Origin of the sequence: Acinetobacter sp. IK31 (assembly GCF_035615195.1) — a bacterium.
Classification (GTDB): Bacteria; Pseudomonadota; Gammaproteobacteria; order Pseudomonadales; family Moraxellaceae; genus Acinetobacter; species Acinetobacter calcoaceticus_C.
The window spans coordinates 115,344-230,686 of the sequence record NZ_JANBOB010000033.1 but is presented as its reverse complement, the minus strand read 5'-3'; the positions used below and the strand labels follow the sequence as shown (position 1 = coordinate 230,686).

Here is a 115,343-nt window from a genome sequence, read left to right as displayed (position 1 = left end):
CAAAACATCATTAATTTAAGCCGACAAGATGATATTGATCGGGCAAATGAGCAAATCCATTTGGCGGTACCAGTAAGTAGAAAAGCAGGTTTAGTGCATTTACTCACTAATGCCGGTCCAAAAAGTAAAGTCTTAAATCACCACGTTGAAATTGAGTTCTCAAACTTTAAATCAGTTGTTTTTGATATTGATAAACAAGCCTCAAGTACTGTTAAAAACCGTTTGGCTAAAGGGAAAATCAAATTCCAATGTGATTGTGAGCGACATACGTTTTGGTATCGATACATGGCAACTATTGGTGGTTATAACCTAGGTCGAGATGAAGGAGGTTTCCCGAAAATACGTAACCCTCACTTGTCTGGTGTGGCTTGTAAGCATGTTTTGCGTGTTGTTAAGTGGATAGGTTCACCATCAGGCATTGCATATCTTAAAAAAGAAGTAGAGAAAGACCGCCAGAAACAAGTTGGTGCTCGATATAAGCAAACTGATAAGCAAATTCAGAATTCGATTAATGAACAAGTAAAAGATTTGATGAATGGTTCTACGAAACCAATCAAAGCAAATATTCAAAAAGCTGAAAATGAAATGATGCGTAGAGCAGATAAAGTTGCGAAAAAGCTCTTAGAACGCGAATTAAAAACCCTCAAACGTTTTGAGATTGAAACGGTAAGAGCAAGTCAAATTGAAAGAATTCAAGCCTTGCATAAGTCAGGTGCTATTGATCAGGACATGTTAAATGTCTTCATGAAAGGTTTAGGTAAAAATGCTAAATAGATCAGTAAATCAAGTTGCTAATGGTCGCCGTTTAGCAGCGAGACGTGTTGTTATGAATGCATTAGCAAGTATTCCAGCACAAGTTTGGCGTAAAGAAGTGATTTTCAATAATCCAGCTGAAGATTCAAAACCAATAGATCCTTTATCTTTTGAAGCAAACACACTATCGATTCAAGACGAGCCTAACTACAAGTATGAATATAAAGGCGCTGCTTATGTTCATTTCGATAAATTTAATGGTGGCTATATTCAAAAGAACTTCTCTATGAATAACCCCTCGGATTTGGTGCTAACTGCTCAAGTAGAGCCATTTAATGATGAGTTGGACGATGTATTGGAAAGGATAATCAACATTCCCGACATGATCCTAAAAGAAGGGGATCTTTTAGGGTTAATGATTTATGAAAATTTAATGTTGTGGTTTGAAATCGTAAATATCACTGGTTTTAGCCTCATGGCAGATTTTGGCAGTAAGTATGTTTTAAACCGTAGAGATGATTTGTTTATTGCACCTATGGGTGATGGAGAGAGTTAATGAGTTATTTAGTTTTTAATGAAAAAGGTAAAAAGGCTGGTGATATTGAAATAGCCGCACAATGTACTTCTGCAATTTTCAATTACCAGGTAATCGGGAACGGGGCAGAAGTAGAATTTTTCGGAAGTAATGTTCCGAATGCTGACCCACAAAATGATTTACATTGGGTGCCAATTATTACATTAACAGCTGCTGCACCGGATACAGAACCGTTTCGTCAACATTGCTGGGATAAGCTCCGTTATAAAGTGAAAACTGGTGATAGTGTGGAAATTTATGTTTCTAGTGGTGTAAGCGGATAGCTATATCAATAAAGGGCTGAGATTGTCCTTTAGCTACATTTTCTTTGTCCTCATTTTTGGGGACTTTTTTATATTTGGAACCGACCAGAATCAAGAAAAAACTCACATGTCAGACTTTGGTTATCTTAAATAGAAAGCCAAAGGCTGGTTTAAAATGACTGTTTTATCAGACGAAGTTCGTAAAAAGTATGATGCGCAACGTATTGCTACAGCTCAGTGCCAAAATTACTATTTTAAAGGTACAGATGAATTTGAAAATGGATTCGATAGTGCTCAAGTAGAATCAGGGGAATACCCAGAAGTTTTAAAAGCTATTTTTGATTCCATTGGTATTGAACATGCACCTGAAGTTGATAAAGCTGTGATGTATGGGGTAGCACAATACCAAACTCGTCATGGTGGGGAATTACCACATCCCTCAATTATCGCAGCTGCATTAACTGCTGGTTTAACCGGTGCTAAACAAGTTACAGCATTACCTGCTGAAGCACTTAGTTACTACGACAGCCTTAATGAATCAGGTTTTGATGATGTTAATCATCAACATCATGAATCTGTAAGTATTGTACCAGCCATTACCGTGGCAACCATTGCCAACGTTATTGCGTATGCAACACCTATTGTTGCAATGATTCCGAACTCTAATGGTTCTAATGAAGTTCCTCTTGTATCAATTCGCTTTGTCACCAATCGTGACTTTGGTGCAATGAAGAAATCAGAATACTTAGATGGTGCGAATGCTTCTAAGCCATATGTAGAAGGGCGTTTCCGTTTTGCCTTGTCGAATGGCGGTGCAGGTGTAACGTACTCGGTAACAGCACGAACTTCTTACGATGACTACAAAGCTAAAACACCCGATGCTAATGCAAAATTATTGCCGTTTCTTGCCGGTAATGTATCAATCAAAATTAACGGTAAAGAAGTCGCACATACCCGTAATCGCACAAAGTCAAAACTAACAGGCAAGATCTCCGCTATTGCAGAAAAAGATGTTGTAATCAATGGTGTTGAATACCGTGTAGTCGGCAGTGAAATTGATATTACAGCTAGTAAAATTAGCGTGACATTAAATCAAGCCTTACCAGCTGGTGCAAAAGTTGAAGTCCATCTAGTTGCAGATTTTGATGCTCGTGATGGCAACAATAACTACTTGATGATTCCGGTCGGTGTAGATTTTGAGCCTGAGTACGAAAATTTGGTGGCATCACCAATTATGGCACAGGTTACTTTATCAACTTTATTGCAATCTCAAGTGAATAATGAGCTTAAGCTTGGTTTTCTGGGACAAGCTTTAGCAATTGTTCAAGGAAAAATTTTCTTGGAACAAACTGTTCGATTGTTAGGTGAAGCTAAAGACTTGGCTGAGTACTCAAAACGTGAAGTTACTTTTGATGCGTCTCGTGGTGTGACTGGTAAATTAGCAGCTGCATTTAATACTACTGCGGATTTGTTTGGCGAAGTAAATAAGTTTATTTCCGCTGCTAAATTGGACATTAACCAGCGTACTGGTGGCTCTACTGTTGCATATGATCTATATGTCGGTGACAGTGGAGCAGTCTTCTTTAATCAGTTGTCGAATGATAAAATGCCGACAAAAACGGGTTATACCGCTGGTTACGGTCAAATTGTTCGCATCGGAACCCTTGCCGATGGTACCAATGTTTATCATGCGCCTTCAGCCCAAGAGCTTGTAGCAGAAGCAGATACTGCTTTTGATATGCTTTTAATTGGTCGAGGAAATGAACCAATTCGAGCGCCGTTTGTAGGCTTCATTCAAACTCCATTATCTGTTATTGAAACACGTCCAGATGCACGTGAATCAGTATTGACCTTAATTGGCTCACAAGCTGCAGAAATGAACCCGTTCGAACGTTATGCAGATCAGGGCTATGTCATCCACTGTATCAATATGCCTTCCCTCAAAAATTCGTAATACATGACCTGAAAGGCGCGTTTCGATGCGCCTTTTTTATTCTAATTCTTGTAAGGAAAAGCTCATGGCTGGAACAACTCAGAGTACCGATGAAACATTAACGTCTACAGATGATCAAGCTACTATCAAACAAAAAAATACCCGAAGTAAAACCAACAAAACTACAGAAACTCAAAATACCCAAGCTGGTGATGAAAAAGCTTCAGATCAAGGAGATTTATTAAATCCCCAAGACCAAGATAACAGCGACTCCAAAGCAGAAAATTCAACACCAGATGAAGTAAAAATCAGTGAAAAGGTCAATAATGAAACCGAATCAAAAGTAAATGAAATGGACAAAGAAGAGGTCAATACAAAGCCTCAAGAAACAAGTTCTTCTACAAACACTCAACTCATTGATGGACCATTAGCAGAAGCAAAGGGCAATAACGTAGATCTTTTAGTTATTAACGTGACTAATAACAGTTTTACAACTGTTCTAGAACCTTTATCACGTGTTGCTCTCGAATCAGGTAAAACTACTAGCATTACGTGCCATAACCAAACATTTAAACATCAGGTCCTTGAAAACTTACGACAATTGAAAGGGCTAGGTAAAAACTTAACAGTTGAGTAATAAGATGACTAGTTTAATTATTGATGGCACAAACCCAATTATGGACGCTGTAGGTGATCTACCAACTCAGCGGGTTATTACTTTGCAGAATAACGGTTTAAATGACATTACAGAACCATTTTCTCAAGTCAAAGTAAAAGCTGGTGAAAAATTTACTTTTACTTTGATTGGTGATGAAGCTTATAAGCAATTACTTGGGAATTTAGATCAAATTAATGGTTTAAAAGGAAGTGTTCTTGAGATTGTACCTTCTGAACCAGAAGTACCAGCGGAACCAGTTGGTGCCTTGTAAAAACAAAGTAATTTTAAAAACCACTTTCGAGTGGTTTTTTTACATTGGAACTAGCTAGGAAACAGTTTATGCCCAGAGCTCAAAATACCTAAAACAAATAGCCTTGGGCGTGTAATGTAATGAATATACTTGCTCTATCGAGTACTGGTGAGCTATCCCTCGTAGCAGGGGCAAGCCCATCACTCAAATTAGAATTTGATACATACAGTTATCTTGCTAATGCTGAAATCAACGTGGCTTTTTTTGCAAAAGTAACTAGCCCACGTGGTCCAGCTGATATCACAATGCGTTTGATAATTAGAGATGCTGTTACTGGTGATCTGATTGTTTCTGTGCAGGGATCAGTAGACGGAGATATTGAAACCTCTACTTCTATTGTGGCCGTAGCTGATGCCAAAGAATATTTAGAGAAATTTGAATTAACGCTAGGCATTGATGCGTTACAAGCAATTCTCAAATCAACTGCATACAACGAAGTTAATAGTTTGGGCAGAGCTTCAAAAACATTGGCTTTAGAGGATGAAGCTTTACCTTCATTTAATGCAGATGAACTATATAAAATTCTCATAAGCCAATTAGATGCTCCAGCATATCTGACATTACCTAATCCCCATGATTTACCAATTTATGTTGCCGCTCAACGAGCAGCAACAAAATTACGTGTTCCATTAGATGCAGAAATTGACCCAACATTTACGGCAGAGCAAGCGGCCCAATTTGCTAAAAGTGTGGATGCCCAATCTCAGTTTGTGCAATTTATATGGAGTCCTAACCTTTGTCGGGCTCGTGATGCAGTCACTCTTAGAGGCCGTAAAGTACCTGCGTATTATTTAGGTCACTATATTGGCGATAAATTATTACGAAATGCCAAGTTGAATAAACAGGGTTTTGCACCTTTGAAAGACGCCGTAGCATGGAAAAGCTATCCATTTACAGCAAAAAACCTTAGCCAGATGCCAGATATAGATCTTGAAGATGAACAAATTCAAGAAATGTTAGCAAAGGCTAAAGTCAATGTAGTCCGTCCTGTGAAATTTGAAACGACTTTATTTGTTTTAAGTGATGTTCTTACTCAGTATCAAAGCAAAAACAGTGCACTACGGTTAATTCCAGCTGCTGAAATTTCTGCTCGTGTTACTAATAAGTGTATTGAGATTCTTAAAACATACATGTTTCAAGCTACGCCAGATTTTATCAAAAAAGCGGGTGATGACATTCAAGCGTTCCTTGAAGGTGCTTCGAGTGAAACGACTGGTTGGTTAAAAAATGCAGAAGAACTTGGTGGCAAGCCTTTTGAATTTTCCTTAGTCCCAGATACGGATTTCCCATATGAGCGGGTCCGCCTTTATTTGGCGCATGGTGTAGTAGGTACTACTCGCGCTGTAATTTTCGATGACGATGTTTTAGTTAAATAATTTAAGGATCTTAAAAGATGAATCCATTTGGCCCAACCACACACAAACCTTTAGAATTACGTAAATTTGATTCAGCAGCTGAGCAAATTTCGATAGTTGCAAATAAGGTATCTAGTACTGACCGAGAGCAACAGTCAGTTATTGAACAAGTACGTCAAATTGCTCTAAACATCCTTTCAGATACGGTGGATGCTATTAGCGAAAATCAGCTTGAAGAAGATGAGATGGGCATTGATTATTTGGATGGATTAATTATTGATGCTTTGGGGGATGCAAGTGATGCTATATATGAAAATGCATTAATGTCTTCTCTTTCCGATGCTTTTTTAACATTTGGTGTGGTAGATACTGATATTGAAGAAATTTTCAGTGAAAATGTCGAAGCAGCAGATGTAGCCTTAGAAGCAGCTGTAAATACCGTGCTCGCTAATATGCCTGACGAAGGACCAGAATTAGAGGAACTGATTCGAGAATTCATTTTCGGTGAAGCTGATGAAACAGAAGAAGGCTTTGATTCGGTTGCCAAGAAAATTAAAGCTCGTAACGGCGCATTTAGCCAGCGAAGCGTTAATGGCCGTAAAGTCCACTATCGCGGTGTTTTAGCTATTCGTCAGGGACAGAGAACCGTTGTTAATAAGCGATTACCAGGCCAAAAGGTACGTTTAACCTCGGCTCAAAAATCTGGTATGAAGAAGGCGCGTTTACATGCTTTTTCCGCAAATGCCATCCGCAAGCGTTTACGATCATTTAATAAAGGTAAACGTTTAGGTATTTATTAATCGCTCAATAGGTAAAGTCATTGATTTGGCTTTACCTTTAATACAATAAATTGAGGAAATAAGCATGAATACAACACAGATTTTAGGTGAAGCGCCGGGCATCCAATATCAGAAAAAAACTGATAAAACTGAAGCTACAACAAAACAGTCTTTAACCAACACAATCATTATTGGCCGTTTTAAGCGTGGTCGTTTTGATGAACCCATGACGATTCATAAAGGGAATATCCGTGGGCAACTTGGCTATGACCCAAAAAACCCTGACTACATTTGCGTACAAGAATGTCTTGAGCGTAATGTACCTTCGGTGCAAGTACTCCGTGTCGCGCCTAATATTGGATAACTAATCTAAGATAAAAATAGCTGCCTTAGAGTAGCTATTTTTAATTAAATTAATAATTTTCTTTTTTTTAGAAATATAAATTAATAATTATTTTTATGTTTATATAACAATTAATTATAATTTTATTTCAATTTAAATATAATTTATATAGCTCATATCTGAGATCTTAATTTATTTAAAGTTTCTTATATGGACTTTTAGTTTTTAATTTAATTAAATTTAATATAAAATATAGTTCAAATATGAACTTTTAATTGCCTTAAGGTTTCAAATATGGACTACAAAGGAAAGTTTTTTCCGCTAGACGCTGAAAATTTTATAAAAGATTTAAGTCAATTGATAAAATTTTATCGATTAGAAAAGAACATGCGTCAAGTAGATCTGGCAGAGGCTGTAGAGGTTTCATTATCGACTATAAAGCGCATTGAGAACGCTGATACTTCGGTAGAAACAGGAGCACTACTTAAAACGATTTGGTACTTAGGAATTTTAGATAAGTTAAACCAGTCCTTACCAAAAATAAAAAAAGAAGAAGTTATGCATAAACGTATTCGAGTTGGTGTTGTAAAGGATGAGGATTTTTAATGAAGCAGACAATATATTTATATATTCAAGCGCCTGATACAACTGAGTTTGTAGTTTTAGGTCGTTTAACTGTCGCTAATGATAAAGGGGAGTTTATCTATAATCCTTCATATCCGATCAATTGGGTACCAGATGAAATACAGTATCCATTAAGAAAGGGACATATATATGAAGTAAATGAAAATAAGGGCATACCTAATTTTGTAATGGATATTGTTCCTGATGCTTGGGGCCAAGTAGTGCTACAGAGAATTTTTGGTGCAGAAAAAGATACCCCATGGACAAGTTTAGATTACTTAATTCATTCAAAAAACTCAGATAGATTTGGGGCTATTTGTGTAGGAGAAATAAGAAAAGTTACTAAAAAAGCAACAGATGAAAACTTTCAAGATATGCTTAAACTCGAAGATTTCTTGGAATTTACTAATAATATTAGAACAGGGAAAGAGATTGATAAAATTAGTTTAGCTCTAGCACAAACTACATCATTGGGTGGTGCAAGACCTAAAATAACACTATATGATGATAAAAAACTTTATCTGGCAAAACCTAAAGATATAAATGATCCTGCAAATATTCCACGAATTGAGTATGCATGTTTAAGTTTTGCGGCGAAAAAAGGGTTTAATGTCGCAAATCACAATTTAAAAACAATTAACCACAATGGTATAGTCAAAGATATTTTAATTTTAGAACGATTTGATCGCGAATTTGATAAAGAAACGAAAAGATTTTATCGTTATCCAATGCTGAGTGGTTTAACTTTATTAAATGCTGCATGGACAACAACTGATCGTTCGAGATGGTCATATCCATTGTTAGCAAATGAAATGCTTAGAAAAAGAATTTCTCAAGAAGAAATTCATGAATTGTATAGGCGTATGCTTTTCAATGCTCTGATTGGAAATGATGATGACCATCCCAAAAATCATGCATTTATATTTCAAGGTGGAAGATGGCAATTAGCACCGTTATTTGATGTAGTACCCCAAGTTACTTATGTTCCGACAACTTTAGCCATGCAAATTGGGGATGATGGTACAAAAATTACAAGGAAGAACCTATTGAGTAGTGCTTCAAGTTTTAAAATTGAAAATGAAGTTGCTAAAGATATGTTAGATGAAATACTCAGTTGGAAAGATGAACTTAAAAATCACTATATAGAACTTCTATCTCCTCAAGACTTCGAGATAGTTTGGAGTAAAATTCCAAATATTGAGTAAAAAAATCCGATAAAAAAGCTACCTTTTATGGTGGCTTTTTTTATGGAACCACTCAACTTTGTAGAGGCTATAACCTTTTAATCTTGGTGCGTATAACAGCCTTTTGAGCATCAAAATTATGCAACAAGCTAACCCAATTTTACTTAATCAGCTTAAACAAGATTACATCGCCTTACAGCAACTTGGTTCACCACTATTAGCTTGCCAAGGTATGTTTGTGCCTCGTGGTATGGAAGATCTTCGCTTCTTATTTAAAAGTTGTCCACGGCCTATTGTCAGTAATGAAGATCCGGCAGAAGTTCAATATGCAGGTGGTTTTACGGGTATTGTTGCTGGACCACCCAAAACCAAATACACAGGTAACCTTCAGATTTTAGTTACCGAAGCAGGTCATGACCAAATTCTAGCTGAATATATCGTTGCTAGTGGGGGAATGATTCATGGTGATTATTACGATGGCCGTCTAGGTAGTTTTACCCGTTCTTATGCACTTGAAAACTGTGCTATTCGCTTTGAATCAGCGGAATATGATTCAGATAGCCGCTCACAAGTCATGACTGTTTCATGTCCAATTGATTACAACTATTTCGGTAGCTTTGCAAACATTGGAACTAATGGAAGTATCCAGCCAGGTAAAAAAGAAATCGATGGTACAGCTGATCTTGTTAACCGAGTTCAGCAAGTTATCAATACTGCTCAACAAGCCACTAGCCTTGTTAATGCAGTTTCTGGTGTAGGTCGCCAATTGGGCAATCTTTTCGGGTAATTGATATGAAGTTATTACCTGAATCTGAGGGGTATGCTGTAGTTGCTGGTTCTATCCAGCAACTTTCAGAAGAACTCTACAAAGAATATCAATTAACTGGTTACTCAATTTTGCTTGAGGACATCGTTAAGGCGTTTATTGAAGAGACAAAATCTTATGCGGGATGGGCTGTATTAGATTGCCAGTCCAAAGCGACCACCAGTATTGAACTGAATGAAACCATTGAACTTAACGGCGATGAGTACGTAATCATTCTGCCTTTAGTTAAGGCACATTGTGATCTTTTGCAAGCACGATTAGTTGAGGCTACAAGAGGGCTAGGAGTAGAAAGTTATGGACTTTCTGTCTCAGAAGCACAGCAAATCTATAATGAGAAGAAAGACGATTTACCAAAACTTGCATTTTTAATGGCCCCAATGAGTTTTAACATGGGGAACCGTTAATGCAAATCACCATTATATCTGCGGGTAAGATTATTCCTGCTTCAGAGCTCATAAGTGCAACCTTACGCACTGATCTTGTACCTATTCCAGCATCAATTGAATTTACTGTCCAATCTACAGCAGAACTAGACTCCCTTTTGAAAGAAGGGGAGCAACTAACTGTAAATGATATTACTCATCCATTTGAATTAATCAAAGTCACACCACTAAAAACTCAGACCATTAAACAAGATCGCCGTGTTGGTGGGATTACATGTATTGGTATTTTGGCTGGTTGTAAACGTCTTATCGAATATTCTAAGCAAGCTTTTATCAGTAATGAAACCTCTTTTAATTCTGTAATTCGCGCTTGTGGGGCAACAATCAGTCTTGGCAGTGATTTACCCTTGCCAAAATTCGTATGTTTAAAAGGAAGAATGCCTACACAACGCTTGGCCCATTATCTGCAGCAAGAAGCGGCGGTTATTTGTTTTCAAAAAAACAAGATATCGGCTCAAAAAATAGATTCTTTATTTAAACAGGAAGCTGTCACAAAACTAGATCTAAGTAGCGTTGTTTGGATATCCAGTAAACCTTTGGAACTGATGCAAAAATCATCATTCGTGACCGTGGAGAATAATGGTTCAACGGTTGTTGGTGATGACTCAATAACCCCTGGACATACTGTTACTCAAAGAGCTGGTTTAGATGCCCGTCAAATAAAGAACTTGGAAAAAGTTTTGATTTTGCGGGGGACCATAATGAGACCGCTAAATTTGAATTGGAATGCAGGCGATATATTCGAAATTGATAGTAAGAAGTATGTCGTTTTAACAGCTGCACATCATATAGATACAGGCGCAATCGGGGGATCAATGGGGACTTCATCAAAGTTCTGGATTGCTAATTTGTAGGTCAAAAATATGAATGGTTTCACACGTGCAAAGATTTTAAGTTACAACGCAAAAGGTCGTACTGCACAAGTACACATTCATGGTTTAACAGATGGCGCGAGTGAAGGCATTACAGCAACTTTTGCTTACCCCGTAGGTGACAGTGATCTAGATACTGAAATTCAAATTATTGTTGGAGAAGACGTTTATGTTTTCTTTGAAAATGGTAATGAAGAACGACCAGTAATTCATAGCTATGTAAGTCACGGAGACGGCGCGATAGTCGGTGTACGACGAATTCGTCAAGACAACATTGAATTTATTTCTAAAGAAAATTTAAAAGTAGATTCTGGTTCAACCGTTTCGATCAAAACGCCGTTGATGAATGTACAAGCGAATACACAGCAAACTGGTAATAGTACATTAACAGGTAATAGCACCGTAGTTGGAAATACCTCAGTTGCTGGTAATAGTTCAGTTGCGGGCAGTATGGCCGTTGGTACAACTCTTACGGTTGCTGGAATTCCTCTTGATCCCAAAGCATTTCAAGGTGCGCTTCAAGATGCAATTGATAAATTGGAGAATTTAAAAGAAGAGTTAAAAGAGCAAGCGGAAAAAATTGATGAAAATAAAGATCAAATTAGCCAAGAAATTGACGAAAAAATAAAAGAAGTAGAAGAATTAATCGAAAATATTAAGGACTCAGATGCATATAAATTGCTTGAAGAGGGTATTAATCATATCGATGAAGAAGTGCAAAAAATTCATGACCAAGTAAAAGAAGTTGGTCAGGAAGCACAAAGTAAAATTGATGAAGTTCGAGCATATATAGATCAAGAAATTATTGATACCAAACTAATCGTTGAACAACATACAAATGATGCAAATCTACGCTTAGATGAAGCTAATCAACGGATAGATCAATCTGTACAAGCTAATGAAGCAATGGTCGCAGATGCTCAACAACGGGCTATTCGTGCTGAAAAAGAACTCGATGATAAAATTGGTTTTATCAAGAGCGAAACAGATTCAATTATTGCTGATGTTCGAAGTGATTCAGATGAAATTCGCTTAGTTGCAGAGAATGCAAAAAAAGTTGCAGATCAAGAAATTATTGATCGTAAAAAACAGGTTGATGAAGCACTTATTGTTGTAGACCAAACTAAAGCTGCTTTAAAGCAAGATATTGATCAGAACTTAATAAAAGCTGGTCAAATGGTTGATGCAGCTAAATTAGCTATGGGGGAACAAACCAACACTTTAATTAACCAAAAAATTGAACCAATCGTAAGCCAAACAGAAGCTACTGTTAAAAGGGTTGATCAAGTTGCTGCACAGTATGTTGATCTTGATAAGAAAGTCGCTACGGGTTTTCTAGCAGAAGCTGAAGCACGTGCCAATGATAAAGAAGCAATTACCCAAAGTTTTGAACTTAAGTTTTCAGAAATGCAAAATGAATTGGGTAAATCAAATGCATTAATTTCGGAAGAGTCACAAACACGTGCAGCTCAAGATAAGGTTTTTACTGAACAAATTAGTACAGCCCAGTCTCAAATTGGAGACAACAAAGCTGCAATCAATAGTGTTGAGCGAACAGTAGTTGAACTAGATAAATCTGTTGCTGAAAAAACTGGTCAATTGCAAGCAAGCCTTGATACGGCAAATGGAAATATCTTAAACGCTAATGACTTAGCTCGAATGCAATCATTAGGTAAACCATTACGTGATGACCCCACTTTCAAAGAAAGTAATAATTTAACTGCTTATGTTAACCAAGCGGGTGCTACCTATACACGACAAGTAAAGTCCGCAGATAACCCAACAGCTTCAACACATGAAATTCTTATCAGATCTACAGCCCTATTGGGTTCGGGATGGTTCCCAAATACACCATTACTTTCAGCTGCTTCAAATAAGATTTTCTTAGTAAAACAAATCATCAAAATCCCAGTAGGTTTAAAGCTTCAACCATATGGAAATGCATTAGGTACTGGTGGATTCCTGAAAGTTTTAGGAAGTGCGGAGGGGACAGGTAAATTTGAAATTTATTATTCTGTAATTAAATGTGGACCAGATATTGGCTCAACAATTCAAGGTCATTTCAGACCTATTAATAGTATCAATCCACCAATCGCTTCAATTGAAAAACCAGTTGATGTAATTGTTGCTTCATATGAAGTTTGGGATGTCACCACTGTAAATGACACTATTCCAAAAACTTGGCGTGATCAAGTAACTGGTAATGCTTCATATATTGAAAAGGTAGAAGCTTCAGTAAAACTTGTCGATGATAAATTAGTTTCAGAAGCCCAAAAGCTTGAACAACTTAAGACAGACTACAATTCTAATAAAACAAGAACTGAATCAGATTTAGTAACTATCACAAAATCTGTTTCAGATGGTGATAAGGCTTTATCTGTACGTATTGATCGAACAAAAGCAGCTTTAGAAGAAGCAGACAGACAATCTAATGCAAATATTCAAGAAGTAACCGAATCTTTAGCAGAATTCGAACAAGCTACCACAACAAAGTTTTCAACATTAGATACTAATATCTCTAAAGAAAATCTGAAAGTTCAAGGCCAAATAGTAGAAGTTCAAAAAAGTGTCACTACATTAGAAGGTAATACTAATACGAAAATTTCGGGGCTTACATCATCTATTAAGTCTACCGACGATATTGCTAAATTAGCTTTTGATAATGCTGCAGAAGCCCAACAAACAGCAACAACTGCTGTAAAAGCAAGTGAATCACTTGCACAAAACTTATTAAGCCTTAAGTCACAAACACAAGTAACTACTGGTGTACGGGCGGTTGTTACTGCAAAAGGGATTGATGACTGGACAACTTGGCGTACTACTGGTGAAGCTAAAGTAATTCAGGATGCTGATGCATTGGGAGGTTATATTCTTGAGCTTGGGAATAATGCTGGCAATAATGAAGCGTGGTTACATTGGAATAACTTTGCAAAAATTAACCCAGATACACTTTATAGAGTTCGAGCACGTTTCCAACGTGTAGCAGGTGATACGGGAAGCATATATCTAGGTGTCTCCTGTAAAAATGCAGATCAAACTTATTATGTAACTACTACAAATGTCCTAGCTACAAATATGGGCTCATCAAACTACTTATTATCTGCGGTTAAGCCTATTTTAGGCGAATGGCAAGAAGTAGTAATGTACTTTAAAGGTAAGTCTACTGGTGCAGCAACGGGCCTAGGCACTATTGATAATCCGCGTACATTCCCAGCTCAAGCAGAATATTATGCCCCAATGTTTATTGGTAACTATTCTGCTCAACCAGGTATAAGTCAGCTTAATTTCATCATTATTGAAGATAATAATTCTTTAGCATCCGCAAATGATTCAACTGCTACAGCAAATGATTTGTTCAAGACTGCAACGAATCGTACTGAAGCTGAAGCAGAGCGGACTAGTGAACTCGAAGCAAGAGTAGAAAATGCAGAAACTGGTATTAAAACTAACGCTCAGGCTATAACAAAAACAGCTACAAAGAGTGATCTAGAAAGTGCAATGGGCCGAGTTTCAACTGATATCACCGCAGCCGTAGAAAATATTAAGCTTGGTGGGGTAAATGCCGTAGCAAATTCTGAAGCTCCAAGAACTTCAACAGCAGCAACAAGTCGTGAATATTTATTATATGAACGAAGCAAAGAGCTAAAAGCATTTTATGATGAAAACTTAGATAAGCCGGTTACTATTTCTTTTGAATTGAGTGTACCCGTAGCTGGAACAGTTCAAGTTTATTCTTCCAATGGATCTGCACATTTTTTTACTACTTCTGTGACAGTTACAAAAGCGAGTGAATTTCAAAAATTCGCCGTGACAGTATTACCGAAAGCACATACAGGAAGTACAACTGAATCAACTATTGAATTTTATGGAACTTATGGCTCAGGTCGAATTCCAACAATTCAAAAATTACAGATCGAAGCAGGTAATAAAGCTACAGCGTGGAGCCCAAGCCCACGGGATACTCAAAGTTCATTAAGTGCTAATGCGGAAGCGATTAAAGTCACTCAAGCGGAAGTGAAGAAGCATGGCGATACTTTATCTTCTCAAAGTATAGATATTTCAAAGCTAAGAAACGATCTAACTTTAACTAATTCTGAAGTAAGCAAGAAAGCCTCAACTGAAGCATTAGAAACAACAAAATCGGCAGTAACTGAACAAGCTGGTTTACTAAAAGCTGTAACTGAACAAGCAAACACCTTATCTGCCAATCTAAGTAAATCGGCACCAGCTGGTACGAACTTATTAATAAACTCGAATGTAATGGGTACGTACAATGGCGTTTCATATCCTCATTTACGTTATAAATTAGGCGAAGATTGGGAAGTTGGAGCGAAGTACACACTTCTATGGTGTTCTGAACATACACGAGGTGGGGGAGATACGAACTCAAGTTTAGCAGTATATGCTGGTGGAGGCAGTCAGCTCTTACAGCAACTTGTCAGCACAGCAGGAAAAGTAATAAACAAAATTACCTTTACTAAGACTTCTGCAGGTATAGCTAATGAAGTTCACTTCTACATGCTAAACAGGCCAACAGCAGACAAGCAAAGTGTAGGTACTGTGTACTGGGCCGTATTAGTGAAAGGGGAATTTATAACTACTGACAGCTGGATTGCGAGCCCTTATGACTTTAATGCAGCCTTTGATCAAGTTTCAGCTAACCTCACCGAATTTAAGCAAACGTATGTTACTGAAAATGAGGCATTAGCACAGCGCACATCTAAGCTTGAAGCAGGGATGACTGATGTAGAAAAGAGTATTTTTAATACTGCTCAAGCACTGAATAATTATGCAACTAATGCAAGACTTGATGAAGTTACGGCGTCTCAAACAAAAACCTTTAATACTTCACTGACAAAATTAGATGAAGCAATTAAATCGGCTAATGACAGTGATTCTTTGGCTGGCGATTATAACTGTAAGAATCCTGATATGTGGTATAGCCATTATGGCTGGGACATGTCTCAATATTTTAAGACAACTACCACAGGAAAAGTCGGAAATACAGTATTCAGAAAGGATACTAGTAATCCTGTCAACTGTTTTAATTACAACAAACAAGCACTACCAAATACCCGCACTTATATTGTGAGCTTTCTTATTCGCCGAAGCTCCGATTCAAATGGACTTTGTTATATCCCTATTGGCCGTGCCAAAAATGACGGAAATTTTTCTACTGCAAATTATACAAGTATCGGTGTACCTGTTTCAGAAATACCTGCAAATGAATCTTGGACCTTAATTTCCAAGGTCATTAATATGACTTCTGTTGCTGATACATACCCTCAAATTCAGTTAGGTATAGCTTTAGGTCATACTGGGAATAGTGGCTGGTGGGAAGCTCAAGCATATAGAATCTCCCCAGTAATGAATGAGGCTGATGTTGATAGTACTATCGTTAAATCATCGATTCTTGTTGATTATTCGAGCAAATCGGACACTACAAAAGCGATTTCAGCTGCGACAGAATCACTTGATGCTAAATTCCGACAAAAATTTGGTGAATTGTGGACCAATAGTTCAGCCACATTAGATAGTACTCGTTACACGAAAACTGAAACAAACCAAGCTATTGCTGAAGAAAGTAAGGTTATAAAAGCAGCCATTTCATCAAGTGGTGGCGATAACTTAATAAAAAATGGTGATTTCTCGGCCGCTTTAGGATCTTTAAATTGGCGACAAAATTCACCAGTAGCAGGTAGTGTATTAGAAGTATTTAAAGATGAGTTTGGTGCAACATGGGGAAGATTTAGATCAACTAATACTTCTACTTATTTTAAAGGTTTTGTTGAGACTATTACTGTAGCTGAAGGTTTAGAAATGAACCAGAAATACACATTGTCCTTCAAAGCAAAGTCAATGACAGCTGCCCAGACTCAAATTTTTCTAATTATTCATCGTAGAGATGCTGCAGGTAGTAACAACCAAATTGGAACTGCATGGAGTAACATTCCAACTGATAAAGAAGTTTTATGTACATATACATTTGATACAAATCTTATTAATTTACAATACATTAACTTAATACTCTATGCGCAAATCGGATTTGCTCCTGACTTCTTAATTCGTGAAGTGCAAATTGAGAAAGGTGAGTTAGCTACAGGTTTTAGAAAAAATCCGCGTGAATTAGAAAAAGGACTTGAGGCTAATTCTACAGCGATAGAAGGTACCAAAGCAGATGTTCTGAAGAATGGCGACAAAATTACAGCCCTTTCTGAGAGCTATACCGTCCTAAAATCTAATGTTGATACGAACAAATTAGCTGTGGATGGTAAGTTTCAAGAAATTAATTCTACTATTAGTGATAACCAGCAAAACACAACGCAATCGATCACAAATTTAGAATCAAGTTACAAGCAATTGAACCAAGATCTCGGGCAAGTTTTTAACTATCGCGTTTATTCATGTGGTTGGAATGGCTTTTTTACTGGAATCAAAAACCTAAAAGGTGAAATCAAATCAGTGGCTTCAGCACGTGGATTCTCATTACATGTTTTAGCTGCGGATGGGTCTATTGCTACTTCTACTCGTTACGATACTTATGCGGCTGTAGGGAACGCTACAGCGATGAGTAATGCCATCTCAGCTATTCCGAACGACACCTTTGTTATTGTCACTAACTACGACAGCATTGGAGTGAATATCGCTACTGTTAAAAATGCCCTAATTTCACTAGGGGCAAATCCATTTACAATTGATCAAATTTCTGGGCGTGATGCATACATTTTGATTGGGCAGAAAGGGATAGGTTCAGGTCGAGGTATTGAATTACATTCAACACCGGATACAGGTCCAAATGGGGCCAAGCAAATCATGCTAGCAATGCAAGTGGTTAGTGGTATTCCGATTGGCCTAGCCAACAATAGTGGTAATTTGCAAAAGGTTTTAGAAAATCACGCACAAATACTTCACGAAAAAATTACTCGATCTGATGCAAAAGAAGTTTTTGCTGAAGAAATTAAAATCTTTTCAGCAAAATTAGATACCTTGCGATACTCAGAAGAAAACTGGATTTTACTTGGTGACGATACGAAAATTTTAAGTATCTCAACAGGAACCAACAGAACAGTTGCTGTATGGGAACTTCAATACAAACATAAAGAAATTCCTATCGATAAAGGAGATCCAATTGTAGCCCGTATCAAATATACTGCTGCTGCTGGATTAGTTGGCGCGACTTGTAGCATTCAGTTTCATGGAGCAACTTATAGCATTGGATTGCCTTCATTTATTGTTGCGGCCAGCGGTGAAATTGAATTGACTGGTATTTTCCCTTCTGATGTAAAAGCTACTGCATTTGAAGCTATCCCATTAGGTTTGCGCTTTGATAATGCGCCGTCTGGGGGAACATTTACGATAACAAATATGTTTATCAGCCGTGGTAATTCTGCACCTAATTTTAAAGGAGGTTTTAGATCTTCTCTCAAGCAAAATGCTCAGTTTGTAGAAGACACCTTTATTAAGGCTGATGCAAACAAGGGTGTCATTGTTCAACAGATCAACCAATATGATGCTGGTGTACCTGGTGGATTATCTACAGTAGTGAAAACAACAAAAGCTACAGCTGACCAAACTTCACAAGATCTTGCAACTCTCAAAAATACCGAAATTTCACAGTTACAAACAAGTACTAACAATCTTGGCTCGGCATTAGAAAACACAACAATGTTGGCAATGATGATTACGAATGGAAAATTGTTACAAGGAGATGTGAACTTTAAGAAGGGTAATAATGCAGTAGGTGTATATAACAATGCTGGCAATGGGAATGTTACTGTTACGCGTATTGCAAAAAGTGCGGATAACCCGACAACATCAACACATGAGCTGGAAATCAAAACCATTGGTGCAGCGAATCCAGTCTGGGGTGGATTTTTCCAACTTGTTTATGGCCGTGCAAATGCAGTATTCGTCATTAAATACTTAATCAAACTACCCGTAGGATATAAGTTGGTGAATGCTGGAAACTCGATGGGGACAGGTGCTATTGAACGATTTGTAGGTAGTGCTGAAGGGACAGGTAAATTCGAAACCTATATCCGATTGATTAAATGTGGTGCGACTGGATCATTCTCTAACTCAGGTCACTTATATGTATCAGGCGGATCTACACCTACATCTGCTGCACCTCTTGTTTGGACTTTGGCTCAAATTGAACAATACGATGTTACTGATTACGCTTCAGCAGATCCCACACTGCAAGATTTTGTTTCTACGGCCACAGATTCAATTTCGACTCTAACAAACTTTAAAGAAAGTTGGGCTAGTAAGCTATCTGAGATGTCATCAAAGTTAGATAGTAAAAACAGTGCATATATTTTGAATGCTGATATTACTAATACAACTGTAGAGAAAGCGATTGCAGCATCATCTCAAAAGCTTACTTCTGAATATACTAATGCTATGAGCGTTCAGCCACTAAGTTCAGGTGGTGGCAAAATTTTTGCTAAGCCATTAACTTGGCGTCAAGCAATTACTACTTCTGGCACTCTTGTAATTAAAACGCCAATTACTATTAATGCTTACATGACTAAGATCAAAATCTCAGGTTACAACTACAATAATAAAGAAGATAATATTTTTGATATGGATCTAGCATTTTATGCTTATACATCCACCACACCTTTTTATCAAAACATGACAGCTCGTTCATTTGGGATAACAATGGATGAAGCAAATGCAATCACGAAAGGTTTGGCTCTAGCCTTAGATAGTAACAATAAAGTATGTATCTTGATTACCAAAAAAGATGCTTGGTCTTATCCAGCAATTACTGTTGAGTCAGCAACAATTACTCATACTAACCCACCAGATTATTTTAAGGATGGGTGGTCAGCGGCCATTGAAACGGACTTATCAGTATATAAATCAGTAACTCCTTTTACTGTCACCTCACTGATGGAAACTACAGCTGGATCTCAAGCGAAAGTTGATGTTCCAATGTCTCAGTTAAGTGATATTGCAGCTGATAATAAACTCACTCCGGTTGAGAAAAAGCAAGCAAAGCTTATCTGGGATACTCTTTATCAGACAGACACAAGCTTACGTGCTGAAGCTGTGACTTACGGTATTTCTTCATCTGCTTACGCTACTGCATTCAGTACGCTAAATACTTATTTGGCTGCTTTGTTTGCCAATATGAATGTGACCAGTACAATTGATCGTAATCAATTTATTACTAACTTTGCGAATGTTCATAATGCTCGACAAGAGCTGGTAAAGTTAATTTCTGAAAAAGCAAAAAACCTTGCGGACAATGCACAAAATAGTGCCAACAGTAAATCTAAGACATTTACGACTCAACCAACTATTCCTTATTCACAAGGTGATATCTGGAAAAATGGTAATGCAGTTTCAGTTGCAACAGTAGGGCGAACTACTGGTTCATTCATAGCTTCGGATTGGATCAAAGTTGGCGATGTAACCGCTGAAAATACTGCAAATGATGTCATTAATGTAAATGGAGTAGCAGCAGCAACAGTATCTTCAAATGCTCAATTGGGTAAAACTCTGTCAGATAACATAATGTCTGACCTTGTTATAACCCCAGTAGAAAAATCCAGTCTAAATAATGAATGGAATAGAATAAAGGCTGAATACTCGAATTTACTAGCTCAAGCAACAGCATTAAATGTAACAAGTACTTTATTTACGACAGCATATAATGCAATCAATGGCATTGTTCCACGTATTGAGCTAGATGTTCTAGTTAGTATGACGACTAACTATACGATGACCGCAGCGAATCGAGATGCATTTAAGGCGAAACTAAAGGCTTACTATGATCAAGCTGAAGCAATAGCTAAGGCCGTGACTGATGCGGTAAATAGTGCTGCAACAAACGCTCAAAACATTGCAAATAGTAAGTCTAAGACTTTTACCTCTCAACCAACTATTCCTTATGCTCAAGGTGACATTTGGAGAAATGGTAGCACTGTTTCAGTTGCAATAGTTGGACGAACTAGCGGTTCATTTACTGCATCTGACTGGACAAAAGTAGGTGATATTACTTCTGAAAATACTGCAGCTGATACATCAAAAGTAAACGGTGTATTGTCAACTACAGTAACGGCCAATGCCGCTGCGGGTAAACAAATTGCTGATGATGTGATGTCAGATTTAGTGATTACACCAACTGAAAAGTCAGCTTTGTACAATAGCTACAAAGATATGGAATCCAATTTTAACCGGTTGCAAAACTTAGCTAACCCTTGGGGTATTTCTATCACTGCTGCTAAGTCAGCATGGGATAACCTAAATAATTTATCTCCAAAATTCTTTACAGATATTATTTCAACAACAACAACTAAAACCACCCTAACCGCAGCTCAACGCGACTCGTTGAAGGGTCGAATTAATACGTTCTATACAGAAGTAGCAAATTTAGATAAAGCAGTCACAGAGTATCTAAATAAAGCTGCAAATGATGCTAAAGACTTAGCTTCGACAACTAAAGCTACCTTAGAAAGGGACTACTTAACGGCTTCAAAAACTAATGAAGCTATAGCATCTTCGACTGAACGTATGACAGCTTCGTATTCTGCGAACAGTCAAAAAATCATGGCTTCTGTATTGGACACTTGGTTTAAAGATTGGCTAATTAAAACTCCAAGTGGAAACAAGCCAGAAATGACCATAGTGGCAGATGCAACTTGTCGTGGAGGGTATGCTTTACGAATTGGTAATAACGTTGGAAATGATGAAGCTTGGATAAATTGGTTTGCATCTTTACCGATTGATGACAGCAAATACTATCGTGTGAAGTATAGATTCCGCCGTGTGAGTGGTACCGGTGTTGTTTATGTAGGTGCAACATGTCAGAACGCTACGAAAACAAAATATGTAGCTCAAGACAATACTGAAATTAATGATATTGGAGCGAGTCATTATCTTGTTGCTGGTACCGCACCAGCTTTAGGAACATGGATCACAGGAACTGCATATTTTAAAGGAAGGTCTGCTGGTGCTAGTGCCGGTGCTGGAACACTTTTAAGCCCTAAAACCTTTGCAAATAAGGCAGCATTCTTTACGCCAGTTTTCATTGCTAACTATTCAGGGAAAGCAGGGGAAGTAGATTTAGATTTTATTGATATCGAAGATGCAGACAATATTGCCGACTTTGAAAATTTCAAAACTACTTACACAACTGATGTGGGTGCCTATGCAGGGGCGCTTCAAACCTTAGTATCGGTTTACGGCCAAAATGCTATCAAACTTAAATCACAAGTAGATTTAATTGATGGTGTAAAAGGCAAATATGTAATGGGAATGGATAACAACGGCGTGTTTTCTGGTATGTCGATGGTAAGTGAATCATCAAATGGAACTGTTGTCAGTTCTATAGGTTTCCAAGCAGATAGAATCTTTTTCACAACTGGTTCTTCTTCTACAAAGTACATGCCTTTCATTATTCAAGACAATCAAGTGATTATGAATAGTGATGTATTTATTAAGAATTTGACCGCTGCAAACTTCAAAGTAAAGTCACTGACTGCTGATTTATTTAACGTAGATAAATTGAGTGCAATTGCTGGTGAGCTGGGTACTTTAACTACGTTTAAAGATCCTGCAAAGCCAAATGGAGCACGAATGGTTTTAAGCGGAAGTTTAGTTACGGTTTACGATGATAATAATGTTGTTAGGGTTAGATTAGGGCTTTGGGATTAACGTTTGTTATTTAATTAATTATTTTAGTAGTAGGGCGGCTTACTTTAAAAAAGTAAGGTGCTCTAAAGGGTGAAACAAGAAGTGCCTAGTGGATTGCTTGTTAATGATGGAAATGGTAATACGATTTTAGATACCAATGATCGTGTTACTCGTGTACTGGATATGGTTACTATTCCCTTAGAAAAGGATTATAGCTATACCTATACAAATGATGCTTTTATAGGTCATGAACCTTTTGTTCATTTTCCAGTGTTTAACGAATTAATTTTGGCTCCGATGTCTTATCCAGATTACGGATACACCGAAGGCACCGATGGTTGGTTAGGTTGGAATAGCACCTTAAATGCTACCTATTTCCAATTAGTTTATGAACGTGTATCAGAGAATTCTATTAAGATCTCTACTCGATTCTATTGGGGCCGTCCTAATGATAGTGGGCCATCTGGTCGCCGTATTGGGCCAGGGCCTGAGCACTTACGTAAAGTACCAGTTAAAGTAATAATTGGAGTTTACTAATGGATGCCGGATTACAAGTATTGAATGATACTCACAACTTTCAGATAGATAGTACTTTTAAAAATGTTTGTTATGAATACACCTTAAATGAAATTGGTGCAGATACTATTTGGGAAATTGCAGTAGACCAAAATAAGATATATATCTTAGAACCCTCTCAAGGAGTTTTTGTAGGAGTTGCTCCATTTGCTAAAAGCGATACTGAACCTTTTTACCGTATTTATGGTGGGGCTAAAGTTCATGTATATGGGGATAACCAAACTACTCGAAATACAGGTGCAGGGCTTCAAGTATTTAATGGCTTAGGTGAAAAGGTATTTGATTCAGATAGTATTCAATTAAAGATCTTGGATTATGTCTATGGTTATTTAGGTCCAGTATCTCAAGATATTCGGGATAACTATGATTACTTATTACAAAGTAAAAACTACGATACTGCCCGTTTAGGTATTCTATTAGGACAGACACCAGTAGGTTTAAATTGGTTTAGACAAACTCAAAAATTTTCTGGATGCTATTTTAAAACAGAAGGTCAGAATGTTGAGTTGCGATTTAGACAGATGCATGGAAAAAGTGGATATCCTATTTCTATGAATGATTTTAATTCTTATTGGGTATCAGATATGTATAGCTATACTGTTGCAGATATTACAGGTATTCCATAATACTTGAAAAAAGAAAGCCCCTTATTCGGGGGCTTTCTTTTTATATAAGCTATTTATGCAGGTTGGTCAGTGACGGGTGTTTCTTCTGGAAATGTATAGTTAACTGCTACAGCACCGGTTTTACGATCCCAGCCTAAGGTAAGGGTATCGAATTCAGGACGGTTGTTATATTTTTGATTATTAACAATGTCCTTAGTTTTTTGAGCTAATTCGATATCTAAATCGGTAAATACTTTAACTTCAGCCATGAGATTTTCCTCTAAATCAGATAAAAAATTTGTTTAGATAGAATTGCATGCTGATAAATTATGAAATCTGTATGGTTCCAATTAAGTTTGGAACCCATCTCAAAGTTCAAAGAGAGTAGCCATCAAAATACTTAATTATTTACGTATTTTGGCTTAGTTATGTCTTCTCGGTTCTTATCGTTGTTACTCGGAGAAAATGTTAATTCATATGATCAGCCTAATATGGCTAATCAGGATGCCACAGCTCAATTATATGAATCGATGGCTCCGTTTTCACTTGGGACTAATCAAACTAAAGCCAATAAGAAGCGTACACGTAAAGAAATTCTAACCAAGTGGGAGAAAATGCTTCGTTTTGCGCCTATTGCTGAAGGTATGGGCATTCATGTTTCGGCGGCACTTGGTGGAGATTCATATAGCGGCCAACAAGTATTTATTACACCTGCAGAACGGTTAAAAACGGCGAAAGGTCTAGCAGCTGAAAAACAAAAAAAACAACTTGATGAACGCCGTGTTGTGATGGAAAAGTTGATCAATAAATATTTGAGCAAATTGGCTCGAGATGCAATTTCCTTTGGTGATTCATATGCGCGTATCTATGGGAAAAAAGGAAAGGGTTTGGTTGATATGGTATGTAATGAATATACATATCCGCCGTTAGTACAAGCTTTTGAACAAGGCAGTAAAACGGTAGCATTCTATTGCTTAGATCCTCGAAATTGGCAGAAGACAATTACCAAGTTAAATACGATTCAAATGGTACGCTTCAAAATGCCTCGCATGAGTAATATTGCTCAATATGAGCTTGTAGAAACCGGTCTAGTCACCAAAATGTTAGAAGGTGATGATCCAGATGAATTGCCAATCTTACCAGCACATCTAGGCGGCTCATTCCTTTACGAAATTGAAGATATTTATGATGATGTGATACTTGCTTTGGCATCTATGAACAGCCAACAAATTGCAGATACCGTAAATCAGATGTTTTTGACGGTAAATATGTCAGGTATGCCACCAGCACAACGTCAAGCTTACGTTCGTGGTCTAGAAGGTTTACTAAAAAATCATGAAGCATATGTTAAAGATGCTTTATCAGGTGGGGATGCGGTTTGGAATACTGCTTTTCATATGCTTCCTGTATTTGATGAAAAACAAGTACTAAATCCTGTTGGAGATATCAAAAACCAGCGGAGTTCACCAATTAACATTGAACAATTCATGATTAATGTCCGTTTGTTAATGGGCGGGATAGGTCTAGACCCAAGTATGGTAGGGTGGGCTGACATGTTAACTGGTGGTATTGGTGAAGGTGGGGCATTTCATACTTCTGCACAAATCATGCGGCGATCACAAGACATTCGAACAGCAGCTTCTGAAGGTATTAATCAAATTCTGCATTTAGATTGGGGTTTTGCTTATAACGAACAATTTGAGCCAGAAGATTATCCTTGGCAAGTTGAATACTATTCAAACCAAACTGCAGCAGCAACAGAAGAAATCAGTAATGCCCAATCACGAATGAATACAACGCTCCTTAAAACTCAAGTAATCGCTGCTTTAAAAGAATCTAATTTAAATGTTGAAATTATGGCCTATATTCTTGAGCGCGATACAGGTATGAAATATGAAGAAGCCAAAGAACTTGCTGAAAGCATTGCTCAAAGCCGTAAATTTTCAGAGGATGAAGAATAATGGCTTTTTTTGAATATGAAACACAGAATAAAACTACTAATAACAGTTTTGGAAAGGTTTTAAATCCTTTCAAAGAACGTTTTGCCAGACATCCTGTCTTATGGTCTGGATTAACAGTTGATAAAGCTGTTTCTCATTATCAAGAGCTTTATGCATTAGGTACACTCTCAGCTGCTCACTTCGGGATTGAAATTAGACCATACCGAGAAAATAGTAAAATTGCTCAAGCGAATATTCCAATTTTTGATCCTTCAAATAAAGTGGCTTGGTTAGCCAATAATGTTGATGTATCACTTCTTGATGCACAAACAGATGCAGTGCATATTGGTCATTTTCAACTTAACCATGTAACTGGCAATGCATCAAATGAAATAAGCATCTCATTTATTGAAACTAAAGCAGCAGCTATTGCAAATAGTGCATTAGCTATAAAGCAGATAATGTTTAACAAAGATGGGACGCAGCCGCCGCCTATAGAGTATTTAATGCGTTTAAAAATATACGCTTTTGATAAAGGTGCAAGAAGTCAGCATCAGTTTGAAATTGAGCATCTAGTATCATTACAAGCAGGAAATTTACCTTTAGATGCCTCAAATAAAGCTCATTCAATCGTTACCTTAAATTTCACTAAAATGTTTCCTAACTTTTTGTAATAATTAAGGATTGAGTAACTTGGTAGTTTAGTAATATTTTTATATTAAAATGGCTCACTTAATATTAAATTAGTGAAAATTAAGATAGAGATAATAGTAATTAATTCTATATGAATATCAGTTATATAATATTTACTAAATATGAGAATTTGATATAAAAAGAAATTAATGTGCACTAAAATAACGCTTCATATTATATGTGGTTGTTTTTTAAAAACAATAATAATTGATTCAATATGGTGCATTATTATATTTCTTATTAATTTCATAGTTTTAATTTATGCACTATTATAATGCATTGTAATTTTTATAAATTGTTTCTGAAATTTTTTCTATTGGGTTTGTTTGACATGGAAATGAAATAATTATAAAAGATAATATATGGTAATTAATATTTTTCTAATATTAATTATTTTAATAAATTCCAGCAAATAAATATTTTAAAGGAAAACTTATGAATTATAGTGAATTACAATTAACTGCAAAAAAAGTGGCAGAAAACGAATGTCTTACACACTGGTCTAATCATAGTAATAATTTTACATATCCTCAATATAGTATTCTGGTTAATAACCTAAGACATTGGCTAGGTCCAACTGCTTCTCGACTCGATTTAGGTTGTGAAATTCTAAAAAAAAATCAAACTAATGAAAATGAACAAAACCACAATATTTTAAAAATAATTGAAGCTTTTGAAATGAATATTGCTGAGGAAAAAGGTTTAGATGACGGTCAACCCCATGCTTATTTATTTATCAAATCAGTAAATTCTTATAGTCAGGTTTTATATGACAAAATTCCTGAATATGGAAAAGGTATAGAATCAACGATGAAATTAAAAGATGAGTCTGAAAAACTTTTTAATAGTGATCTATATATTATGTTAGGTGCTGCTTTAGCTCAAGAAATCCATGCACTGCCACAATTAGAATTACTAGTGAGGGGAGCAGAAAAAAATAAAGAACTATTTTCTGACGAAAAATGGTTAGATGTTTCCAATTTTTATGATATTCATTTAGATGGAACTGAAGCCCGACATGCTGAAGATTTGAATAGGACAATATGGTCAATAATTGATACTGATGCCAAAAAAGAAAAATTCATGATTGGTTTTAATAAATTTCTTGAACTTCTCGATAATTTTTGGAGCAGTTTATACTTAGAGGTTAAGAATGCATAATATTAACTATGTATTCATTAGTGTTTTAGGGGGACTAATTGTCCCCCTACAGTTGGCAATGGTAAATGCTTTCAGAAATACTAGTGGTGCTACACAAATACAATCTACTTTTTATCTTTATGTTGGGGGCGCCATTGCCTCACTTATAATTGCACTATTTATGGATGGTGGTATAAAACCTCCTGCATACGGGCAAACTACTTGGTGGATGTGGATGCCTGGATTTTTAGGTTCCCTTTACATACTTTGTATGTTTGTTGCAGCTCCAAAAATTGGTGCAACGACCACTCTTTTATGGGTTTTTATAGGCCAAATGCTTTTTGCAACGATTATTGATAGTACGGGTCTACTTGGTGTACAGATAAGAAAGTTAGATGGTTTAAAACTCCTCGGCTTAGGTTTCATTTTAGTTGGAGGACTTATCATGATTTATAACGAATATCGAAAGGTAACTAATTAAAAGCCGCTCTAGCGGCTTTTTTATTTAAATGTCTAATTATTCACTTATTTTATATTTTACTTTCTACTAATTTATCAGTTGAAGAAAGAGCAATATTAATAAGTTACTCTTAAATAATTTTTTTCTAATGATCCTTTTTTATTAGTTTTTATATGTTGAATTTTGGAACCTATCAATAGTTAAGAATATTTCAGCTGAGAAAATATCCTCAAATTAAAATGAGGATAAATCAGTGAATGTTAAATCAATTTTCATTCAAACCCATGGACCACATCAAAGTCGAGCAGTTGCTGGTTTTGACTCAGTGAATAGTGGGGCTTGTTCAATTGGGATTATCAAAGGTGATTACCGCCAAATCAATGCCTTAGTTACTGAAGACTACACAGAAAATGACCTTTGGCGTGTTGTAAATTTAAAGGGGAAAAAGAGTGGAATTGATGCTTTTGACTCAGTAGGGGTTTTAGGAGCTATTGATGACCAACATGCAGCTGATTTAGCAATTTTACAATTTGGCCGTATGTTTGATGCTTGCGTAACAGATGTTATTGAAACAAATCAATTTGGGCTTAAACGTCAACTATCTTCTAAAAAGTTCAATTTGACTTGTTCAAAACCTATTCAACGATGGCAATTAGAGCAGCTACAAAACGTTATTACTGCTGAAACACCTCAATGGGACGATATTAATTTAGTCTCTCATAGTGGAGACACTTCAAAACTGCTGTTAGATATACAGCGAAATGATGATTACAGTGAATTATTAAGCAAATTTGATGGTTTGCCTTCGCTGTTGTGTGCTCTTGGTGTAGAAGAGGCACATTACGACTCTATCATTATTGATTATCAGCATTTAGAACAGCTTTCGGCAATCCTAAATCGAGCTATGGATCAGTTTTCGAAAACTGGCGTTAAAGTTGTAAATGTCACTGAAAGTAAGCCTTTCAAACATAAAAAAGTACTTCAAATTGCACTTACTTATGATTTTGATGACGGCCAGAACTTTACAATTCTTTTCCATAAGCCAGATAGATTATCCAAAAATATTAGTCCAGCAGATTCATTAGTTTCTTGGAAGATATTAATGAATAATCGTGATATTACTGCCGCTATTCAACCAAACCAAGGTGAAGGGATATCAATCCCAGTTTTAGCTGGTCGAATCATGAAGTTGATTAACCAAAACAGTAACCGTTTTAAACGCTTACAAGCTAAAAAAGCCGAAAAAGCTAAAGCATTGGCTGAAGCAGAAAGTCGTATTGAACAAAAACAAAACCAACTAAATTCTTTGAATGAGGAAATTTCCAATTTATTAAATGATTTGGATAAATTGCAAACTTCATTGCAATCGAAGCAATCAGAAGAAAATGAAGAAATCATTAAAGAGAATAGTCTAAATGATGATTCACCAGTTAGTATTTCAGATGAAGAAGCCGAACGTTTAAGAGCTGATTTAAAGCGTTTGAATGCAGATCCGCAATGGGCGGGTGAAGATGGCTTACGTTATAAAGCATTCTATGAGCGTATCAATAAGGCTCTAGATGGCGATTCTGAAGCAGTATCTTGGGCTCAAGAATGGATATCTGAATTAGATGAACAAGATCTAGCTCAACAGCAAGCAGAAATAGAATCAAAAAAACTCATTGATGCTGAAATTGAGGGAAACCAAAAAAGAGATGAAGAAGTATTAGCAGCTCGTTCAGCTGGTATGGCTGAAAACAAAATGATGCAGGCATGGTTAGACACTTTAGAAAATCCTGTAGATTCTAACAATATTGACTTTATGGGGTGGGTTTCAGATCGCCGTGGTGAGTTCTTACAAACCTGGAATGGGGCTGAAGGTTCACCAGAATATTTAACAGCATTTTATGAATATTCAAGAGCATGGGCAGATGAACATTTAGCGGATCGCCTTAGTAATAAAGAGCCAATTCAAAATTCAGCTACAGATGAACCTGAAGAACTAAATACTCCAACTGAGGTTGAAGATCTTCAATCTATTAAGACAAATGATGAAGGCAAGCAACTTTATCGTTCAGTAATTGAAGGGCAAGTTAAAGTTAATCTCGAGTTACTAGAACAAATTCGGGACGAAGCAGAAAAAGACTTAAATGATCCACTTCTTATTCCGGCGGTGACAGAGCTATTGAACCAAGTACAAACAATGGAAATGGAAGCGGAGAATATCTAATGACAACACTAAAACAAATTTCTAGCCTAGATATTACTAATAACCCATTAGTTGTAATTGATCAAATGATTAGTTTCTTTAAACCAACGCAGCCCTTAACTGGGCTTTTACGGGGTAGAACTAATAATGTTAAGACGGCTAAAGGGGAAAAGATTTCAACTGTCTTCGCTTTAGTCGATATAGATCAAGTCATTGCATCTCATACGGCGACAGGTGCAGAAAACCCAAACTATCCGCAAGAATTGCAGCCACGAGATCGAAGTCGTGAATCATCACAAGCATGGGTACAGAAAACTGCTAATGATTTAGATCCCGAAAGCCTTGGCCGCTCAGGACGGGCAGATACGGGAGCACCAATAACTGGCAATGATTTAGTAGTTGAATCAGGAAACGGCCGAACCATGGCAATCAAGCTTGCATATGAGCGTGGTACTTCAGATGAGTATAAGCAATGGTTGATTGATGAAGCCGATTACTTTGGGTTTAGCAGTGAGCAGATCCAAACCATTGCACAGCCAATATTGATACGTATTCGTAATACTGAGATCGATAGAGCTCAATTTGCGATTGATGCTAACCAAGACGATAAGTTGTCATTTACTGCTACAGAGCGGGCTAAAGCAGATGCAAAGCGATTAGATGAGAATATATTGGCTCTATTTAACCCTAGCGAAGACGGTGATTTACTAGCAGTAAGTAACCAAAAGTTTATTCAAGGTTTTTTAACTAAATTAGGTGATACAGAAGCAGCCCAGTACACCACGAAAGATAAAAAACCAACACAAGCTCTGATAAACAGAATCAAGGCCGCAATTTTTAGTAAAGCGTACAATGATGATCGTTTGCTAGAAATGATGGCTGATCATACAAAACCAGATCTTCAAAATATGCTTAATGCACTAGGTGTTGCTGCGCCTAAATTTATTGAAGCGCAAGCTATAAGTCGTGGAAATGTTCAAGATATATCGGATCAAATCGTTGATGGGATGGCACAAGCCATAGATCAGCGTGTTGCAAATGCAATTATTGATGCAGCAAACACCATTTTATCTGCAAAGCAAAATGATCAAGATATTGTTGAGTTTGTAAAGCAACAGGGTCTTTTTGAGGACTTAGGGGAAGGGGTTGCTGAACTAGCAGTTTTTCTCGCTAAGAATTGCCGCAGTTCTAAAAAAATGGGTATGTTATTTAAAGCATTAGCTGAATTTGCAGAGAAACAGGCTTTAGATAGCAGCAATGTAGGTTTGTTTGGTGAACCTGAACCAGTAAGTGTAAAAGATGCTATCCAATATGCACAACAAGTGCTTGGTGATGATTTCATTAGTGTGCAAATGTACGATTCTATGATTGAGTCCAGTAGCTCAAGTAGCCCTAAGATAATTAGGTTAACAAAAGAAGGGGCTGAACGTTTTAACAGTGCTTTGAAAATCAAAGTTGCTCAAGGTGATGACATTGAAAAACCAGAAGTAAACAAAATTAATGACATCCTTTTCGAAGGATTAGATATTTAGTTCTGGAACCTACTGAAAATTAAGTACTTACGATCATTCAACATAGGAATATAAAGTTCCTATGTTGAGGGATATATGTCCAATTTTAAGCTCAAACCAATCACTAAAGACACTGTGTTGGTTGCAATTTATTACATGATTGATTTCATGCATTTTCAGAGCAATATTGCTCGGTTTTTCCTTCTTATCATCCATAAGCAAATAGAACTTAACTTGTCTGTAGCGAAGCAAGCATTATCCTTTGCACGTCAAGAAAGTGACTTTCCAAAATTGGATGAAGTAGTTGAAGTCTTATATGCTGAAGCTATCAAAAACATTGATGAATCAGTTATTGAACACATAAATAACGGTTCTAGAAATGTTATTGAACAACTTGAGACTATTGTCAGTCTTTTTGCTTGTGAAAAAGAGCTGAAGCCATACACAACTAAAAAGAATAAAACGCTACAGGTTATTGGTTTAAAAGGCATCAAATTAACCAAAGCTAAAGAATATGACCCTTATGCCTTTTATTCTCAGGGCGAAATTCTAGTACGCTCAAAACATCTTAAATCTATTCCAGACTCACTTCTTTCTGAAGATCAGCAACTAGTAAAAGGGTTATTCTCTTATGTATCAAATACCAATTCAGATGTGGAATCAGTTGGCGAATTTCGTTTCAGATCCAGAGGACCAATTGTTTCTTCAACTGAATCAAGAAAACATGAACTTGAGACTTCAGAATCAATCAGAAATGATGGAGAAACTGGGGAACTCAGAAACAGTAGTTCTGGCTTATCAAAAAGTGATGATGCAAGTTTACTTGGCGGCCGAAATCCAAGAAATGAATCTTCAGATGGAGATAGTGGAACCAATTCTAACCGGGTTAACAGCAGCGGAAGCGGTGAACTATCTGGTAAGAGATCATCTCTTAAACGAGCAAGAGATCGATCAATTATACAATCTGCTAAATCAGTTAGAGCTGCCTTAGATGAAAAGCTGGAAGCTCAATTAAAAGCAGATAATGTAGAAACTGTTTGGAGTGATGCTTCAAATATTGACGAAGCTTTGCCATATCTACAACCTGCACAGCGTGGGGATGTTTTTAAAACAGAAAAGCATTTAATCGAGGAAAATAAGAAGGGTATTCTTTTTACAAATGGCACTGGTACAGGCAAAACTTTTACTGGGCTGGGTGTTGCAAAGCGTTTTATTAATGCTCGTCTTAAGAATATTTTGATTGTTACCTTAAACGATAAAATTGCGAATGACTTTGTAAAAAGCTCAAGCCCTTTGCATATCAAGGCTTACAAATTAAAAAGTATTAAAGATAACGGCGGAGATGAGCACTCTGTTGTAGTAACTACCTTTGCTAATTTTGGTCAAAATACAAGTTTGGTTCATAAACATTGGGATCTTATTTTAATTGATGAAGCCCATACTCTTTCACAATCATCTGATGGTAAATCAACTGCAGCTTTAAACAAGCTACGAGCATTAACAGGTCATTTGCGAGGTTTTAGTGAATGGTTTGATAATAAATTTGCAGATCAAATGCCTAGTGAAGAACTCGATGAAAATGGCAAAGAAACTGAGCAATATCTATCCGCTTATAACAAAATGCAGATCCTTCGAAATGAGCAACATAAAATCTGGAATCTGAACTGGAAACACCAGAAAAGTAAGTGCAAAGTTGTTTTCTTATCTGCTACGCCATTTAGTTATCACTTTTCACTTGATTGGGCGGAGGGCTATTTATTTGATTATATGTCGCCTTCTGTATCTATTGATGACCAAGGTAATTTAGCAGAAGGTTTTGGTAAGGCTCGCGAGCACTTTTATATGGGAAATCTTGGATATCGAAAACGATATGGTAAGTTGACCCGTCCAGAGGCCAAGGTGGATACGGGTGTACTTGAAAGACAGTTTGCCGAAAATCTTAAAAACACTGGTGCCATGTCTAGACGCGATTTAGAAGTTAATTTTGACTATGATCGTAAATTTATTCTAATAGGCTCTCGTGTTGGTGAACTTATTGATGAAGGTTTAACTTATCTTCGCAATGGTTATAAAGAAATCGAAGGACATAAAACACGAACTTTTGAAGAATGGGCTGCTCAGACTGGAAAACCAACAACAGGCTGGGGACGTCATGCATCGATGCAAGAATATGATCGTTTATTCACTGGAAATCGTTTTAAAAACATATACGAAATTATTGCAAAGCGATTTGATTATTTAGCAAGACGCCGTTTGTTAGAAGCTATTAAAGCTGAAGCTTGTGTTGATATGGTGAAAAAGCACTTAGCATTAGGCCGTAAAGTAGTTATTTTCCATGATTATAATGAAGGTGGTGGTTTTGCACCTTTCTTAATTAGTCAGCTTGATATCGAAAAATATGAGAGCCATTTAAGAGATGATATTGAGCTTGAATATAATTCATTCAAGGAAACTCGCCCAGATCTAGTGAATCTCAATCTTGACTACGATTCTCCAGTTGAGACTTTAAAGAAAGCATTTCCAAATGCTCTATTATTTAATGGCCGCATTTCAAAGCAACAACGTGAATCTAATGTAGGGTTATTTAATACAGATGGTAGCGGGCACGATATTCTTATTCTCCAGTCAGATGCTGGTTCAACCGGAATTAGCTTGCATGATACGACTGGTAAACATCAGCGAGTTCTAATTAATATTGGGCAGCCAACAAAGCCTGCCAAGTTAAGACAGACAGAAGGGCGTATCTATCGAACTGGACAGGCATCGAATGCTATTCAGAGATACTTAACTACTGGTACTGCATGGGAACGGGCTGCATTTGCAGACACGATTGCTGGACGTGCAGAAACGGTAGATAACTTTGCAAAAGGTGCTGATGCTGTAGTAAGTATCAAAGAAGCGTTAATTCAGGCTTATGAAGATGCTCAATATGAAGAGCCAAGTCTAAATGATGGTATTGGTGGTAAAGCATATGATGAAGAAAATGCCCGTATTGCTAAGTTAACCCCATTTGATCAAGCACTAACATTCTACTATGCCAAAGGCAAACGTTCTGAAAGTCGTGATAACCGCGAAGGTAAAGAATGGTATGCAACGCCTGAACCACTTGGATTCAAAATGATTGAATGGGCTGGGGTGCACACAGGTGATTCTGTGCTTGAGCCAAGCGCTGGTGATGGGGCTATTGGTCGATTTGTTCCGCAAGATGTTGAGCTAACAATGATTGAACCGACTGAATCTTTAGCTAGTCGTGCTCAAATGGCAAATACTGGTGCAAAAGTAATTGTTGATACTTTCGAGTCTTTAGAGACTTTAAATAAGTACCATGCGATTGTGATGAATCCGCCGTTTGGGCATGCAGGAACGTTGGCAATTCTACATATTAAAAAAGCTTTTGGTCATCTTTACGATGGCGGGCGTATTGTGGCATTGGTACCACGTGGTTCGATGGATTCAAAAGTTGACGAGTTTATTGAAAGCACACCTGGTGCAGTTCTTACAGCTGAAATCTGGTTGCCTCAATCTACCTTTAAAAATGCTGGTACGGCCGTTTCAACTCGAATCATCATTATCGAAAAACATGCCGGAACTAATGATGTACCAATTACACGAGAATTAGACTTTACACTTCTAACAAGTGTTGAAGACCTCTTTTCAGAAATCCGTGACATCGCAATGCCTCCTAGAAAACTACGCATTGATGAGCAGCTTGCTAAGTATGAACTTTATGTTAGAACTGAACGTAGCAAGTATGTTTTCAATGGGGACGGCGTTGATAAACCTCAGATCAAGAATATCATGCTGAAATTCTGGGGCTCAGAAGTTAATGAGTTCAATGAAGTAGTTATGCCATATAACAAATCTGCTGAAATCATTAAAAAGATTGATGAGTTTGAGCAAGTGAACAGTATTAATTTAGCAGCTTAATATAAGTAATAAAAATACGCTCATGATGAGCGTATTTTTATGCTGTACTGGATTTAGAAAAATTAAATTTATAAATATTATGTCTTTGAATTTTTCTTTACTTGGGAATCATAGAACTTGCATATGAACTAATTAAACTTCTTGAAAGTAAAAATTTTTCTCCAACGCTTTCAAGCAGATTACCGCTATTATCTAAACTAAAATGAGCAATATGAGGATCATTAAATAAAAAATCAGGGAAAGGGTATTTAGCATGAGGATTATGAAAAATATATAAACCATCAAAGATTGATTCTTTATATTCTTCTTTAGGAATTCCTTGGTGGATATCAGGAATTAATGTACTCTCACTTACGTCATCCCTAGTGTAAAGTGCGTTAAAGAAAGTAGTTTTATTTGCTTCAGTTACTTCAGCTAATGCTCGAACTTTCCCCCAAGTTGCATAAGGGTTATAAATTACAGCACTAATATCCTCATACTCTGAAGTTGTAAAAAAACCTAGAGGAATTTCTGCTCCATTATCTTTCTCAATAAAATCCATTCTTTCTCTTGGTAAGTAGTTGAGTTTATCGGAAATGGCCTTTTCCTCATTAAGATAAATTCCATAGAGAACAGCAATTAAACCTCGATGACCTATAAAGTGGGAATGAGGACGATCAAAAGAATTAAGACCTAAAATAAATGGTTTGCCAATAACATGAGATAAATTTTTATATGATTTTTTAAATTTTTGAGCCTTAGATACAATCGAATTAGCTATTCTAATAATTGATTTTCGATTGAACTCTTTAAAGTCAATTTCAAAATCTACATATTCACCGCCAAAACCATATGCTGGCAACCCATCTTGTTCTGGATTGGCAATTGTCGCTTCAATACAAAATGCTGAATTATTTTTGTTACATACAAAGTCAGGCGCATGATGTTTATAGTCTATATCAATATTTTCAGATTTCAGAATTTTATTTAGATATAATTCCCAAAAAGAAGACTCAAAAGTAGTTTGGAATTCTTTTACAAATTTATTATCTCTATCAACAAATCCATTTGCCCAATCTAATATCACATTCCTTTCAGCATACATTGCTTCATTTAATAACAATTTAAAAATTTTATGCTGTTTTTCGGTTTCAACAATAGGTGTGAATAAATCTAACATTTTTTAATTCTCAAACAATAGCTTAAATAAATATTCTCAATTCCATCATACTAAAAAATTACTCATAATCAACTTGATATAAAAATAAGAAATTATTCTTTCTAATATTTTTTTAGTCGTTTGTTATGCTGGAACAAACCTAATAATTGGTCATATTTTTTAATTGATAATAACTTTAATTTTATGAGTTAGTACTTAAATATGTCCAAAGCTTTAGCTTATGCACCAGCTGTAAATACAGCAAAAACTAAGTTGCCAAGTACTGAATCAGATCCTTTCTACGGTTCTATTTCAAGGCACAAATACGCTGAGTTTTCTCTATGTGATAAAGATGGTAATGCAATTGCATCACCAGTAATTAGAGCTTTGCTTACTGAAGGCGACAAAAGTATTGAGAGCCAATGGCAAACACCTTTTGAAAACAGTAATCCAGAATTAAAAATGCCTATGCTCATGGCTAATCTTCAAACTGGTCAAATGCTACAAGTCGCAGGTTCTTTGGGGGAAAATTCCCCTTTTAAGTCTGCACTAATTGATATGGCATCAGGACCTTTATCAACTGCTGAAAATGCACTAAAGAGTGTTGAAGGAAGAACAAATTTAACCAAAGTGAATACAACGCAAGTATTCCTATCTACTTCTTCAGTACGTCTCAATTTATCAGTCTTTTTCTTGGCCTTTAGTGATGCGAAATCAGAAGTTGAAGACAGAATTATGCAATTGGAGGCATGGAGTCTGCCAGTTACATTATCTTCAGATTCTACGCTACAGAATGTCGTTAATGACTCAAATACAGCCCTAGAAGGATTATTTTCAGGTGTAATCCCGCCTTTTGTATCTCTTACTACCCATGGCAAAACTTATAAACCCTTTATTATTGAAAGTGTTTCAGCACCAATAGTCGCGCCAATTGATGAAAAAGGTAACCGGTTAAGTTTGGCCGTCAATATTAGTTTAATGAGTCGAACTGCATGGGACTCAAAAGACATTTACTCTTTATATGGAGGCAACTAATGATTACTTTTGACCCTGTATCCGTAGGTAAAAATACCTACCAAATGCAAGAGCTTAGTTTTGAGCAGTGTCTTAAAATTTCAATCATTACTCCTAATTTTAATGAAAAAAGACTTACAGCTTTTCTAAAATCTGTTTTAGATAGTATGTTTGATCCATTACTTTTAACGATTCAAGAACGGTATTTACTGCTACTTAAGTATCTTGAAAAACAAAGTAATACTATGTTGGAAGTGGATACAGACTGGTCTAAAGTTTTCCTTCGATCTGAAATCTTATGGAAAACTGAAGTTTCTCAGAATGGTGTAACTGTTAGACAGTTAAATGGAAAAGAAGCGGAGTTCTTAGAGGCAAATTGCAAGAATGTCGCGGAATGGATTGCATGCATGATGGCATTTCAGTTGAGTTATTCTAATCATGAGCATTTAGCTTTATTGCCGGATAGAACAAATCCCCAATTATTTGAAGAACAATTTAAACAACGGCTAGACTTCTTTAAGAAAATGCCAGCTAGTGATTTTGATTTGTGTTATCAAGATTTTAATAATTTAAACAATGAGTTGTTTACTCATTTACGGTTAAGTGTTGATAACCATGGCATATTAGTTGAAAGAGGTGCAGATGACGCGCCTGCTCGATTTCGCACCGCTTCCGTCTTTACTGGAATCATCAAAGAGTTGGACCGATCTTTTGCTTGAGACTGTTAATAGTATTTCTGCAAACTGTCCAATGCCTTTATCTGAAGCTTTGAAAATGCCTTTGAGTTTTGAAAGCATTTACTTCAATTCTTCTGCATGGGAAAGCCGCAAAAAATATTTAGAAAATGAAGTCGAACGGCACAATGCTTTCATAAAGCTGGGGCAGGAAGTCATTAAAGGTTTGAATGTATTAGCAAGTAGAGGCCGATAGTATTCGTGTAGAAAAGTCTGAGTAATTCAGGCTTTTTTTTCGCGCTTTGTATTTGGAACCATACTCCGTTCTTAACAATAACTCTTGCAAAAATAACCATAAATGAAATCTGGGGAATAGGCCATGTCTGATCATCAGACAGTTGAAATCACACTCACTAGCTTTGCCAATAAAACAACATTTTTGAGTGGCATCGCTAGTGCAATTGGATCTTTAGCATCTTTCAATTGGTTGAGCTATACAGGTGCAATTGTTGCTGTTGCTGGCCTATTCATTAGCTTTGTTTTTCAGTGGAGACGTGATCGTCGGGAACGTAAGGAAAGTACTCTTCGTGAAAAAGAGAGCAAATTACGTGAACAAGAAAGCCAACTGCGTATCAAGGCTCTTCTAAATGAGCAAATGAATCAACAAGAGAGGAAAGATGAATGAAGTTTATTGAAAATAGTGCTTGGCAGTATCTTTCTGTCAAGCTGCCGACGATTGGTGCATTCATCATGCTAATTTTGTTGCCAGCACTTCAATGGGGAGTAGATTTTGAGGTAATTCCTAAAGAATATCATGCTTTTGTGACTGGTACTTTAATGCTAGGTCTGTCATGGATTGGAAAGAAAATTTCTCAGCCACGACTTAATGGCCCGCAACTAACAGGCCAGTTAGTAGGGATCAATTCTTTATTGAATATCCCATCTCCAACAAAGCCTGATGAATTAGCTTGGATTGCAGAAGCAAAAAAGCATCTTGGTCTGCAAGAAATACCAGGTAAACAGCATAATCCAACTATTTTGAAATGGTTAAAAGAGCTTAAAGCATGGTGGGCCGATGATGAAACAGCTTGGTGTGGAACCTTCGTGGCTCATTGTTTGAAGGTAGCAGGAATTGCTTATCCTAAACATTGGTACCGTGCATTGGATTATGTGAATTACGGCACAAAGTTAGCAAAACCCGCTTATGGTTGTGTTGCTATTAAAACACGTAAGGGTGGGGGCCATGTTTGCTTTGTCGTAGGGCGAGATATGTCTTCTGGAAAACTCGTTTGTCTTGGTGGAAACCAATCAAATAAAGTGTGTTATGCGCTGTATAGTGAGTCTGAATTCCAAGAGTTCCGTTGGTATGGACTTACACCTCAACCCGCAAGTAAACGTTATTCTTTACCGCAATTAAAAGGCGTAACAGCAACTCGGGTTTCTGAAGCCTAATGAAGTTTCTATTACTGAGCTTTCTTTTATGTGGTTGTACAGCACATACAATTTATAGCAATGTAAACGTATCTATTTGCGTTAAAGCACTTTAAAAAAAGCCCTGAATGATCAGGGCTTTTTATATCTAGTTTTCAAATTCTACTTCATAATAAGTTAATTTTACTCTTAAGCAATACTCTAATATTTAACATCATAATAATATATGCATTTTTGCTGTTTATTTATAAGTTTGTTCTATAATTTTTAACTTCTATTAAAAGATTTTGTATCTTTTTTTCTAGCTCAATCTTATGTTTTGATTCATTGATCTCATCAAATAAAACTATTACATGATATGCATATTCATTAATATATATTGCTTTTTCAATCCATAAATCTTTCTTTTTGTTGTAAATTTGATCCATAAAAACACTTTCCATATACAAATATGATATCTGATTTCTGAAGTCTTTAATAATGGTCTCAATATTATTGATTGTTTTAAGTATATTTATTCTAAGACTGTCATTTTTACTTTCATGTAAATCAAGCTGTAAATATAATCTCTTAAGGTTGTTAATGTTGTCTTCTAATATATTGGAGCTGGGTGGAGGATTTTCTTTTATGCTAATTTTAAATTCAGCTTTAATTTCTTCTTTAGTTTTTAAAATTAAGACATTTTCTATTGAAAATAATTGATAACAATTTACTAGATGTTGACTAATCTTTTCATTTGTTCTGATATCAGTAATATTTTTAACTAAGAGGAATGTTTCATTTATTAGGGATGAAAGAGTACTTAATTGTTCATTGTATTTAGCTTGGTCTTTCCAATTATCAATTAGATAAAAGGCAGCTATTGGAGCAAAAATTGTAGCTGACCACCCAAGTAGTCCAATTATTGCATTTACTTTTTCTGCTCCATTAGTAGGTAATACTACTAATGCATAAATTAAAAAACATATAGCTAAAATTACAATATATGTGATAAGTAATTTGGCAGTTAGTTCAATTGTTTTTATCATATATTATCTTTAAATTACCAGCGCTTTAGATTTAAAATCGCATCTTCTAATTTTCGTTCATTATGAGGATGTTCTATCGATAATAAAGTTAAGATTGTAGAGATACTTAATGTTGATATACAAAGTTGTTTATCTGATGATTTTCTAGATTTTATTAAATGTAGATGAGTAAGCCATCCCATAGCATCTCCATATTCTCCTTTTAATCTTTTTATTTGTGGACGCACTAAATCCAGAATAGCTTGACCGTATGCAATTGCTTCCTCTTTAGTAGGAATTTTCCCTTTATGTACCACTGCATTACGAAAACTTGTTTGATTATTGGTGAGCAGGTTAGGTTTAGTGCCAGTTTCTAGTAAATGAATAAAGATAAATGCACCTAGTTGTCTTTCCGACTGATTAGTAATAATTTTCCATGTGTTTTCTACTTCCTCAAGATCAATACTTTTTGTATAGCATATTAATCTTATGTAATATTCATAAAATCGTTCTAATGCCGATGTAAAAGATGAGACTGCTTCTCTGTAATAACCATCTAATATTGCATATGCGCCAATTTCAAAAAGAACTTCAAACTTTTGCTGTTGTAGTACTGTAATTGAAGTGTGACCTTTCGGACAGTGAATCTCGTATCTTCCATCATCATTAAATTCAACATTTCCCAACATATATGAATTTTCAATGGATTCACTCATACATTGAGCACACGAAACTGGTAATTTCATACTTTACATAACCTGCGGAATCTTAATAATTAATATTATGAATATCTGTTAATTTAGCTAAATAGCCAAAGTCAGCACCATAACTTCGAATTAATTCACCAATACACTCCTTCATAATTTTATGATCAATTGTATTATTATTCCTGAGCTCAATTATTTCCATGTAATCTTTTATGAAATAACCAAAATTTTTATTAACTATCTGCATTTCAGGATCTTTAATTTGTCGGTTAAGTATAGAGAGCTTAACTGTGACTTTAGAATGGATTAATTTAATTTTAAAAACATTATAATCATCTGAAGCAGGATACCCTTGCATTAGATCGAATAATTGACCTATTAAATCTGTTACTTCATAAGCAACTGATCTAACAAATGTAGATCTTTCTTGCTCACGCCAATCATTAAATAAATAGGCAGCTACAGCCGCTGCACCTAAAGTTGCAAGAGCACCAAAGATACTTCCTGTGGTTGAAAGGCTATCTTGAACAGCTTTAGCATCACCCCAATAGACATATAAGATTCCAAAAATACTAAAAAGTAGGAATATTAATATTAATCCTATAATCATAATACTTATGGAAAAGGCACTTTTATTCATTAATCACCAACATTTCCTATTATTGGAATCATTTGTGGCCCAGTCATCCGAGCCTTACTAATAATATCGACAAGTTCATCATAAGTTAATTCAAAAGAATCTTCACTATCAAAAACATAGACCAAATTTTTGCCTTCATACATCTGGCGATGTTGGCGGCACGAAACAATTAGGGATAAGAGTTTAAGTTAATTGTTTGTCGGTTAGTCGTGTAAAGTTCATACTACATTCCTCTTTAATGATTTAACTGAGCAAAAAATTGCTCAAAAACAATATAAATAATTAAAATTGAGCAAATATTTTCTCATTTTGTTATCAATGGCAGTTCATCCCACTTAAAGGGATTTCTACTAAGTTTGTCTCGTGACATTGACCAGTTGCGACCAGGTACATAACAGGTACTAATACCGAGTTTTTTCTTGCCAAATTTTGCGTGCACGTTATCTAGTGTTTTCATCAATTGTTCTTTCTTTTCTATTGCTTCAAAATCTGTGAGCAGGTCATATGTATGGCCAGCTTTAGGTTCTAAACCTGTTAGTATCACGCCGCACTTCTTATACTTAATACCTTCTTTATAAATGTGAGATACCATTTTTGTTGCAGCTTTTACGAAATCTAAAGCGCTATCTGTAGGTTCAGAGAACGAACCCGTGATTGATTTATTATAATAAGGGGCACTTTCATCAAATGGACTTGATTGTACAAACACTAGGAGACAGCCACAAAGTGACTCTTCATCACGCAAACGTTTGCAAGCTTCTTGTGCGTGCATGGCTATTGCTTCTTTCAAATCAGAGAGTTCAGTAACTTTTGTACCAAATGAACAAGATTTTATTATTTGCTTTTTTGATGGCGGAGTGTCTTCAATTTCAATGCATGAGATGCCCTGCAATTCATTAATCGTTCTCGACATAACGATAGAAAATTGCCGCTGCATTTCGCGTGCTTCAGTACATGCTAAATCTAAAACAGTCTTAACACCTATACTATGTAGTTTTTTTGCGTGCTTACGCCCAACCCCCCAGACCTCACTCACATCTATTAGAGAAAAGTAATATTCTTTGTTGCACGGATCCATACCGACTAAATCACATACTCCATTAAAGCCGGGGTTTTTCTTTGCAATGTGATTGGCAATCTTTGATTCAGTTTTACTCCTGCCAATCCCAACACAGACAGGCAAACCTAGCCATTTCCATATTTGTTGACGCATTTGCTGACCAACTTTTTCTAAATCAAAGTTCTTCTCATAAGCTGTGAAATCAACAAAGCACTCATCAATAGAATAAGGTTCAACTTCTTCTTCAGTAACGTATGAAGCAAGGATCTTATGAAAGCGCCGTGACATTTCTGCATACATTGCATAGTTACTTGATAGCACTACTACGTTATGTTTTTGAACTATGTCTTTAATTTGGAAAAGTGGCACACCCATCCGGATTCCAAGTGCTTTAGCTTCATTTGAGCGTGCAACAGCACAGCCATCGTTATTTGAGAGCACGATAGTACTTTTGTTATTCAAACTTGGGTTGAAGACTCTCTCACATGACACATACATATTATTTACATCAATGAGAAAGAAGGCTTTATTTTCATGCCTCATGATTTTTTTCTTGTATTTTTTAGAATATAAGTAACAACACCCCAAATTATTAATTCTTGCCCCTCCTTAAGATGTATATCGGCATAATCTGGGTTTTCAGCTTTTAGCCAGCGCTTTTCTTCAATCATTAGGCGCTTAACAGTAAAATCATTATCAATAAGAGCAACAACAATATCGTTGTGTTTAGCGTCAAGGCTACGATCAACAATTAGTTCGTCATCAATATCAATGCCTGCATTTAGCATTGATAAAGAGGCCACTCTGACAATAAATGTTGCGGTCTCATTTTTAATTAAGTGCTCATTCATATCGAGTGATCGATCAATGTAATCTTGAGCAGGTGAGGGAAAGCCGGCAGATACCTTTTCAATAGCTAATGGTATTGATAAATGCGTTGATGGAGTAACTAATTTTATTGAGGCGACATCAGTCAAAGCATTGCCAAGATTGAGATGTGGCTTTATTTCAATAATAAAAGGTTCGATAGTGCTCATAGTTACTCCTTGATTTTGTTACATAATCAAGATGATATGCTAGAGCACAGTTGAAATTCAAATTTAAAAAGTTGTGGATAAATAACAACTAGTCATTACTTGTCGCGCTAGTCGGTGCATTTGGTCGGAAATTCTTCATATGATTGGTTCCTATAAGAAGAAATATTTTATAGGTGAAAATTTTATATAGAGCTCATGTCAAACATACTTTTTAAGATCGAAATGATACATTTTCTAATGGGACCTCAACGGTACCACAGGCTTTAAATGCATGGGGTAAATGATTGGTAAGATATATAAATAGTGTGTGCTCGTTAAATGTAAAGTCTAATTTATAAGTATTCATTTCATTTAGTGTATTAAGAAGAATAGATTTACATTCATCCTCGGCAAATTGATTAATTAAATCTGACAATCCATCAGTACCATTGATGTCAAATACATCATATATATTAACTTTGCGAGTAGGATTAAATTTAAAATTAATAGAATAAATGTAATAATTAGGATGTATATTACCAAAGTCATCATTATGTGAGAGTTCAAGACTTAAATATTCTTGATCGAATTTTAGAATAGTATAATAAGATTCAACTTGAAAAGGATGTTTTGAACTACGTTCAATAAGATGATCTATTTCTATAGAGGCATAATCACGGATATCATTTATAATTTCATAACCTAACTGTTGTACAAAAACATTAATAATATTTAAATCAATATTAGTATTACCTGAAAATATAGGAATATTGATTTTGGAATCAATATTAATTCTTTTATCAATTTCTAGTGGTAATATCATATTTGTGTAAGAAATTCCATTATAACTTTCTTTAATTTTTTTCTTAAATATATAAGTTCCACCTGCATCCCCCTCTATGTTTAGCGAACCATACTCGGGGGTCTGTTTTCTTGTACTAGAGAAATTTGTGATAGTGTTTTCACAAAATGAATTGAAAGTTAAAGTTTCATTCTCATTTTCTTTCAAAGTTAACTGAATAGCTTTATTAAACGGGCTATTATCATTTTCTTGTCCATCACTAACCTTTTCTAATCCTCCAGAAGTTAGAGCTTGTCTAGACTTCTTATCTACTAAGGCTTCTAGCCCACCACCTCTAGTTCTAGTGAATATAGAACCAGAAAAACAGCTATCTGAAATTACAGCAATGTGTTTAGCTTTAGAGTATGCGAGGAATGATAACAAGTTATTTATATCAAACCATGTAGTAGGATCGTCAAATTTGCTATCGGAGCAAAGCCAATAACCTTGACGTAAATAATGATTATATTCACCATGACCTGCAAATATTAATAAAATAGAATCACTTTCGAAGGAGTTCATAAACTCCTCATTCAATCTTCTATATAAATAAGAAAGAGTTGTTTGCTCAGGTTTGCTATACAGTACTAAGCCTAATTCATCAAGATTATATTCATAATCAGTATTTAATATATTTAAAATGCTATTAATATCATTGAGGCAATTTTTTAAATTTTCTTCTGGAGCATTGGTGTACTCATCTATAGCAATAGCAATTATTTTATCCATTTATTAACTTTAATTTTAAAGTAAGATAGTGCAATTTACATTAATTTAAATATTTTTCAATTGTTAAGTTTAATTTAGATAACTGTCTTATTTTATAATCAGAATCAAAAAATGATTAGTGTGAGACTTTTTTGTTGGATCTTGGAAAATAATTCGATTTAAATTCGTTTGAAGGCATTTCAAAAAAAAATTGATTCGCCTCTTCTTTTTTACAATTCAACCAATCATTCCTATATTCCTCTGGGATAATAATAATCGATCTTTTCTCATCTTCAGGTTTATGAAACTGGTTCATGAAGGGATGGGCGTCAGCGTTAATTGTGAGCATAGACATTGAGCGAACTTGCTGCCCATCAATCACGGTCGAGTCATAAATTGCAGCGACTGTGAATGGCAAGCCATCCTCCCGATAGATTCCCCAACGTTCGGCTTTACCGTTTACGTAACGTGGTTCATAAATTTTTTCAACTGGGATTAAAGCAAACTGACTTTTAGTCCAAGCGTGTCGGAAGCTAGGCTTTTTATCTACAGTTTCAGTTCTGGCATTATACGTATACTTTGAGAATTTAAGATCATGGTTCCATGGAGGTATCATTCCAAACTTAACCTGCCGCCATTCGATATGACCGTCTTTAGAAAAAATAAGAGGGCAATCGTAACCAGGATAAACATCGGCCTGATAGTCAAAAGTAGGTTCGAAAAGATTAAGAAGGTGTACTCGATTTTTTTCAATTGGTTCGTAATTCGCACACATAGCTAAATCCTTTAACTTTTTTTATAACTTATTATTTTTGTACAAACTTGTGTACATATTTTTATTACAACTTGTATATTCTTAAATTAGTTTAGATAAATCAATTACTTGTTAAATGTACCATTCTTATCAAACATTATAATTTTAGACATATTTTTAAATATCTCCAAAATCATTTAAAACAAAATTTCTAAGACACATCAACCATATATCCTTTTAAAATCATAAATTAAACAAACTTATAAACACTCAAATTAATTTAAAGCTCTATCCATTAATTTTCTAAAATTTGTACAGATTAATAGGATGGAGAGGGAAGATAAAGGGTTTGAAATTATAACGCGGAAGTTTGCAAAACAAAAAATAATAATGAAACAGTTTTAGTAGAAAATTCTTTCGTTGGTTGGGCTAAAAAACATCACCATAATCTTATAAATTGGAAATATAAAAATTTATTTAAGGTTTTGCTTTATTATGGTTAAGTTCGCTTACATAGTATACGTATTGGCAAACATTTTATAAATTGAAGAATACTTGTTTAAAGTTATATTTAAAAATATGTCTATAAGAACTTAGGGAAAACAATGAAAATTGGATTTATTGGCGGAACCAATGACGGTATCGTAATCAATGCTGCCGATGGCCTTGATACTTATAAACTTGACTGGCACTACAAAGCAGAAAAACACTGTGAATCACAATTTACATTAGGGCTTAATGGACCTGAGTATGATTATTACAATTTATTAATTCTAAGAAAAAATAAAGAGGCTAAACTTTTTTATGTGCTTACTACTATGGAGAAAGAGGAAATAGCCAATAAAATCCATGAATATTGGGAATGCTCGACCTGTGTTGGTTACGACTTTGATGAGTAAGCATTCCTGATTTCATATAGCACATGTGCTCTTAATTCATGGTCGAGAGGAACCTTAGGATGGTTAAAGCTCTTCACTTTCTGCATTCCCAGCCTTTCCATTACAGCTTGAGATGGTCTATTAAGAGTAGATGTGAATGACACGACCTTATCTAAATTGAGTACATTAAAAGCATAGTCTAAAACAGTTTTTGCTCCTTCAGTTGCATAACCTTGCTTCCAAAATTCTTTTGCAAGTCGCCAACCAATTTCCACGCATGGAGAGAAATCAAATTGTTCAGGTTGGTTGTGCAAACCAATAAATCCGATAAATTGATGGCTTTCTTTTAATTCTACTGCCCAAAACCCCCAACCATTTTCATCAATGAGAAGTGAAATTTTTTGTATTAAGTTAAGACTTTCTTGGGGTGTTAGAAGGTTTGGGAAAAATTGCATGACGTCTTGATCTAGGCCCATTTTGATAAAAGGCTCATAATCATTTTCTTTCCACTGTCTTAAAATTAAACGTTTAGTTTCGATCATAGGGTTGCTCTTGGATGGAAAATTTGAGATTAAAGTGGTTTTTGCACAATCTTCTGTAAAATGATTTTAGAGTTGATGCTGACTACACCTTTAATTTTATTTAAAGTATTAATAACAAAATGCGAAAAAGAATTTAGATCTTTAGTCGCAACGTGTAAAACATAATTAGATTCGCCCGTAATAATATAGGCATTAATCACTTCATCAAAATTTTTGATCTGACTTAAAAAAAAGTTGTGATCATTTTCTGTTAGTTGTGCAAGTTTAATTTCAACAATTGCCTCAATTTTTATGCCTAATTTTTCATAGTTAACTTTTGCCTGATATTTTTCAATCACTCCATTTGTCTCTAAAATTTTGACACGTCGATGACAAGCTGATGTTGAAAGATTAACGAGATCGGCGAGTTCTTGGTTACTTAATCGAGCGTTATCTTGCAAATGCCTTAAGATTTTTAGATCGGTTGCATCTATATTCATTTTCGAATTTCATCCGTATATTTTCGTTTTAATTAGAATTTTATACGGAAATTAAAGAATTTAATCAAATATTATCGAATAAATCGTAAGAATTGCCATGATAAAATTCAAACACAAAGGAAATGTTGAAATAGGTGAAATAACAAATGATTACTCATGAACAGTGCCTCTATTGGGATCGGGAAGATGAACTCAAAAAATTTAAAGATGAATTTGCGCTTCCAAAAGAAGTGATTTATTTAGATGGTAATTCTTTAGGCGCAAGACCAAAGAAATCATTAGATGTCGCTCAGCATATTATTTCCCAAGAATGGGGAGAGGATTTGATTAATAGCTGGAACAAAGCAGATTGGTGGGGATTGCCAACGAGATTAGGCGATAAAGTTGCAAGGCTAATTGGTGCGGAGCAGGGTGAAGTTGTCATTTCAGACTCAACCACCTTGAATTTATTTAAAGTCTTATCAGCAGCGGTAAAAATTCAAGCCGAAAAATTTCCAGAACGTAAAATTATTGTGGCGGAAAAAGATGCCTTCCCAACAGATATTTATATTATTGAGGGTTTCATTGATTTAATTCACCAAGGTTATCAAGTTGAATTGATTGATGGCCCAGATGATTTGTCACGTGTGTTAGAAAAAGATGTAGCAGTAGTTGTACTTTCTCATGTGAATTATCGAACTGGATATTTCTATGACATGGCATCTATTAATCAACAAATTCACGCTAAAGATGCTTTGATTATTTGGGATTTATGTCACTCAGTTGGTGCAGTTCCTATGGACTTAAATCAGAGTAATAGCGATTTTGCGATTGGTTGTACTTATAAATATTTAAATGGTGGTCCGGGTTCTCCAGCTTTGTTGTGGGTAAATCAAAAGCATCGTGACCAGTTCTGGCAGCCGTTATCGGGTTGGTGGAGTCACAAGAAACCATTTGATATGGCACAGCATTATGAGCCAGCGAATAGTATTCGTCGTTATTTGTGCGGAACTCAACCTATCATTTCTATGAGTTTGATTGAATGTGGTGTTGATATTTTCTTGCAGGTAGACATGCAAAAAATACGTGAGAAATCTCTAAAATTGACAGATTTGTTTATTCAACTCGTCCATCAGGAATGTGGGCAGTTCGGTTTTGAACTTATTACCCCTTTAAATCATCAATATCGTGGCAGCCATGTCAGTTATCGCCATGAATATGGCTATGAAATTATTCAGTCACTCATTGCCCGAGGCGTGATCGGTGATTATCGAGAGCCAGAAGTATTACGTTTTGGAATTACTCCGCTATATCTGGGTTTTGAAGATATCTGGAATGCTGTACAGCATCTTAAACAGATCATGCTGAATAGCGAATGGAAAAATGAGCGCTATTTGGTTAGAGGCGAAGTGACCTGATATTTGGGAAGCAAAATCAGAAAAATGGCTAGGAGGGCCTATGAGCAGTTTTGATGAAATACAAAATAGAGAAGCAGGCTTACATAAGAAATTATCTGCAAAGCAAATGGGAATGATCGCAATTGGTGGAGCGATTGGTACTGGACTGTTTATGGGAAGCAAGTTTGCAATCAGCTTTGCTGGCCCAGCCGTTATTGTTAGTTATGCGATTGGTGGTCTAATTGCATTTGCTATCATGGCTTGTTTAGCTGAAATGACAGTTCAGCATCCGACTTCGGGTTCCTTCGGCGCCTATGCAGAACATTATATTAGTCCACTTGCAGGGTTTTTAGTCCGTTATTGCTATTGGGCATGCATTGTATTAGCAGTGGGCACAGAGATTACAGCAGTTGCTGACTATATGAAATTATGGTTCCCACATGTCGGTTCTTGGATCTGGATTGCTTTTTTCTCGGTTACCTTGCTGGTTGTAAATGCCTATAGCGTTAAGGCTTTTGGATTGGTTGAATATTGGTTTTCGACCATTAAAGTCTTCGCCATTATTGTATTTATTCTTTTGTCTATTGGCATATTGACTCAGAGTCATGAAGGAACAGGACAAGTCATTTCCAATTTAACTGAGCATGGCGGCTTTTTCCCCCATGGTTTTAGTGGGGTTTGGATTGGAGTCATTATTTCAATATTTAGCTATTTAAGTATCGAAATGATCGCTGTTGCGGCAGGTGAGGCTAAAGATCCGGAGCGAGCTGTTAAAACTGCCTTTAAAAGTACTGCAATTCGCTTAATCCTATTTTATTTACTGTCTTTATTTTTAATTGTGGCACTTGTTCCATGGACGGATTTAATTGGTACTGAAACGACTAGCCCTTTTGTAATGGTAATGAAAATTGTAGGTATTCCATATGCAGACAGTATTTTAAATTTCATTGTAATTGTCGCAGCTCTATCAGCTATGAACAGCATGCTCTATATCTCAACACGTATGTTGTTTAGCTTGTCGCGGGCTGGTGATGCCCCAAAGCTATTTGGACGTATTAGTAGCAATGGTGTGCCAGTTAACGCGCTGCTCTTATCTGCTGTTGGTATTGGTATTGCGAGCATCGTCTATACGATTAACCCAGCTTCAGCTTTTCCCATCATGATTGCGCTATCCATGTTTGGAGCATTATTTACGTGGGGTAGTATCTTTGTTACGCATATGTTTTTTAGAAGAAATATGACGCAACAAGGTTTGCAATTAAAGTTTAAAGTTCCAGCTAGTCGGTTTATTTCGTTGTTGGGATTAATCGCGATTTTAAGTATCACTATTACGACTTGGTTTACCAATGAATTTAAGTCAACTCTACAATTCGGTGTTCCTTTAATTGTTGTTCTTACGTTTTTCTATTATTTAAAACGCTCATCAGCCAAGCTTTCTTTGAGTGCTCATGAAGAATCGTTGAAGTGAGAAGCATATGAAACAATATGATAATTCGATTACTGTGGCTAATGAAGATGAGATACTGACTAGCTTTCAAATAAGAAGTTTAGTCAGCTATCAAGAATATAGACACATTCGAGATATTCAATATGGTGCTCATCCCCGATCTACGTTAGATTTATTTCCTGTAGAACAGACGAATAAAACCATTATTTTTATCCATGGTGGATATTGGCAGTGGTGTGAGAAATCAGATTTTGCTTTTATTGCGCCGTATATTTTAGAACAAAGAGCTCAATGTATTCTTCTAGAATATGACTTAGCTCCACAGAGTAAAATTGCAGATATTGTAACTCAAGTTTATCAAGCTCTCGATTTCATTGCAGGGCAAGATTGGATAACCGATGAAGTTGTGTTGGTTGGACATTCGGCAGGAGCTCATCTCGGCGCATTAACTTTAGACCATCCACTCATATCTGAGATAGTCTTCTTAAGTGGAATTTATGATTTAGAGCCAATACAAAAGACCCATTTAAATCATGCGCTAAATTTGACAAAAGAAGATATTTTGAAATATAGCCCTATTTATCATAAAGAGAGAATTCATATCCCTTGTAAAATCTTATGTGGAGAACTGGAACTCGAAGAATTGAAATGGCAAAGTCAGATCTATTTTGAAAGTAAAAGTAGCCAAGATCTGGATTTGGTTCAGTTTAAGCTTATTCCAGAGGTCAATCATTATTCAATTCTAGATTATTATTTTAAGTCGGAATTCATATAAGTAATTGAAAAATATATTATATAACCTCTATCTGTATAAAAAGGATTATATTCAAAATTTAATTGCCACCAAAATGTGAGCTCAATCACAACTAATCCTGTTTTTTGCAGAAAGTACTAGTTGTTGTTGACCTGACTATTAAACTTAATTAGATTAAAAAGATAGTGCTTTCTCACTAGACGACAAAATGTTTAGCTGTTGTTTGGATGAGTTTCAAGTCCGTAGCTTCCCAAGATACGGACTTTTTTATTTTTTAATTATAAGTAAAATATAATAACTATTTATTATGATGTTTGATCATCTTAGAAGGTATTAAACTTTAATAGTTTTTATAAATTTTTAATGAATATTGTAAATATAAATTTAGAACTTACTGGCTGTAAATTTAGGCTTATAAAATAAGTTTATAATATAATTTAAAAACAACTTCATAAATTTGTCATATTTTTTAGCTAAATTAAAGTTATAAAAAGAAAAAACTATAACAAATAATAAATACTGTTCTTTAATTTTAAATCCAGTCGACTCCTATGGGGTGGCTTTTTTATTTGAAAAAGAAGGAGCCTTTATGAAAGTACAATATTTTGAAGGTGGGATGTATGAACATATGTGTCCAGCTTGTGGGCATCTCCACTATATTCCGGTGGAGTATCCCTTTTCTAATGGACGCCAGTGTACCTTTAATGGCAGCTTTGAGAAGCCAACATTTAATCCAGACATAAGTATTGTTGATCATTGTCATTATTTTATTAAGGAAGGGTTTATTGAATACGCTACCCATAGTAAACATCATTTAGCTGGACAAAGAGTAGAACTGCCTGAACTAGAAGATGGGTAAATATTTTAATTAATAATATTTATATTTATTTTTTTGAAGTAATATTTTTTTACGTATTTGGTACTGAAGCTTTATAGTTAAAAAATTTGTAAATCTCTTCTAGTTGCTGATTTATTTAAATTCTGAAATAATTTTTATAAATAATTGTTTTATTGTGTGTTTATGGATATTTGGAAATTTTTGCGAAGCTTTAATACAGTTGGTACCTATCTTGCACTTTCTACTTTTATATTAGTGGTACTGATTATATATTTCTATATTTTAAATCCCGCATAAAAATTTATGCTGAAAAGCATGAGTTAAATTTTAATATTAAAGTTCTATATTTTTAATTTATTTGAATTGGTTCACATTTTTGATTAAAAAAATATACTGGCGTTGTGAAAAATAAGATTTTGTGAAAATATAATTTGGTTTCACTATAGGAGAGTATAAGAAAAATTTCTTTCTAAAATATTTAAACCTTAAAGATAAAGATAAAGATAGTACAGATCATAACAAAAATGCCTGAAATAAAAGATATGGAGATTTTTAATGAAGTTTTGCCAAGTATCGGCTGTTTTCTTAACAATGGCCGCCGTCAATTTTGTCTATGCCGCAACCCCCACATCAAGCTCTATCTTAGATTCTTCGCAAGTAAAAGGAATTATTAAAAACCAATATATTGTTATTCTTAATAAAGTTGCTGGCCGACCTACAGATTTTGCCCAGAATATTGCTAAGCAACATGGAGGCAAAGTTCTTCAATCTTATGACACTGTACTTAAGGGTTTTGCAATTTATTTGCCAGATACAGCGGCTACTGCTTTTGTCGAAGCAATGAAAAAAAATCCACAAGTACTTTCAGTAGAAAACGATACAGTCATGAAAATTGATGTGACTACTCAGAGTAATCCGGATTGGGGACTAGATCGGGTAGATCAAAAAGCTTTGCCTTTAAATTCTACGTATTCTTATTCACAAACAGGTTCTGGCACGACTGCTTATATTGTTGATACAGGTATCTTGTCTAGCCATCAACAATTTTCTGGACGTGTACAAGCGGGTTATACGGCGATATCTGATGGGAAGGGCACAACTGACTGTAATGGGCATGGGACTCATGTCGCTGGTACGGTGGGTGGAAGTGCGTATGGGATTGCAAAGAATGTAAGTTTAGTTCCAGTTCGAATTTTAGGTTGTGATGGTTTTGGTGCCTCTAGTAACGTGATTGCTGGTTTAGATTGGATATTAAAAAATGGTAAAAAACCTGCTGTTGTAAATATGTCGTTAGGTGGAGATGCAAGTGCATCTTTAGACAGTGCAGTTGAAAATCTATTTAATAATGGTTATGTCGTGGTGGTGGCAGCAGGAAACTCAAATACGGATGCATGTAACTCTTCACCAGCAAGAGTGAGTAAAGCAATTACAGTCGCTGCTACAGATAATACTGATACACGGGCAAGTTATTCTAATTATGGCAGTTGTGTTGATATTTTCGCACCAGGAAGTCAGATCAATTCTGCATGGATTGGTAGTAATACAGCAACTAAAGTGCTAAATGGAACTTCAATGGCTACTCCACATGTTGCTGGCGTAGTTGCTGAAATGTTGCAAAGTGCACCTACTGCAACACCTCAAACAATTTCAACTAATCTTGTAAATCAGGCGAGTAGTAATGTGGTAAAAAATCCATCTGGTAGTCCAAATCGTTTGTTATATAAGGCTCCTTAATAAAAAATGTAGTCTGTAGATCGTAAAAAGGTCCCGAAGGACCTTTTTTAAATTTTAGCGTGAGTACCATATTTATCAATCATGATTGAACTGGCTTCATTTAAGCCGCGTACAGTAACTTTTATGCCATTTTTTTGAAATTTATTGATGGCCGAATCAAGCATTGCTACTGAGGTCACATCCCAAATATGTGAGTGAGTTAAATCTATAATGACGTTTTGGATTTCTTCATTAAAGTTAAAACTTTGTAGAAACTTTTCAGAAGAACTAAAGAAAATCTGACCTCTTAAATCATATAAACGGGCTTCACCTTCAAAAGAAGCATTTACATGGATGTCATTTTCAAGTTTATTTGCTAAAAATAATGCCGAAAGTAATACACCAGTCAATACACCTAGCGCTAAGTTATGAGTGGCAACCACCACAACAACAGTTGCGATCATAACGATATTGCTACTTTTAGGATTAGTTTTAAAGTGAGTTAGAGAACTCCACTCGAAAGTACTAATTGACACCATAATCATAACAGCCACAAGAGCAGCCATTGGAATAACCTTCAGCCAATCACTTAAAAAAACAACTAAAATCAGTAAAAATATGCCGGCACAGAAAGTAGATAAACGCGTACGACCACCTGATTTTACATTAATCATTGATTGGCCAATCATCGCACAACCCGCCATTCCACCCATAAAACCTGAGGCAATATTGGCAATACCTTGACCTTTGCACTCTTGAAATTTATCGCTTGGAGTGTCCGTCATTTCATCAACAATTGTTGCAGTCATCATTGATTCAAGTAAACCCACCGCAGCAAGGGCTAAAGAATAAGGAAGAATAATAAGGAGTGTTTCTGAATTAAAAGGAATATCTGGAATTAAAAAGATAGGTAAGGTATCTGGTAATGACCCCATATCACCAACCGTTCGAACATCCATACCTAGAAAAATGGCGAGTAGCGTGATAATAACAATACAAATGAGGGGGGAAGGAAAGAATTTTCCAATTTTTGGTATGTAAGGAAATAGGTAAATAATTCCTAAGCCGATTACTACTAATAAGTAGACATGCCAAGTCACGTTTACTAACTCTGGTAATTGAGCCATAAAAATGAGGATGGCGAGGGCATTAACAAACCCAATAACAACCGATTTGGAAACAAAACGCATGAGTTTAGCGAGTTTAAAATATCCAGCTAAAATCTGTATGGCACCGGTTAAAACTGTTGCTGCAAATAGGTATTGAAGTCCATGGTCTTTTACAAGTGTCGTCATGACTAGGGCCATGGCACCTGTAGCTGCCGAAATCATAGCGGGACGACCACCAACAAATGAAATAATAACGGCAATACAAAAAGATGCGTATAAACCGACTTTTGGATCTACACCTGCAATAATTGAAAATGCAATTGCTTCGGGAATTAAAGCAAGACCAACAACAAGACCTGAAAGAATATCTGCACGGACATTAGAGAACCATTGTTCTCGGACATTCGATAACATGAGGGAATAGCCTATAGTTCTAGATTTTGAAAAGGCTAGTGATGTGATATATCAACACAAGCGACTACACCACATCACTAAAAATGATGAGTTATTTACAATGATAAGGGTAAATAAACTTAAGGTGGCGTAAGTGTCATGATGATAGAGAATTTGAGGCTTTTAAAAGTGGCGAAAGAATAACATAGGTTGTTAAAGTTGACTAACTTGAGCTTATTAAATCGGGTCGATAAAAGGGTTAATCGTAATTTTTCATTTCCGCTTTGGGCATCGAGGTAAATTCATTTAATGGCATGTCTAAGAAAAAATCTTTTGCTTCAGAATGGTTACAGTTGAGCCAATCATTTCTAAGATGATCTGGTATTACAATAATTGAGCGTTTTTCATCATCAGGTTTATGAAATTGTTTCATGAAAGGATGTTGATCGGCATTAATGGTTAATAGCGACATCGATCTCACTTTCTGCTCATCAATTATCGTTTCTTCATAGATCGCAGCAAGTGTAAAAGGTTGCCCATCTTGACGGAATATGCCGTACCAATGCGCTTTTCCATTAATATATTTTGGTTCATAAATTGCTTCAACAGGAATAAGGGCAAATTGGTCATTTGACCACGCATGTTTAAACGAACGTTTTTGCTCTACGGTCTCCGTTCTTGCATTATAAGTTGCATACTTGAAAGAAATTTCTTTTGCATAGGGCGGAAGCATTCCAAATTTAGCTTTTCGCCATTCAACTTCATTTTGATGGGATAAAATGAGAGGGCAATCATCGCTAGGATAGACGTCCATCTTATATTCAAAAGTTGGTTCAAATAAGTTTAATTGATTGGCATGAGTTTTCTTTATGGGTTTAAAATTTGCGCACATAAGATATCCCTATATATAAAATACTCTTCAATTACAGCTTCTAACTTTTAACTTCTTTAGATGTATATTTTTATAATTAGAATTGTCTCTTTGAGTATTAATTTTTATCTATCAATTACTTCGTTAATAAATGGTTATTTAAAATTATGTTCATTTTAGAAAGTATTAAGATATAAAATTAATAGAGTAAGTATAAAAAAAGATCGACCTTAAGTTTAAGTTACTCATCTTAAAGGTAACTTTGTATAAGTGTTCATCCATTTTGAATAGCTACTTTTATGCAACAGAGCCTTTCAGAAATTTAGATTTTAATAGATTCGTTATTCATCATAATACAAATCATATAGAGAACTCATACAAACCCTTTATTAGAGGTTTGAAAATTCTCGGAAAATTTTGACAATTTATAAGGTGGACACATGAATAAACATTTTTTGGCTAAAATTACGTTATTAGGTGCCGCTCAGCTACTTACGCTCAACTCTGCATTTGCTGATATTCCTCTTACGCCATCTCAGTTTGCTAAAGCGAAAACAGAAAATTTTGACAAGAAAGTTATTCTCTCTAATTTAAATAAGCCACATGCTTTGTTGTGGGGGCCTGATAATCAAATTTGGTTAACTGAGCGAGCAACAGGCAAGATTCTAAGAGTTAATCCAGAGTCGGGTAGTGTAAAAACAGTTTTTCAGGTTCCTGAAATTGTAAATGATGTGGATGGACAAAATGGTTTATTAGGTTTTGCCTTCCATCCTGACTTTAAAAATAATTCTTATATCTATGTTTCAGGCACATTTAAAAATCCGAAATCTACAGATAAAGAATTACCGAATCAAACGATTATTCGTAGATATACCTATAACAAAGCAACAGATAGTTTTGAAAAGCCTGTAGATTTATTAGCTGGATTACCTTCATCGAAAGACCATCAGTCGGGCCGTCTTGTCATTGGTCCAGACCAAAAGATTTACTATACGATTGGTGACCAAGGGCGTAACCAGCTTGCTTACTTGTTCTTGCCAAATCAAGCACAACATACGCCGACTCAACAGGAACTGAGTGGTAAAGACTATCATGCCTATATGGGTAAAGTATTACGCTTAAATCTGGATGGAAGTATTCCAAAAGATAATCCAAGTTTTAATGGTGTAGTTAGTCATATTTATACGCTCGGTCATCGTAACCCACAGGGTTTGGCATTTACTCCAAATGGAAAACTACTGCAATCTGAACAGGGCCCAAACTCTGACGATGAAATTAATCTCATTGTTAAAGGTGGTAACTATGGTTGGCCAAATGTAGCGGGTTATAAAGATGACAGCGGTTATGCTTATGCAAATTATTCGGCAGCAACCAATAAAGCACAAATTAAAGATTTAGGACAAAACGGTTTAAAAGTAGCAGCAGGTGTTCCTGTGACTAAAGAGTCTGAATGGACTGGTAAAAACTTTGTGCCACCGCTAAAAACCTTATATACCGTCCAAGATACCTATAACTATAATGACCCCACTTGCGGGGAGATGACTTACATTTGCTGGCCAACAGTTGCGCCGTCATCTGCTTATGTCTATAAGGGCGGCAAAAAAGCAATTTCTGGTTGGGAAAATACATTATTGGTTCCATCTTTAAAGCGCGGTGTTATTTTCCGTATTAAGCTAGATTCAACTTACAGTGCTACTTATGATGATGCTGTACCGATGTTTAAGAGCAATAACCGTTATCGTGATGTGATTGCAAGTCCAGATGGGAATGTTTTATACGTGTTAACTGATACTGCCGGAAATGTCCAAAAAGATGATGGTTCTGTAACGAATACATTAGAAAACCCCGGATCTCTGATTAGATTTACATATAAAGCTCAGTAACAGAGGCTATTAAAAAAACCGATCTACATAAGATCGGTTTTTTTCAGTTTAAGAAAAACTATTCAGTTACGACTAATACCGGTAAATGAATTTCTCCTAAAAGAGCTTGAGTCACACTTCCTAAGAAGAACTTTTTAAACCCTTTTCGACCATGAGAGCCAATGACTAACAAGTCTGCTTTGAGCTCAGTAGCTGCTTTAATAATTTCTGTGTGAATTGTTTGACCTTCAACAATTTTTGTTTCAACAGAAATTCCATGTTGGCTAAATTGCTCTTTTGCTTGGTCTAAAATACCCTGAATAGATGCTTTAGCTTTATTAAAATAATCCTGTGCTAATTCTGTACTATCAATGAATTCTACAGAAATAAAAGGATCTATCGTAAGCGCATATACTAGAGTCACTTTACTACCAAAGGCTTTAGCAAGACTTGCAGCGTGATTTACAGCAATGAGTGAAGTAGGAGAACCATCGACTGGAACCAAAATATGGTGGTAACTCATATATTGCTCCTTATTGTCTTTTGACAATGTTTATCTTAGAAGAAATTAAGTTTGTTATCGTTATGGTTATATTATCGCCAATTTTTATAATTTTATTGTTTATTTTTAGTGTGAATAAGTGAGCCGTAAATTCTCTTAAGCATTTATCTTAAGACATGATAATGACTTTCTAAATAAGGCTGATTTTGCTTAAGTATAGAGATAACTTGGTTAGCATCAACAGCAGATTCAAACAAAAATCCTTGGCCTATGTTGTATCCAAATTGACGAAGTAATTCTTCTTGTTCTGGGGTTTCGATGCCCTCTGCAATGAGCCCAAGTGACAGATTAGGGGCGAGTAACCCAATCGCTTGTACAATGGCATAGATAGATGGGTCATGTTGCATCTTTTGTATAAAACTACAATCCACTTTTAAACTGTCAATTGGATAGTCACGAATATGGGTAAGCGATGAAAAACCTGTACCAAAGTCGTCTAGTGCAATACGTACACCATGTTGTTTTAATTTATTGAGCGCTCGGATCACATAATCTGAACCTCGGTCACCCAGCATATGTTCAGTGACTTCTACTTCAATATAATGTGTTGGAATTTGAAATTGATTGATCTTTTTCAAAAGCCGTTCAGCATAGTTGTCTCTTAAGAACTCAACTGGTGCGGCATTGAGCGAAACAGGAAGAGGTTTAATATCTAGATCTATCCATTTTGCGATGTCACGTAAAACTTGATGCTGCATAGTTTCACCGATTTTACTCGCCAAGTTATAATCTTTAAAAGCCTCTGCGATTTGTGATGGATAACCTCTTTGAGCTGAAGTTGTATGCCATCGTAATAAAGCTTCAAAACCTACAACACGATGGGTTCTTAAGTCGACTTTGGGTTGATAGTAGGGCTGGATTGTATGATGGCGAATAAGCTGTCGTGCTAAATTCAGTTGGGACGCAACTGTTTCGGTCATTTGCATCATGCATGGATCATACATGCGAATGCCACCGCGACCACGAGCTTTTAAGTCATGCAATGCCATATCTGCACAACTTAGTAAACCTGACTGGTCTATGGCATCTTGGGGATAGATCGCACAACCAATACTCATACCGCCATTTAGAACATTACCTAAATAGGTAATAGGCTGATTTAGCTGCTGAAGTAAAATGGCTGCTAGGTCGCGTACATCATTTTCAGATTTAAGGTTATTAATAATAACTGCAAACTCATCTCCACCCAGTCTTGCAACAAAACATCTTTCATCATCAACACAATGACTAAACCGTTTGGATAAGACTTTTAAAAGATGATCGCCTGCGCTATGTCCTAAAGTGTCATTAATATGCTTAAAATGATCAAGATCAATTAATAGTAAACCAACACTTGTTTGATTATCTTTTGAATATGCAAGGGTACGTTTAAGCTGAAATTTAAATGAACGACGATTACATAATCCGGTCAGTTCATCTCGCTCACTCATATTTCTAAGCTGATTTTCTGTCAAATGCTGTTGAGTAACGTTACGTGATACACAAAGTATTTGTATGATTTCACCATTTTCCCGATGAATCGGGGTAAGCATATTATCCCAATATTCGGGGTCCTGATCTGGTAAACAGCTCATTCCAGCAAATCTGGCAACTTTGCCCTGAAGCGCTTTTTTTAAAGCGACGCGTCCACGTTTACGAATATGAGGTGGCAAAAGCTCAAGCCATTTCATACCAAATTTTGTTTCATCAACAGGAACACCCAAAGCGAGGCATCCTGATTTGTTCATATGAGAAACTGTGCCGTCTACATTTAATACTTTAATGCAATCTACACTGATGTCTAACATTTGATTTTGTATTTCAATATTCTTTTGCAAGTTTTGTTGTTCTTGAATATCGTGATCAATATCTAAAAAGCTGACATACCATTCACTGGCTAAAGAAGAGCCGCGATATTTGGATGCTTGAATGGAGAGTTTGCACCATCTATATTGATTGCCACTTTGTAAAAGTCGGCATTTTAATTCTATTCTTTTTTTCAGACGAATTGCTTCAAGCCATCTATTTTTGACTTCATCTAAATCGACAGGTGATATAAAATCCAACCATTGCTGAGGTAATGGAGAAAAAGTTTCCTGCCAATATTCTGTACACTCTACATTGCAATATAATATCAAGCCATTTTCATCACTTACCCAAGTCGGTAGTGGAATTTGCTCAACAATAAAATGCTTTTGGGTGTTGTTCGACATTGAAGTCATAACATGCCTAGAAAGATTGTATGGGCGGGTAATCTATTTATCAGTCATTATTGTAATCTTTCTGTAGTAACCAAAACAGTAATAAATAAATCTCACCTGTCTTTTTTTTGAACTAAATTTGAGGTGTTAAATAAATTATATACTTAATATTTAATTTATGTTTTTGTTATTTATTGATTTTTATTTGTGATAAGTTAAAAAAATATTTATGCTTATTTTTGTAAAAAACTTATTAAAACAGAAGCTTATAATTGACTTTAAAGACTTATCTTAATAAAACCAATGAAAATAAATTATAAAAATGATATGAAGTAATTTGCAATAATTAAAATTTTAATAAAACAAAATTTAACCATAATATATAAAGAGGGAAAGGTTTTAAAAATTCTGATTAAATACAATAACCATCATTAAGTTTACAAAAGTAATATAAAATAAAGGCTTATATTATCGTAAAATTGTTTTCATCAAGAAGGATATATATTTCCTTTTTGTGCATTTTATAGCCTACATTTTCCCCAAGATGTAGGTTTTTTTTATTCTTAATTTTTGTGTTTATAATCTCTAACTATTAAAAATAAAAAAAAGCCAAATGGCTTTTTTATACAGTTTCAGGTTTCTTCAACTCTTGTTGAATATAAAGATTCATATAATATTGTTCAATATAATCATCAGCATAGTTGTTTGCTAAGGTTTTTGTTGCCACTTGTTCATGTTTTAAATAGCAGTTTGTTTCGAGGTCTTTTTCAAGTACCCACCATTGACGGTTAATACGACGCACTTGAAACTTGTCACTTTTGTATTTTCTTTTAGCCATTTTCAAAAATTTGCTATTCAGTTGTTGAAAGAGAATTTCTACTGGACTTAGAGGCTCAAGTCAACAGATGAGAAGTTAATTGATTATTTTATGTAGGGGAGTTGTTTCTATTAAGACCTAGATGAAGCATTAAAATAGAGAAAGCTCTCGTAAAGAGAGCTTAATTATTATTATAAAACACCTGTTCCACTTTTAACGAGAAAGATTCTTTAAAAGTAATTTTAAACTTTCCATCATTTTTTCTAATTGTAACGGAGTGATACCTTCGAAAGATTGTTCGAGTACCACGCTGGTTAGATCATTAATCTTATTGATCATTTCAGTACCTTTTTCTGTAAGTACTACGCGGGTGATTCGACCATCGGTCTGACAAGAATAAGTTTCAACTAAACCTTCATCTTTTAAACGATAAACAATCTTGGTGGTCGTCGACATTTTTGAAATAATCATATCTGAAAGTTCAGAAACACTCGCATGGGGCTTACTGCTTAAAGCCAACATAATGCGTCGACGTGAGTTATCTAAACCATATTTTTTTAAAGCATTATCAATATTTTGTACATACTGAGCATGTACTTGAGTAATCCAATAATATGGAAAATCTTCAAGAGTAAAAGATTCTGTTGTAGGTAAAAAACGCGCATACTTCTTTGTCATTGACTTTTCCCCATACCTTGGTGGATCGCATTTCTGGTGAACTATCTTTAATAGTTGAAAAATATAGTTTCATCAAGCAAGTTATATCAGGACTTTACTTGGTGAGCAAAATTTATATAGTTAAATTTAACAATGACATGGTTTAACGGTCCTTATCTTGATAAACATTTCTATACTTTGCATAAACTACAAATACTCTTCTTCTATAGTCAAAGTTTGTTGAAAGTTAATGTGACTTAATGGGTCATCGCCATTAATTTCTTAAAATCTTTGACAGATATACAAGATTGCATCGAGGCTTGCTTGATTGTTAATTAAACAATATTGGCTTGCAGACGCATCGTAGAAAAAAAATTATGATTTGACCGTGGCATTGAACGAGATAGTTTTTGTCTCTAAAGTCATAATTACGAAAAATTAAGATATTTAAATAATAAATGTTTATAAATATCAAAATCTTGATGTGTTTTGTTTTTGATAAAATTTACCATACATTTAACATGAATCATCAATTATTTAGTAAATTAAAAAGGGATCGTTTATTAACTTGTTGATTATTTTAATAAAATTAAAAAAACTGGTTGAGTAGTTAAGTTTATAAATTTAACTTTTTTATCTATAAATTATATTTTTAATAATTTTTACATCAGACAGGATGTCGCTCATCTTTTGAATCGAAAAAAGAACCGACTTTAACTGTTATGTTAGCAAGAAGAAGTACCTGCACAGGTTATGGCAAGAGCTACTCAGATTAAGTGATATAGGCCCTATTAGAATGGTTTGTTCAATAGATTGAGCTTACAGTTTTATTTGATTAATTAGATATAGTTTATAAAAAAGGGAGAACTTATATTCTCCCTTTTTTAATTATGAAATGGTCACAGTCTTTTCTTCTATCTTTTTCTTAACAATTGCATAGCTTATTCCAGTAACGATACTACCGGCAGCAATTGCAGTAAGATATAACCAAGCATGATTAATTGCATTTGGAATTAAAAGAACAAACACACCACCGTGAGGAGTTACCAACTCGCAATGGAATAAGGCAACAAGTGCGCCTGTCACAGCGCCACCTAAAATACAGGTTGGAATAACACGCATTGGGTCTTTAGCAGCAAAAGGAATTGCACCCTCTGAAATAAAACATAAACCTAGTACAAAAGCGGCTTTCCCAGCATCTTTCTCTCCTGTGCTAAATTTATTTTTAGCAATGAGAGTCGCAATAGCCATACCAATAGCAGGGACCATACCGCCCGCCATTGTTGCTGCCATTGGCATATAGGTATTTGTTGTCAGCAATCCGACAGTAAAAGCGTAGGCTGCCTTATTGATTGGACCACCCAAATCAATACACATCATGCTTGCTAATATAATTCCCATTAACACAGCATTTGTTGTACCCATATTATTTAGGAAATCTTTCATTAGCTCGAAAATATGTGCTACAGGTTGTCCAACCACATAGAACATAATAAGGCCAACAAATAACGTACCTAATAAAGGAATAATTAAAATGGGTTTAAGCGCTTCTAGACTAGTTGGAAGTTTAAGTTTTTTTGCAATAAAAAGAGCGATATAACCTGCAAGAAAACCAGAAACAATACCGCCTAAAAAACCTGCTTGTAATTGAGAGGCGAGTAAGCCGCCAATTAAACCAGGTGCGAGCCCAGGACGATCAGCAATCGAGTAGGCAATATAACCCGATAACATTGGGACCATAAGCATAAATGCGGCGGCCCCAATTTGTTTTAAGATCGCAGGTAAACTTCCAGCTTGCTCAGCAGCATTTAGACCAAAGCATAAAGAGAGGGCAATTAAAAGACCTCCAGCCACGACCATAGGTAACATATAGGAAACACCTGTTAAGAGATGTTTATATACGCCAACCTTTTCGGTTTTATCTTTGTTTTCGACTGATGTTTGTTGCTTACCTTGTTCTAAAACTTGAGCATTACTTATTGCTTCAGCAAAGGCTTTATCTGTTTGCTTTAATGCAAAACCAGTGCCGCATCGGTAAACACGCTTACCCACAAAACGATCTGTATTAACTTCAATGTCAGTCGCAAGAATTACGATATCTGCCTCAGCAATAGCTTGAGCTGATAAAATATTTTTTGCGCCAACGGAACCTTGTGTTTCTACTTCAATTTCATAGCCAAGTCTTTCTGCACCTTGTTGTAAAGCTTCGGCAGCCATAAAAGTGTGTGCAACCCCAGTAGGGCAAGCTGTAATTGCAACAAACTTAGTTGCTTTGTTTACTGATGTCGTATCACTCTGCCAATCTTGAGCTGGCTTAAAATGATCTAAGGCAGTTTGAAAAGCTAAGTGAGCATCCTTTTTTATCTCTTCAATGCTAATTAAAGACAAAGGGTGGGTACCAAAAATATTTAGATCTTTCGGGCGTTGTCCAACAACAATGACTTGATCTAAGTTTTCATTCGCATCAAATTCATCGAGCGAAATAATGCTATTTAAATAACCCTGTTGGGATGCAACTTGTGCAAGTTTACGAGCTAAAATCAAAGCATTGACTTGCTGTTGCGGACTATTAATGACAAATAATAAATGTTTAGCAGTTGGCATCAGATTCACTCAATGAATTGATTGTAGTTTGGGCTTTTAATTGGACTAGCTTTTCAGCATTTGGAATCCGAAAGCCAATTTGTGTGACAGCATGGCTTGCAATTGCTGTAGCCGTTTTCAATGTTTCTTCAGCAGAAAAACCATTCATTAAGCCATGAATCATGCCTGCTAAAAGAGAGTCACCTGCACCAACGGTACTTTTAACGACTACTTTAGGGGCTTTGGCATGAAGTGGGTGAGTGTTATGTAGCCAATTTACACCGTCTTCACCCATCGAAATAACGACATGCTCAATTTCAGCTAAGTTTTCAAAAAGCTTTTTTTGTTCAGCATAGGTCGCGGCAGGAAGCTGATAGCTTTCTACTAATTCATCAGTATTGGGTTTAATCATCCAAGGCTGGCACTCAATTGCAGCGACTAATGCTTTACCACTTGTATCAAGAGCAACTTTTTTTCCTTGCCCTTGAATGAGCTTAATAAGTTGCTTTAACTCATCAATACTAAAACCTTGTGGAAGGCTCCCTGCAATAGCAATCACATCTACTTGCGGCAAAATCATTTCGATTTTCTGAAATAAGTTCTTTTTATCCAATTCAGATACTAAAAAACCTTTTCCATTTAAATCAGTCATACGCCCAGAATGTTCAGCAATTTTTATATTTTGGCGAGTCTCACCTTCAATATAAATAAACTCAGGCTGGAATTGAGCTTCCTTAAAATGCTTATCAAAAATCTGTCTGTTAGTGGTTCCTAGAAAACCAGAAACAATAACCTCATGCCCCAAATCTTTTAAAACCTGTGCAATATTTAACCCTTTGCCTGCTGCATGTATTTCTACAGATTCTTGTCGATTTACTTCGCCAACCTGTAGTTCATTGAGTTGTATAGTCACATCAATTGCAGGATTTAAAGTAATTGTTAAAACTTTAGCCATTACTGTTCCTAATCTTTAGATTTCTTGTTCGGATAGCTGACGTACAGCAGGGGCGCTATCACATTCTAGTGCGCGTTTTGCAAGCATTTGAGCTTGGCTGTAGTCAAGTGTACGAATTTGGGCTTTTACCAAAGGAATACTATTGGGAGACATGCTGAGCTCATCTACGCCTAATCCCATAAGGATCGGTACAGCTTTTGGATCAGCTGCCAGTTCTCCGCATACGCCCACCCATTTGCCATATTTATGTGCAGCTTTTACAGTATGATCAATCAATTGCAAAATGCTTGGGTGGAGGCCATCTGCTTCAGCCGAGAGGATAGGGTGACCACGGTCAATAGCTAAAGTATATTGAGTTAAGTCGTTTGTTCCTATACTGAAAAAGTCCACTTCTTGAGCAAGAATAGGGGCAAGTAAGGCAGCAGAGGGAACTTCAATCATAATGCCAACTTCTAAATTGTCACATGGATGTAAAGTTTTAACCTCATCAAGAATTGCCTTTGCTGCACGCCATTCTTCTACACGACCAATCATTGGAAACATGATTCGTAAAGGGCGATCATCTGCGGCTTTAAGCAAAGCGGTAAGTTGCTGACGTAACAGCTCTGGCTGTCTTAGCGTCAAACGAATACCTCTTAGACCTAAAAATGGATTTTCTTCTTCAGCAATTGGAAGGTAAGGGAGAGGTTTGTCACCTCCCACATCTAAAGTACGTACTACAAGAGGGCGGCCAGCAAGGGCATCTAAGACAACACGGTAATCTGTTTCTTGGGCTGCCTCATTTGGGGCACTGCTATGAGCCATAAAAACAAGCTCGGTTCTGAGTAGACCGATTGCTTCGGCGCCACATTCTACTGCGTGGGCTGTAGCTTGAACTTTTCCTAAATTGGCAGCAATTTCGATCTGGTATTGATCTAGAGTAATCGCAGGTTCTTGACAGTGGCGTTCAGCTTCTTCACGAATTTTTTGTTGAAGCTCACGCTCCTGTTTTGCTTGTTCGATTTGCTGAGAATTAGGGTTTAATACAAAAGTTCCTGTATCTCCATTAATTAAAAGAGAACTCTTTTGTTCAATATCTAATACTTGATCGCCAGCACCCACAATGGCAGGAATACCTAAAGCACGAGCAACAATAGCGCTATGGGCACTAGCACCGCCTACAGCTGTCAAAATACCCGCTACACGATCTTTATTAAGGCGAGCCACATCACTTGGCCCCACATCATACATGATCAAGATATAAGGCTCTTTTGGCTCTTCGATAATAACTTCACCACAGAGTTGAGCTAAAACCCGATCGCCAATATCACGTAAGTCTGTAGCTCGCTCAGCCAGTAAACGGTCTGGTAAAGCTGCTTGTTCTTTGGCTGCTGCGTCAATATGTTCATACCATGCAGCAGGGGCAGAAAGGTTTAAGTTTATCTTTTGATAAACACCATTAATGAGATCGGGGTCATCCAACATTTCCAAATGTGCTTGGAAGATTTGCTTAATTTCCGTAGCTTCAGATTTCGCAATCACTTGGTGAATATTGTTTTTAACTGCATGAAGAGCAATATCTAGTTTTTCTTTTTCTGCTTTAACACTTAAACCCATACGTTCATATTGATAAATCTTAGGTTTAATGACATGTACGGGGCCAAAAGCTAAGCCGCTTGAAGCTGGAATGCCTGCATTTGCACTTAATGTTCTCGGCAGTGATTTTACTGTTTGAGACGATTGAGTTTCTTTGATATCTGGAGACAGAATTGGTTCAACTTCCTCTCCTAAGCCTTGTTGCACGGCCTGAATAACTTTATCTAAAGCTTCAACCGCATCTGTTTCTGGCTCGGCAATAAAACGTAAAGTTTGGCCGCGTTTACATCCTAAGGCTAATAAACGAGTCAAACTTTTAGCTGAAACAAAATTACCTTCGTCCACTGCGACTTGAATATCGCCTTGAAAACTTTTTGTTAAGTTCACCAAATGAGTCGCTGGTCTAGCATGTAATCCATGTGCATTGGCTAATACAACCGAGCGATGAGGCCAATCTGGAATAACATCTGCACCAATAATTTTAGCAATTTCATTTGGTGTTTGTGTTTGATCTAGCTGAGCGACTTGTTCTGGGTTAAATAAAATATCAATGAGTCGGTTAAATCTTTGACTATCTAACTGCTCATTGGCAGCAATACAAACTAGCGTATTTAGTTTTTGTCCACCCAGATCTAGAGTATGGCGGGGCTTTACAATACTGATTGCAGGCTGTTGAACGAATTTACTGCTAGAAATAGACCAGATCTGGTCTTGTAACTGGATAACTTGATCTGGCTCAAGTGAGCTTAGAAAACCACATTTTACGAAATTATGTTTTTTTAAAATTTGAGAGGCTGACCACAACAAATCTTCAATATCTTGAGATTCAATTTCAGTTTGAATTAAATTTTCGTGCAGAGTTAAAGATAAAGGTTGAGCTTGTAAGAGTTCAATAATTTGCTCAGGTTGTGTCGCATTTTTTACTTGTTCACTGACATCCTGCATTAAAGCTCGAGTTAATATTTGTAGTACTTGTAAATGTTCATCAGATTTTGCTGCAATAACTACAGCTAAATAAATCGTGTTTTCCCCATCCCATATTATTCCTTCAGGGAAGTGAGCTAACCGAATGCCTGTTTCTAAAATAAATTCACGAGATTGCGGAGTGCCATGTGGAATTGCAATTCCTTGACCTAAATAGGTGGCGCTTTGCTGTTCGCGATTGATGAGTCCTGTTATATATTCAGGTGTAACTAACCCATCTTTTACTAATATATCTACTAGACACTGTAATGCATGCTTTTTATCAACAGCATGTTGATTCATATGAATATGTCGAGGCTCGAGTGCTAGCATACTTATCCTTGAACAATTTCTTTGGTTTTAGCTAAAACAGAAAAAAAGAAGCTGTTTGTATTAAAATAGGTTAGTTTACCCGTTTTTAAACAACAGCTTCAGACAAATTACCATAGCAGAACTTTAAGGTTATATCGACGTATTTACGTAAAAAAATGCTTATTAAAAATACAAAGGAATCGCTACTTAATATATTTTAATTTGTTATGGTAACTATAAATTTAATAAAGTGATTTTATAAAAAAGAAGTATTAATAATAAAAAAAACCTCTAAACCGGATTACGGGCATAGAGGCAAAAAGTAAATGATAGAATTTAAAATTAATATTGAATTTCTTGCTCTAAGAGTGACCACAGCTTTTGATGTGATTTTTTAAACATTAACATGTGTCCAATTGATTTATAACCGAGTTTGATCGGGTTTAGTTCTAGCATTTTAGTAGGGGCATTCGGATATAAACTTAATAAATCCTCAACATTGTGTTGAGTGGCAATTTCATCGTCACTTGCCCAAATCGAAGTAATGGGGCAGACAATCTCAGTATGAAAGTCATGAAAGATAGTTTTACCAATGGCATTTTTTACATAGCCTGGGTTGCTACAAAATTCTCTCCATTGTTGAGCAACTTTTTTAGGTAAGTTTTCACCCATTCCAATAAATTGAGTAGCGCCATAACCTTTTAAAGTATTAGAAATTGGAAAAATAACATTAAACATAACAGGGGCCAGAAACTTGGTTTTACCTTTAAGTCCTTTTACATTGCCAGTAGAGCCTGCTACCGCAACAACTTTTGCTACCTTATGAAAATTAGGCACAATTCCTAATAATTGCCCACCGGCACTGTGGCCAAGCAGAGTAACTTGTTCTGCTTGTGTTTTTTCTAATAGGGCGTCAATTGCGCAAGGAATATCACGTGTCCCCCAATCATTAATACTTGCCTCACTTTGCTTTAAAGGTCCATGCAATGAATCTCCAATTCCACGGAAATCAAAGCTTAATACTTCATAACCTTGTTGGCTTAACCATGTAGCAAAAGAATGATAAAAATTTTTAGTAATGCCTGTGGCTGGGCAAATCAAAACAGGATTGGCCGATTTTTTTGTTTGAGCTGGATAAAATTGTGCAGCAAGTTGATAACCATCTTCGCAGGTCATCCAAAATGATTCAAAAGTGTTATCCATAATATTACGTAATGATTAGCTTATTGATGACTTTAATTTACATGAGTTCTAAAATGATACTTGATTAAAGTGTGACTATAAAGTCAGGATTTATGCTATACAGCTCATTAAATTTTAATAAAACGAATAATGAGGAAAAAGATGGATTTATCAAAAGCTGTACAGTTAGCGATTGTATTTAGTGGCATATTTTTATGGATAGGAATGTTCACAGGGGTGTGGAAATATTGGCAAATACGCCGTTCGGAATTGAGTCGTGCGCATTATTATGTCGATATTGCTCATCGAAGTAGCTTACTTTACGCAGCTGCTAGCTTAATTCTTGCTGCACTAAGTTATTTTACTGTTTTAAATGAAAATATTACTTTGTGGTGTGTTCTAGCGAATGTCTTATTTTTTAGTTTTTCAATATTGGTTTACATCATACATGGATATTTACAGGACACGACAAATCAATTCAAAACTCCACATCGATTAGGCAGATTTAACTTGCCTTCGTGGTTAATGTCTTTAATGATGGTGGCATTGATTATTACTGAATTATTAGCTACAGCTATTTTAGTTATGGGAACAATTTTTTTATTTCTGGGTATATAAAAATGGATGATCACTCATCCATTTTTTTAATCTTGCAATTATTGTTGACTAAGACGTCTTTTAGCTAACTTTCGCATTTTATGATCGACGAAGGCCCACAAACAAAATATGACAGAAACAACCATCGCATACATAAAGTATTCGGGTTTTAAATTTCCTTTAATCATACCTTGAAACAGCAAAGTCAGCATAAGAGCAAGCGGTGTTACTCCATAAACAACTGAATCTTTGCTGTTCAGAGTGTTAATGAAGACTTGTTTGTTGAAATGTAATGATAACATCTCCATCCCTCCTTGTAGTTGTGCTAAAACCTAATGTTTTAGTCAAGAATAAGTTTTAAGCTTAATGTTTTACTGCTATTTTTAATTCAATTCAATAGAGAATAGCAATTTTTTTGAGCAGTTTTACAAAAACCTTTATATTTATAAAAGCTTAAGGTATTAAAAAAGTAAATATTAAATATTTTTGTATGAAATGCTTATTCTTTTAGGGAAGAGAAATTATTTAAGTGAAAAGTGTATTAATTTCTCTTTCCTATTAATTTATTTTAGCTATTTTGCTTTTTAAAAAAGGTATCAATCGCATGTTGAGCAATTTCTGCATCTTCAAAAGATTGAACACCAGATACACCAATAGCACCTAAAATTTCACCTTCATGAATAATCGGTTTTCCACCTTCTAACATCCCTTGAGCGCTGGGCATACTTAAAAAACCAAGACGACCACTTTTTAGAAGTTCTTCGTAAAATTTTGACGGTCTACCTGATATTGAAGAGCATTTTGCTTTTTCTAAGCATAGATGTGAACTTAAAGGAGAGGCGCCATCTAAACGTTTCATGAGTAATAGAGAGCTTGTTTCATCAACAATCGCAATGCTGACTTTAAAGTTGTGTTCAATAGCATATTTTTGAGCTTCTTCCATTAAAAACTCTGCATCTGCTAATGTTAAGTAATATTTAGTTTTCATTGTTGCTCTTCTTTCCTGAGTAAGCTAAAAATTATTTTAGTGTAATTTTACAGTAAAAATTGATTATATCTATTGTTTATTTGTCATTAAAAGCTAGTGTGGAAATAAAATGCTGGCTGGGTAAACACAGCATTTTATTCAATATATAAAATCATGTTTGGATAAAACTCGATTTCAAAAAAGCCACTAAATTAAATGTTTTTGAATTTAACTTTGTCGATAATTACGGTAATTACAAGAACAACTAAAGATGGGATCAACCAAGCTAAGTTTTGTTCATTTAGTGGTAAATGTTGTAGAAATTCAGGTAAATAATCACCAAAACCTGCAACTTTAAGACCATCAATAATGCCGAAAATTAAAGCAATACTCGTTACTGAACCGACAATAAAAGAAGGTTTGTGCCAAAATTTCCAAAAGAAGCTCAGCATAATCACCACAATTGCAGGTGGATAGATTGCACTTAAAACTGGTACTGATATAGCAATCAGTTTAGTTAATCCAAGATTAGAAATAATGAAAGAGAAACCAACTAAAATAAAGACTAAAAGCTTATAGGGTAATTTAGTTAATTGAGCAAAGTACTCACCACACGCACACGTTAAGCCAATCGCTGTAACCATACATGCTAGAAAGATGAGGCCAGTTAAGAATAATGAACCCATATTTCCAAAAGCATGCTGAACATATGCATGTAAAATTACTGCGCCATTTGCTGCATTTGGTGCTACTTCATGGCTACCTAAACCTAATTTGAACAAGCTTAAATAGACTAAAGTAAGACCGGCACCCGAAATGAGACTGGCAATAATTGCATATTTGGTCACTAACTTTTTATCAGTTACACCGCGAGAGTAAATCGCTTGAATAATAACGATACCAAATACGAGTGCACCTAAGGTATCCATGGTGAGATAACCGTTTACGAAACCCTCTGAAACCGGCGACGCAACGTATTGATTAATCGGTGCAGGAACGTAACCCGCAGGAATCATGACCGCCGCAATTCCTAAAATTGCTAAAGCGATAATTTTTAGCGGGGCAAGTACATGTCCTACTGTATCCAAAAGCTTGTTTGGATAGAGTGAAACTACAGTTACAAATGAAAAATAGATTGCACTATAGATTAGAAGACTGCTACTTGAGGTTCCAAAATAAGAGGAAAAACCAATTTCATAAGAAACAGTAGCTGTACGTGGGGTAGCAAATAGAGGGCCGACTGATAAGTAACAGACAACAGTTAAAATCAGACTTGCCACCCGACCTAAGGGAGAACTAATAATTTCAATGGATCCCTGCATGCGAGAGAGTGCCATAATGGTAATTACAGGTAAGCCGACAGCCGTAATCAAAAAGCCTAGTGCAGCTAACCAGACATGTTCACCAGCTTGTTGAGCGACGATGGGAGGAAAGATAATATTGCCAGCACCAATAAAAAGGGCAAAGGTCATAAAACCTAAGGCAATAATATCTCCAGTGCGAAGATGTTGCATAAATTAAAAGTGAATAAAAAAGAAGGAATTTTAGAGCAAAAGTAATCATGTTCAAGCGCTAATTTATGTGAAAAAGCTTTTTTTCGGGTGGTTAAAACGATATCTGGTGATATAAGCATTTGTTTGGTTAAAGTATGTACTTGAAAAGCCATTAAAAGGACAAAAGAACTTCTTTTTAAGTTCTGACTTTTTATAAAAAATATGTAAGAATAAAAAGATAAACTTTTACTATGAATGCTGAATGTTTAAGCATTTTAGGCTTTTGGTCTGACTTATATTCATCCTAAAATATTTTGAATTACCTTAGGTTTTTGTAGGGAAGGGCATGTTTCTTGTCTGCGAGGATAGAATTGAATGAGAGCTTCTACTGTTACCATTAAAACTGAACAAGATCTGGAAAAATTAAGAGTTTCTGGACGCTTGGCGGCACAAGTTTTAGAAATGATAGGGGCCTATATTAAACCGGGCGTATCTACTGAATATTTAGATAACCTCTGTAATAACTATATTGTAAATAATTTAAAAGTTATTCCCGCTAATGTGGGATATCACGGTTTTACAAAAACAATATGCACCTCAGTCAATGAAGTTGTTTGCCATGGAATACCATCGCCGAATAAAATCTTAAAAGATGGCGATATTATTAATATTGATGTCGCAATTATTAAAGATGGTTATTTTGGTGATACGAGTCGCATGTATTTTGTGGGTAATGTAAATCCACAAGCGAAAAAACTGGTTGATACAACCTATGAAGCGATGGTTGCCGGTATTCATACCGTTAAGCCAGGCGCTACATTAGGCGATATTGGTTATGCTATTCAGTCGGTTGCTCACCGAGAAGGCTATAGTATTGTTCGAGAATATTGTGGGCATGGGATTGGTAAGGTTTATCATGAACAACCCAATGTTCTACATTATGGGCAGCGCGGGCAAGGCTTGGTCTTAAAGAAAGGAATGGTCTTTACCATTGAGCCAATGGTGAATGCGGGTAGACCACAAGTGAAAGAGTTAAATGATGGCTGGACAGTCGTTACTCAAGATCTTTCGTTATCTGCTCAATGGGAACATATGGTTGCAGTAACAGATACTGGCTTTGAACTATTAACACCATGGCCCGAAGGTGTGGGCAATTATCCTGCAATTTGAAAAATATAAAAAAAGTTCGATAAATTATCGAACTTTTTTATTTTAATGCTCAGAAAGATGTTCTACTAAATAATCAATAAATACTCGAACAGCAGGTAGTAATCCTCGGCGTGATGGATATACGGCATGTAATATTCCATGAGGCGCTTTCCAGTCCGGTAAGATTTGTAGAAGTTGCCCAGACTTCAGGAAATCTTCTGCTGCACTCTCTGGCAATAGTGCGATACCACAGTTCTGACTAGCCAATTGAGCCAACATGTGTATGTTTGTGCCCATTACAATAGGGCTGACTTTGACTTTTTTCTGTTGATTGTCAGGTCCATGCAAAATGAATTGTTGATCAAGATGATCTTCAGACAAACTTAAAATACGGTGCTCACTGAGCTGCTCTGGATTTTTTATATCTCCAAACTCATTTAAATATGCCTGACTTGCGAATAAACTTTGTTCTATAAGGGCAAACTGTCTAAGAACTAAACTTGGATCATCATCAAGTTTTGAGCGAACTCGTAAAGCGATATCAATCCCTTCGTTAATGACATCCACTCGACGGTTACTCACCATAAGTTGCAAACGAATTTCTGGATATTTTTTTAAGAAAGCAGGTAGGATTTTTGGTAGTTGATTTTGAGCAATATCAACAGGCACACTAACTTTTACCACGCCTCTGGGTTGAATACTTAAATGATCAATTAAATCATGGGCAGCTTGTGCAGCATTCATCATGACTTGAGCATGTCTATAAATATCCATCCCAATATCTGTAACAGCAAAATGACGAGAACTACGCTGGATTAAACGAACCCCCAAGTTTTCTTCTAAACTGTACACGCGACGACTTAATTTTGATTTTGGTATATCCGTTACACGCTCAGCAGCACTAAAACCACCATGCTCAACAACAAGAGCAAAACAATAAAAATCATCAAGATCAGTGAGCATTAAAATATCCTATTTATGCAACAACTATGATTTTACATTATTATTTTTGCAACGATAATTCTTATACTAAATTTTTTGTAAGTAGAGGATAAATTCATGATCTATTTAATAAAGATGGTTTTTGAAATGATTTTGTAATTACGATGTAATTTTGATGTATGTATTTTAATTGAACTTGTGGCCTATCTATAGAACTATTAATCAATTTCTTCTACACTATAATTTTTCTTTACCCTCCAAATCTAATGCCTTATCAATTAATAGAACTTAACGATGCCTCAACAAATATTAAGTGTCCATTTTGCAAACAAGCGATAATTGACTGGGCACAAGAACAATATGTTCAGCCATGTGAGCACACTTTATTTATTGCTATGGATTTAGGATTCGAATTTGTTGCAGATCGATTTGAAGAGTGTATGAGTCAAAGCGTGGATGAGTTGCATGAAGACCCAAATATGAATATTTTTGAAGCTCTAACGACAACGGCTTATGAAAATCTAATTGTTTTAAAATCTGATTTAGGTGTGGAAGGTCTATTTCGCTATGTTGGCGTGAGTGATTTTTAACGTTAAGAGCATAAAAAAGCCAATCTATTGATTGGCTTTTTTATTATTTACGCTTCTGGTGCAGCGCTATATTGTTCAACTAATGGTTTTAATTCGCCATTTTGGAACATTTCAAGCATGATATCGCTACCGCCAATCAGCTCGCCATTTATCCAAAGTTGCGGGAATGTAGGCCAATTCGCAATTGCTGGTAAGATTGCACGAATATCAGGATTTTCCAGAATATTTACATATGCAAATGGACGACCAATTTGACTGAGCGCCTCTACAGCACGTGCAGAGAAACCACATTGTGGAAACTGTGGAGTGCCTTTCATGTAAAGTAAAACGGGATGCTTCGCAATTTGATCGCGGATTAACGCTTCAGTATCACGTGCTTGTTCAGTCATAAATAGATCCTCAACTAATCTAGCAGCATTATAGGGGGTGTTTATGTTGCTTTGCAAACCACCTGATTACTTAAAGTTGCATTGAATATTCAATATTTTATTGTATAAACCGAAGTGATAACGAAAAGCGGACGAAATTTTAGATAAATGATTGATGAGACTTTTCATCAGAGCCAGTTTTTGCTTATATAAACCCTTCTTAACACCTCATACAGACAGAGTTCGATATGACTGATATTACCCTAGCTCCAATACAACCTGATCAACCATCACACTTAATGGCTACTTATGGTCGCCAAGCGATCAGTTTTGTACGAGGCCGAGGGGCATATCTATATACTGAAGATGGTACAGAATATCTAGATGCCTTAACTGGTATTGCGGTATGTGGTTTAGGTCATGCGCATCCAGTCATTGCAGAAGCAATTGCTGAACAAGCTGCAACACTTGTACACACAAGTAATTTATTTGAAATTCCTTGGCAAACTGCCGCTGCTCAGAAGCTTGCCGAAGTGTCTGGCATGGAAGAGATCTTCTTTTCAAACAGTGGCGCTGAGTCAAATGAAGGTGCGATTAAGATTGCTCGTAAATTTGGTACTCAACAAGGTGTACGTTTGCCAAAGATTATTGTGGCAGAACAATCATTTCATGGTCGTACTTTGGCAACACTTTCAGCAACGGGTAATAAGAAAGTACAAGATGGATTTGCCCCCTTGGTAAATGATTTTATTCGTGTGCCATTTGGTGATGTAGAAGCAATTCAAGAAGCAGCTTTGCAACATCCAGATATTGTTGCAATTTTGATTGAGCCAATTCAAGGTGAGGGTGGTATTAATACTGCTCCTCAAGGCTTTAGCTATCTTGAGGAAGTTCGCAATATTTGTAATCAGCATAACTGGCTCATGATGCTAGATGAAATTCAAACAGGTAATGGGCGTACTGGTAAATATTTTGCATATCAGCACACCAACATTGTGCCTGATGTCTTGACGACTGCGAAAGGACTCGGAAATGGCTTCCCAGTAGGTGCTGTAATGACACAAGGTAAAGCTGTTGGTTTATTGGGGCCTGGTAGTCATGGTTCTACCTATGGCGGCACTGTACTCGGTTCTCGTGTGGTTTATACAGTCATTGATACAATTCAAAAAGAGAATGCGGTAGAAAATGCAGCAGTAGTAGGACGCTATATTGTTGATCAACTTCGTGCACAGTTAGTCGATAAGAATATTCAAGTGCGTGGTTTTGGCATGATGATAGGTATTCAATTGCCTAAAGACTGTGCTGAACTCGTTGCCATTGCGCGCGATCAACATAAGCTTATTATTAACGTTACAGCAGGTTCGGTCGTTCGCCTATTACCGCCTATTAATATGACTCAAGCGCAGGCCGATGACTTGTTAGAGCGTTTAGTTGCTTTGATTAATAATTATCTTTAAGTCTTAGTGTTAAAAAATGGGCGTATAAGCGCCCATTTTTTATTTCAAATTATTAGCCAGAGATATATTGTTTTAACTGTTCAATTAAGTTCTTCTGATCTTCCATTGCAGCTTTTACCAAGTCACCAATAGAGATAAAACCAACTAATTTTTCATTGTTCAATACTGGTAAATGACGTAAGTGGCGATCTGTCATTAACTGTAAACACTCTTCAACGGTGTTGTTCAGGCTTACAGTAAGTACTTTAGATGTCATAATTTCAGCGACTGTAGTGCTATATGAAGAACGTTCCATAAGCGTCACTTTTCGGGTGTAGTCACGTTCAGATAAAATTCCGACAACTTTTTCACCTTCAGCTACGACTAGCGCACCAATTCCTTTATCAGCCATGATCTTGATGGCTTCAAGGACAGTAGCTTCTGGAGAAATTGTAAAAATATCTTGCTCTGATTTGTTTTTGATTACTTGTGCAACGATTGTCATTTCTTCTGTCCCGTGTTTTATCATTTTGTTTTAAATTAGCTTGATTTTATAAAAATGCAAAGACTTGATAGTCATTCAAATACAAGTTTTACACTCAAGCGTTCAAAAAGCATTCTAATAATGGTGAAGAACCTAAAGAAAACTTAAGCTCTTTGCCAGTGCGGATGTTTAAAAAAGAAATGATGCATTTGCTGGGTAGATAATTTTAACTTCCTATGAGAAGAATTAAACAAAGCAGGTGTAACATTGAGTCGGGTTAAAGTTGGTAATAAAGATTCGTGAAAATCTTTGGGGGTAATTCTTCTTGGTTTGTAGTGTGGCCAATGTTCTTTAGCGTAGCGGTGAGCTTGCAATCCATTGAGCCAAAAAGGAAAAATAAAGTCTTCCTGATCTGATTTAATTGCCCAACCTTGATGAAATAATCCCCAAAGAACTCCGCAATACATCATGGTTCTTAAAATATAAATCTTAATCATCAAGTCTTTTGAAACCGGTTGTAGATTGCTTAAACTATTCATTGTCAATTTAATGGTTCTTAACTTGTCTTGCTTATTATAGAAAAAATAGATGACATTTCAGTTTAAACAGGTATCAAATCGTAAACAAATATTCCCAGCTATAAAAATGCCACTTGAGCTACGACTCAATTGGTAAAGTGAAGCTTTGGCGAAGCGCAAGGCAAACGAAGTGCGTAGTGAATTATATTTATTATAGAAAGTTTTTACAGGTATAAAAAAATGCCACCTGAGCAAAACAAAGCGATTAAAGCTTTGGTGAAGCGCAAGAAGAGATAAGGGATGAATTGGTTTATATCAAATTTTTACAGACATAAAAAAACGCCACCTAAGTGACGTTTTTTTATGCTTGCATTGTGGCTAACTTTTGCCAATATTGTGCTTTAAGTGAGTCACGTTCAACACGGAAACCTTGATAATACAATTCTGCTAAGAATAGAGCCGCTTTACCGTGCCCAGCGCGAGCAACTTCTTCTAACTGTGTAACTGCATCTTGAAAGTTCATTTGAGAATGAATAGTGTTTACTGCAGTTGCGTATACATGTTCTAAATCATGATGAGAGATACGTTGAATCATATAAAACTCCTTATTGTAATTATGATTACTTTTTTCTAAAGGCCACTGCCTTTAAATTAATTTAACTTAGAATTATTAAACTAATATTACAAATTGATGGATTTGTCAACTATTTGTGCTTTTCGCTTAATTCACTATTAGGATACATGATTAAACATTATTCACAAATAATTTTGATTAAAATCAATATGAGAATAAAAGACAAGGAGAATAAAATATGACAAATACAATCGACGGCTTTGTTTTTGATACTCCGCCTAAAGAGGAACAAATCATAGAACTGGCCCATTATCACCGTAAATTATTAGATGAAGCGATCTTTCATCAGGAAATCCATTTAGGGGATTATTGTCTTGCGCAACGCAAAAGGGTGTTTGATTTTGCTGGGCATTTGGAACCCACCCAAAAAAGCTGGTTTTATCAAGTTTATGATGGGGAACTTCGAAAAATTGCTGATGAAGACGAATTGCACCCAGCTGATGCAGAAGAAGGACTAAGTATTTTTGCGATGTTTTTAGTCTTAGTGATTATTGCAGCAATTTTATACTTTTCTGTCATTCGTTCACTAATAAGTTGAGCATACTATCCAGTAAGGTACGATTATTAACCTTACTGGATGTTTGATCTTGTGCTTATGAGCATTGAACCCTACACTACACTAATTCGAGGTAGGTCATGCTCATATTCAAACAAAATTTTCTTAAATTAAAGTCTGAGTTAAAAGTTGATCAATGTTTTAACCTATTTGTGGTTATTGTCATTGGCTGTATTTTTGTGCTGTCATATTTAGCATTACTTCGGCCTATTAGTCCGGATCAATATCAACGAATTATCCAACTATCTCATCAGGCGACTTATCCAAGAACTCAAGACATGGCCGAGTTGCTTATAGCTCAGTCGGAAATTCATCGGGCAGAGTATTTAAAGTTAATGCATGCTTACCAATTTGAAGGTGCTCATGTTAAGCAATATCCAGCACTCGCTCAGGAAGATACTCAGTAAATGAGTAAATCAGACTAAATCTTGGTTTGCCAGGCGTTTTGAATGCTATTGTGGCAGGCAATGTTTTGAATTTATGCTAAACTTTCTCTTTTTAAACGCGCTGCTTTTCAAGGAATCGGCATGCAACAACAATCGAATATGCAAAATAAATTCTTGATAGATGCTGAGATCGGTGATGACGATGTCACGTTACCTAATTTACCTGCTATCGATGTTCCCATCGTTGAATCTCCTGTTAAATCACAAGAAAGTACGGAATTAGCCGAGACTGAATCTTCTTCTACCAATATAGAAACTGAACAAACCAAATCTGGTTTTTTTGGTCGGATGAAGGAAGGCTTAACAAAGACTCGTCGTAATTTCGCCGATGGTATGGTTAACATTCTGATTGGCGGAAAAGAAATTGACGATGAATTGCTTGAAGAAGTTGAAGAGCAATTATTGGTTGCGGACATTGGTGTAGAAGCAACTAAAACGATCATTACCAATTTAACAGAACGAACAGCTCGTGGTGATTTGATCTATTCCCACTCTCTTTATAAAGCGTTACAAGAAGAGTTGGTTGCTCTGTTGGCTCCACGTGTGAAACCACTACATATTGATCCAAACAAATCACCTTATGTGATTTTGATGGTCGGTGTAAATGGTGTAGGCAAAACTACAACCATTGGTAAATTAGCGAAGCGTTTACAAGGTGAAGGTAAAAAAGTGATGTTGGCTGCCGGTGATACATTCCGTGCAGCAGCGACAGAACAATTACAGATCTGGGGTGAACGTAACGATATCTCTGTAGTCGCTCAAGGTCACGGAGCTGATAGTGCCTCTGTTATTTTTGATGCCTTTGAGAGTGCTCGTGCTAAGGGAATTGATGTATTAATTGCAGATACAGCAGGTCGTTTACATAATAAAAGCAACTTGATGGAAGAGCTTAAAAAAGTTAAACGCGTTATGCAAAAAATTGATGCAACTGCACCTCATGAAATTATGTTGGTAGTAGATGCGGGTACGGGTCAAAACGCGATTAACCAAGTGCAAGAGTTTGACCAAGCTGTGGGTTTAACTGGTATTACAATTACTAAGTTAGATGGAACTGCGAAAGGCGGCGTGCTCTTTAATATTGCTAGTCGCAGTCATGTGCCAATTCGTTTTATTGGTGTTGGTGAAAAAATTGATGATTTAAGACCATTCTCGGCTAAATCATTTGTCGCTGCACTGTTTGAAACTGATAAATAAAATTGGTTATTAGCAATGAAAAGCTTCACTAAATGGTGAAGCTTTTTTATATGTATATCTTTTTTTATTGTTGCGAAAATAAAACGAACTGTCATATTTTTAATGCTGATTATGAAAAATGAGTTCAATACACTATATTCATTCCCAAACAACGGCCCATGGTCAATCAAATAGGTAGGAAATAACAAAATGTCTACTTTCTTAGATAAAATTAAAAATCGTCGTACAATTTATGCAATTGGTAAAAATGTTGCATTAGATCGCACTAAAATCGAAGAAACTATCCGTGAAGCGGTTAAACATAGTCCTTCAGCTTTTAACTCACAATCTTCACGTGTGGTAACGCTTTACGGTGAATCTCATGCTAAATTCTGGAATTTAGTCCGTGAAGCATTACGTAAAATTGTTCCTGCTGAAGCTTTTGCGGGTACAAACACAAAAATTGATAGCTTTGTAGCTGGTGCTGGTACGGTACTATTTTATGAAGATCAGGCCGTTGTTAAAAACTTACAAGAGCAATTTGAATTATATGCAGACAACTTCCCAGTTTGGTCTGAACATTCAAGCGCGATTGCTCAATTTGCAACTTGGACTGCGCTTTCAGAGCTTGGTTTAGGTGCATCTTTACAACACTATAACCCGATTGTTGATGCTGAAGCAGCTGAAGCATTTGATGTTCCTGCAACTTGGAAATTACGTGCTCAATTAGTATTTGGTTCAGTTGAAGCACCAGCAGGCGAGAAAGCATTTATTAATGATGCTGATCGTTTCAAAACCTTTAACTAATTTAAGTTACTTAAAAAGAGTACCTCATTAGGTGCTCTTTTTTTTACTTTTTGATTATTATTAAAGACTAAATAAAAAACAACTATTCAGTAAAATTCAATTATATATTTTAAAGTCTTTCATCTGAAAATTGATCTAGAACCCCAATGTCATAAAATGGTCACAATCATATTGCATATTGCTCATGATTTAATAGCTTATCAAATACAGAGAAAGAAACAGATGACTTTAAGATTAAGCGTTGCTGCAATTGGTTTGTTACTCAGTGGTTCAGTATTTTCAGCAGTTACAATTACAGCACCAGAGGAAATTGTAATCCTTGCGGTGAATGGTCAAGAAGTCAATTCTGGGTTATTTCGTTCATCTAAAAATAATTATAAAGTCGATGCGGGTGAAACTAGCTTAAGCGTGCGCTACCAAGAATATTTTGAACATTTAAATGGCGAGCATGACATTGTTAAATCTGGCGTAGTCACAATTCAAACACCTACATTGCAAGATGGGAAAACTTATAAGCTTTCGATGGTAGATGTGCCTAAAGATTATGAAAATGCGAAAAAGTATGCTGAGCAACCAACGGTTGCTTTGTACAGTGCAAATAATGAATTAATTGTGAAACAAACGGGTGCAAACAATGAAGCAAAACCATGGTTTGCAACTGGCTTGTTGGGTAAAGTAACTGATTTTACGACTAAATCATCTAGACCACAGCCTGAAGCAGTGTATGCATCGGCCAAACCTGCATCTACTCAAGTTGTGGTGCCAGCTCCAACATCTATACCAGTAACTGGTGTAGCACAAACTAATGATCAACGGTTAGTGGAAACTTGGCAGAAATCTTCTAAAGTTGAGCGTCAAAAATTTATGGCTTGGTTAGCTGAACAATCAAATTAATTAATTGCTATTTAAAATAAAGCCGATTTGATAAATGAAAAAAGACCTCAAATGAGGTCTTTTTTGTTTAGGTTAGAAACCAGATGTAATAGCCTAAAAGCATGAGAGGCCATGCTACCCATGGGCTAAATAACCATTTCCATAACCAGAAGTTTGGTACAAAACCCACTCCATAAATGAAACCACCAGAAATACCAATCATCACCAACATGAGTTGACTATGATTGTAGTGTCCATTTGCATCTAACATGAGTGAAGGGTAAACAAGCAAAATTGCAGCAAGAGGCAATGCCAACAGAAATGAAAGGGCCATTGCGAATGCTTGAACTTTTCGATGATTTGATGCTGTCATTGCTTTTGCCATGATTTATTCCTCATCTAAATTTTGATGATGTTCGATATAAAGTGCACTAAGTACACCTGCAAAACATGCCATCAAAATGCCAAGGATCCATGCGAAATACCACATTTGCTTCTCCTTAATACAAGCTATGCGAGTTTGACTCGATGTGTTTGTTGGTAATGACGCCCCACATTTTGTAATAAGACCAACTGGTATAGATCAAAATGAGTGGTACAAAAATGCCAGCCGCTACAGTCATAACGCCTAAAGTAAGGTGGCTTGAGACAGCATCCCACATCGTCAAGCTAGAATTAGGATTAATACTAGATGGAAGCAAGAACGGAAATAGGGCAAAACCTGCGGTTAAAATCGCTCCTACAATCATTAAACTTGTGCCAGTAAAACTTAAGCCTGCTTTTGCTTTTGAAGCTGCAAAAACTGCAATGATTGCGCCTAATATTGCAAGAACTGGGGCAACTTTAGTAATTGGATAGGTACTGTAGTTGTTCATCCAGCCAGGGTTGTTATTTGTAACTACCTCTTTTGCTAAAGGGTTGAGTGCAGCATTTGGGTCAATAGCAACTGCATAGCTATAACCCGGTACTTGCCCAAAATACAGCCAGGCCCCAATAACAAGGAAACAAATTAAAAATATAACTGCCATGATCTGGGTTGCTTTGGCAGAACGTTGCTTTAAAGCGTTATCTGTGCGCAACATGAGCCATGCACCGCCATGGGCACAAAGCATTGATAGACTGACAATGCCGCAAACTAAGGCGAACGGATTTAAAAGAGCAAAAAAACTGCCAGTATATTCAGAGCGTAAAGTGTCATCTAAACCAAAAGGTAAGCCTAGAAACAAATTACCAAAGGCTACACCGAACACAAGCGCTGGTACAGCGCCTCCAATGCATAGGCCCCAATCCCATGAATTACGCCATTTGGTGTTTTCAAGTTTGGAACGATAATCAAAACCGACTGGTCGTAAGAAAAGGGCGAATAAAACCAGTAGTAATGCCCAATACATACCAGAGAAAGCTACAGCATATACCATTGGCCATGCAGCAAATAATGCACCACCTGCTGTAATAAACCAAACCTGATTGCCATCCCAGTGAGGAGCGATCGTATTAATGGCCGCACGTCGTTCGTTATCGGTTTTCCCAACGAAAGGCATGAGAGCCATGGAACCCATATCGAAACCGTCAGTGAGAGCAAAGCCGATCAGAAGTACACCAACTAACACCCACCAAATGATTTTTAATAGTTCATATTCAATCATGATAAGGCCTCCCCATTAACAGCTGTTTTCGGTTCTTGCTTTTCAAAATGGTATTTACCAGTGTGGAGAGAGCTTGGTCCTAGACGAGCAAATTTAATCATTAAATACATCTCAATAATTAAAAGAACTGTATAGAAGGCAGCTAAAGCAATTATAGAACCCCATACATCACCAGTACTTAAGCTAGAAGTAGAGAGGTGGGTTGGTAAGATTTCACCAATAGACCATGGTTGACGGCCTCCTTCAGCTACATACCAGCCTGTTTGAGCTGCAATCCAAGGAAGTGGTAGTGCAAACAATGCATATTTCAGTAGCCAAGGTTTATTTTCAGCATTTCTTTTTGCTACTGCCCAAGTTGCTAAAATGAATAAAAGCAACATTAAGAAACCTGAAGCTACCATTGCACGGAAAGAGAAGAAGAGAGCTGTAACATTTGGAACTGTGTCTTTTACAGCGGCTTGAATGTGTTGCTCTTTCGCATCAACTACATTTGGTGCATATTTTTTAAGAAGAAGGCCATAACCTAAATCTTTTTGATTTTTTTCAAATGAAGCCAATAACTCGGGTGAGCGATCACCTGCACGAAGTTTTTCAAGCTCAGCGTAAGCAAGCATGCCGTTACGAATACGAACTTCGTGCTGTTGCATGAGATCTTTTAGGCCAGTAACTTCTTTTGTTGTTGATCGAGTTGCAATTAAACCTAATGCATATGGAATTTTAACTGCATAATCTGTCCGCATTTCTTCATGGTTCGGTATACCAAATAAAGTAAATGGAGCTGGAGCAGGGTGAGTATCCCATTCAGCTTCAATTGCAGCCAGTTTGGTTTTTTGAACATCACCTAATTCATAGCCAGATTCATCCCCGAGTAAAATCACCGAAAGTGTAGATGCAAGACCGAAAATTGCAGCAATTGCAAATGAACGACGGGCGAAAGGAAGATCCCGTTTTTTAAGCAAGTAGTAGCTTGAGATAGCAAGTACAAAAATTGCACCAGTTACATAGCCCGCAGATACGGTATGTACGAATTTAACCTGAGCTACTGGGTTAAAGATAAGCGCGCCGAAATCGACTAATTCCATACGCATCGTTTCAAAGTTGAATGCAGCACCTACTGGGTTTTGCATCCATCCATTAGCTACTAAAATCCAGAGCGCTGACATGTTAGAACCAAGCGCAACTAACCATGTTACTCCTAGATGCTGAACCTTACTTAAGCGGTCCCATCCAAAAAAGAATAAGCCAATAAAGGTCGACTCAAGAAAGAATGCCATAAGGCCTTCGATTGCTAATGGTGCACCAAAAATATCACCGACATAATGTGAGTAATAAGCCCAGTTCGTTCCAAACTGAAACTCCATGGTTAAGCCAGTCGTTACCCCTAACGCAAAGTTAATACCAAATAGTTTTCCCCAAAATTTAGTCATATCTTTATAAATTTCTTTACCAGAAATGACATAGGTGGTTTCCATAATGGCAAGAATAAAAGCCAAACCTAAAGTTAAAGGGACGAAAAGAAAGTGATACATGGCGGTCATTGCAAATTGAAACCGCGAAAGATCAACCACGCTTTCAGAAATCATCAACGTGTCTCCTTAATGTGGGAAATGTTATCGCCAGCAATATGCTCGGCGACCTGATTGTCGAAATTTTTGGGGATGGTGGGAGCATCAAACCAAATGTGTTTAATCGTTAAAAGAAGCACTATTTTTATTATTAGAATAATAGTGATTTCTTTAATTAAACGACTATTAAGATTTTGAAAATTAAGGCTCATAAATTAAACCTCATTTGATATTAATTTCATTATTAATCAAAATATAATAAAAATAAACAATAAATATATTTTAAATAAATATTTAAATAATTAGGTTATAAAAAACAAATACTTAATATTTAAAAAATAATACCATACTAAAATAGTTTGAATTGATTGTTAAATCCAACTAAAACACTTGTAAATAAAATTATTAAGTTGATTAAAATGGTTTGTTTTGAATTTAATTCAGACTAAAATAGTTGTATATAATAATTTGTAGGTTATTTCAAACTAAAATGGTCGGAATAATAAATAATTAATTAAAAAAGAAAATAATAAAATAAAGGCGTAATAAAGCCTGCAAAAAGCAATAAATAATAGACTGTAAAATTATTAAAAATTAATCGGGTGCGAAAAGATCGTTTGATATAGAGATTTTTTTGGCCACATAGTGGCTTTTATGCACTCTGACGAGAATGACTTGGGAATGTAATTCGAGTTCGCCATATTCCGGTTCTACTTGAACGTAGTGAAGTTGACCAAATTCATCACGTACGCGTGCTTGAGCAGAAAAGCCTGGTCTGGCATTACCACTGGAAATGGTCGCTAATCGCCCTAAAAGGTTATAATTGGTATGTGTAAGTTTCGGCTTAATCACTTGGTCAAGGCAGTGAATCATGAACACAGTAAAAAAGATTGCGATCACAAGTGCCGGGACGATTAAATAAAATGGTGAAATAAAATAATGCTGTATTGCGAAGAAAGAGAGTTGTAAAAAGTAACCTGCATAACTGAAATTGATGAGTAAAAAAACAAAAATTAGAGCTTTAGAAAATTTAACATTAAGTAGCGGTGAGTTAGAAAGCCAATCCGGTGCAATTTTTTTAAGCAACTGACTTGGACGGAGTCCAATATACATACCAATGGTTTCTACCACGCTGAGTAATATCAAAGCCACCACACTTAAGTGAAAAGGCATAAGATAATAATTAAAAAAGAAATCAGCCATGGCAGAAACTCTAATGTTGATAGTCTCAGTCTACGATATAGATACCGCCATCTGAATGTACTTCAAGCTCAACTTTATTTAAAAAATCACCTAAACATGGTCCTGAAATACATTCGCCTGTTTCCACAGTAAATAAGGCACCATGAGTAGAGCATTGAATGTATTCTTGATCTTGGTCAAGAAATTGATTTTCTAAATATTCAAGCTCAGTTTGTAAGTGAGGGCATAAATTCTGATAAGCATAGAATGCGCCGTCACGTTGCGTAACGAAAATAGTAGTTCCTTGTAAAGTGTCAAAAGCTCTAGCTTCACGCTCAGGAACTTCTTCCGTCATACAGATCCTTTCCATTTTAAGCACATTCCTTCTGAAAATTTTCAAGAAGTTTAGCATAATCATTTACAGCTAAACGTGGTCCGAATTGAGAGACTACTTCACTCGAAATTAAGATGGCTAACTGAGCCGCAGCATTCAAATCTTGATGATAATTGAGGGCATAAAGGAATGCGCCTGCAAATGCATCGCCTGCGCCATTTGTATCAACGGCTTCAACATGACGTCCCGCAACATGGAAGTGCTGAGTTGGGTTAGAAACTAATGCACCTTTGGCACTTTGTGTAATGACTACGGTATGATTTTTAAAACGTAATTGAGCAAGAGCATCTTCTACAGACGTTGTATTGGTATACATTAAGGCTTCTTGCTCATTACAAAATAGTAAGTCTACGCCATCATCCATGAGCTCTTCCAAGCCTTCACGAGCGTATTGCACCATGGCAGGGTCTGAAAGAGAGAGGGCAATTTTAACGCCATTTGCTTTTGCAATTTCTCTTGCTTGTTTTATAGCTTTACGAGCCGTTTCACTTGTAGAAAGATAACCTTCAATATAAAGCCATTTTGCTGTTTTTAATGGTTCAAAATCGATTTGATCTTGAGACAGTTCAGCCGTAATACCCAAATAGGTGTGCATCGTGCGTTCAGAGTCAGGGCTAATTAACACCATACAGGTACCAGTTACACCTTCACTGATCGATTTTGGTGTGGTCTGGATGTTAGCCTCATTTAGACCTTGTAGGTAAATTTTCCCTAAATCGTCATGACCAACGCGGCAACCATAAAAAGCAGTTCCACCTAATGCACTAAAGGCTACAGTTGTATTTGCTGCTGAACCGCCACTTGCTTGACCTTTGTAGTCTTGGTGCTGCTTTAACTCTGCATAAAGAGCAGATTGAGTGTCACCATCGGACAACTGCATTGTGCCTTTTTGCAAACCTTGTTGACTAAGAAAATCATCAGACACTTTAAATTCTTGGTCGATTAATGCATTACCAATTGCAAAAAGATCTACAGTTGCCATATGTGTTGTCACAAATAAAAAAATCAGGTTGATAAGTTTACACCATTGCTTGGATTTGCTGTAGTTTGTTGAATAAAATTCAGTTAATTCAAAAATAGTGGAGAAATATTGTTGTTTAAATATGCTTTAGATCAGTTTTTAATACAAAAAATTGATGAGTTGCCAGAGCAAATTATTGAATTAAGCTTAGTTTCTCAGAATGAGGGTTTTAGATTTATCAATAGATTGATAGATGAATATCAATCTGGCCAGAACTGTTTTGATCAAGAAGGAGAAGCTTTATATAGTATGCAATATGCTAATCAGTTAATTGCCATTGGTGGAATTAATACTACTCTAAATAAAGACATGGGTAGGTTGAGGCGATTTTATGTACATCCTGAATACAGACGACATGGTATGGGTGAATTATTACTTAGAGCTATAGAAGAGCATGCTAAAAAATATTTTAATGAAATAGTTTTATATACAGACACTCATAGAGCAGCTGCTTTTTATAAGAAAATGGGATATTCCGAGACAAATATACCGAATAGTAATTTTTCAAAAAGAATGAAATGAGTTCTTTAATATTTAAAATCTAATCGTAAGTATGCCTTTGAAACTAAATAACCTATTCATCGGAATTACTTTGTTTGGGGTTTGGTGGGGCAAATAACTCAAATTGATGGGCTTTTTTATTTATTGGGTAGCATATACATAGAATTAAAAGCTTTTGTTCTGGTAGGATAAACATTCATGGCTATGTGCTTGATATCAAAGCCGTGCCAATGAAAACTAATACTCAACAAAAACATAGTATTTTACTTGGCTTTTGTTCGCCAATCTCAAGCTGACTCAGGCTATAATGAGACTTATTCACTTATCCGATATGTTAGGAGATCACATGACTGTAGATGTCACTGAAACCATTTCTCAAACTGTTCACCCTGCGTTTCAGTTGCTACGTCAGCACCATGTAGAAGCATTAGATATTTTAGTATCTGAATATAAGCATAAAGTGACAGGTGCGGTGCATTATCACTTGGCAACTGATTATGACGAAAATGTATTTCTTGTTGCTTTTAGAACACAGCCTATGGACTCTAAAGGTACTGCACATATTTTAGAACATACAGCTTTGTGTGGGTCTGAAAAGTTTCCAGTACGTGATCCGTTCTTTTTAATGATTCGTCGTTCTTTAAATACTTTTATGAACGCATTTACAGCAGCAGATTGGACAGCATATCCATTTGCGTCTCAAAATAAAAAAGATTTCCAAAACTTACTTTCTGTTTATCTTGATGCGGCATTTGCTGCCAATTTGAATCCACTTGATTTTGCTCAAGAAGGTATTCGTATTGAACTTGAAAATGATCAACCTGTTTATAAAGGTGTAGTTTTTAATGAAATGAAGGGTGCCATGAGTGCGCCGTCTGACCAACTTTATCATCAGTTGGCTCATCATTTATTTCCTGAAACCACCTATCATTACAACTCAGGTGGCGACCCGAAAGATATTCCTGATTTAACGTATGAACAATTAGTCGATTTTTATAAGGTACATTACCACCCAAGTAATGCTGTATTTATGACCTTCGGGAATCAAACAGCGTATGAGTTGCAAGAGCAATTTGAAAAACTAGCTCTAAATAAGTTTTCTGCGGGTACAACTTTATATTCTAAGCCTGAAAAACGTTTAGCTGCGCCAATTGAAGTAACAGAAAATTATGGCGTTGATAGTGATGATTTAAAAGATAAAACTTATCATGTCTTATCTTGGCTATTACCCGAAGCAAATGACGTTAAATTACGTTTGGGAATGCGTTTAGTTGAAGGGATTTTGTTAGAAAATTCAGCTTCACCACTGCGCCATTATTTAGAAACGTGTGGTTATGCTCAATCAACAGGTCCATTAATGGGCGTAGACGACAGTAATTTTGAAATGACTTTCTACTGTGGTGTTCAAGGTTCAAATCCTGAACATGCGCAAAGCTTTAGAGAGGGTGTTTTAAATATTCTGCGTGATGTTGCTACAAAACCAATTGATAGCGATTTAGTTGATGCAATTTTGCATCAGATTGAATTACATCAACGTGAAATTAATGGCGATGGTACACCATACGGTTTAAGTCTAATTTTAAATGGCTTGAGTGGTGCGATTCACCATAATGACCCAATTCAAATTTGGGATGTTGACAGCGCAATTGCACAGGTTAAAGAAGAGTTGAAAGACCCAATGTGGTTATCAAATCTGATTCAAACACATTTGCTTGATAACCCACATCGTGTGCAGATGACTCTAGTTCCAGACCCAACCAAGTCTGTAAAAGAGCAAGAAGCAGAAAAAGCCCGTTTAGCGGCTATTGGTGAAAAACTAACAGACGCTGATAAAGCTGAAATCATTGCTAATACCAAGGCTCTAGAGGAACGTCAGGATACTCCAGATAACCTTGAACTATTACCAAAAGTAGGCTTAGAAGATGTACCTGCTGACTTGCATATTGTGCAGGGGCAATTGCGCGAAATTCTTTGCAATCGCATGGATACGCCGTTGAATTTGTATCATGCGGGTACGAATGGTATTTACTATCAACAAGTGCTTATTCAAATTCCTGAAGATATTGTGAAGTCACCGTATTTCAATTTGCTTTCTATCTTGATGGGCGAAGTGGGTGCAGGTGAATATGACTATCTTGAACTACAAACCTTACAAACGGCTGTAAGTGGTGGTTTAGGAATGGGCGCTTCATTACGTAGTAAGGTTGACGACAAAGATAAAATTAGTGCTTGGTTAACTTTAACGACTAAGTCTTTGACTCAGAAGTTTGATGCCATTCATTTATTAAAATTAGCATTTGAACAGCTCCGATTTGATGAGAAAGAGCGCATTATTGAGTTATTGCAACAACGTAAAACACGTTGGCAATCTCGCTTATCTGGAGCAGGTCATAGCTACGCAATGCAAATCGCATCACGTAATATGAGTGCTTTGGCTCAACGTGATTATCAAAACACAGGTTTAGGTGCATTAAACTGGTTAAGTGAGCTTGTTGCTAAAATTACTCAAGACTCTACTGCATATGATGATCTGATTGCAGAATTAAAACGTATTCATCGTAAATTATTGCAAGCGCCTAAACAGTTCTTGCTGGTATGTGAAGAACATCAGTCTGAACGTTTAGTTGAAGAAATCCAAAATGTTTGGGATAAATTAAACGTTGATGCAACTGCAACAGAGTTAACTCATGTAGAACAGGCAAATGATAATAATCATGAAGCATGGTTAATTCAGACAAATGTTCAGTTCTGTGCTTCGGCTTATCAGGCGGTGGATGTGTCGCATCCAGATGCAGCTCCGTTAATGGTATTGGCAGCTTATTTACGTAATGGGTTCTTACATAGTGCCATTCGTGAGAAAGGCGGTGCGTATGGTGGTGGAGCAAGCTATGATGGGAATGCATGTTCATTCCGTTTCTATAGTTACCGTGACCCACGTTTAGCAGAAACTTTTAAAGACTTTGAAGCAAGTGTGCAATGGTTATTAAATGCGGAACAACAGCCTCATCAGCTTGAAGAAGCGATTCTTGGACTTGTTGCAAGTATGGATAAACCAGGTTCACCAGCGGGTGAGGCGATTACTGCATGTTATGCATTGTTGCATGCAAGAACACCAACTTTCCGCCGTACCTTACGTGAACGCTTGCTGCATGTAACATTAGATGATTTACAACGTGTTGCTCGTCAATATTTAGTTGAGCAAACTCCTGTAAAAGCTGTAGTTGCACCATTTGCAAAACGCGATGAGTTGCAGCAATCAGGTTTTACCATTCAACAAGTTAATTAAAATAAAAATTGGAGATGAACATGGCGTTCAGACAATTTGAACGCACATCTTTACAGCTAAGCATGGGTATCGTGCTTAGCTGTTTATGTGCGTCTGTGACATATGCTGACACCTTGGCACCTGTAACCCCTGCGACAGTAGATGCATGTGTTGCTCTTGCTTCGAATGCCGATCGTCTGGCTTGTTATGACTCTGTATTTAAACCGTCAGCTTTACCAGTTATTCAAGCTGCGGCTGTACCAGAGCCTGTTAAAAAAATTGATGCACCTGCTGTTCCACCTGAAACCTTTAAAGAGAAGGTGGTAGATACAGTGAGTAATATCAAAATAATTGGTAAAGCCCCAAAACTTGAACCTACTACTTCTTTGCTAGATCAACGTTGGGAGCTGTCTGAAGAGAGTAAACTAGGGGTTTGGAATATCCGTGCTTATCAACCGGTCTATTTATTACCAGTATTCTGGACCAGTGACAAAAATGAGTTGCCACATAGTCCAAACCTAAATAATACGGTGACAGAAGATCAAAATCTGAAATCAACAGAAAGTAAATTTCAGATTTCTTTAAAGACCAAAGCCTGGGAAAATATCTTTGGCAATAATGGTGATTTGTGGGTCGGTTATACACAATCTTCACGTTGGCAGACATTTAATGCTGAAGAGTCTCGTCCTTTCCGCGAAACGAATTATGAGCCTGAAGCAAGTTTAATGTTTAGAACAAACTATGAATTGCTTGGTTTAGATGGTCGTTTGCTTGGCGTTACTTTAAATCACCAATCAAATGGTCGTTCAGATCCATTATCTCGTAGTTGGAACCGCGTAATCTTTAATGTGGGATTAGAGCGCGGTAACTTTGCTGTAATGCTTCGTCCATGGATTCGTCTTGAAGAAGACAGTAAAGATGATAATAATCCAGATATGGAAAATTACATCGGTCGTGGTGATTTAACAGCATTTTATAAATGGAAGGAAAATGACTTCTCTTTAATGCTACGTCATTCATTGAAAGGTGGTGATGACTCTCATGGTGCTGTTCAATTTGATTGGGCTTTTCCAATCAGTGGAAAATTGCGCGGACATTTCCAGTTGTTTAATGGTTACGGTGAAAGCTTAATTGACTATAACCACCGAGCAACTTATGCCGGTTTGGGTGTATCACTCTTGAATTGGTACTAAGTCTTAACTTGTAAGAAAGCCGCTTTTAAAGCGGCTTTCTTATTATCCAATTTGAATATTGGCTTGAGGGTGTTTGAGTCGACTTTTTTTCGGAGTGGCAATTAAATAAGCCAATGTTAATGGGCCGAGTCGCCCAGCAAACATCAACAAACTTAAAATGAATAAACTACCATTATGTAGCTCTGGCGTGATTCCACGAGAAAGCCCTACAGTACAAGCTGCTGAAACAACCTCAAACAACAAATTCATAAAGTCTGCTTTAGGTTCTAAAAGCAAAATAATAAAGAATCCCATGAAAATCAGTATGCTGGTAATTGCAGTTACAGCTAAAGCTTTATACGTAGTTTCGTGTGCGACTGAATGATTAAATATTCGGATTTCATCTGTACGCCGTAAAAATGAAATAACACTGAGCACTAAAATTACAAAGGTTCCAACTTTAATTCCACCTGCTGTACTGAGCGAACCACCACCAATAAACATAAGTAGCATCATGAGTAAAGAGCTGCTATTGGTCATTGCGCCTGTATCAATGGTATTAAATCCTGATGAGCGCGGAACAGTGGCTTGAAACCAAGCATTTAATGCTTGATCACCTGTACTGAGCATTCCTAGGGTATGAGGGTTTTGAGCTTCTAAAGCCCATATTAAAATAAAAGCAGCAAGGTTAATAATTGCAATCGTTATGAGAATTAATTTGCTATTTGGAGTGAGTTTTTTCCATTTTTTATTTTGTTTAATGTCCATGAGAACCAAAAAGCCAAGCCCGCCCAATGTATAAAGTATGCTAATGGTTATACAAATAACATAATTACTTTGAAAGTTTATTAAACTATTAGAAAATAAGGAAAAACCAGCATTATTAAATGAAGAGATGCTATAAAAAATAGCATAATAAAGCCCACGCGCAAAACCGTAAGTCGGTGTAAAGGCGGTGGTGAGGATAATTGTGCCAATAAGCTCAAAAATGAGGGTGTACGTGACAACGCCTTTGGCCACAAAAGTAACTTTTGATAGGCTTGTTTGCCCGAGACTATCTTGTGCCATCATTTGCTGTTTAAGGCCAACTTTAGGTGACAAACTTAATGCAGCCAATATGGCAAAAGTCATAAAGCCCAAACCACCAGATTGAATTAGCAACAAAATAATAGTTTGCCCGAATAGGGTAAAAGACTCATGAATATTTAAAACAGATAAACCGGTAATTGTGACTGCTGAGGTGGCTGTAAAGAGCGCATCCATCCAGCTTACATGACCCGTGTTGGCAAATGGCAGTTTTAGTAATAACGTGCCAAAAATAATAAAGCCCAGAAACCCCAGTGCCAAGAGTGAAGGAGGGCTTAAATTTAATGTTTTATGGGGCTTGGGATATATAGACATATTCTAGATTTCGTTTCTTATATGAAGCAATTAGAAAGTTTTTTTAACTGCGCTAAATGACCTTCTAAAATAAGAATATCATGTGTTTGCAAAGTGAAATTTTCTTCGGTCTCAAACAAAATTTGCTGCTGTCTTTTTACAAGCAAAGTTTTGACCTGTGGGGCTTGCTGCATAATGCCATATAAATTAATGCCATGAAGTTTTTCAGGAATTTCAATTTTTATAATGTAGTGGTCATCTTCTAAAGACATATAACGACTCACCATTGGATAGTTCAGGGCTTGAGCAACGCGTACCCCCATATCTTCTTCAGGGTGAATAATTTTATTGATATTGAGATGCGACAAAATGGTGTGATGTGCTTTGGTTTTTGCTTTTACCCAAATCTTGTCCATACCTAAATTTTTTAAATTCAGGACACACAAAATACTTGCTTCAATATCTTCACCAATTGCGACTACTACAGCATCACAATTTTGGATATTCAGTTCGTCAAGTACATGTTCATCGGTCGCATCAGCAATGACGGCATGAGTTAAAACGTTGGCAAGATTTTCAACATTCTTTTTTACCGTATCAATGCCAATAACATCATGATTTAATTTTGTGAGCTCTTGAGCAACTGTTGCTCCGAAACTCCCTAAGCCAATGACTGCAAACTGTGCCATGTTGGTCCTTGTTTCCTGATTAGACGTTTATTTTTAAGGATATTTTCTTTGAGATAAAGAGAGGCAATGTAAATATGATGGGAATATTAGAATAATTATATGAATAAGCCGACAAATTAGTCGGCCTATTCAACAAAATCGAAGATTATTTCAAGAAACGTTTGTAGCCAACATTATTCGTAATTTCTGCATATGGATAACTAATCTGCTCAAGAGTTTCAATCAATCCATCAGGGTTCTGTTTCGCATCGGTGGCTTGTAAGCCGACTAAAACACGTCCTTCTGCTGCACCATGGTTACGGTAATGGAATAGGGTAATGTTGTGGGTTGGACCTAAACGAGTTAAGAATGTTAAGAGGGCACCTGGACGTTCAGGGAACTCAACACGGAACAATCTTTCATCATCTAGATTTGCATGACCGCCAATTAAATAACGAATATGTAGTTTGGCAACCTCATCGTCAGAGAGGTCATCTACCACATAATTTTGCTGCTTTAATTGTTCCAGAATTTCATGACGCTCTGCATCACCACCTTTTAAGCTAATACCGACAAATACTTGTGCTTCTTCTGTATTGTTTGCTCGGTAGTTAAACTCGGTGATATTGCGTCCATGTAAAGCACGGCAAAAACCTAAGAAAGCACCTTTTTCTTCAGGTAAAGTAACTGCATAAATAGCTTCGCGCTGTTCGCCTAGCTCGGTGCGTTCTGCAATATAACGTAGGCGATCAAAATTCATATTTGCGCCACATACAATGGACACAATATTTTTATTGCTGATTTTATGTTCGGTAATATATTTCTTGATCCCAGCAAGGGCCATTGCACCAGATGGTTCAACAATGCTGCGATTTTCATCAAAGGTATCTTTAATGGCAGCACAGATTTCATCTGTGTTTACTGTCACAATCGCAGGTTCAACAATTGGACCAGAATTATCAGACTTACGTAGACGAATAATATCAAATGGTAAAGCACCGATTTGTGCAACGGCAGTACCATCTGCAAACAAGCCTACATGCGGTAAGATTACACGTTCATTAGCTTCTAAGGCTGCTTTTAAACATGCAGACTCTTCATATTCAACGCCAATAATTTTCACATGAGGTGCAACTTCACCAAGGTAAGCTGCTACGCCGGAAATAAGGCCACCACCACCTACAGCAACAAACACATATTCTACATCACGCCATTGACGTAATATTTCATTTGCAATAGTACCTTGACCAGCAATGACAAGTTCGTCGTCATAGGGTGGAATAAAGACTAGACCTTCAACTTCGGCACGCTGTTGTGCATATTTATTTGCGATATCAAAACTATCGCCATGTAACACAACTTGACCGCCCAAGCGTTTAACTGCTTGAACTTTAATGTCCGGAGTTGTGCTTGGCATAACAATAATCGCTGGAATTCCTAAACGTTGGCCTGATAATGCTACGCCTTGAGCATGGTTACCAGCAGATGCACAAATTACCCCACGTTCGAGTTGTTCTTTGGGAAGTTGGCTAATACGGTTATAGGCGCCACGTAATTTGAAAGAAAAAACAGGCTGTAAATCTTCACGTTTAAAACGAATAATATTATTTAATTTTTGACTAATTCGTGGAGCTGCTTCGAGAGGCGTTTCAATTGCAACATCATAAACCGTTGCTTGTAAAATTTGTCGTACCACACGAGACAGCATGTTCATCTTCCCTATAACAGTTTAAAATAGGAAGTTATTGTAGCAAACCCCTGTGCATTTGCGCCGATTATTGGTGCATAAATGTCAAAAAATAGTTGAGTGATGTCATGAGTCTATACGCAACCCAAGATGAAAAGAAACAAGCTGCTGCGCAAGCTGCTTTAAAACACTTACCCAAAGGTGGCATTTTGGGGGTTGGGACTGGAAGTACGGTAAACTTTCTAATTGATTTATTGCCTGAATTACAATTAGAAGCTGCTGTGGCAAGTTCTCAAGCAACTGCTGATCGTCTTAAAAAATTAGGCATCGAAGTGGTAGATATGAACCATGTGGGTGGTTTAGATGCATATGTTGATGGTGCAGATGAAATTGACCGTCATATGCATATGATTAAAGGTGGGGGTGCTGCATTAACACGGGAAAAAATTGTAGCTTCAATTGCTAAGAAATTTGTTTGTATTGTTGATGATTCAAAATGGGTTGATCAACTCGGACGTGATTTTCCACTTCCAGTAGAAGTTATTCCAATGGCTCGCTCAGCCGTCGCTCGTAAATTGGTGAGTTTAGGTGGCGATCCGGTTTATCGCGAAGGTGTAGTAACTGATAACGGTAATGTGATTTTAGATGTATTCAATCTTAATATTTTAAATGCGATTGATGTAGAAAAAACCATTAATAACATTCCAGGTGTTGTGACTAATGGTATTTTCGCTCTAAACCCAGCAACGATTGCAATTGTTGCAACAAATAATGGTATTGAAGAGCGCACAGCACAGTAATGTCTGCAAAAATGCCAGAAATTAAAATCGTTCGACACGTAAGAGCAAGAAAGTTGCGCTTACGTGTTGAGCCAGCTTCAATACGCCTGACAGTTCCTTTATTTTGCAGTAAAAAGCAAATTCAGCATTTTTTGGCGCAATCTGAGCAATGGTTGATCGAGACGTGGGATAAGCAACAACATGTTCAGTCTGTTTCACTTGAAATTCCTTCAGAAATTTATTTTTTTAATAAAGACCAACCATTTCAAGTTGTTGTTCAAAAGCAACACCGTGTTTTTCAATTTGATTGGGAAAGTAGTTGCTTATTTATTAAAGACACACAGCCATATTTGGCATTGCAAAGTGCAGTGATTACGTTTGCTAAACAAGAATTACCTGAGCTTTTAAAAGAGTTAAGTGAACATACTCAATTGAATTATCGAGAGTGCACAATTCGCCGTCCCAAAACTCGGTGGGGAAGTTGCAGCAGTAAGCATAATATTATGTTGCATGCAGGTTTGGTGCTCATGCCACAAGAGATTGCTCGCTATGTCGCTATTCATGAGTTAGCTCATACTAAACATTTTGATCATAGCCCTGCATTTTGGGCAGAAGTTGAAAAATACGATCCATACTTTCAAAAACATCGCAGACAACTTAAATCAAATCCATTGCCTGCATGGTGGTATGTCTCAAATTAACTAAAGCTACACTCTAGTTGTGGTGTTTGTAAGTTATCTGGTGCTTTTCGGCTATCTAAACCTGCTTTGGCACTCACGATTTTATTTGCTTTAATCGATAATTGTATAAAGTTGTATTGCTGCGTTGAGTTATTGGGTTCGGCTGAACTTGAGTTGAGTAAATAACTTGAGCTTGCAGCATCTGTTTGCAATAAATTATCTGTACTATCCGCGCTTAAAGCCGAGCGATAAATTTGTGACCCTTTAATAAGCTCGATTTGACCATTCGCACGGAAATTAAGCTGACAACCTGTTGAAGTGTCTTCATAGCGACCAACTAAATAATCTGTAGCTGGTAGTTTTGGATCAGAAAGATTAATGCTAGTTAAACCTTGTTTACAAGGATATGCAGATCCATTACAGGTTGCGGTAATGCCGCTAAAACCAACGGCACGACGATAATCACCAGCCCCATCTATACGGAAAAAGTCAGTGGTATTTCCGACAGGTACGACCCCTGAATATAGTTTCTTTTGCAGTAGATCATAGCCTATTTGATCTAAGCTTTGAGTATCTGCCAATTTTAAAGTAGCGGCTTTTAAATTGGTTGCAAAAGAATCGCGTGTTGTTTTTTGATTAGTAGCAATATCTAACAGTGTATTTTTTACTGGATCAATATTATCTGGAGCAGGCGTGAAAATAGGGGTGAAGGTTGTTTGATCCCCATGAAGTTTTTTTCCATCTAAAAAGCCATCTTTTAAATCGGTTGCCAAACTTTTAACAAGATCTTGGTATGTAGTTGTTCCACCATGAGAAGTTGACCAATATTGTAAATAGCCAAAGCTAAGATAGCTATCTACATACGTACTAGGCTGCTTAGTGGAGTACTGCAACAAAGTTAGAACTGTGAGGGTGTTGGCTGGACTTAAAATTGGAATATTTGCATCTTTGAACGCATTAAGAAGCGATCTGTAAACGTCTTGAGAAGCTAAATCCACATGCAATTGTTCAATACGGGTTGGGTCAATCGTCTCTTGCGGGAGTTGTCCTGAACGTATCACAGCACGTTGGTAAACGGCTTCACTGCTTGGACTTATGAATAGGGTTCTGCCATTTACACTGTTCGGTGTAATAAACGCATGATAAATACCAGAGAAATTTTGGTATGTTGAAGTAATTGGATCAAATACTTGAGATGAATTTTGAGTCGTAATTTCTACGCGATATAAACGATTTAATTTAGCGGTAGGAATTTTGACATTAAAGCTGTTTAAACTTGCAATTGAAGTATCTACCAAAACAGAGTTAGTGGTGTTGTCATATACTTTTAGCTGGATATTACGCATTTCTACAGGAGATTTAAGAGTAACATCAGTCGTTGCCTCGGGAGTGGGATCAACGGGTGTTGGCGTGCTTGGTGAGTTGCCACTACTACTGCCTCCACCTCCGCAACCTACAAGTAGTGCACTTAAAATTAATGTGCTCAAGCCGAGGTAAGTGTGTAATTTGGTTTCTTTTGATTGATGAAGCATCCTAGCTCTCCAAAATTAAATCTAGTATTTATTTGCTGATATTTGTTTAGTTATGACAGTTCAATAAGTGCTATCTAATTGTCGCTAAAATTAAAAAAATTAAAATTACCAAGCATGAAATGGTTTTGTAAGCTTGGACATCCTGTCATACTACCGCACAAGTATAGATTCAAAAATTGAGGTAATGCACGTGATTTCTGTCGGAATTGTTGGTGGAACGGGTTATACAGGCGTTGAACTATTACGTATTTTATTACGACATCCTAAAGCGCAGGTCCGAGTTCTTACTTCACGTACAGAAGCGGGCAAACCAGTTGCAGATATGTTCCCTAATTTACGTGGACATACTGATCTTCAATTTTCAGATTTAAATATTGATGATTTAAAAAAGTGTGATGTTGTGTTTTTTGCGACTCCTCATGGTGTTGCGATGCAGCATGCAAAAGAATTGATCGCAGCTGGTACTAAAGTTATTGATTTAGCAGCTGATTTTCGTTTGCAAAATCTTGAGCAGTTTGAGAAGTGGTATGGCATGGAGCATGCTTGCCCAGAAGTATTGGAAAACTCAGTATATGGTTTGGCTGAACTAAACCGCGAAAAAATTAAACAGGCGCAAGTGATTGGTAACCCTGGTTGCTATCCAACAACTGTTCAATTGGGTTTAGCTCCACTTTTGAAATCAGAACAAGCATTGATTGAAACAAAAAATATTATTATTGATGCGAAGTCAGGCGTTTCTGGAGCTGGCCGTAAAGCAAGCTTAGGTATGATTTATAGCGAAAATGCTGATAACTTCAAGGCTTATGGGGTTGCAGGGCATCGTCATCATCCGGAAATTGTTGAAGCATTAGAAAATATTTCTGGGCAAAAAGGTGGCTTTGAAGGACTCTTGTTTGTTCCCCATTTAGTTCCAATGATTCGCGGTATGCTCAGTACAATTTATGTCGACTTGACAGAAACTGGAAAACAAACTGATATTCAGGCATTGTATGAGCACTTTTATGCAAATGAAAAATTTGTTGATGTGATGCCTGCTAACAGTTCGCCTGAAACACGTAGTGTGCGCGGTGCGAATGAGCTTCGTATTGCTTTATATAAGCCGCAGCCGAATAAACTTATTATTCTTGCGGTACAAGATAACCTTGTGAAGGGTGCATCTGGTCAAGCTGTACAAAATATGAACCTTATGTTCGGCTTTGATGAAGATGAAGGCTTACAAGGGATTGGTTTATTACCATAAAAAACTCTTTTTTGCTTCACACACATTTAAATTTCGATTTAAATGTGTGTCTTGACTCTGATCTTAAACACTGAGATGACGATGCAAAACTCTGGACAGACGACTTCGGCAGAAAGTTCGTTGCAAAAGAAAAATTTTTTAAATACCAATAAACCTTTGTTTATTGGCGCGGCTATTTTAATGAGTGGTTGTCTTGCGCTCGGCTATACAATTGGACACCGCCAAGGTCTTACTGTTGTAGGTTACGATGCAGATGCAGAGCAATTGGTTGAAGTGGTGCAAAAGCAAAAAACAGCTTTAGATGCGGTTAATAAAAGCCTGAACGCTGCAGTACAAGAGCGTGATGTTGCTGTAACAAATGCAAATGATCTGTTTGAAGCTCTTAATCAGGCCAATGCTGATAAAACACAGCAAGAAGGTATGAGTAATATCTATCGCGATATCTTGAGGCAACGCGGTGGTCTAAGCCTGACGATTCAAAATTTGGCGATCAAACCTCTGCCTGAAAATGCTTATGAATATCAGTTAGATTTAGTACAGGTGAGCCCAAGCAAGCGCCGTGCTTCAGGATCGATTGAGATAAGACTCATTAAAGATACAGAAGTTTTGGTTGTACCACTTGAAGCTAAAAACTTTAACTTTACTGACTTTGAGCGCTTAACAGGTCGTTGGACAATGCCTAAAGGTTTTACCCCTCAATTTATTGAGGTACGTTTAACAGGCGGTTCTGATACACCAGTTATTAAACGTTTTAGTTGGCAGCGCGGTAAACCTGTCGAAACATCTTCTGCTTTTGTGGCAGAAATTCCTCAAGCTGAAGCAAATTCACAATAGTAACATCCTATGCGAACAAATAAGCGTCAAACAAACTTAAAAGATATCAAGGCTTCTTTTCAGCAGTCTGGTTATGTCGATTGGCACTTCCATCCACGCTTAAGTGATTCGCAAAACGAAGATCATGACGGAGAGGTTGTTGTACAAACAGCACCTCCTGAACTCAAGCGTCCGCCGTTATATGCAGTCGTATTAATGAATGACGATTACACGCCCATGGACTTTGTAATTGAAATTTTACAACAATACTTTGCAATGAATCTTGACCAAGCAACTCAAGTAATGCTAACAGTACACTATGAAGGTAAAGGTATTGCTGGGGTCTATCCAAGAGACATCGCGGAAACCAAGGCAAACCTTGTTAATAATTACGCTCGATCGCAAGGTCATCCATTACTTTGCCAGATTGAGCCTAAAGCATAAGGGGGTTACATGCTCAGTCGTCAATTAGAAGTATCATTACGTTTGGCTGTTAGCATGGCTCGTCAAAAGAGACATGAGTTTCTTACAGTTGAACATTTATTGTTAGCGCTACTCGACAACGATTCGGCCGTGAATGCGTTAAAGGCATGTGGGGCTGATATAGTTTCTTTACGTAAAGAATTAGAAGAATATGTAGAACAACATACTCCTAAGCTTGGCGAAAATAGCGAACAAGCGCCTCATCCAACAGAAAGTTTTGACCGCATTTTGCAACGTGCTATTTTCCATGTGCAATCAAGTGGCGGCGATCGTACTGTTGAAGGTGCGGATGTTTTGGTTGCAATGTATTCAGAGCGTGATTCTTTTGCTGTGTATTTGCTTAAACGTCATCAAATCAATCGATTGACACTGACTCAATACTTGTCTCATGGGACACGTAAAGATGAAGTGCAAGTTGAAGAAGAAGTTGAAGATATTGAGGGTGAAACGAGTACGGGCAATGCAGGACCATTAGAGCTTTATACGCTGAACTTAAATGTTGAAGCGCAAAAAGGCAAAACTGATCCACTTATTGGTCGTGAAAAAGAAATTGAGCGTACAGCACAAATTTTGTGCCGCCGTCGCAAAAATAATCCATTACTGGTAGGTGATCCGGGCGTTGGTAAAACCTCGATTGCTGAAGGTTTGGCATGGTTAATTGTGAATGGCAAGGCGCCTAAACCTTTGAGTCAGGCTGAAGTCTATAGTTTAGATATTGGTGCATTAGTTGCTGGGACCAAATATCGCGGTGACTTTGAAAAACGTTTAAAACAATTGCTTAATGCTTTGAAGAAAAATCCAAATGCGATTTTATTCATTGATGAAATTCATATGATCATTGGCGCGGGCTCAAGTATGGGCAGCACAATGGATGCTTCGAATCTCATCAAACCAGCTTTGGCAAATGGTAGTTTGCGTTGTATCGGTTCAACGACGTTCCAAGAATATCGTCAGGTTTTTGAAAAAGACCATGCGTTATCACGTCGTTTCCAGAAAATTGATGTCAATGAGCCAAGTATTTCTGAAACAATTGATATTTTGCGTGGCTTAAAATCTAAATTTGAAGATTTTCACCACGTACAATATGACGATAAAGCATTGGTATCAGCTGTAGAGCTTTCTGCTAAATTCATTAATGATCGTTTCTTGCCAGATAAGGCAATTGATGTGATTGACGAAGCTGGTGCTCAGCGTCGTTTGAAGGCTGAAAGTGATGATAGTTTGATTACGGTAGAGAATATCGAAGATATCGTTTCTAAGATCGCTCGTATTCCACCAAAAACTGTTTCTAAAGATGATAAGTCAGTGCTTGAAAATCTTGAGCGTGATTTAAAACGTGTTGTGTTTGGTCAGGATGAGGCGATTACCGCTTTAGGTTCAGCGATCAAGTTATCTCGTGCTGGATTGAAATCACCAGATAAGCCAGTAGGTAGTTTTGTTTTTGCTGGCCCAACAGGTGTGGGTAAAACTGAAGTCACTAAACAACTGGCGAAGTTGTTAGGTGTAGAGCTTGTGCGTTTTGATATGTCTGAATATATGGAACGTCATGCAGTTTCACGTTTGATTGGTGCACCTCCGGGTTATGTGGGTTATGACCAAGGTGGGCTGTTAACTGATGCGATCCATAAGAACCCACACTGTGTTTTGTTGCTAGATGAAATTGAGAAAGCACATCCAGATGTGTTTAATCTCTTGCTACAAATCATGGATCATGGTGCTTTAACGGATAATAACGGACGTAAGTCAGACTTTAGAAACGTTATTATTGTCCTGACTACGAATATTGGAGCAGAAAGTATTTCTCGTGCGAGTATTGGTTTTACTGAACAAGATCATAGTTCTGATAACCAAGAAGCGATGAAACGTGCTTTCTCACCAGAGTTCCGTAACCGTCTAGACAGTGTTATTCAATTCAAGTCATTACCAACAACTGTTATTGAGTCTGTAGTTGATAAATTCTTGACAGAGTTACAAGCTCAACTAGATGACAAACAAGTTGTACTTGATGTCGATCAAAGTGCTCGTGATTGGTTGGCAACAAACGGTTATGACCGCTTGATGGGTGCGCGTCCAATGCAACGCCTCATTCAAGAACACTTGAAGAAACCATTAGCTGAAATGATTTTGTTTGGTGAACTGGCAGATCATGGTGGTAATGTGGCTGTATCAGTGAAAAATGAAGATGGCAAAGCTGTTGGTTTAAAACTTGAAGTGTTTGAAGATCATCATACGGCAGAACCAGCATAACTCATGTTAATTGATAGTCTTGCTATAACCCGAATACTGAGTGTATTCGGGTTATTTATTATCACAGCAATTGCTGAAATTCTTGGTTGTTATTTCCCTTATCTGATTTTAAGAGAAGGCAAGTCTGCTTGGCTGTGGTTACCTACAGTTTTAAGTTTGGCTGTTTTTGTATGGCTGCTGACCCTACATCCAGCCGCTTCAGGGCGCATTTATGCTGCATATGGCGGTATTTATATTTTTACTGCGTTAATGTGGTTGCGTTTTGTGGATCAGGTCGGATTAACAAGATGGGATATATTGGGTGGTCTAATAGTGCTTTGTGGAGCTGGCTTAATTATTTTGCAACCTCAAGGGCTGATTCGTTAAGACAATGAGTGAATCAAATCTTAAGCGTGAAAATAAGAGGTTTTTTCAAAAAAAAGACTTGTCAAAGCCTTCAACAATGCGTATTTTAGATTTAAGGAATATTTTTTTATATTTGAGATAAAGATGTTAAATCTATCTGTGAACACTAACGCATATTATTATTTTTGGCAATTTAGATAGTTGCCTGAGCGTATTCGGGCATGAGAAAGTTGCCCATCACAGTTAATACCTGATCGGCAACCCCGATCAGGTTTTTTTATGCTTTATCTTTTTGAATCGAGGAACTTAAAATGAACAACAACATGACTTATTCGTACTTTAGCAACTTTTATTGGTTTTACTTTTGCTTACCTTTACCAACGAATAGATCCAAAACGCTCAAATAAATGATCGGACTGAATAGATTGCAGTCCCAAGGAAAAACCAATGAATGCCCTAAATACTTTATTGACACAAAGCAATACAAAAGAAATACCAGTTAGTTTACCTGCCCAGTTAAAAGCAAAATATCCGCTTGCACAATCTTTCGCGCGTCAAATTGCCGAACACCGTCAAACTATTCAAAATATTCTTAGCGGCAAAGATCGTCGGTTAATGGTAATTACAGGGCCTTGTTCAATTCATGATCCAGTTGCAGTACTTGAATACGCTGAAAGATTGCAAAAATTACAAGAAAAAGTAAAAGATCAGATTTTTATCGTGATGCGTGCATACATTGAAAAACCACGTACAACTGTGGGTTGGAAGGGTTTTATGTATGATCCAAATTTAGATGGCTCATCAAATTTACAACTTGGTCTAGAGAAGTCTCGCGAACTTTACCTCCAAATTATTGAAAAGGGTTTACCAATTGCGAGTGAAATTTTAAGTCCAATGGCAACTGGTTATTTTGATGATTTATTAGCTTGGGGCGCAATTGGTGCTCGTACAAGTGAGTCTCAGATTCATCGTGAAATATCAAGCCACATGCCCTACAGTATTGGTTTCAAAAATGGTACTGATGGCTCAATTCAGATTGCTTTAGATGCAATTCAGTCAGCACAAAATGAACATCAATTTCTAGGAATGAATCAGCAAGGTTTACCTTCAGTGATTCAGAGTACTGGCAATCCATTACCACACTTAATTTTGCGTGGAGCGAATCATGGACCAAACTTTGATTTAGCTTCAATTCAGGCAATACGAGAAAAACACAAACAAAATCTTCCTGCATTGGTCATTGATTGTAGTCATGGCAATAGCAGTAAAGATCCGTTACGTCAGCCAGAAGTTTTACAGCAAATCGTTGCTGAACGTTTAAAAACACAAGTAAAGGGTGTCATGATTGAAAGTCATTTAGTTGATGGCAGCCAAAAGATTTCTTGTGATATGACTTATGGGCAGTCAGTAACTGATGGTTGTTTAGGATGGGGAAAAACAGAGCGACTTTTGTTAAGTGTCTCTGAACAATTAAAAGTGAAAGAGTTAGCTCATTCTGCTTAATCATTTATAAGTTTAAAAAAGGGATCTGTGAGCAGATCCCTTTATTTTTTAAGAAGCATGATTTAATTCTGATAAGAATGTGGTGATTTCATGCCCAAATTTTTTCGGTTCGGTCAGTAAAGGTGTATGGCCTGAGCGTTCAAAATATATTGTTTTTGCATGCTCGATACTATGTGCAATAAGTGTCTGCCCAGTTTCAGGGTAAAGTGTCGAATTGCGACCTATAAAGAAAGTCGTAGGGCACTGTAATTGTTGAAGAGCTTCACGATAATCTTCATTGTGATAAAGATAATTTTCGACATACCAAAATAAATAATCTAAACGCTGAATGGGTAATAAATATTTTTGTAGAAAAGGCTGTTTGAGAGCTGTTTTAAAAACCAAAGGACTAAATGGATTGTTACTTTGCAACTCAATAAAATCTACCCACAGACGAACCAATTCTTGTCGATCTGGAAGAAATAATTCATAAAGATATTTAGCAGTTTTGTGTTTAGATAATAACTGATAGATATCATTTAATAACTGTTTGAACTGAGTATGAAGAGGACCGAATAGACCATATTCCCATGTTGAATCCACAGATATTTTTGGTGTTTGATCAATATGTAAATAAGCCTTTAACTGCTGTGCCAGATGAGCATGTTTCATACCATGCATGGCCGTCGTGGCGCCCATTGAATAACTCATTAAGATAAAGTTATCGAGTTTTAATTGTTCTATTAAATGAGCGACATCTTGCCAATGGCTAGAAATTGCATCTTGCTCAGGAATTGCGCAGTTTTTTGAACCACCAAAACCACGCCAATCTGGAATAATAAACTCATATTCTTTACGGTTTGCATAGATAAAGGGTAGCCATTGCCAGCTTTGCATGCCAAGACCAGATAAAACCAAAACTGGCTCACCACGACCAATTCGGCGTACAAATAAATTTTCCTGATCGGGCATGGTGTAATATGGCATGGCTATTCTCCAGATACGCTATCTTGGGCAAAGCGTTTTAATTGAGGGATGACTTGTTCCAACCACTTAATCCATTCACTTTCCATAGTAATCCCAAGTTCTAAGATCATTTTGTGAATGTATAACACACGGTCATTTAGATCATTGCTGTCTTTAAAATCTTTGTCATAAATACTTTGATAAAGTTTCAGCTTCTCTTGATGTAAACCAAGATGCCTCAACAGTTCAGGTAATATCTGATTATTGCTCAATTGTGCTTCAGCACGCAATCTAACCATTAAATCATCACGAAGCTGTGCAGGTTCACTTTGTTGAGTCATCCATGAAGCTAGCTCGATACGCCCCAGTTGTTCAACTTGATAAGTCTTTTTGCGACTATTTTCCATTTCATTTTCTAACGTTGAAACCCAACCTTTTTTGAGCATGTGGTTGAGTTCACGATAAATTTGCTGATGAGTGGCATTCCAGAAAAAACCGATTGAACGGTCAAAGCGGCGGGCAAGTTCGAACCCTGTGCTTGGTCGTTCAAGCAAGCTGGTCAATAAAACATGGGGAAGTGACATAGCAATCCGGTTTGTAAGCAAAAGTAAGTGTGACTTATGAGATTATGCAACATGTTGCATAAAAGTCAAAATTTGATTATAAATTGATGCAACAAGTTGCATTAGCAAGCTAGTTGCTAGCCAAAGGAGAAAATATGTCAGCTTATTCACATTTATTAAAGCCACTTGATTTAGGCTTTACTACTTTAAAAAACCGTGTGCTTATGGGGTCTATGCATATTGGATTAGAAGAAGCGCCGCAGGGATATGAACGCATGGCTGCGTTTTATGCTGAGCGTGCAAAAGGCGATGTGGGGTTGATTGTAACTGGCGGTGTTTCTCCAAATGATGATGGTGTTGTATTTAGCCATGGTACCAAGCTCGATACAGTTGAAGAAGCTGAAAAACATAAAGTGATTACCCAAGCTGTCCATGACGCTGGGGGTAAAATTGCTATGCAGATTTTACATACTGGGCGTTATTCTTATCAGGCAAATAACGTTGCACCTTCAGCAATTCAAGCACCGATTAACCCGATTAAGCCGAAAGCTTTAAGTTCTGCCGAAGTACAACAGACCATCGATGACTTTGCAAACTGCGCCAAACTTGCTCAGTATGCGGGTTATGACGGTGTGGAAATCATGGGTTCTGAAGGTTACTTAATCAATGAGTTTATTGCTGTCCGTACAAACCATCGCGATGATGAATGGGGTGGTAGTTACGAGAACCGTATTCGTTTTCCTATTGAAATTGTAAAACGCACACGTGCTTTAGTGGGTGAAAACTTTATTATTATTTATCGTCTATCGATGCTTGATTTAGTTGAAGGTGGTTCAAGTTTTGATGAAGTAATTCAGCTTGCAAAAGAAATTGAAAAAGCAGGCGCAACGATTATTAATACAGGGATTGGCTGGCATGAAGCTCGTATTCCAACCATTGCAACGAAAGTTCCTCGAGCTGCGTTTACGTGGGTTACTGAAAAACTCAAAGGTCAAGTCTCTATTCCTTTGATTACGTCCAACCGAATTAATACCCCAGAAATGGCTGAACATGTATTGGCATCTGGTCATGCTGATATGGTTTCTATGGCACGTCCAATGCTGGCTGATGCTGAGTTTGTCTTAAAGGCAAGTGAAGGCCGTAGTGATGAAATTAATACCTGTATTGGATGTAACCAAGCGTGTTTAGATCATATTTTCTCAATGAAAATCGCAACTTGTTTAGTGAATCCGCGCGCATGTTATGAAACTGAACTTATTTTTAAAGATGCACAAGTTCAAAAGAATATTGCTGTTATTGGTGCAGGACCTGCGGGTTTAAGTTTTGCTGTATATGCAGCAGATCGTGGACATCAAGTTAAAATTTTTGAGGCAAGTCATCAAATTGGTGGGCAATTTAATATTGCAAAGACTGTTCCTGGAAAAGAAGAGTTCTATGAAACCTTGCGTTACTTTGGTCGCCAAATTGAGTTGCGACCAAATATTGAGTTAGTTTTGAACCATAAAGCAACTTATGAAGAGTTGAGCCAAGCAAATTTTGATGAAATTGTGGTTGCAACTGGTGTAACGCCTCGTCAATTACAATTTGAAGGTATTGATCATCCTAAAGTACTCAGCTACTTACAAGTTTTAAAAGAACGTGTAACAGTGGGCCAGCGTGTAGCGATTATTGGGGCGGGTGGTATTGGTTTTGATACGGCTGAATATCTTACTCACGAAGGTGAAAGTGGCAGCTTAAACCCAGAAAAGTTCTACGAAGAATGGGGAATTGACACTCAATATGAGCATGTAGGTGGTTTAAAGCAGCCAAAAGTTGAGACTTCTGAACGAGAGATCTATTTATTACAACGTAAGACAGCTGTTGTAGGTGCCGGTTTAGGTAAAACTACAGGATGGATTCATCGTGCAGGTCTGAAAAATCGTCAAGTCAAAATGCTTGCCGGGGTTCAATACGACAAAGTAGATGATCAAGGACTTCATATAACAGTAGATGGGCAACCAAGCGTACTTGAAGTTGATCATGTTGTGATTTGTGCGGGCCAAGAGTCTTTCACTGCAATGTATGAACAATTAAAAGAAGACGGAAAAAATGTTCATTTAATTGGTGGAGCTAAAGAGGCCGGAGAGCTAGATGCAAAACGCGCAATTCGCCAAGGTGCCGAGTTAGCCGCGACACTATAAATCTATAGGGGCATTTCTTTGAAAAGGAAATGCCCATAATTTTATTAATGAAATTATGGGAAAAATAACAATGACAATTGAAGCAACAAAACAGTCTTTAGAAAAATGGCATCACATGATTCAGGCGGGTGATTTATCAAATCTAAATGATTTATTAGCCGATGACGTGATTTTCCGTTCTCCTGTTGCCCATAAACCGTATGAAGGAAAGCAGGTCGTTTTTTTCATTCTTACGAATGTTATTCAGGTGTTCGAAAACTTTACATATCATCGTGAGTTTTATACGGAAGATGGCGAAAATGTAGTGCTTGAGTTCAGTGCGAATGTAAGTGGCAAGTCATTAAAAGGAATTGACATGATTCGGTTTAATGAACAAGGAAAAATTATTGATTTTGAAGTAATGGTACGCCCAATGAGTGGGTTAGCTGCACTGGCTGAACAAATGGGTGCAAGAATTGCTAAGTTTCAACCTTAATAATTTTATTAAATAGCCTAAGTAATGCAGAGATCATTAAAATGTGGTTAAAACTTTCAACTTTAGCATTGTTACCCGTATTATTTATTCAGGGAACAAAGGTTCGTAAGAATACACCACGCTTGCTAGAAGCCATTGGTGATAGAGAAGGTCTCGTTGGCAAGGGAAGACCTTTGTCATTGCTTATTTTGGGTGATTCTGCAGCGGCAGGTGTTGGAGTTGAGACTCAAAAAGATGCTTTATCTGGCGCAATTATTTCTGAGTTGCAAGATGAGTATTCTTTATGCTGGAAGCTTCATGCAAAAACAGGCGATACCACCAAGCAGGTTTTTCAAGCTTTACAGCATTTAGAGCAGCAAAATTATGATGTTGTCGTTACATCTATTGGCGTTAATGATGTGACAAAATTAACGTCAGCAAATTTATGGATAAAACAACAAAAGCAATTATTTAAACATATACAGGCACGTTTTCAGCCTAAACTCATTATTGTTTCTGGTGTTCCACCAATGCAACATTTTCCAGCTTTACCAAATCCATTGGCTTGGTTGTTTGGAAAATATGCAGAGCAAATGAATCAGGCATTATATAAATGGTTAGAATCACAAAACCAATTTAGATTTATTCAATATGATATTGAAAGTTTTCAAGCGATGAATTTACCTATGGCAAGTGATGGCTTTCATCCGAGCAAAGAAATTTATGCAATTTGGGGACAGCAGGTTGCAGCACTAGTGCGGCAATCATTTAACTCATAATCAGAGGTCGTGATTGGATATGGGCATATCTACTTTAAATAAAATTAAAGCTTTCGGTTCAGAATTATTTGATTCGGTGTTAGGTGCTGAACAGCCAAAAGTCTATTATGACCCAAAAGGGAAAATTAAAGATGTTTTGGATAAATTGCCCCAACTTAAGCAAAAATATCGTCCTACGCCATGGTTAGCTAACAATCATGTTCATCTTTTATATTTCGATATTATTAGAAAAAAGACCATCAAGCTTGAATATGACCGTATTGACCAGCTCAGCATGAAAGATGGTGGGGTAACTGCGATTGCATGGTATGGCTATAATCTTCCAAAAACTACTCCTACAGTTGTCATCATGCACACGATTACAGGAACACCTGAAAGTATGCGTGAACTGGTGAAAGATCTACATCAATATACGGGATGGAGAATAGCACTATGCTTACGCCGTGGGCATGCTGGTCTACCTATGCCTGTACCACAGATTTCTCTTTTCGGCTCAACAAGTGACCTTAAAGAACAGCTTACGCATATTCAAAATTTGTTTCCAGAATCCGATTTGTATGCTGTTGGTTCCTCTGCCGGAACAGGATTATTAGTTCGTTATTTGGGAGAGCAAGGCACTGACACACCATTTAAAGCTGCTTTTGCAATGTGTCCAGGCTACAACACTGAGATTGGTTTTAAAAATGTTCATCCGTTCTATAGCAAAATGATGACCAAAAAGTTATTCAAATATTTTATTCATCCTTATCAAAGTACTTGGAGCAAGGTTTCTTCTTTAGAAAAAGTTCTAGCGACGACTAGTCTGGAAGAGTTTGAAAAAGAATACTTTGAAATGGCTGGTTTTCGGGACTATCAAAGTTATTGTCAGGCAATTAATCCAATTTATGTATTTGAAAATGTCAAAATTCCATTAATGATTCTTAATGCTGAAGATGATCCAGTATGTTCTATTAAAAATTTAGAGCCTTACAAGGAAACTATTCAGCAAATGAGTAATATTGCAGTGGTAACCACTAAAAAGGGAAGTCACTGTGGTTTTTACGAAGGGTGGAAAAGCACATCATGGGCAGCCAAATTAATATCGAATTATTTTATGGTTGACCATAAACGATGACTATATTGCTGTAATTGGTTAAAGAAAGCCCATTCAGTAGATGGGCTTTATGTTTTTATTAGATCAGGATAAAAGTAATTTTGAGTTTTTTAGTCCAATTTTGATTTTAGTGCTGGCAACGAGATCTTTTTCGTCAGTTTGGTTGGGGTGAAAATCAAAGCGATAATAGTCAAAGAATTTCGGAGTTAAAACTTTATATTGTGTTGTCATAAAACCAAGAAACTTACGCCAAGATTTAAAATTAAGAAGTTGGCGATCCCGTTTCATAAGAACGAATTGATAAATTGTTGAGAAGCCTGTAATTAAAAATAGACTTAAAGTAAAGACTGTAATGCGAGGGAGATACGCACTCAGCCCATTTCCATACAAGTGTTGATAAAGATCAAAAGCCACAGCTTTATGTTCGGTTTCTTCAATACTGTGCCACAACCATAAATTACGAATAGTTGAGTCTGTCATCAGTTCATTAACAGACTGCATCATGCTAACCACAAGTACCGCTGTATAGTGCTCTAAGCCAACTGTTACGAGCAAATTCCATTTTTTGCTGAAAACTTTTTCAATCGTTTTCAAAACGATGCCAGTTACTTTTTCTAAAGATTCTGGATCTAAACCATGTTGCTGTGCACTCACGTGAAAAGCATGATGTTCTTTAGAGTGCATGGCTTCTTGACCAATAAAAGCACTGATTTCCCGATCTAGAAGTTCATTCGACTTTGCTTTGGCACGTAATGCTCGAACTGAACGAACAAAATATGATTCGCCTTCAGGGAACAATGTAGATAAACCCGTAAAGTAATGTGTAAAAGTGGGTTCGTTATTACACCAATAACGAGGCACATTTTCAAAATTATAGTCCATACGACGGACTGGAAATGAGGCGGGCACGCGATTTGATACAGTATTCATTTTAAGCTCCAATCTTCTTTTAATTTTAGTTCCAAAAAGGAACTTGATTAAAAATTACATCTCAGACTATGGAACGTCAATGCTTATTCAGATGAAAGAAGTAGATTGTCCTAAATTGATATCTAGGAAAACTTTAAAGATAAATTGGAATAAGAAAAGTAAAACTGATTATTACGTTAATAATTTTAATCATATTTAAAAAGCCCAAATCAACTGTTCAATTTGGGCATATTTATACGGGAACTTAGTTTTTAAGCGCAGGTGTAGCCGCAGCAATTGCAGCGGCAACAGCATCATCTTCAGTTTGAGATGGTTCAGTTGGCTTAGCAGGTTTTGACTGCACTTTCTCAGGCTTAGGCTCTGCTTTTGGCTCAGGTTTAGGTTCTGGCTTTGGCTCAGGTTTAGGTTGTTCAGAAACAGTTGTTTGTGAATTTTGCTCAGATTGGGCAGGGCGAGTTTCACGGCGAATTTCAGTTGTAGTGTTCGCTGTTTCTTCGTGATGAACTTCAACTTGCGTTGGTTCCTGCGTTTGAGCTTCTTCAGTTTTAACACTTTCTAAAGACTCAAACTTTGCAGGTTCAGCAGGCTTCGGTTCTGAAACAGCAGTTTCAACCTTTTCTTG

105 protein-coding genes and 1 pseudogene (2 of these 106 cut by a window edge) are annotated in these 115,343 nt (G+C 36.6%); 61 read left to right on the top strand and 45 right to left on the bottom strand.

Going from position 1 to position 115,343, the window contains the following annotated elements; all coding sequences use genetic code 11:
* The 17 genes and pseudogenes from MSG66_RS17860 to MSG66_RS17780 all read left to right on the top strand — a co-directional run.
* On the top strand, positions 1 to 774 hold the 3' portion of the coding sequence (locus MSG66_RS17860) for a hypothetical protein (RefSeq protein ID WP_133973158.1). 357 nt of this gene lie to the left of the window's left edge; 774 of the gene's 1,131 nt are visible here — the last part of the coding sequence; its start codon lies beyond the left edge, outside the window; its stop codon occupies positions 772 to 774.
* Entirely contained in the window at positions 764 to 1,309 is a 546-nt protein-coding gene (locus tag MSG66_RS17855; protein WP_133973160.1) for a hypothetical protein, read from the top strand. Before MSG66_RS17860 ends, MSG66_RS17855 begins: the two co-directional genes overlap by 11 nt.
* Positions 1,309 to 1,611 carry a hypothetical protein gene (locus MSG66_RS17850; protein ID WP_133973162.1) on the top strand — a complete coding sequence of 101 codons (303 nt, stop codon included), beginning with the start codon at positions 1,309 to 1,311 and terminating at the stop codon, positions 1,609 to 1,611. The genes MSG66_RS17855 and MSG66_RS17850 overlap by 1 nt, the downstream gene beginning before the upstream one ends.
* Positions 1,612 to 1,765: 154 nt before the next feature.
* Positions 1,766 to 3,544 carry a hypothetical protein gene (locus tag MSG66_RS17845; protein ID WP_133973164.1) on the top strand — a complete coding sequence of 593 codons (1,779 nt, stop codon included), beginning with the start codon at positions 1,766 to 1,768 and terminating at the stop codon, positions 3,542 to 3,544.
* A 64-nt stretch (positions 3,545 to 3,608) separates the two neighbouring features.
* Positions 3,609 to 4,160: a hypothetical protein gene (locus MSG66_RS17840; RefSeq protein ID WP_133973166.1), complete on the top strand. Its 552-nt coding sequence runs from the start codon at positions 3,609 to 3,611 to the stop codon at positions 4,158 to 4,160.
* Between the two features lie 4 nt (positions 4,161 to 4,164).
* A complete protein-coding gene (locus MSG66_RS17835; protein ID WP_133973168.1) occupies positions 4,165 to 4,452 on the top strand; it encodes a hypothetical protein in 288 nt (95 codons plus the stop codon).
* Between the two features lie 119 nt (positions 4,453 to 4,571).
* Entirely contained in the window at positions 4,572 to 5,867 is a 1,296-nt protein-coding gene (locus MSG66_RS17830; RefSeq protein ID WP_324654803.1) for a hypothetical protein, read from the top strand.
* Between the two features lie 17 nt (positions 5,868 to 5,884).
* Positions 5,885 to 6,646, top strand: coding sequence for a hypothetical protein (locus MSG66_RS17825; protein WP_133973172.1), 762 nt, complete (start codon positions 5,885 to 5,887; stop codon positions 6,644 to 6,646).
* Between the two features lie 64 nt (positions 6,647 to 6,710).
* Positions 6,711 to 6,989 carry a hypothetical protein gene (locus MSG66_RS17820; RefSeq protein WP_324654802.1) on the top strand — a complete coding sequence of 93 codons (279 nt, stop codon included), beginning with the start codon at positions 6,711 to 6,713 and terminating at the stop codon, positions 6,987 to 6,989.
* 273 nt (positions 6,990 to 7,262) lie between these two features.
* On the top strand, positions 7,263 to 7,574 hold the full coding sequence (locus MSG66_RS17815) for a helix-turn-helix domain-containing protein (RefSeq protein ID WP_133973176.1): 312 nt from the start codon (positions 7,263 to 7,265) through the stop codon (positions 7,572 to 7,574).
* Positions 7,574 to 8,797, top strand: coding sequence for a type II toxin-antitoxin system HipA family toxin (locus MSG66_RS17810; protein WP_133973178.1), 1,224 nt, complete (start codon positions 7,574 to 7,576; stop codon positions 8,795 to 8,797). Before MSG66_RS17815 ends, MSG66_RS17810 begins: the two co-directional genes overlap by 1 nt.
* Positions 8,798 to 8,915: 118 nt before the next feature.
* On the top strand, positions 8,916 to 9,563 hold the full coding sequence (locus MSG66_RS17805) for a hypothetical protein (RefSeq protein ID WP_324654801.1): 648 nt from the start codon (positions 8,916 to 8,918) through the stop codon (positions 9,561 to 9,563).
* Positions 9,563 to 10,006 carry a hypothetical protein gene (locus MSG66_RS17800; protein WP_133973182.1) on the top strand — a complete coding sequence of 148 codons (444 nt, stop codon included), beginning with the start codon at positions 9,563 to 9,565 and terminating at the stop codon, positions 10,004 to 10,006. The genes MSG66_RS17805 and MSG66_RS17800 overlap by 1 nt, the downstream gene beginning before the upstream one ends.
* Positions 10,006 to 10,899 carry a hypothetical protein gene (locus MSG66_RS17795; protein WP_324654800.1) on the top strand — a complete coding sequence of 298 codons (894 nt, stop codon included), beginning with the start codon at positions 10,006 to 10,008 and terminating at the stop codon, positions 10,897 to 10,899. Before MSG66_RS17800 ends, MSG66_RS17795 begins: the two co-directional genes overlap by 1 nt.
* Positions 10,900 to 10,908: 9 nt before the next feature.
* Positions 10,909 to 22,384 (top strand): annotated as a pseudogene (locus MSG66_RS17790) (interleukin-like EMT inducer domain-containing protein); the annotation flags it as partial.
* Between the two features lie 281 nt (positions 22,385 to 22,665).
* On the top strand, positions 22,666 to 23,100 hold the full coding sequence (locus MSG66_RS17785) for a hypothetical protein (protein ID WP_324654799.1): 435 nt from the start codon (positions 22,666 to 22,668) through the stop codon (positions 23,098 to 23,100).
* On the top strand, positions 23,100 to 23,765 hold the full coding sequence (locus MSG66_RS17780; RefSeq protein ID WP_324654798.1) for a hypothetical protein: 666 nt from the start codon (positions 23,100 to 23,102) through the stop codon (positions 23,763 to 23,765). Before MSG66_RS17785 ends, MSG66_RS17780 begins: the two co-directional genes overlap by 1 nt.
* Before the next feature lie 53 nt (positions 23,766 to 23,818).
* Here the strand turns inward: MSG66_RS17780 and MSG66_RS17775 are convergent, their stop codons facing one another.
* Entirely contained in the window at positions 23,819 to 24,013 is a 195-nt protein-coding gene (locus MSG66_RS17775; RefSeq protein ID WP_324654797.1) for a hypothetical protein, read from the bottom strand.
* Positions 24,014 to 24,172: 159 nt separating this feature from the next.
* On the opposite strand from MSG66_RS17775, the gene MSG66_RS17770 reads away from it, so the two are divergent.
* From MSG66_RS17770 to MSG66_RS17740, 7 genes are all read left to right on the top strand, one after another.
* Positions 24,173 to 25,705, top strand: coding sequence for a hypothetical protein (locus MSG66_RS17770; protein WP_324654796.1), 1,533 nt, complete (start codon positions 24,173 to 24,175; stop codon positions 25,703 to 25,705).
* Positions 25,705 to 26,358, top strand: a complete 654-nt coding sequence (locus MSG66_RS17765) for a hypothetical protein (RefSeq protein WP_324654795.1) — start codon at positions 25,705 to 25,707, stop codon at positions 26,356 to 26,358. The genes MSG66_RS17770 and MSG66_RS17765 overlap by 1 nt, the downstream gene beginning before the upstream one ends.
* Before the next feature lie 454 nt (positions 26,359 to 26,812).
* The gene (locus tag MSG66_RS17760; RefSeq protein ID WP_324654794.1) at positions 26,813 to 27,538 is read left to right on the top strand and encodes a DUF3865 domain-containing protein; all 726 of its coding nucleotides are present in this window, start codon (positions 26,813 to 26,815) and stop codon (positions 27,536 to 27,538) included.
* Complete coding sequence (locus MSG66_RS17755; RefSeq protein ID WP_324654793.1) at positions 27,531 to 27,998, top strand: DMT family transporter; 468 nt, start codon at positions 27,531 to 27,533, stop codon at positions 27,996 to 27,998. The genes MSG66_RS17760 and MSG66_RS17755 overlap by 8 nt, the downstream gene beginning before the upstream one ends.
* A gap of 232 nt (positions 27,999 to 28,230) precedes the next feature.
* Positions 28,231 to 30,186 (top strand): hypothetical protein, encoded by a 1,956-nt coding sequence (locus tag MSG66_RS17750; RefSeq protein WP_324654791.1) that lies wholly within the window; start codon positions 28,231 to 28,233, stop codon positions 30,184 to 30,186.
* Positions 30,186 to 31,697 carry a hypothetical protein gene (locus MSG66_RS17745; protein WP_324654790.1) on the top strand — a complete coding sequence of 504 codons (1,512 nt, stop codon included), beginning with the start codon at positions 30,186 to 30,188 and terminating at the stop codon, positions 31,695 to 31,697. Before MSG66_RS17750 ends, MSG66_RS17745 begins: the two co-directional genes overlap by 1 nt.
* 75 nt (positions 31,698 to 31,772) lie before the next feature.
* Positions 31,773 to 35,603: a DEAD/DEAH box helicase family protein gene (locus tag MSG66_RS17740; RefSeq protein ID WP_324654789.1), complete on the top strand. Its 3,831-nt coding sequence runs from the start codon at positions 31,773 to 31,775 to the stop codon at positions 35,601 to 35,603.
* Between the two features lie 97 nt (positions 35,604 to 35,700).
* On the opposite strand, the gene MSG66_RS17735 is transcribed toward MSG66_RS17740, so the two are convergent.
* Positions 35,701 to 36,762, bottom strand: a complete 1,062-nt coding sequence (locus MSG66_RS17735) for a hypothetical protein (RefSeq protein ID WP_324654788.1) — start codon at positions 36,760 to 36,762, stop codon at positions 35,701 to 35,703.
* A gap of 201 nt (positions 36,763 to 36,963) precedes the next feature.
* Here MSG66_RS17735 and MSG66_RS17730 point away from each other — a divergent pair, with 201 nt between their 5' ends.
* The 5 genes from MSG66_RS17730 to MSG66_RS17710 all read left to right on the top strand — a co-directional run bounded on the left by MSG66_RS17730 (position 36,964) and on the right by MSG66_RS17710 (position 39,881).
* A complete protein-coding gene (locus MSG66_RS17730) occupies positions 36,964 to 37,776 on the top strand; it encodes a hypothetical protein (protein ID WP_324654787.1) in 813 nt (270 codons plus the stop codon).
* Positions 37,776 to 38,474, top strand: coding sequence for a hypothetical protein (locus tag MSG66_RS17725; protein WP_324654786.1), 699 nt, complete (start codon positions 37,776 to 37,778; stop codon positions 38,472 to 38,474). Before MSG66_RS17730 ends, MSG66_RS17725 begins: the two co-directional genes overlap by 1 nt.
* Complete coding sequence (locus MSG66_RS17720; protein ID WP_324654785.1) at positions 38,467 to 38,685, top strand: hypothetical protein; 219 nt, start codon at positions 38,467 to 38,469, stop codon at positions 38,683 to 38,685. Before MSG66_RS17725 ends, MSG66_RS17720 begins: the two co-directional genes overlap by 8 nt.
* A 123-nt stretch (positions 38,686 to 38,808) precedes the next feature.
* Positions 38,809 to 39,114: a holin gene (locus tag MSG66_RS17715; RefSeq protein ID WP_324654784.1), complete on the top strand. Its 306-nt coding sequence runs from the start codon at positions 38,809 to 38,811 to the stop codon at positions 39,112 to 39,114.
* Complete coding sequence (locus tag MSG66_RS17710) at positions 39,111 to 39,881, top strand: TIGR02594 family protein (protein ID WP_324654783.1); 771 nt, start codon at positions 39,111 to 39,113, stop codon at positions 39,879 to 39,881. The genes MSG66_RS17715 and MSG66_RS17710 overlap by 4 nt, the downstream gene beginning before the upstream one ends.
* 224 nt (positions 39,882 to 40,105) lie before the next feature.
* Here the strand turns inward: MSG66_RS17710 and MSG66_RS17705 are convergent, their stop codons facing one another.
* The 7 genes from MSG66_RS17705 to MSG66_RS17675 all read right to left on the bottom strand — a co-directional run bounded on the left by MSG66_RS17705 (position 40,106) and on the right by MSG66_RS17675 (position 46,614).
* Complete coding sequence (locus tag MSG66_RS17705; protein WP_324654782.1) at positions 40,106 to 40,888, bottom strand: hypothetical protein; 783 nt, start codon at positions 40,886 to 40,888, stop codon at positions 40,106 to 40,108.
* Between the two features lie 14 nt (positions 40,889 to 40,902).
* Positions 40,903 to 41,613 (bottom strand): hypothetical protein, encoded by a 711-nt coding sequence (locus tag MSG66_RS17700; RefSeq protein WP_324654781.1) that lies wholly within the window; start codon positions 41,611 to 41,613, stop codon positions 40,903 to 40,905.
* Positions 41,614 to 41,635: 22 nt separating this feature from the next.
* On the bottom strand, positions 41,636 to 42,214 hold the full coding sequence (locus MSG66_RS17695; protein ID WP_324654780.1) for a hypothetical protein: 579 nt from the start codon (positions 42,212 to 42,214) through the stop codon (positions 41,636 to 41,638).
* Between the two features lie 304 nt (positions 42,215 to 42,518).
* On the bottom strand, positions 42,519 to 43,817 hold the full coding sequence (locus MSG66_RS17690; protein ID WP_324654779.1) for a Y-family DNA polymerase: 1,299 nt from the start codon (positions 43,815 to 43,817) through the stop codon (positions 42,519 to 42,521).
* Entirely contained in the window at positions 43,814 to 44,311 is a 498-nt protein-coding gene (locus MSG66_RS17685; RefSeq protein WP_324654778.1) for a translesion error-prone DNA polymerase V autoproteolytic subunit, read from the bottom strand. The genes MSG66_RS17690 and MSG66_RS17685 overlap by 4 nt, the downstream gene beginning before the upstream one ends.
* A gap of 211 nt (positions 44,312 to 44,522) precedes the next feature.
* Complete coding sequence (locus MSG66_RS17680) at positions 44,523 to 45,860, bottom strand: hypothetical protein (RefSeq protein ID WP_324654777.1); 1,338 nt, start codon at positions 45,858 to 45,860, stop codon at positions 44,523 to 44,525.
* 115 nt (positions 45,861 to 45,975) lie between these two features.
* On the bottom strand, positions 45,976 to 46,614 hold the full coding sequence (locus tag MSG66_RS17675) for an SOS response-associated peptidase family protein (RefSeq protein WP_324654776.1): 639 nt from the start codon (positions 46,612 to 46,614) through the stop codon (positions 45,976 to 45,978).
* A 584-nt stretch (positions 46,615 to 47,198) separates the two neighbouring features.
* Here MSG66_RS17675 and MSG66_RS17670 point away from each other — a divergent pair.
* Positions 47,199 to 47,492, top strand: coding sequence for a hypothetical protein (locus MSG66_RS17670; protein WP_133973244.1), 294 nt, complete (start codon positions 47,199 to 47,201; stop codon positions 47,490 to 47,492).
* Here the strand turns inward: MSG66_RS17670 and MSG66_RS17665 are convergent.
* Together MSG66_RS17665 and gigD are read right to left on the bottom strand one after the other, a co-directional pair.
* Positions 47,474 to 48,013, bottom strand: coding sequence for a GNAT family N-acetyltransferase (locus MSG66_RS17665; protein WP_324654775.1), 540 nt, complete (start codon positions 48,011 to 48,013; stop codon positions 47,474 to 47,476). The two genes, MSG66_RS17670 and MSG66_RS17665, sit on opposite strands and share 19 nt — an antisense overlap.
* A 29-nt stretch (positions 48,014 to 48,042) precedes the next feature.
* A complete protein-coding gene (gene gigD, locus MSG66_RS17660) occupies positions 48,043 to 48,492 on the bottom strand; it encodes an Lrp/AsnC family transcriptional regulator GigD (protein WP_262472180.1) in 450 nt (149 codons plus the stop codon).
* A 146-nt stretch (positions 48,493 to 48,638) separates the two neighbouring features.
* Here gigD and kynU point away from each other — a divergent pair, with 146 nt between their 5' ends.
* From kynU to MSG66_RS17630, 6 genes are all read left to right on the top strand, one after another.
* The gene (gene kynU / locus MSG66_RS17655) at positions 48,639 to 49,889 is read left to right on the top strand and encodes a kynureninase (protein WP_324654774.1); all 1,251 of its coding nucleotides are present in this window, start codon (positions 48,639 to 48,641) and stop codon (positions 49,887 to 49,889) included.
* Between the two features lie 40 nt (positions 49,890 to 49,929).
* A complete protein-coding gene (locus MSG66_RS17650; protein WP_133973250.1) occupies positions 49,930 to 51,336 on the top strand; it encodes an amino acid permease in 1,407 nt (468 codons plus the stop codon).
* Between the two features lie 7 nt (positions 51,337 to 51,343).
* On the top strand, positions 51,344 to 52,090 hold the full coding sequence (locus tag MSG66_RS17645) for an alpha/beta hydrolase (RefSeq protein ID WP_133973252.1): 747 nt from the start codon (positions 51,344 to 51,346) through the stop codon (positions 52,088 to 52,090).
* Positions 52,091 to 52,658: 568 nt separating this feature from the next.
* The gene (locus tag MSG66_RS17640; protein ID WP_202741884.1) at positions 52,659 to 52,928 is read left to right on the top strand and encodes a DUF6527 family protein; all 270 of its coding nucleotides are present in this window, start codon (positions 52,659 to 52,661) and stop codon (positions 52,926 to 52,928) included.
* Between the two features lie 162 nt (positions 52,929 to 53,090).
* Positions 53,091 to 53,204: a hypothetical protein gene (locus MSG66_RS17635; RefSeq protein WP_324654773.1), complete on the top strand. Its 114-nt coding sequence runs from the start codon at positions 53,091 to 53,093 to the stop codon at positions 53,202 to 53,204.
* 258 nt (positions 53,205 to 53,462) lie between these two features.
* Complete coding sequence (locus tag MSG66_RS17630) at positions 53,463 to 54,641, top strand: S8 family peptidase (RefSeq protein WP_324654772.1); 1,179 nt, start codon at positions 53,463 to 53,465, stop codon at positions 54,639 to 54,641.
* Between the two features lie 47 nt (positions 54,642 to 54,688).
* Here MSG66_RS17630 and MSG66_RS17625 read toward each other — a convergent pair whose 3' ends face one another.
* Positions 54,689 to 56,143: a SulP family inorganic anion transporter gene (locus MSG66_RS17625; RefSeq protein WP_324654771.1), complete on the bottom strand. Its 1,455-nt coding sequence runs from the start codon at positions 56,141 to 56,143 to the stop codon at positions 54,689 to 54,691.
* Positions 56,144 to 56,381: 238 nt separating this feature from the next.
* The gene (locus MSG66_RS17620; RefSeq protein WP_202741887.1) at positions 56,382 to 57,014 is read right to left on the bottom strand and encodes an SOS response-associated peptidase family protein; all 633 of its coding nucleotides are present in this window, start codon (positions 57,012 to 57,014) and stop codon (positions 56,382 to 56,384) included.
* 419 nt (positions 57,015 to 57,433) lie between these two features.
* Here MSG66_RS17620 and MSG66_RS17615 point away from each other — a divergent pair, with 419 nt between their 5' ends.
* A complete protein-coding gene (locus tag MSG66_RS17615) occupies positions 57,434 to 58,876 on the top strand; it encodes a glucose/sorbosone family PQQ-dependent dehydrogenase (RefSeq protein WP_324654770.1) in 1,443 nt (480 codons plus the stop codon).
* Between the two features lie 58 nt (positions 58,877 to 58,934).
* Here the strand turns inward: MSG66_RS17615 and MSG66_RS17610 are convergent, their stop codons facing one another.
* From MSG66_RS17610 to MSG66_RS17575, 8 genes are all read right to left on the bottom strand, one after another.
* The gene (locus MSG66_RS17610; protein ID WP_133973264.1) at positions 58,935 to 59,378 is read right to left on the bottom strand and encodes a universal stress protein; all 444 of its coding nucleotides are present in this window, start codon (positions 59,376 to 59,378) and stop codon (positions 58,935 to 58,937) included.
* Between the two features lie 143 nt (positions 59,379 to 59,521).
* Complete coding sequence (locus MSG66_RS17605) at positions 59,522 to 61,618, bottom strand: EAL and GGDEF domain-containing protein (protein WP_324654769.1); 2,097 nt, start codon at positions 61,616 to 61,618, stop codon at positions 59,522 to 59,524.
* Between the two features lie 601 nt (positions 61,619 to 62,219).
* A complete protein-coding gene (locus MSG66_RS17600; RefSeq protein WP_324654768.1) occupies positions 62,220 to 62,435 on the bottom strand; it encodes a hypothetical protein in 216 nt (71 codons plus the stop codon).
* A 192-nt stretch (positions 62,436 to 62,627) separates the two neighbouring features.
* Positions 62,628 to 63,092, bottom strand: a complete 465-nt coding sequence (locus MSG66_RS17595) for a MarR family winged helix-turn-helix transcriptional regulator (protein ID WP_002121027.1) — start codon at positions 63,090 to 63,092, stop codon at positions 62,628 to 62,630.
* An 867-nt stretch (positions 63,093 to 63,959) separates the two neighbouring features.
* Complete coding sequence (locus MSG66_RS17590; RefSeq protein ID WP_202741890.1) at positions 63,960 to 65,675, bottom strand: fructose-specific PTS transporter subunit EIIC; 1,716 nt, start codon at positions 65,673 to 65,675, stop codon at positions 63,960 to 63,962.
* Complete coding sequence (gene pfkB / locus MSG66_RS17585) at positions 65,662 to 66,609, bottom strand: 1-phosphofructokinase (RefSeq protein WP_202741891.1); 948 nt, start codon at positions 66,607 to 66,609, stop codon at positions 65,662 to 65,664. The genes MSG66_RS17590 and pfkB overlap by 14 nt, the downstream gene beginning before the upstream one ends.
* Positions 66,610 to 66,624: 15 nt before the next feature.
* Positions 66,625 to 69,480, bottom strand: coding sequence for a phosphoenolpyruvate--protein phosphotransferase (gene ptsP, locus MSG66_RS17580; RefSeq protein ID WP_324654767.1), 2,856 nt, complete (start codon positions 69,478 to 69,480; stop codon positions 66,625 to 66,627).
* 321 nt (positions 69,481 to 69,801) lie between these two features.
* A complete protein-coding gene (locus MSG66_RS17575; protein ID WP_324654766.1) occupies positions 69,802 to 70,662 on the bottom strand; it encodes an alpha/beta fold hydrolase in 861 nt (286 codons plus the stop codon).
* A 141-nt stretch (positions 70,663 to 70,803) separates the two neighbouring features.
* Here MSG66_RS17575 and MSG66_RS17570 point away from each other — a divergent pair, with 141 nt between their 5' ends.
* Entirely contained in the window at positions 70,804 to 71,259 is a 456-nt protein-coding gene (locus MSG66_RS17570) for a hypothetical protein (protein WP_202741894.1), read from the top strand.
* Positions 71,260 to 71,297: 38 nt separating this feature from the next.
* Here MSG66_RS17570 and MSG66_RS17565 read toward each other — a convergent pair whose 3' ends face one another.
* From MSG66_RS17565 to brnQ, 3 genes are all read right to left on the bottom strand, one after another.
* Positions 71,298 to 71,540 (bottom strand): hypothetical protein, encoded by a 243-nt coding sequence (locus MSG66_RS17565; protein WP_042894212.1) that lies wholly within the window; start codon positions 71,538 to 71,540, stop codon positions 71,298 to 71,300.
* Between the two features lie 266 nt (positions 71,541 to 71,806).
* Positions 71,807 to 72,226, bottom strand: a complete 420-nt coding sequence (locus tag MSG66_RS17560) for a heme-binding protein (RefSeq protein WP_324654765.1) — start codon at positions 72,224 to 72,226, stop codon at positions 71,807 to 71,809.
* A 191-nt stretch (positions 72,227 to 72,417) separates the two neighbouring features.
* Positions 72,418 to 73,719, bottom strand: a complete 1,302-nt coding sequence (gene brnQ, locus MSG66_RS17555; protein WP_133973282.1) for a branched-chain amino acid transport system II carrier protein — start codon at positions 73,717 to 73,719, stop codon at positions 72,418 to 72,420.
* A 354-nt stretch (positions 73,720 to 74,073) separates the two neighbouring features.
* Here brnQ and map point away from each other — a divergent pair, with 354 nt between their 5' ends.
* Positions 74,074 to 74,868, top strand: a complete 795-nt coding sequence (gene map / locus MSG66_RS17550) for a type I methionyl aminopeptidase (RefSeq protein ID WP_324654764.1) — start codon at positions 74,074 to 74,076, stop codon at positions 74,866 to 74,868.
* Between the two features lie 42 nt (positions 74,869 to 74,910).
* Here the strand turns inward: map and MSG66_RS17545 are convergent, their stop codons facing one another.
* The gene (locus MSG66_RS17545; protein WP_075431434.1) at positions 74,911 to 75,810 is read right to left on the bottom strand and encodes a LysR family transcriptional regulator; all 900 of its coding nucleotides are present in this window, start codon (positions 75,808 to 75,810) and stop codon (positions 74,911 to 74,913) included.
* Positions 75,811 to 76,055: 245 nt separating this feature from the next.
* On the opposite strand from MSG66_RS17545, the gene MSG66_RS17540 reads away from it, so the two are divergent.
* Positions 76,056 to 76,379, top strand: a complete 324-nt coding sequence (locus tag MSG66_RS17540; protein ID WP_202741897.1) for a hypothetical protein — start codon at positions 76,056 to 76,058, stop codon at positions 76,377 to 76,379.
* A 47-nt stretch (positions 76,380 to 76,426) separates the two neighbouring features.
* On the opposite strand, the gene grxD is transcribed toward MSG66_RS17540, so the two are convergent.
* Complete coding sequence (gene grxD, locus MSG66_RS17535) at positions 76,427 to 76,768, bottom strand: Grx4 family monothiol glutaredoxin (protein WP_042894221.1); 342 nt, start codon at positions 76,766 to 76,768, stop codon at positions 76,427 to 76,429.
* A 227-nt stretch (positions 76,769 to 76,995) separates the two neighbouring features.
* Here grxD and MSG66_RS17530 point away from each other — a divergent pair, with 227 nt between their 5' ends.
* Complete coding sequence (locus MSG66_RS17530; RefSeq protein WP_324654763.1) at positions 76,996 to 78,204, top strand: aspartate aminotransferase family protein; 1,209 nt, start codon at positions 76,996 to 76,998, stop codon at positions 78,202 to 78,204.
* A gap of 52 nt (positions 78,205 to 78,256) precedes the next feature.
* Here MSG66_RS17530 and MSG66_RS17525 read toward each other — a convergent pair whose 3' ends face one another.
* From MSG66_RS17525 to MSG66_RS17515, 3 genes are all read right to left on the bottom strand, one after another.
* A complete protein-coding gene (locus MSG66_RS17525; protein ID WP_042894230.1) occupies positions 78,257 to 78,688 on the bottom strand; it encodes a CBS domain-containing protein in 432 nt (143 codons plus the stop codon).
* Between the two features lie 143 nt (positions 78,689 to 78,831).
* A complete protein-coding gene (locus MSG66_RS17520) occupies positions 78,832 to 79,206 on the bottom strand; it encodes a DUF2750 domain-containing protein (protein WP_197731008.1) in 375 nt (124 codons plus the stop codon).
* Between the two features lie 340 nt (positions 79,207 to 79,546).
* Positions 79,547 to 79,780 carry a hypothetical protein gene (locus MSG66_RS17515; RefSeq protein ID WP_003652111.1) on the bottom strand — a complete coding sequence of 78 codons (234 nt, stop codon included), beginning with the start codon at positions 79,778 to 79,780 and terminating at the stop codon, positions 79,547 to 79,549.
* 217 nt (positions 79,781 to 79,997) lie between these two features.
* On the opposite strand from MSG66_RS17515, the gene MSG66_RS17510 reads away from it, so the two are divergent.
* The 5 genes from MSG66_RS17510 to MSG66_RS17490 all read left to right on the top strand — a co-directional run bounded on the left by MSG66_RS17510 (position 79,998) and on the right by MSG66_RS17490 (position 83,695).
* Entirely contained in the window at positions 79,998 to 80,357 is a 360-nt protein-coding gene (locus MSG66_RS17510) for a hypothetical protein (RefSeq protein WP_042896041.1), read from the top strand.
* 98 nt (positions 80,358 to 80,455) lie between these two features.
* The gene (locus MSG66_RS17505; protein WP_003652108.1) at positions 80,456 to 80,782 is read left to right on the top strand and encodes a hypothetical protein; all 327 of its coding nucleotides are present in this window, start codon (positions 80,456 to 80,458) and stop codon (positions 80,780 to 80,782) included.
* Positions 80,783 to 80,902: 120 nt separating this feature from the next.
* On the top strand, positions 80,903 to 82,015 hold the full coding sequence (gene ftsY / locus MSG66_RS17500) for a signal recognition particle-docking protein FtsY (RefSeq protein WP_202741899.1): 1,113 nt from the start codon (positions 80,903 to 80,905) through the stop codon (positions 82,013 to 82,015).
* Positions 82,016 to 82,204: 189 nt separating this feature from the next.
* Positions 82,205 to 82,801: a nitroreductase family protein gene (locus MSG66_RS17495; RefSeq protein ID WP_004643073.1), complete on the top strand. Its 597-nt coding sequence runs from the start codon at positions 82,205 to 82,207 to the stop codon at positions 82,799 to 82,801.
* A 222-nt stretch (positions 82,802 to 83,023) separates the two neighbouring features.
* Complete coding sequence (locus MSG66_RS17490; protein WP_324654762.1) at positions 83,024 to 83,695, top strand: DUF2057 family protein; 672 nt, start codon at positions 83,024 to 83,026, stop codon at positions 83,693 to 83,695.
* Positions 83,696 to 83,762: 67 nt separating this feature from the next.
* On the opposite strand, the gene MSG66_RS17485 is transcribed toward MSG66_RS17490, so the two are convergent.
* From MSG66_RS17485 to MSG66_RS17450, 8 genes are all read right to left on the bottom strand, one after another.
* Positions 83,763 to 84,062 carry a cyd operon YbgE family protein gene (locus MSG66_RS17485; RefSeq protein ID WP_080593069.1) on the bottom strand — a complete coding sequence of 100 codons (300 nt, stop codon included), beginning with the start codon at positions 84,060 to 84,062 and terminating at the stop codon, positions 83,763 to 83,765.
* Positions 84,063 to 84,164, bottom strand: a complete 102-nt coding sequence (cydX, locus tag MSG66_RS17480; protein ID WP_000270276.1) for a cytochrome bd-I oxidase subunit CydX — start codon at positions 84,162 to 84,164, stop codon at positions 84,063 to 84,065.
* A gap of 10 nt (positions 84,165 to 84,174) precedes the next feature.
* Entirely contained in the window at positions 84,175 to 85,320 is a 1,146-nt protein-coding gene (gene cydB / locus MSG66_RS17475; protein WP_324654761.1) for a cytochrome d ubiquinol oxidase subunit II, read from the bottom strand.
* Positions 85,317 to 86,903 carry a cytochrome ubiquinol oxidase subunit I gene (locus MSG66_RS17470; RefSeq protein WP_324654760.1) on the bottom strand — a complete coding sequence of 529 codons (1,587 nt, stop codon included), beginning with the start codon at positions 86,901 to 86,903 and terminating at the stop codon, positions 85,317 to 85,319. Before MSG66_RS17470 ends, cydB begins: the two co-directional genes overlap by 4 nt.
* The gene (cydP, locus tag MSG66_RS17465) at positions 86,903 to 87,097 is read right to left on the bottom strand and encodes a cytochrome oxidase putative small subunit CydP (RefSeq protein ID WP_199964202.1); all 195 of its coding nucleotides are present in this window, start codon (positions 87,095 to 87,097) and stop codon (positions 86,903 to 86,905) included. Before cydP ends, MSG66_RS17470 begins: the two co-directional genes overlap by 1 nt.
* 382 nt (positions 87,098 to 87,479) lie before the next feature.
* Positions 87,480 to 88,088 (bottom strand): OB-fold-containig protein, encoded by a 609-nt coding sequence (locus MSG66_RS17460; protein ID WP_042896065.1) that lies wholly within the window; start codon positions 88,086 to 88,088, stop codon positions 87,480 to 87,482.
* Between the two features lie 25 nt (positions 88,089 to 88,113).
* Positions 88,114 to 88,422 carry a Rieske (2Fe-2S) protein gene (locus MSG66_RS17455; RefSeq protein WP_133973302.1) on the bottom strand — a complete coding sequence of 103 codons (309 nt, stop codon included), beginning with the start codon at positions 88,420 to 88,422 and terminating at the stop codon, positions 88,114 to 88,116.
* A gap of 16 nt (positions 88,423 to 88,438) precedes the next feature.
* The gene (locus tag MSG66_RS17450) at positions 88,439 to 89,443 is read right to left on the bottom strand and encodes an adenosine kinase (RefSeq protein WP_324654759.1); all 1,005 of its coding nucleotides are present in this window, start codon (positions 89,441 to 89,443) and stop codon (positions 88,439 to 88,441) included.
* Between the two features lie 111 nt (positions 89,444 to 89,554).
* Here MSG66_RS17450 and MSG66_RS17445 point away from each other — a divergent pair, with 111 nt between their 5' ends.
* The 3 genes from MSG66_RS17445 (at position 89,555) to MSG66_RS17435 (ending at position 94,441) form a co-directional block, all read left to right on the top strand.
* Complete coding sequence (locus tag MSG66_RS17445) at positions 89,555 to 90,004, top strand: GNAT family N-acetyltransferase (RefSeq protein ID WP_133973306.1); 450 nt, start codon at positions 89,555 to 89,557, stop codon at positions 90,002 to 90,004.
* A 325-nt stretch (positions 90,005 to 90,329) separates the two neighbouring features.
* On the top strand, positions 90,330 to 93,269 hold the full coding sequence (locus MSG66_RS17440) for an insulinase family protein (RefSeq protein ID WP_324654758.1): 2,940 nt from the start codon (positions 90,330 to 90,332) through the stop codon (positions 93,267 to 93,269).
* Between the two features lie 20 nt (positions 93,270 to 93,289).
* Entirely contained in the window at positions 93,290 to 94,441 is a 1,152-nt protein-coding gene (locus MSG66_RS17435) for a phospholipase A (RefSeq protein WP_202741905.1), read from the top strand.
* Between the two features lie 42 nt (positions 94,442 to 94,483).
* On the opposite strand, the gene MSG66_RS17430 is transcribed toward MSG66_RS17435, so the two are convergent.
* The 3 genes from MSG66_RS17430 to ilvA form a co-directional block, all read right to left on the bottom strand.
* Positions 94,484 to 95,821: a TrkH family potassium uptake protein gene (locus tag MSG66_RS17430; protein ID WP_133973310.1), complete on the bottom strand. Its 1,338-nt coding sequence runs from the start codon at positions 95,819 to 95,821 to the stop codon at positions 94,484 to 94,486.
* Between the two features lie 17 nt (positions 95,822 to 95,838).
* On the bottom strand, positions 95,839 to 96,489 hold the full coding sequence (locus MSG66_RS17425) for a potassium channel family protein (protein WP_075431430.1): 651 nt from the start codon (positions 96,487 to 96,489) through the stop codon (positions 95,839 to 95,841).
* Between the two features lie 145 nt (positions 96,490 to 96,634).
* Entirely contained in the window at positions 96,635 to 98,182 is a 1,548-nt protein-coding gene (gene ilvA, locus MSG66_RS17420) for a threonine ammonia-lyase, biosynthetic (protein WP_171459063.1), read from the bottom strand.
* A gap of 101 nt (positions 98,183 to 98,283) precedes the next feature.
* On the opposite strand from ilvA, the gene rpiA reads away from it, so the two are divergent.
* Both rpiA and MSG66_RS17410 read left to right on the top strand, forming a co-directional pair.
* Positions 98,284 to 98,955 (top strand): ribose-5-phosphate isomerase RpiA, encoded by a 672-nt coding sequence (rpiA, locus tag MSG66_RS17415; protein ID WP_324654757.1) that lies wholly within the window; start codon positions 98,284 to 98,286, stop codon positions 98,953 to 98,955.
* Positions 98,955 to 99,635, top strand: coding sequence for a SprT family zinc-dependent metalloprotease (locus MSG66_RS17410; protein WP_324654756.1), 681 nt, complete (start codon positions 98,955 to 98,957; stop codon positions 99,633 to 99,635). The genes rpiA and MSG66_RS17410 overlap by 1 nt, the downstream gene beginning before the upstream one ends.
* Here MSG66_RS17410 and MSG66_RS17405 read toward each other — a convergent pair.
* The gene (locus tag MSG66_RS17405; protein WP_324654755.1) at positions 99,632 to 101,146 is read right to left on the bottom strand and encodes a hypothetical protein; all 1,515 of its coding nucleotides are present in this window, start codon (positions 101,144 to 101,146) and stop codon (positions 99,632 to 99,634) included. The genes MSG66_RS17410 and MSG66_RS17405 overlap by 4 nt on opposite strands.
* 184 nt (positions 101,147 to 101,330) lie before the next feature.
* Here MSG66_RS17405 and argC point away from each other — a divergent pair, with 184 nt between their 5' ends.
* From argC to MSG66_RS17375, 6 genes are all read left to right on the top strand, one after another.
* A complete protein-coding gene (gene argC / locus MSG66_RS17400; RefSeq protein WP_262472133.1) occupies positions 101,331 to 102,386 on the top strand; it encodes an N-acetyl-gamma-glutamyl-phosphate reductase in 1,056 nt (351 codons plus the stop codon).
* Positions 102,387 to 102,461: 75 nt separating this feature from the next.
* Entirely contained in the window at positions 102,462 to 103,220 is a 759-nt protein-coding gene (locus MSG66_RS17395; RefSeq protein ID WP_133746738.1) for a DUF6776 family protein, read from the top strand.
* A 9-nt stretch (positions 103,221 to 103,229) separates the two neighbouring features.
* Complete coding sequence (clpS, locus tag MSG66_RS17390) at positions 103,230 to 103,643, top strand: ATP-dependent Clp protease adapter ClpS (protein WP_002121129.1); 414 nt, start codon at positions 103,230 to 103,232, stop codon at positions 103,641 to 103,643.
* A 9-nt stretch (positions 103,644 to 103,652) separates the two neighbouring features.
* Positions 103,653 to 105,929 (top strand): ATP-dependent Clp protease ATP-binding subunit ClpA, encoded by a 2,277-nt coding sequence (clpA, locus tag MSG66_RS17385; RefSeq protein ID WP_042896081.1) that lies wholly within the window; start codon positions 103,653 to 103,655, stop codon positions 105,927 to 105,929.
* Positions 105,930 to 105,932: 3 nt separating this feature from the next.
* The gene (locus tag MSG66_RS17380; RefSeq protein ID WP_003652074.1) at positions 105,933 to 106,295 is read left to right on the top strand and encodes a YnfA family protein; all 363 of its coding nucleotides are present in this window, start codon (positions 105,933 to 105,935) and stop codon (positions 106,293 to 106,295) included.
* A gap of 426 nt (positions 106,296 to 106,721) precedes the next feature.
* Positions 106,722 to 107,777: a 3-deoxy-7-phosphoheptulonate synthase gene (locus tag MSG66_RS17375; RefSeq protein WP_324654754.1), complete on the top strand. Its 1,056-nt coding sequence runs from the start codon at positions 106,722 to 106,724 to the stop codon at positions 107,775 to 107,777.
* A 48-nt stretch (positions 107,778 to 107,825) separates the two neighbouring features.
* Here the strand turns inward: MSG66_RS17375 and MSG66_RS17370 are convergent, their stop codons facing one another.
* Together MSG66_RS17370 and MSG66_RS17365 are read right to left on the bottom strand one after the other, a co-directional pair.
* Positions 107,826 to 108,743 carry an alpha/beta fold hydrolase gene (locus MSG66_RS17370; protein WP_133973326.1) on the bottom strand — a complete coding sequence of 306 codons (918 nt, stop codon included), beginning with the start codon at positions 108,741 to 108,743 and terminating at the stop codon, positions 107,826 to 107,828.
* 2 nt (positions 108,744 to 108,745) lie between these two features.
* Positions 108,746 to 109,306 carry a PadR family transcriptional regulator gene (locus MSG66_RS17365; RefSeq protein WP_042896087.1) on the bottom strand — a complete coding sequence of 187 codons (561 nt, stop codon included), beginning with the start codon at positions 109,304 to 109,306 and terminating at the stop codon, positions 108,746 to 108,748.
* A 134-nt stretch (positions 109,307 to 109,440) separates the two neighbouring features.
* Between MSG66_RS17365 and MSG66_RS17360 the strand changes: the two genes are divergently transcribed.
* From MSG66_RS17360 to MSG66_RS17345, 4 genes are all read left to right on the top strand, one after another.
* Positions 109,441 to 111,465: an NADPH-dependent 2,4-dienoyl-CoA reductase gene (locus tag MSG66_RS17360; protein WP_324654753.1), complete on the top strand. Its 2,025-nt coding sequence runs from the start codon at positions 109,441 to 109,443 to the stop codon at positions 111,463 to 111,465.
* Positions 111,466 to 111,535: 70 nt separating this feature from the next.
* Complete coding sequence (locus tag MSG66_RS17355) at positions 111,536 to 111,940, top strand: nuclear transport factor 2 family protein (protein WP_324654752.1); 405 nt, start codon at positions 111,536 to 111,538, stop codon at positions 111,938 to 111,940.
* A gap of 41 nt (positions 111,941 to 111,981) precedes the next feature.
* Positions 111,982 to 112,698 carry an SGNH/GDSL hydrolase family protein gene (locus MSG66_RS17350; protein ID WP_324654751.1) on the top strand — a complete coding sequence of 239 codons (717 nt, stop codon included), beginning with the start codon at positions 111,982 to 111,984 and terminating at the stop codon, positions 112,696 to 112,698.
* Positions 112,699 to 112,717: 19 nt separating this feature from the next.
* Positions 112,718 to 113,812 carry a YheT family hydrolase gene (locus MSG66_RS17345; RefSeq protein WP_324654750.1) on the top strand — a complete coding sequence of 365 codons (1,095 nt, stop codon included), beginning with the start codon at positions 112,718 to 112,720 and terminating at the stop codon, positions 113,810 to 113,812.
* A 63-nt stretch (positions 113,813 to 113,875) separates the two neighbouring features.
* Here the strand turns inward: MSG66_RS17345 and MSG66_RS17340 are convergent, their stop codons facing one another.
* Both MSG66_RS17340 and MSG66_RS17335 read right to left on the bottom strand, forming a co-directional pair.
* A complete protein-coding gene (locus MSG66_RS17340) occupies positions 113,876 to 114,721 on the bottom strand; it encodes a metal-dependent hydrolase (RefSeq protein WP_197731010.1) in 846 nt (281 codons plus the stop codon).
* 244 nt (positions 114,722 to 114,965) lie between these two features.
* On the bottom strand, positions 114,966 to 115,343 hold the 3' portion of the coding sequence (locus tag MSG66_RS17335; protein WP_262472122.1) for an internalin. Its footprint extends 90 nt past the window's final position; the window shows 378 of its 468 coding nt (coding positions 91-468); its start codon lies off the right edge, out of view; it ends in the stop codon at positions 114,966 to 114,968.

Bases quoted from the DNA above. Each gene is read 5' to 3' on its own strand.
- MSG66_RS17850 (WP_133973162.1), top strand. From the start codon at position 1,309: ATGAGTTATTTAGTTTTTAATGAAAAAGGTAAAAAGGCTGGTGATATT.
- MSG66_RS17610 (WP_133973264.1), bottom strand. From the start codon at position 59,378: ATGAGTTACCACCATATTTTGGTTCCAGTCGATGGTTCTCCTACTTCA.
- MSG66_RS17405 (WP_324654755.1), bottom strand. From the start codon at position 101,146: ATGCTTCATCAATCAAAAGAAACCAAATTACACACTTACCTCGGCTTG.
- MSG66_RS17590 (WP_202741890.1), bottom strand. From the start codon at position 65,675: ATGCCAACTGCTAAACATTTATTATTTGTCATTAATAGTCCGCAACAG.
- MSG66_RS17430 (WP_133973310.1), bottom strand. From the start codon at position 95,821: ATGTCTATATATCCCAAGCCCCATAAAACATTAAATTTAAGCCCTCCT.
- MSG66_RS17595 (WP_002121027.1), bottom strand. From the start codon at position 63,092: ATGACAAAGAAGTATGCGCGTTTTTTACCTACAACAGAATCTTTTACT.
- MSG66_RS17450 (WP_324654759.1), bottom strand. From the start codon at position 89,443: ATGGCAACTGTAGATCTTTTTGCAATTGGTAATGCATTAATCGACCAA.
- MSG66_RS17345 (WP_324654750.1), top strand. From the start codon at position 112,718: ATGGGCATATCTACTTTAAATAAAATTAAAGCTTTCGGTTCAGAATTA.
- MSG66_RS17545 (WP_075431434.1), bottom strand. From the start codon at position 75,810: ATGCTCACTGATCTTGATGATTTTTATTGTTTTGCTCTTGTTGTTGAG.
- MSG66_RS17440 (WP_324654758.1), top strand. From the start codon at position 90,330: ATGACTGTAGATGTCACTGAAACCATTTCTCAAACTGTTCACCCTGCG.
- brnQ (WP_133973282.1), bottom strand. From the start codon at position 73,719: ATGCAACATCTTCGCACTGGAGATATTATTGCCTTAGGTTTTATGACC.
- rpiA (WP_324654757.1), top strand. From the start codon at position 98,284: ATGAGTCTATACGCAACCCAAGATGAAAAGAAACAAGCTGCTGCGCAA.
- cydP (WP_199964202.1), bottom strand. From the start codon at position 87,097: ATGAGCCTTAATTTTCAAAATCTTAATAGTCGTTTAATTAAAGAAATC.
- MSG66_RS17520 (WP_197731008.1), bottom strand. From the start codon at position 79,206: ATGAATAGTTTAAGCAATCTACAACCGGTTTCAAAAGACTTGATGATT.
- ftsY (WP_202741899.1), top strand. From the start codon at position 80,903: ATGCAACAACAATCGAATATGCAAAATAAATTCTTGATAGATGCTGAG.
- MSG66_RS17370 (WP_133973326.1), bottom strand. From the start codon at position 108,743: ATGCCATATTACACCATGCCCGATCAGGAAAATTTATTTGTACGCCGA.
- MSG66_RS17620 (WP_202741887.1), bottom strand. From the start codon at position 57,014: ATGTGCGCAAATTTTAAACCCATAAAGAAAACTCATGCCAATCAATTA.
- MSG66_RS17540 (WP_202741897.1), top strand. From the start codon at position 76,056: ATGCCTTATCAATTAATAGAACTTAACGATGCCTCAACAAATATTAAG.
- MSG66_RS17470 (WP_324654760.1), bottom strand. From the start codon at position 86,903: ATGATTTCTGAAAGCGTGGTTGATCTTTCGCGGTTTCAATTTGCAATG.
- MSG66_RS17650 (WP_133973250.1), top strand. From the start codon at position 49,930: ATGAGCAGTTTTGATGAAATACAAAATAGAGAAGCAGGCTTACATAAG.
- MSG66_RS17425 (WP_075431430.1), bottom strand. From the start codon at position 96,489: ATGGCACAGTTTGCAGTCATTGGCTTAGGGAGTTTCGGAGCAACAGTT.
- MSG66_RS17530 (WP_324654763.1), top strand. From the start codon at position 76,996: ATGACTGATATTACCCTAGCTCCAATACAACCTGATCAACCATCACAC.
- map (WP_324654764.1), top strand. From the start codon at position 74,074: ATGAGAGCTTCTACTGTTACCATTAAAACTGAACAAGATCTGGAAAAA.
- MSG66_RS17510 (WP_042896041.1), top strand. From the start codon at position 79,998: ATGACAAATACAATCGACGGCTTTGTTTTTGATACTCCGCCTAAAGAG.
- MSG66_RS17745 (WP_324654790.1), top strand. From the start codon at position 30,186: ATGACAACACTAAAACAAATTTCTAGCCTAGATATTACTAATAACCCA.
- MSG66_RS17605 (WP_324654769.1), bottom strand. From the start codon at position 61,618: ATGACTTCAATGTCGAACAACACCCAAAAGCATTTTATTGTTGAGCAA.
- MSG66_RS17525 (WP_042894230.1), bottom strand. From the start codon at position 78,688: ATGACAATCGTTGCACAAGTAATCAAAAACAAATCAGAGCAAGATATT.
- cydB (WP_324654761.1), bottom strand. From the start codon at position 85,320: ATGATTGAATATGAACTATTAAAAATCATTTGGTGGGTGTTAGTTGGT.
- MSG66_RS17435 (WP_202741905.1), top strand. From the start codon at position 93,290: ATGGCGTTCAGACAATTTGAACGCACATCTTTACAGCTAAGCATGGGT.
- MSG66_RS17765 (WP_324654795.1), top strand. From the start codon at position 25,705: ATGGCTTTTTTTGAATATGAAACACAGAATAAAACTACTAATAACAGT.
- MSG66_RS17695 (WP_324654780.1), bottom strand. From the start codon at position 42,214: ATGAATAAAAGTGCCTTTTCCATAAGTATTATGATTATAGGATTAATA.
- MSG66_RS17830 (WP_324654803.1), top strand. From the start codon at position 4,572: ATGAATATACTTGCTCTATCGAGTACTGGTGAGCTATCCCTCGTAGCA.
- pfkB (WP_202741891.1), bottom strand. From the start codon at position 66,609: ATGGCTAAAGTTTTAACAATTACTTTAAATCCTGCAATTGATGTGACT.
- MSG66_RS17355 (WP_324654752.1), top strand. From the start codon at position 111,536: ATGACAATTGAAGCAACAAAACAGTCTTTAGAAAAATGGCATCACATG.
- MSG66_RS17455 (WP_133973302.1), bottom strand. From the start codon at position 88,422: ATGACGGAAGAAGTTCCTGAGCGTGAAGCTAGAGCTTTTGACACTTTA.
- argC (WP_262472133.1), top strand. From the start codon at position 101,331: ATGCACGTGATTTCTGTCGGAATTGTTGGTGGAACGGGTTATACAGGC.
- MSG66_RS17820 (WP_324654802.1), top strand. From the start codon at position 6,711: ATGAATACAACACAGATTTTAGGTGAAGCGCCGGGCATCCAATATCAG.
- kynU (WP_324654774.1), top strand. From the start codon at position 48,639: ATGATTACTCATGAACAGTGCCTCTATTGGGATCGGGAAGATGAACTC.
- MSG66_RS17770 (WP_324654796.1), top strand. From the start codon at position 24,173: ATGTCTTCTCGGTTCTTATCGTTGTTACTCGGAGAAAATGTTAATTCA.
- MSG66_RS17715 (WP_324654784.1), top strand. From the start codon at position 38,809: ATGTCTGATCATCAGACAGTTGAAATCACACTCACTAGCTTTGCCAAT.
- MSG66_RS17615 (WP_324654770.1), top strand. From the start codon at position 57,434: ATGAATAAACATTTTTTGGCTAAAATTACGTTATTAGGTGCCGCTCAG.
- MSG66_RS17640 (WP_202741884.1), top strand. From the start codon at position 52,659: ATGAAAGTACAATATTTTGAAGGTGGGATGTATGAACATATGTGTCCA.
- ptsP (WP_324654767.1), bottom strand. From the start codon at position 69,480: ATGCTAGCACTCGAGCCTCGACATATTCATATGAATCAACATGCTGTT.
- MSG66_RS17340 (WP_197731010.1), bottom strand. From the start codon at position 114,721: ATGAATACTGTATCAAATCGCGTGCCCGCCTCATTTCCAGTCCGTCGT.
- MSG66_RS17700 (WP_324654781.1), bottom strand. From the start codon at position 41,613: ATGAAATTACCAGTTTCGTGTGCTCAATGTATGAGTGAATCCATTGAA.
- MSG66_RS17505 (WP_003652108.1), top strand. From the start codon at position 80,456: ATGCTCATATTCAAACAAAATTTTCTTAAATTAAAGTCTGAGTTAAAA.
- MSG66_RS17795 (WP_324654800.1), top strand. From the start codon at position 10,006: ATGCAAATCACCATTATATCTGCGGGTAAGATTATTCCTGCTTCAGAG.
- MSG66_RS17845 (WP_133973164.1), top strand. From the start codon at position 1,766: ATGACTGTTTTATCAGACGAAGTTCGTAAAAAGTATGATGCGCAACGT.
- MSG66_RS17395 (WP_133746738.1), top strand. From the start codon at position 102,462: ATGACGATGCAAAACTCTGGACAGACGACTTCGGCAGAAAGTTCGTTG.
- MSG66_RS17760 (WP_324654794.1), top strand. From the start codon at position 26,813: ATGAATTATAGTGAATTACAATTAACTGCAAAAAAAGTGGCAGAAAAC.
- MSG66_RS17775 (WP_324654797.1), bottom strand. From the start codon at position 24,013: ATGGCTGAAGTTAAAGTATTTACCGATTTAGATATCGAATTAGCTCAA.
- MSG66_RS17740 (WP_324654789.1), top strand. From the start codon at position 31,773: ATGTCCAATTTTAAGCTCAAACCAATCACTAAAGACACTGTGTTGGTT.
- MSG66_RS17410 (WP_324654756.1), top strand. From the start codon at position 98,955: ATGTCTGCAAAAATGCCAGAAATTAAAATCGTTCGACACGTAAGAGCA.
- ilvA (WP_171459063.1), bottom strand. From the start codon at position 98,182: ATGAACATGCTGTCTCGTGTGGTACGACAAATTTTACAAGCAACGGTT.
- MSG66_RS17515 (WP_003652111.1), bottom strand. From the start codon at position 79,780: ATGATTCAACGTATCTCTCATCATGATTTAGAACATGTATACGCAACT.
- MSG66_RS17825 (WP_133973172.1), top strand. From the start codon at position 5,885: ATGAATCCATTTGGCCCAACCACACACAAACCTTTAGAATTACGTAAA.
- MSG66_RS17495 (WP_004643073.1), top strand. From the start codon at position 82,205: ATGTCTACTTTCTTAGATAAAATTAAAAATCGTCGTACAATTTATGCA.
- MSG66_RS17725 (WP_324654786.1), top strand. From the start codon at position 37,776: ATGATTACTTTTGACCCTGTATCCGTAGGTAAAAATACCTACCAAATG.
- MSG66_RS17645 (WP_133973252.1), top strand. From the start codon at position 51,344: ATGAAACAATATGATAATTCGATTACTGTGGCTAATGAAGATGAGATA.
- MSG66_RS17665 (WP_324654775.1), bottom strand. From the start codon at position 48,013: ATGATCGAAACTAAACGTTTAATTTTAAGACAGTGGAAAGAAAATGAT.
- MSG66_RS17805 (WP_324654801.1), top strand. From the start codon at position 8,916: ATGCAACAAGCTAACCCAATTTTACTTAATCAGCTTAAACAAGATTAC.
- MSG66_RS17575 (WP_324654766.1), bottom strand. From the start codon at position 70,662: ATGGATAACACTTTTGAATCATTTTGGATGACCTGCGAAGATGGTTAT.
- MSG66_RS17375 (WP_324654754.1), top strand. From the start codon at position 106,722: ATGAATGCCCTAAATACTTTATTGACACAAAGCAATACAAAAGAAATA.
- MSG66_RS17730 (WP_324654787.1), top strand. From the start codon at position 36,964: ATGTCCAAAGCTTTAGCTTATGCACCAGCTGTAAATACAGCAAAAACT.
- MSG66_RS17360 (WP_324654753.1), top strand. From the start codon at position 109,441: ATGTCAGCTTATTCACATTTATTAAAGCCACTTGATTTAGGCTTTACT.
- MSG66_RS17705 (WP_324654782.1), bottom strand. From the start codon at position 40,888: ATGATAAAAACAATTGAACTAACTGCCAAATTACTTATCACATATATT.
- MSG66_RS17600 (WP_324654768.1), bottom strand. From the start codon at position 62,435: ATGGCTAAAAGAAAATACAAAAGTGACAAGTTTCAAGTGCGTCGTATT.
- MSG66_RS17565 (WP_042894212.1), bottom strand. From the start codon at position 71,540: ATGTTATCATTACATTTCAACAAACAAGTCTTCATTAACACTCTGAAC.
- MSG66_RS17570 (WP_202741894.1), top strand. From the start codon at position 70,804: ATGGATTTATCAAAAGCTGTACAGTTAGCGATTGTATTTAGTGGCATA.
- gigD (WP_262472180.1), bottom strand. From the start codon at position 48,492: ATGAATATAGATGCAACCGATCTAAAAATCTTAAGGCATTTGCAAGAT.
- MSG66_RS17685 (WP_324654778.1), bottom strand. From the start codon at position 44,311: ATGAGCACTATCGAACCTTTTATTATTGAAATAAAGCCACATCTCAAT.
- MSG66_RS17460 (WP_042896065.1), bottom strand. From the start codon at position 88,088: ATGGCTGATTTCTTTTTTAATTATTATCTTATGCCTTTTCACTTAAGT.
- MSG66_RS17490 (WP_324654762.1), top strand. From the start codon at position 83,024: ATGACTTTAAGATTAAGCGTTGCTGCAATTGGTTTGTTACTCAGTGGT.
- MSG66_RS17635 (WP_324654773.1), top strand. From the start codon at position 53,091: ATGGATATTTGGAAATTTTTGCGAAGCTTTAATACAGTTGGTACCTAT.
- clpS (WP_002121129.1), top strand. From the start codon at position 103,230: ATGCGAACAAATAAGCGTCAAACAAACTTAAAAGATATCAAGGCTTCT.
- cydX (WP_000270276.1), bottom strand. From the start codon at position 84,164: ATGTGGTATTTCGCATGGATCCTTGGCATTTTGATGGCATGTTTTGCA.
- MSG66_RS17625 (WP_324654771.1), bottom strand. From the start codon at position 56,143: ATGTTATCGAATGTCCGAGAACAATGGTTCTCTAATGTCCGTGCAGAT.
- MSG66_RS17735 (WP_324654788.1), bottom strand. From the start codon at position 36,762: ATGTTAGATTTATTCACACCTATTGTTGAAACCGAAAAACAGCATAAA.
- MSG66_RS17810 (WP_133973178.1), top strand. From the start codon at position 7,574: ATGAAGCAGACAATATATTTATATATTCAAGCGCCTGATACAACTGAG.
- MSG66_RS17365 (WP_042896087.1), bottom strand. From the start codon at position 109,306: ATGTCACTTCCCCATGTTTTATTGACCAGCTTGCTTGAACGACCAAGC.
- MSG66_RS17840 (WP_133973166.1), top strand. From the start codon at position 3,609: ATGGCTGGAACAACTCAGAGTACCGATGAAACATTAACGTCTACAGAT.
- MSG66_RS17855 (WP_133973160.1), top strand. From the start codon at position 764: ATGCTAAATAGATCAGTAAATCAAGTTGCTAATGGTCGCCGTTTAGCA.
- MSG66_RS17780 (WP_324654798.1), top strand. From the start codon at position 23,100: ATGGATGCCGGATTACAAGTATTGAATGATACTCACAACTTTCAGATA.
- MSG66_RS17755 (WP_324654793.1), top strand. From the start codon at position 27,531: ATGCATAATATTAACTATGTATTCATTAGTGTTTTAGGGGGACTAATT.
- MSG66_RS17680 (WP_324654777.1), bottom strand. From the start codon at position 45,860: ATGGATAAAATAATTGCTATTGCTATAGATGAGTACACCAATGCTCCA.
- MSG66_RS17630 (WP_324654772.1), top strand. From the start codon at position 53,463: ATGAAGTTTTGCCAAGTATCGGCTGTTTTCTTAACAATGGCCGCCGTC.
- MSG66_RS17835 (WP_133973168.1), top strand. From the start codon at position 4,165: ATGACTAGTTTAATTATTGATGGCACAAACCCAATTATGGACGCTGTA.
- MSG66_RS17560 (WP_324654765.1), bottom strand. From the start codon at position 72,226: ATGAAAACTAAATATTACTTAACATTAGCAGATGCAGAGTTTTTAATG.
- MSG66_RS17675 (WP_324654776.1), bottom strand. From the start codon at position 46,614: ATGTGTGCGAATTACGAACCAATTGAAAAAAATCGAGTACACCTTCTT.
- MSG66_RS17690 (WP_324654779.1), bottom strand. From the start codon at position 43,817: ATGAGGCATGAAAATAAAGCCTTCTTTCTCATTGATGTAAATAATATG.
- clpA (WP_042896081.1), top strand. From the start codon at position 103,653: ATGCTCAGTCGTCAATTAGAAGTATCATTACGTTTGGCTGTTAGCATG.
- MSG66_RS17380 (WP_003652074.1), top strand. From the start codon at position 105,933: ATGTTAATTGATAGTCTTGCTATAACCCGAATACTGAGTGTATTCGGG.
- MSG66_RS17710 (WP_324654783.1), top strand. From the start codon at position 39,111: ATGAAGTTTATTGAAAATAGTGCTTGGCAGTATCTTTCTGTCAAGCTG.
- MSG66_RS17815 (WP_133973176.1), top strand. From the start codon at position 7,263: ATGGACTACAAAGGAAAGTTTTTTCCGCTAGACGCTGAAAATTTTATA.
- grxD (WP_042894221.1), bottom strand. From the start codon at position 76,768: ATGACTGAACAAGCACGTGATACTGAAGCGTTAATCCGCGATCAAATT.
- MSG66_RS17350 (WP_324654751.1), top strand. From the start codon at position 111,982: ATGTGGTTAAAACTTTCAACTTTAGCATTGTTACCCGTATTATTTATT.
- MSG66_RS17670 (WP_133973244.1), top strand. From the start codon at position 47,199: ATGAAAATTGGATTTATTGGCGGAACCAATGACGGTATCGTAATCAAT.